Here is a 114,797-nt window from a genome sequence, read left to right as displayed (position 1 = left end):
AATGCCGCTCACCAGCCTGCTCGGTATCATCGTAATAAACGATGTGATTTTCGTCTTCAGGCGGTGGCCCGACAATTGGTTCCGCCACGTCCACATCGGGCACCAGGTCCGACAGATCCTCGAGATGTTCGTGCTCCAGCGCTCCCTGCATCAGCTCTTCGGTGACTACCAGCTCGGCACCCGCAGAGCTCATCGGCGTCGTGGCGGTAAACGGTGCCACCGGCACAGGCGCGGGGCGAACACGTCGACGCCAACTGAAGAACATGACAAAGAACAGGCTCAGCGCCCCGAAAGCCCAGAACAGCCCGGCATCGCCCATGACCGTCATCACCGGGGAGATCATCAGCGGGCTGATCGTCGCACCGATGGAGTTGATCAACAGCAGTCCCTGGCTCATGCGCACCAGGGCACCGGCTGGAGCACGGTCAGCTGCATGGCTAACCGCCACCGGATAAAGCGCAAACACCCCGCCACCCAGCAGGAACAGCAACACCGCCAGCATTGGGGTGGAAAGCGGTAGCCACAACATTGCCGCCGAGATCAGCGCGCAGAAAGCGCTGATCGCGATCAACACCATCTGGCGGTCGTGGCGATCCGACCAGCGGCCAATGGGGTACTGCAACAACATGGCGCCCATAATCACCACGGCCATCATCTGGCCAACCTGGCTGACCGTCATGCCAATTCGCTGTAAATAGAGCGGCAGCAGCGTATACGCCGCCGCGACCACCATGCCGGACCCCAGGCTGCCCATGACACCGGTTGGCGTCATGGTGATCAGGCGAAGAGGCGGAAGCGGCTCGGCATGCTCGATAAGCGGTGATACGCGTGGAATCATCGCCATTGGCAGTACCGAGAGTGACGCCAGAAGCCCTATCACCATGAACGGTGCCGTCATGCCCATGGCATCGGTCACGCCCAGCAGCAATTGACCCAACACGCCAGCGGCATACAGCGAAATCATATACAGCGCGAGCAGACGACCGCGCACTTTCTGGTCGCCAGAGGTCAACAGCCAGCTTTCAATGACCAGATAGACCCCCACCGTTGCCCAGCCGCCGATCAAACGCAGCACGAACCAGGCCCAGGGATCAAAGAATAGGCCCTGTAGCAGTACCGTCACGGCGACCAGCGAGGCGAAGCTACCGTAGGCGCGGATATGACCGATACGCAGCAACAGGCGATCATTCACCATGGCACCCAGTGCCAGGCCAATAAAGTAGGCGGACGAGACAATACCGATTAACGTGGCCGACTCACCTGCCGCATCCAGGCGGATGGTAATCAAGGTAGCGAGAAAGCCGTTACCGATCCCGAGAATGAACAGCCCTAAAAGGGGCGCCAGCGCCATGGCCAGCAGTTGCCGCGACATGAAAACCTCGTCTTGCCGATAGAGATGAAAAACAGGCGTGGAAAACACGGCAGAGCGTTCCCACAGAAACCGCCATCTCACCTGGCACATCGATTCAGGCAGGGATAACGGCGCGCAATTATTGCCCCGAACGGGGTAAAGTCAATGCTTTTCTGACGGCGTCGCTGTCGGCTATAGCAATTTACGCAGGATAACCGTGTCAGGCCCAGGAAATTCCACTGTAAAATGATGCTGGGCGGCCCACCAGCAAAATGTTGCTTCGCTGAAGAAACTGACGTGTGTTGGGTCCGCAATATAGTGCCAGCGAGCAAACGACTCGGGCGACGTGACCCGCTTGGTCATCATCCCAAGGTAGCCACCGGGCGTTAGCAGTCCGGCCAATTGAGCCAGCACCTGGCCGGGCTGCGCCAGATGCTCGACGACTTCTGTCGCGGTGATAAAATCGTATTCATGGGTAAGCACCCGCTGTTCTGGCGCATAAAAGGGGTCATAAATTGACATGGGGTAGCCCTGCTCTGCGAACATCACAGAGAGCGTGGGCCCAGGGCCTGAGCCAAAATCAAGCCCACTGGCCTGGGCGGTCAGCCTAGCGGTCAGCGGGGTAAATAAACGCCCTAAAAAACGTCGATATCCCGTATCATACGGCGAGTTCTGGTGCTTGTCGTATTCCGCCCTTTCGGCGGCTGCGCTCAAATGCTGCTCTGGCGGCACAAAGACCAGTGCACACGTGGCACACTGGAAATAGTCACGGCGGCGATCTTGATGATAGAGGGTAGCATCACCCTCGTCACATAGCGGGCAACGCCGCGTCGTTGTCTTCATTGACTCACTGTTTTGTATTAAGGAAAGTGGCATGCTCTCAGGTCTGGACCATCTTGTTGTGACCGTGACCGACATGGGTCGCGCGGTGGATTTTTACTCACGTGTTCTGGGACTGGAGGTACGCTACCGAGACGCCCAACGGGTCGACTTGCTCCTCGGCGATACCGCGTTGCGCCTGCATCAGACCGACACGGATATTGCACCCATTTCTGCCACCCCCACTCCCGGTAGTCTAGACCTCTGCCTGCGCTGCCAACTACCGCTGAACGAGTTCAAACAGCACCTGGATGTCCTGGGGATTGATATCGAACTGGGCCCCGTGGCACGCCAGGGGGCCAATGGTCCCATCGAGTCGATTTATTTGCGCGACCCGGACGGCAACCTGCTCGAGATTTGCCGCCCCGCGGCACGCTAATGCCAAGACCGGTCAGGCACGCTACAATAGCGTTCACTGAAATACGATAGAGAATCCTTGTTATTACAGTGTCACTCTAAAAACACGGAAAAGGAAACGTTATGCAAGACAGTAGCCAGGACACGCCGACTGAAGGAACCGTCGTCAACGGAGAGCCTGAGGGCGCGGCTGAAAACCAGCGCAAGCCCGACACCACCATGGCGATGGTGGTCTATGCGCTCTATCTTGCCAGTTTTATCCTCGGCTTCACGTCGATTGTCGGTGTCGTCATCGCTTACGTCTACAAAGGCAAAGGCCCTGAATGGCTAGACGAGCACTACCGTTACCAGATTCGCACTTTCTGGATAGGCCTGGTTTACGGGTTCCTGTGCTTGGTCCTGGCCATCATCGGCATTGGGTTCCTGCTTATGCTGGCACTGGCCGTATGGCTCATTGTGCGCTGTGTTAAAGGCTTTAAAGGGCTGCAGGAGCAACGCGCGCCTTCTAACGTAGATTCCTGGTTGTTTTGACGATGGCTCAACAACCGGGTGAAACCAGCGAGCGGTACTCCAAAGCCAGCGCGATCAGTTGGTTATGGCGTACGTTATCACGCTGGTCGCTCGTGCGACTGTGGCGACTCTCTTCTCGACTGGGTCCACTGGTTTACCGCTTTAACAAGCGAGAGCGCGAGGTGACGGAGCGCAACCTGGACGTTGTGTATCCCCGCCTGTCTGCTTTAAAACGCAAAACACTTGCCCAACACAGCTTACGTCATTCAACCGCCACCATGCTGGAACTTGGCCATGCATGGATGGCGGAACCTCATAAAGTAGAAGCCAGCATTTTAGCGGTGCATGGCCGCGACAAACTGGACAACGCCAGGGCGGAAGGACGCGGCGTGATTGTACTGGCGCCGCATTTTGGTAACTGGGAAGTGCTGAATTTCTGGCTGTCGAACCATTTTCCGTTCACCGCCATGTATGAGCCCCCCAAGATGGCCGCACTTGACCCGGTTATTCGGCAGGGTCGCGAGCGCATGGGCGCGCAATTGGTCCCCACCAACCCCCGCGGGGTTGCGGCGCTCCTCAAGGCGCTCAAACGCAGCGAAGCCATCGGCATCCTGCCCGACCAGGAGCCTGATTGGGGCAGTGGCGTCTTCGCACCGTTTTTTGGCCGCGATGCCTACACGGCCACGCTGCTGCCTAAACTGGTAGCGCGTACCCAGGCCCGCGTGGTGACGGGGATCGCCCTGCGGGTGCCTGGAAAAGGGTTTGAGATTCACTTTCTTGACGCCGACGAGCGCGTCTACGACCCAGACGATATTCAGTCAGCCACCGGCGTCAATGCCAGCGTCGAAGCCGCTATTGCCCTCGCCCCCGCCCAGTATCAATGGGAATACAAGCGCTACCGCAAAACCATTCAGGAGCAGCAGCAGCTGGCCAACTTCCGCGATTACCGGATTTACTAAGCTTGGTTGGCGTGCCAACCGCCGTCGCGGGTTATAACCAGCCACAGGCTGGCTCGAGGGGGTCAGCGGGTATTGCTTTCGGTAAAATCAGCATGCAGCCAGCGCCGCAACTGACTCAGCTCGGCTGACCTCTCGTCACTTTCCGGCGTCGGCCACATGCCGGGTACAAACCCTCGGGCCTGAAACGGCGCCAGCAAGGCCGGGTCGCCGCTGATAATGTGGACGGGCACTGCACCGCTGGCATCGTCGCCGGTAATCAACGGTGCCGGTTGGTGGTCGCCCAACACAATCAGCATGGTATTGTCGTCCGCCACGCGCTCCGCCCAGCGGCCAACCGTTTTAATCGAGTAGTCGACCGACCAGGCATAATGGTCGCGGATACGCTCGATGTCCTGCCACAAGACTTCCGGCGGATCACCCGCCTCTTCCCATGGCGCAAACAGCTTGCCATCGCCAATGCTGGACCAATCATCAAATACCGGCAAAATCGGCGTCCACGGCGCGTGGCTTGAAATCAGCGCCAGCTGCGCAAAGACAGGCGAATTATCCAGTAACTCTCGCTGGGTATAGGCCAGCGTAAACTGGTCCGGCATCGTCACCCAGTTCAGCGGCGGTCCCTGGTAGTCAATATCTTTCTCCACCACCAGTTCGTCAAAACCGTAGGCCCTGCCTTCCGGCCAGGGCTGAGTAATCGCCGGCATCACGGCCAGCGTGCGTTGTCCGGTGGCCCGAAAGTCATCCACCAGCGTGGTCGCATCGCTGTCTAACAACAACTGGTACCACAGCTGGTTATCGATGGTGTAACCACTTAATGCCGTGGCGTGCGCCAGCCAGGATTGACCACCACGGATCGGCGATTCGAGCAGACCCGATACGACGTTGATCTCCCGATCGGCAAGCCGCCGCTCAATCTCGTCTAAGGTAGGCGCCAGGACAGAACGATAGCGTTCGTCCTCCAGTGCCGTAACACCATAGGATTCAATAAACGTCATCAACACCCTGCGCCCTGCCAGACCACTGAGTGAGCGCTGCTCGATAGGCGCTGCCTCAAGCGTTTGCACAAAAGCCTGTTTGGCCTGATGGGTAGTGACCAGTTGCCCCCATTGAACATGGGTCGCGTTAACCACCGGCAAGCTGTCACGCCCAAGGATGGACTTGCCGCTCAGTGCCAATCCTGCACCCAGGCTGGCACACACCAGCATTGCGAATGCCCATCCTTTGGCTCTTCCCTTGAGCGGGTAACCTTCACCCGGCAACAGCAGCCTGAACACGCCAAGTGCCAGTAGCAAAAGCAATGTCGTCGCCACGACTATTGCGCAAAGTGCCCAAATATGGCCTACATTACCCACGAGCAAGTCGTAAATGGAGCCCAGCAGCGGCGTGTCGAGATACAGGTTTAACGGTCGACCAAAGGCGGTGTAAGTCGCCGCTTCCCCAAGGTTGATCAACGTGGCCAGGATGAGCCAGCTTGCCAGTGCAATGCCAAGCCCCAAGCGAAAGCTTCCTCGGGGCATGAGCAGCATGAGTGGCATTACCAGCCAAGCTTCCCAGGCGATCAGGTTCCCTGACATATCGCCATAGCGCCACCAAAGTGGGGCCTCCAAGCCTATATTGAGCGCTAACGCTCCTATCCATAATCGACGCATTGCAGGCTTGCCATCCGTTGCCAGTTGAAGTGGGCGAGCGCCATATCGTCGCATGATCACGACCATGCTGGTAAACGAACTCGACATGTACTTTACTGACTAAATGTATAACTATTGTTTAAAAATTGCACGAAGTGGTAGAAGATAAGCCAACGTAAAGGACAGACAGCACACGCAGCTGAAAGGACATCATCGTTATGCGCTACTACATAAAAGGAAGGTTGCTCGTCATGATCACCTCGCTGGCCATACTCCCAGCAATGGCTGATCAACACTCCCACTATCAAGCCGTGATTGCACAGGCACGAGACCTGGCCGACGCACCTTACCAATCGCCAGAGGGTGACCTCCCCGCACCGTTGCGCAAAATCGATTACGACACCTATCGGCAAATTCGCTTTGATCCCTCAAACGCCTACTGGCGAGATGACAGCCCTTTCAGCGTGCAACTGTTCCACAGCGGTTTTTTGTTCGAGACGCCTGTTCATATCAATGTTATTGAAAACGGCAACGTTGCCCCGTTGTCCTTCTCCACGGATGATTTTTCCTACGACGGCGCGGCGAGTGCGTTACTTGACCACGACCTCACCGGCAGCGGTCACGCAGGATTTCGCCTGCATTACCCCCTGAATCGCGATGACTATGCCGATGAATTTGCCGTGTTTCTGGGTGCCAGCTATTTCCGGCTGGTCGGCCGCGACCAGGTTTACGGCTTATCGTCTCGAGGATTAGCCATTGATACCGCGTCAAGCGACGGCGAGGAGTTTCCGGCGTTTCGCGAGTTCTGGCTACACAAACCCGACGCGGACGCCGACCAGGTCGAGCTGCTTGCCCTGATGGATAGCCCTTCGCTTAGCGGTGCCTATCGTTTTGTTATCCAACCCGGGGACAAGACGCGCGTAGAGGTCGAAGCGGCACTGTTTGCGCGTGACAACATCGCCAAGCTAGGGGTTGCCCCACTGACCAGCATGTTCACCTTTGGTGAAACCAGTCGCGAACGCCCGGATGACTATCGCCCACAGGTTCACGACTCCGATGGGCTACTGATACAAACCGGTACCGACGAGTGGATCTGGCGGCCGTTGAGCAACCCAGACAGCGTGCGTATTTCATCCTTTTTCGACGACAACCCCCAAGGGTTCGGGCTGATGCAGCGCGAGCGTGATTTCAACCGCTACCTGGACACGGAAGCGCAATATCACCGGCGCCCCAGCCAGTGGGTCACCCCCCTCGAGGACTGGGGCAAGGGTCACGTTGAACTGGTGGAAATCCCCACGCCGGACGAAACCCACGACAATATCGTTGCCTACTGGGTCGCCGAAGAACCCATGGAAGCTGGCGATTCCCGTCGCCTGCACTACCAGACCTATACGCTCAATTCGCAACCTGAAAACCACGCATTAGGCCGCGTGGTGCGCACCCGTCATGGCCGCGCCGAAGTGCCAGGGCAAACGGAGGAAACCAATGAAGGCGAGCGCCAGTTCATTGTCGACTTCCAGGGGGGCGAACTTGGCGAAATCGCCACCGACCAGCCCGTTGAGCTGGATATCAGCAACCGAAAAGGCGACATAAAGCTGCCTCAGGTCACCGCGCTGCCGAACGGTGGCTGGCGGGCAAGCTTCCGGCTACCCGCGAGCGATCAACCCAGCGATATCCGACTACGACTAACCCTTGAAGATGAGCCCGTCAGCGAGACCTGGAACTATGTGTGGCACCCCGATGATTGATACAGATCCTCTGGTCCCCTCGATTCCCTGGCTGAAAACACGCCGTGCGTTGTTGGCCATCGCGGTGCTGGCATCGAGTGTCGCTGGGTGTGCTGCCATGTACCGGGTTACATCGAGCCTTGCATTGGGCTGGCAGATATCAATGCTCGTTTTGTTTGCGCTGACGTTTACCTGGATCGCGCTGGCATTCTGGAACGCCTTATGCGGCTTTGTGGTATGCGCGTTGAAACTTGACCCACTAAGCCTGCGCAGGCTCAATCACGAAACTCCCAACGCACGGCTATTGGTAAGCCGGACGGCTGTGGTCATGCCGATTTACGCCGAGCCGCCAGTGCCTACCTTTGCCGGCCTTGAAGCCACCTGCCGCTCGCTTATGCAGCACTCGCTTGGCGATAAAGACGCAAATGAGGCGGCACATCCGTTAGGCGAGCATTTTGAGTTTTTTGTGCTCAGCGACACCCAGGACGCTGAGCAAGCTCGGATAGAGGAAGCCCACGTAGCAGCTTTGCAGCACCGTTTTGCTGGCGAGCTTGCCATTCACTACCGGCGGCGGCCCAACAACCAAGGCCGCAAGGCGGGCAACATTGCCGAATTCTGCCGCCGCTGGGGGCGGCATTACGATTTCATGGTCGTGCTGGATGCCGATAGTCTGATGAGTGGCGCGACGTTATTACGCATGGTTCAGCGAATGCAGCGCCAGCCAGGCATTGGCCTGATCCAGACGGTGCCAATGCCGGTAGGCCAAAAGACGCTATTTGGCCGCTTTACCCAATTTGCTTCAGCGTTGTTCAGCCCCATGCTCGCGGCCGGCCAAAGCTTCTGGCAGGGCGATACGGCCAACTACTGGGGGCATAACGCCATCATCCGCACACGAGCGTTCATGGATCATGCGGGCTTGCCCACGCTGCCCGGCAAGCCGCCGCTTGGCGGCGAGATACTTAGCCATGATTTTGTCGAGGCTGCCCTGCTTAAACGCGGCGGCTGGCAGGTGCTGCTGGACACCACCATGACCACGTCGGTTTCGCGGCATGACCCCTACGTCAGCGCATCTCACAATAGCTTCGAAGCAATGCCAAGCAATTTACTCGACTTTGCAAAACGCGACCGTCGCTGGCTTCAAGGCAACCTACAACACCTGCGGCTGTTGAGCGGGGCAGGCTTTCACCCGCTTAGCCGGCTGCACTTTTTTTATGGCGCCTTTGCCTTTTTATCGTCGCTTGTATGGCTGGGTTTGCTACTCTGCACCAGCGTGTTGGTGACTTATCATGTGCTTGGCGATGTCACCGGCAAAACGCTTCCCCAACCGCTTTCGCTCGGGCTGCTGTCGATTACCCTGGGCATGCTGCTAGCACCCAAATTTCTTGGGTTAGGGCTAGCTTGCTGGCAAACACCTTATGCCTTTGGGGGGCGGCTACGCCTGCTCGCGAGCACCTGTCTGGAAATGCTGTTTGCCGCCTTGATCGCCCCAATGATGATGGCCTGGCACAGCCTGTTCATTATCAACGTATTGCTGGGTCGCTCCATTGAATGGCAAACACAGCCACGTGGCGAGCGCTCGCTCAGCTGGCGGGAAACCTGGCAGCACACCGGCTGGATGACCCTCAGCGGGCTACTCTGGGCGGGGGTAATGATGGCCTTTTCACCGACAGCATTTGGCTGGTTAACCCCTGCTTGGCTTGGGCTGGTTGGCGCCGCACCGTTGGTCAAATACTCCAGCAGCGGTACCTGGGGCGGCGTTGTTCTCCATCGCCTGGGGCTACTGCAAACGCCCAGTATTGCATTGAAACCCCCTTTGCTGGATAAGTTTGAAACCCTGGTGGCAAGTAGCGACGTCTGTCCACAAGCGCCCGACACCCAGAGACCTTTTCCGCTGGTGCCACTACTTGCTGAGCGCGTGGGCGAAATGCCCTGCCAGTCGTTCAAGTACTTTGATCGCGAGGCACTCGTCACATCATCAGCCACCATTAAGGAGCCCAGTTAATGAAGCACGGGTATTGCCAGCGGCTTCGTCAAGCGAGCGGGCTTGCCCGCTCGCTATTTATCTATTGGCGTCCAGGGCGTCAGCGGGGGCTTCAACGGCTTTACCAGCCGTTCATTGTGCCGGGTAAACCCGCATTTGATATTGGCGCCCACCTGGGTGACCGAAGTGCCGCCTTTCACGCGCTAGGCGCCCGGGTGATCGCCCTGGAGCCGCAGCCCGTTCTCGCCCAGTGGTTCAAGCGCATGGTAAAAACGCCCTCCATCACCTTGCTGCCGGTGGCGGCAGGCTCCATAGAGGGCGTTGCCGAGATTGCCATCAGCAACGCCAACCCTACCCTCTCGACACTCGCCAGCGAATGGCGCGAGCAGATCGGCCAACGCAATGCGGGCTTTAGTCAGGTACGCTGGGAGCAACGCCTGAGCGTTCCCGTCACCACCCTCGATCAACTCATTTCCGACTACGGCGAGCCCAGTTTCATCAAGATCGATGTGGAAGGCTTTGAAGCCGAGGTACTGGCCGGGCTAAGCTATCCCGTCGTAGCGCTATCGGTAGAATTTGTAACAGGTGCTCTAAAGGTAAGCCATGAATGCGTCGACCTGCTAAACCGCCTGGGGGATTATCGCTACAATATCGTTGTCGGCGAACAGCGCCATTTTCGCTGGAAAGAATGGCAAACACCGGAGGCGATTCGCCAATGGTTGAACGACGGAGCAGACGCCCTCCCCTCCGGCGACCTTTACGCCTGCCGCTCAGACCACCCGCACCTCCTGAATACTCCATAGGCACGTTACCCCATGATTCACCACTGGCAGCAACTTACCGCCCCTCAGTTAGTCGAGGTTGCCCATCGCGACCCAGTGGCCGTGTTGGTACTTGGCGCCGTTGAACAGCACGGCACTCACCTCCCGTTAGCCACGGACCTGACCATTGGTGAGGGTCTACAAAGCGCAATGCTGGAGCAACTATCGCCGTCGCTGGAAGTGATCTGCCTGCCGCCGATCGCCGTTGGTGCAAGCGATGAGCATGCCAGCTACCCCGGTACGCTCAGCCTGCCTGCACCGGTCGCCATTGCCACCCTGGAAGCCTACGGCGACAGCCTTGCTCGAACGGGGATTCAGCGCCTGGTATTGATCAACAGCCACGGCGGCAACAAGGCCGTGATGGATCTGGCCGCGCTGACGCTGCGCCGCCGTCACAACATGCGCGTGGTCAAGGCGACTTACACCCGCCTGCCAACGCTTGAAGGCGCCATTGACGCCGATGAATTGCGCAAAGGCTTGCACGGTGGCGCACTGGAAACCGCCATGATGTTGCATCTGGCGCCCACGCTGGTTCAGTTGGAGGGCTATCAAGCGCCCTCAGCGGCTGATGCTCAAGACGATGACCTGGTAGGACCAGAGGGTGCCGCCGCTTTCGCCTGGCTGGCGGAAGATTTAAGCCGCCAGGGGGTATCAGGCGATGCTCGCCCAGCGACGGCCGAGCTGGGCGCACGTTTGATTCATCATTACGCCCGTCTACTCGCCCAGGTCGTGGCGGAAACCGCCAACCTGCCACCACTTTAAAAGGCTTGGTGATAGCGGTTTATCTCTTACAACTTGCCTCTTACTAATTGCTAGTGATTACTTACTGCTTAATACATCTTCCAAAAAATGCCCAGCTCGGGTGGCTTTGGCATTGAGGTAACGATGGTTCTGGTCGGTCAAGCGGCCGTACAATGCCTGACGAGCGACCACCTCAATACCGCCTTCGCTGAGTGCCTTCATTTTCAATGGGTTATTGGTGAGTAGCTGCACACGGGAAATATCCAGCGCTCGCAGCATATCGACCGCTACGGCGTAATCGCGCTCGTCATCGCCAAAACCCAGCATCTGGTCGGCATCGACGGTGTCCAGACCATCATCCTGCAGGGTATAGGCGCGAAGCTTGTTGGCCAGGCCGATTCCACGGCCTTCCTGAGCCAGATACAGCAGCACTCCGCCCCCCATCGCCTCGATATCGGCGACGGCATTACGCAATTGCTCGCCACAGTCACACCGCAGGCTGCCAAAGAGGTCGCCGGTCAGGCACGCCGAGTGCATCCGCAGCGGCACGGCCTCGGTGTGCGCCTCGGGCCGACCGATGACCACGGCCACATGCTCACGCAGCCCATCCGGCTCACGAAACAGCACAAACCGACTCTCGGCGGCATCTTCTAACGGGATGCGGGCTTCGCTTACCCGCTTGAGCATACCGAGTGCGCCGGCCACACAAGTCTCGGCATCGCTGGCATCGACCGCCAGCAGTTCGCCTTTCGCCAACTGCTGGGCGATCCCGTCGGCTGCATTTTCACTGACTTCGGCAATCAATGCCGCCGGAATTAGCAAGGCCCGGCGCATCAGCGCGACAGCCCCCCGCTCGGCTCTACCTGCTGGCTGCAAGCCGCTTAGCAGGGCCGGTGCCTGGCCCGGCACCACTTGGGCAACGGCAAGCGTGTGCAGGGCACGTTCGTCCATCTGGGCCGCCAACGGCAGATAGGCAGCATCCGCGGTGATGGACACACCCATGGCTTCCAAACGGTGGCGCGTCAATACCAGCGAAGGGCGCGAGCCTGAGAGCCGGGTCAGTTCATTCACCGACTCGCCGCCCTCCAAAGCCTGAACCAGCAGTTGCTGTTCTCCCGCCTTCACTACCACGGGAAGCCCTCGTCGAATATCAAAGATGGCGCGTTCAATGTGATACATAGAAGCCTCCTGGCTGACTGACGTGACGGACGAGTGGCGCTTGCGCCGGGTCGCCGTGCACCGCATGATGCAACGATTGATCCCGAACGGAGGCGTCATGCCCGACTCCATGGTACGTACGAATCGATTGAGCCCCGACGCTGACGTCATCCCGGACGCGACTTGGCAGCGCCTGCTGGCAGGACAGTCCCTGGATGATGACAAGCCGATGGCCAGCGAACTGGCGAGCAGTCTGGCGCCCCTGGCAACGACGGCGTCGTGGGTGGTGGCGCAGTTGGGGCAAAGCCTGGACGGACGGATCGCCACCCAGAGCGGTCACTCCCACTACATCAACGGTCGGGCGAGCCTTGTGCATCTGCACCGGCTGAGGGGGCTTGCCGATGCCGTGGTCATCGGTGCTGGCACCGCCGAGGCCGATGATCCCCAGTTGACCGTGCGCCACGTTAGCGGCGTTCACCCCACCCGCGTTGTGCTTGACCCGCGTGGCCGCGTGCCGATGGATCGGCAACTGTTTCGAACCAGCGTGGCGCCCACGCTGCATGTGGTCGGGCCAGATGCCTCGCTTACCGACCCGCCCGCGGGCGTAGAGCGCTGCGTGCTGCCACTGAATGACCGAGGCCAGTTTGCGCCCTGCGATGTCATTGAACTGCTCGGCACCCACCAATTGCACCGGATACTGGTCGAGGGCGGCGGGGTTACCGTCTCGCAATTTATCGAGGCAGGCGTGGTAGACCGACTGCACTTGCTTGTCGCACCGCTGTTGATCGGCTCGGGGCGCCCCGGCTTGCAGATGACGCCCATCGAAACGCTGGACACTGCGCTGCGCCCCGCGCTGCGAACCTTCCGTTGTGGAGAAGACACCCTGTTCGACGTCCTGCTGCGCCCGGCCACTTTCGGGGGGTAGCGCCGCATGGCGTCGGCCGAAGGCCACCCAAAGGCCCGGCAGGCTGGCCAACAGCACAACCACACCATAAGCCAGCGACACCGCCACACCCTGGGCGGCGGGCAAGCCCACCCCTACCCAAACGCCTGCTGCGGCGCCTTCACGCACGCCCCAACCGGCCACCGAGAAAGGCACCAGCATGGCAAGCAGCACCACCGGCGCCAGGGCCAGCAAGCTCAACACCGGCAGTTCAACGCCGATCGCCCGCGCTGCGCAAACCATGACCAGTCCATAACTGAGCACAATGGTCAGCGAGGACAATAATTGAAGAGGCCAGACACCAGCCGTAAACAGGCCACGCTGAATATCCCGGCCAACGGACAGGCACCAGCCAGGCAGGTGAATCAACCCTTTACGTGCCAGGCCGACAAGCGCCGAGATAAACCCTGTGGCCAGCACCCCTGCGACGCCGATGGATAACCACACCGGCCAGCCGAGCGCTGCCTGCCACAGTGGCGACAGCGCAAGCGCCACAAGCGTCAGCAGCCCCATAGCCACCTGGCCCGAGACCCGTTCGATAATCACCGCGCGCCACGCGCGCCCCCTGGAGGCGGATTGTCTGGCATGCCGATGGGCACGCCCCGCATCGCCCAATACCCCACCCGGCAATAACTGGTTGACCAGCAAGGCCAGGTAGTACTCACGCAGCGCGTAGCCAAAGCGCATGGGTACCTGGATCAACCTTGCCGTCAGCTGCCACCGCCAGGCGCTGAGAACAACCTGACCCACGCTAATCAGTAGCGCCAGCAGCACCCAACCAGGTGACAGGCGCTGTACCTGCGCGACAATCGCCTGGGGGTCAACCCACAGTGCCACGGCCACCAGCAACAAGCCGCTGACGGCTACGCGACGTAGCCACGGGGACTGCCACCACTGAGGATTGGCCATGGCGTTACCCTTCCCCCTGGAATTGCGCTTCCTTGGGCACGGCCAGCAGATCACGGTGGCCAACCCAGATACCCAGCTCACCGCTGGCGACCGCCTGGCGACGCATTGCCGCCCAGTCGGCAATGCGGCCAGCGGCATCAGGCGCGTGCTCCTCGGCCGCCGATGCCCAGCCATCAATCAATGACGTCATCAGTGGTTGATGATCGGGGTTATCCGCCAATAACTGCCACGGCGTATCCGCTTCTTCAACGCGGTAATTAACGACCTTGAAGGCAGCGGCAAGAGTGGCATGTGTGCGACCGCCGAGGGCATCGCCAAGGCCTTTATCCCGCTGCTGATGGGCACGAAAAAGATCGAGTACCCATTGATCTTCGTCATCGGCAACCGGCCGTTGATGACGGTCGGTAAACCACCATTCACCGGTAACACTGAGCGCCATGAGCACCCCCTGACGATGCGCAGCGCAATGGGCAACCAGTTGATCAATCCAGGACTTCGAGACCAAATCGAGCAGTGCCGAAGCGCAGATAAGGTGAGCGCCATTCAATGCAGGGGTGTCGAGACGGGCGAACGATGCCGTCTCTGTGTCGGCAGCGATCGGCTGTCCGTTTATATCCCGCAACGTCATCACCCGCGCCCGGGCGTCCCCAAGCAAGGTGGTGTCGTGGTCGAGCAGGGTCCAGGTTTGCGGGCCGGATAGTCGGGGTGCCAGGAAGTGAACATTGCTGCCCCGGCCACAGCCCAGATCCACCAGCCGATGAGGCGTAGGGCAGGCCGACAGCCACTCGTCGGCAAGGGTGACAAGGCGTTGGGAACGGGAGCCGTGGTCCACCGGCTCACGCAGCGCCAGCCAAGAGGCGGCAAATTCGCTACCCGACACCAGGGGCCTGGGTGTTGACGCCACTGCACCGGCAAACGCCTCGGCCGCGGCGGGCCAGTCCTTGAGCGTTTGGCGGGCCGCCATCGCCCCCTGGCGCAGTGAAGCACGCAGGTCGGCATCGCCACAGAACCGCCCGATAGCGCTTTGCAAGGCTTCCACGTCGCCGGGTTCAACGCTTAAACCGGCACCGGTGGGCAAGGTATCGCGCAAGGCGCCGCCGGTGGTGGTGATCACGGGCAGGCCGTGGGCCAGCGCCTCGGTCACCACCATGCCATAGCCTTCGTACCAGGAAGGTAGCACCAGAGCGTGAGCATGTTGATAGGCAGCTTCAAGGGTGTCGCTGTCGCACTCGCCATGCAGGGCAACCTGACCCTCAAGGCCATGAAATTCAATCAGATACTGTAACCTCAGGGTAAATTCGGCATCCCGTGCGCCACCATAACAGTCACAGCGCCAGCGGCTCGCCGAGAGTCCAGCCAGCGCTTCGATCAGCACGTCCTGGCCTTTACGCGGCGTCAAGGTCGCTACGCACAATAAGTTCAGTGACTCACCCGGCTCGCAGGCGGGGCTCACTGGCGCCTGCTCAACGCCGGGCTCAACAACGGTCGTATTCGCTTTGAGCGGGATCGCATACGTATCCGCCAGCACCGACAGGCGGCGGGCGGTGAAGTGGCTGGTCACGATAATCCGCGAAACAGCCGCCAGGGCTCGCAGCTCGCTTTGGTGGAGCCGCTGCTGATCATCCGCCCCCAGGCCCGATTCATCACCCAGCGGGTGATGCACCAGCGCCGTGATAGCCAGACGATCCACGTGGCGGGTTACCACGTCAGGCAATGCCCCCATGGCCAACCCGTCGATGACGACCGTTGCGCCATCGGGCTGGGCCGCCAATGCGTCCGCCAATGCCCGAGTCGCGGTGGCATCGGCGTCCGGGAACGCCCCATCCAGCCCGATGACCTCGATCGCCCAGCCCTGTGTACGAAGCGCCGAGACAATGCGGGCATCGTAAAGGTAGCCGCCGGTACGCTGGTTCGGGTCGCCAGCCACCAGCAGGCTGAGTCGCTGGCTCATAGCGCGCCTTCGTAGCTTGCCCACGCCACATGCGACTCATGCAGCCTGACCTCAAGATGGGTCAGTCCGCGGGCCGTCGTGCCCATTTCGCCCGCTTTAATCGCGGCGCCAAGCTGATCGTAAATCACCTTGGCCATGAATTCCGTGGTGGTGTTATGACCCTGCAGCTCGCTTACCTCATCCAGGTTCTGGTAGTTGTAGCCTGCCAAGACCGCCTTGAGGGTATCGCCAGCCAAACCGATATCGATGACCAAGCCGTCATCGTCCAATTCCGGCCGCTGGAAGATAACGTCCACCACGTACGTTGCGCCGTGGGTGCGCTGAGCGGGCCCAAAAACCTCGCCCTTGAAGCTGTGGGCAATCATAAAGTGGTCACGGACACATAGGCGGTACATAAACACTCCTGTCGTATTTCGTATTAGCGTTAGTGGGAATAGCGCAACCGGTGACACAGTTCGGTACTGCTGGATGACAACAACTCTGGAGCCAGGTCGGGCATGTGGGTAAAGTCACTCTCCCCGCTGATCAGGGCATCCAGGCAATCGTCTACCAGCAGTTTCAGTGCCAGGCGGAGCCGCCGCTGATAATCCCAGCGTGGCAGCAAGCGAGGCGGCAACTGACCCACTTGGCTGGCGCGCAGGGTAAGCCGTTGGGAATGGAAAGCGCCGCCAAGGGGGACTGACACCTCACCCTCGCCGAACCAGCTCATTTCGACGATGCGCCCCTCGTTGCCGACCAGGCTTAGCGCTTGGCGCAAGCCGTCTGCGTGGCCGCTGGCGTGAATCACGCAGTCCTGTTCGGCACTGGCCTCGTCAGGCAGGCTGAACGGCACGCCCAGCTTTGTCGCCAGCGGTTCGCGGTCGGGATTGATATCGATCAACTGCACCTCGACGCCGGGTATCCGGGCACATAGATAGGCCACCAGTGCGCCCACCACCCCGGCACCGATCACGCTGATGCGCTCGCCCAGCACAGGCTCGGCATCCCAGACACCGTTAATCGCGGTTTCCATGTTGGCGGCCAGCACGGCACGCTCGGACGGCAAGTCATCAGGAAGCGGTAGCACCGCCGACGCGGGTACCACGAAGTAGTCTTGATGGGGATACAGACAAAACACGCGCTGGTTCAGTAACTTGGGCGGTCCCTGCAGCACGTGGCCAACATTAGCGTAACCGTATTTAACCGGCACGGGAAAGTCACCCGCCTGGAAAGGGGCTCGCATGCGGGCAAACTCGCTTTCCGGCACGCGGGCATTGAATACCAGCGATTCGGTACCACGGCTGATCCCGCTATAGAGGGTACGTACAAGAACGTCATCCTCACCCGCCGCTGGCAATGATTCATGCCTGAGTTCACCACAGCCTGGGTGGGTCACCCAGAACGCCGTCGCGTTATTGCTGTTGCTCATCAGCACTCCTTCCTTGTGCCGCTCGCTTTTCCTGGGGTATGCCAATGTATAATGCCGGACCAGTTAGACCGAGCTGGCGTCGAATTGTGTTCACTGGCAGTACCCTTTCTAGCGTAGCGTTAAACAATCGGATATTCGATATTGCAGACTAGACAACCCTACCTTCTTCTACAAGAATGGTACATATAAAAATATTTGCATCGAATTATTTTATCGATGCAACGATCATGATGGCAGGAGTGCCATGTATTTGTTCACCAATACACCGACTGTTACAACCACCAGGCGCTGGCAAACGGCCATGGAAGTCTTTCTGGGCGGCATCGCACTGGTTCTTTCAGGATGGCTATTGCCTGGTTTGTTACCCGGACCGCTTAACTGGGGCGTTGCCGTTTTCTGTTATGCGCTAATCGGTGGGTTAGTGACGACTTACTGGCCTCATGGCCTGCTGGGCTGGGCGAACCGGGTGACACTGGCCAGGGCGGTGCTGGTCGCGCTGGTGGCAGGGGCACTGGCCAACCAGGCGTTCATGGCCGCCATATGGCTCTGGCTGGCCATTGCCATACTCGCTCTATTGCTGGACGGCGTTGACGGCTGGTTGGCACGCCGCACGCAAAGCGCTTCACCGTTCGGCGCGCGTTTTGATATGGAGCTGGATGCCCTGCTGATCATGCTGCTTTGCGTGGGTTTGTGGCTTGAGTCGATAAGCGGGTGGGTAGTGCTGATTGGTGGGATGCGCTACCTGTTTGTGGCCGCTGGCTGGCGGTTCGCCTGGCTGACCCAACCGCTGTTTGCCAGCATGCGCCGCAAAACCGTATGCGTCTGGCAGGTGGTGGCACTCCTGCTGGCGTTGACGCCGCTGACCTCCTCCGGCGTTGCGGAAATGCTGGCATTAAGCGCCCTGCTATCTTTAGCCTATTCGTTTGGGGTAGATGCGTGGTGGCTATATCGGCAGGCACACGCCCGGTAGCGCCTATCTGCCTGCATCACTGCTCCAGCCCGAGGCGTTGATGCCATTCGGCCAGACTCTCGTCCGGGTAGGCATAAAAGCACTTGTCCTGTATCGGCGCGTTGACTTCGACCCATTCCGCTTTGCTGCCCAGCATCATGTGCGTTTTCTTGGGCGGCGAAGGCAACGGTGTATCGATCGCCGAGGCGAAAGGGTGAACAAGCTCAGGCCATTCGGGATCGTAAACCCAGAGGGCACTGGCGCAATGCTGGCAAAAGTGCCGCTCGCCAGTGCTTTCCTCGCCGTCGATCACGGCTCGGTAGATGGCAATATGCTCTTCACCACTGACCCTCAAGGTACTGCTATCGGCACCAAGATTGATCGCATAGCCGCCGCCACCCGCCGTTTTGCGGCATATCGAACAGTAACAGCGGTTAAAAGGATAGGGATGATGTGACTTTACGCTGAACGTTACTGCCTGGCAGTGGCATGATCCTTTGAGCAGCATGACGCCTCCTTCACAAGGGTTACCGCAATAGTGGTCGATGAAGAACCGACCCGGCTTGGATAAGCCACTACCTCTTACTATAGTCTAAGGAGCGTTAATCCATCGTGTGATGACACCCAGCCCCGTCTATAGCGTGGCGGGCGCCCGCCGATAGGGTGTTCAGGAGTTACTCATGCCCAACCGTCAAGAGCGCTTCGAAAATCGACATGACGCAGGACGTCAACTCGCCAACGCACTGACCGGCCAACACCACGACATCGTTCTCTCCCTACCGCGCGGCGGTGTGCCTGTGGCCTACGTAGTGGCCATGCATCTTCAACTGCCGCTGGATGTCCTGGTGGTACGCAAGCTGGGCGCACCGGGGCATGCCGAGTTCGGTATCGGCGCGGTGGTGGATGGCGACCCGTCGCAGGTGGTGATGAATTCGCAGACGGTGGAGATGCTGCAGGTACCCGAGCGGTATATCGAAGAGGAAATACAACGACAAAAGCGCGAGATTACCCGCCGTCGCCACGCTTACAGAGGCGACCGGGCGCAGGTGAACGTGAGCGGACACCGGGTACTACTGATAGATGACGGTATCGCCACCGGCGGCACGGCCAAGGCAGCCGTCAGGGCACTGCAGCAGGCGGGGGCTGCCACTGTCACTTTGGCCGTGCCCGTTGCCCCGGCCTCGACACTGGATGAACTGGCTGGCGATGTCGACGATGTGGTTTGCCTGGCAACCCCCGAGCCCTTCAACGCCGTGGGCGAGCACTACCGGGACTTTACCCAGACCAGCGATGACGATGTCATTGGGTTGTTGCAGGCTGCTCGAGACGCGTCGAATAAGTAAGCTACCGTCTCTCAATGTCCAGGGTTCGTAGCAGCTCAGCGACGGCAAGTTCTCCTTCCGGTTCATTAAACTCGAGCGCCAGCACCCCCTGTACAAAACTCAAAAAACGATAGGCGGCGGGCGGTAGACGGCGCTCTCGACGTACCACGAAATGCCAGCGGCTTTTCAGCGGAAACCCCTGCAAGGGCAGCTCTTGAACGCCCTTGGGCGAATCCGCCACCACATGGCGCGACAGCACCGCCAACCCCATCCCGGAGGCCACGGCGAGGCGAATCGCTTCATTGCTGGCGATCTGCTGAGTGGAGCGCAGCTCAATGCCCGCGCTGTATAGCCAGGCATCAAAGGTATGCCGGGTCGCCGAGCCCGGTTCACGCAGCAGGAAACGCTCGTCTTTCAAGGCCTCCATGGTGAGATCTGTAATATTCGCCCAGCGATTGTTTTCGGGCCCTACCACCACCAGCGGATTGCTCAGAAAAGGCGCGGCCATCACGGCGTCGTCCGAAGGCGGGTGGCTAAATACGTAGAGGTCATCTTCGTGGCGCTCAAAGCGATTGAGCATCTGCTGGCGGTTACCGATCTCGACCGTGACGTCTACCTGGGGGTTAGCCTGACTGAAGGGCCCCAACAGCCGCGGCAATACGTATTGGGCGGTATTCACTAAACCAATACTGAAATGTCCGCGGCCGCCGCGGTTGTATTCGTCCAGATACTGGCTGAACACATCGGTGCGGCTGAGCAAGTCCTGACTTAGCTGATAGAGCGCCTGGCCGACCTCGGTGGGAACTACGCGCCCCTCTTCCTGGCGCACGATGGGTTCGCCAACAATCTCCCGCAGCCGCTTCAACTGCTGAGACACCGTCGGCTGGGTCAGATGCAGCCGGTTGGCGGTGGCGGTAATCGAGCCTGTGCGTACCACGTCGGCGTAGACCTGCAGCAGGCGGAAGGTCAGTTGTCGAACTTTCATTGCTTACACCATAGATAATCATCTATGACTATATAAAGCTTATTTGTTTTCATCAATCCACTGGAATCGCTAAAGTAGTTGCCCTGTTCATTCACCCCCAGCCCTTCAAGCCCAGTCCTTCAAGGAGAGTTGCCGTGCCGGATATTGTGGTCATGTTCTTTGTACTAGGTGTTGTCGCCGGTGTGGTGCGCTCCGATCTCAGCATTCCCAAAGCCGCTTATGACATCCTAAGTCTTCTGTTGATGCTGACCATAGGCCTCAAGGGCGGCATGGCGCTGCACGGGAGCCTGAATACGGCTCTATTAATCGAGCTTGCCGGGGTTACCCTGCTGGGCATTTTAATCCCGCTGATCATCTTCCCCGTTGTTCGCTACCTGGTGCGGCTCTCTTTGGCAGACAGCGCCAGCCTTGCTGCCCACTACGGTTCGGTTAGCGCCGGTACCTTCGCCGTTGCCCTGGCGTATACCGAAGCGCACAGCCTGATGACCGGCGGGCAGGTAACGCTTTATCTGGTGCTGCTTGAACTGCCGGCGATTATGCTCGGGATTTTGCTCTATCGTCGCTTTAGCCAAGCAGGTTCCGCCACTAGTATGTCGAGCCTGTGGCACGAGACGCTGACCAATCGCGGCGTCATCCTGCTGGTCGGCGGCGTTTTGATCGGCTGGCTATACGGGCCGAATGCCGGCGAATCGGTGACCAGCCTTTACACCAATGCTTTCCAGGGCATTCTGGCGCTGTTCCTGCTGGAAATGGGCCTGGTGGCAGCAGAGACGCTGCGCAGCCTGCGCTGGGGGCACAGCCGCCTGATAATCTTTGCCCTGGCAGCGCCCGTTGCGCTCTCCTGCCTGGGGTTGATGATGGCGTACTGGCTTGGGCTGCCCGCTGGCTCCGCGGTGATTCTGGCGAGCCTTACCGCCAGCGCCTCCTACATTGCCGCCCCTGTCGCCATTCGCGCCGCGATTCCAGACGCCAACATTGGCCTTGCCATGCTGGCGTCGTTAGGACTCACCTTCCCCTTCAATGTGCTGATGGGTATTCCGCTCTATCATCAGCTTTGGGGATGGCTGGCAGGCTGAGGCGTGCCCTCCAAGGTGGCGCTGTGATGGCTGACCAGCGGCCGAGAACCCGAAAGCTTGCGCAGCGCCACATAGAACACCGGGGTGAGGAATAGCCCGAACAGGGTCACCCCGATCATGCCCGCAAACACCGCCGTGCCCAGCGCTGACCGCACCTCGGCACCCGCGCCGGTGGCAATCACCAGCGGCAGCACGGCGGCGGTGAAGGTAATGGAGGTCATGATGATGGGGCGTAGCCGCAGTCGGCAGGCCTCCAGGGCGGCGTCCACGATACTTCTGCCCTGCAGCTCCAGCTCCCGGGCAAACTCCACGATCAGGATGGCGTTCTTGCACGCCAGGCCAATCAGCACCACCAGCCCCACCTGCACGAAAATATTGTTGTCACCATCGCCAAACCAGACGCCAATCAGCGCCGAGAGCATGCACATGGGCACAATCAGAATCACTGCCAAGGGCAACGTCCAGCTTTCATAGAGGGCCGCCAGCACCAGGAACACCAGCAGGATCGACAGCGGGAAGACCACCAGCGCCGCGTTCCCCTGGGTGGACTGCTGGTAGCTCAAGTCAGTCCATTCGAACGCCATACCCGGCGGCAGCACGTCCAATGCCAGCGCGTTGATGGCATCCATGGCCTGAGCAGAGGAAAGCACTCTTGGGTCCGCCTCCCCGGCCAGATCCGCCGCCGGGTAGCCGTTGTAGCGCAGCACCGGATCCGGGCCGAAGGTTTGGGTGATGTTGACCATGGTGCCGATTGGCACCATTTCTCCCTGATCATTGCGGGTGCGCAGGCGGGCGATATCTTCCACGCTGGCCCGGTAAGGCGCGTCCGCCTGGGCGATCACCTGCCAGGTACGGCCGAAGCGGTTGAAATCATTGACGTACGTCGAACCAAGGTAGGTCTGCAGGGTATCGAACAGCTCGGTTAGCGGTACCCCCTGAGCCTTGGCCTTGAGCCGGTCCACCTCAGCATCCAATTGCGGGACGTTGGACTGGTAGCTGCTGATCGGGAAGGTCATGCCCGGCGTCTGAGCAATGGCACCCTGGAACTGATTGACTGCCTGCTGCAACGCCCCGTAGCCAAGATTGCCGCGATCCTCGATAAACATCTGATAGCCCGAACCATTGCCGAGTCCCAGAATCGGGGGTGGCATAAAGGCAAACGCAAACCCTTCCTTCAGCCCGCCGATGCCCTGATTGATGCTGGCATTTATCTCCGCGGCCGTGAGACTGCGCTCACCAAAGGGGCTAAGGGTGAGAAATACGACCCCCGTATTCGAGGTATTGGTGAACTGCAGCGCGTTCAGGCCAGGAAAGGCGATGGCGTGCTCGACGCCTTCGGTCTCCATGGCGATATCCACGACCTCCTGGAGCATCTGGTCGGTTCGCTCCAGGGAGGCGCCTTCCGGCAGGATAACGCCGGCAATCAGGTAAAGCTTGTCCTGCACCGGGATAAACCCGGGCGGCACCACTTTGAACATTACCCCGGTACCCGCCAGCAGCAGGGCGTAGACCACGAACACCGCGCCCCGGCGTTTTAAAGAGCGCGCCACGCCGCCCTGGTACTTGTTGGCGCTGGCGTTAAAGAAGCGATTGAAGAGCCGGAAGAGCCAGCCGAACAACCCGTCAATGACACGGGTAAGGCGATCCTTGGGCGCGTCATGGGGCTTGAGCAGCATGGCCGCCAAAGCGGGCGAGAGGGTCAGCGAATTAATCGTGGAGATCACCGTAGAGATGGCAATCGTCACCGCAAACTGACGGTAAAACTGCCCGGTCACCCCGGAAAGGAACGCCATGGGGATAAACACCGCGCAAAGTACCAAGCCGATGGCGATGATCGGGCCAGAAACTTCTTTCATGGCCTGGTGCGCCGCGGCCTGGGGATTGAGCCCTTCGCCGATGTTCCGCTCGACGTTCTCCACCACCACGATGGCGTCGTCCACCACGATGCCAATGGCCAGCACCAGGCCGAACAGGGTCAGCGTGTTGATGGAGTAGCCCAGCAGATAGAGCGCCCCGAAGGTGCCGATCACCGATACCGGCACTGCCAACAACGGAATGATCGAGGCACGCCAGGTTTGCAGGAACAGGGTGACCACCAGCACCACCAGCAGCACGGCTTCCAGCAGGGTTTTCACCACGGCCTTGATCGAATCGCTGACGAAGATGGTGGTGTCATAAACCGCCTCATACTCAACGCCTTCTGGGAACTGTTCAGACAGTTCATCCATGGTGGCCACCACCTGCTCGCGGATCGCCAGCGCATTGGCCCCCGGCGCCTGGAAAATACCGATGGCCACCGCCTCATTGCCGTCCAACTGCGAGCGAAGGGTATAGTCCCCGGCGCCCATCTCCAGCCGGGCCACGTCCGAGAGCCTCAAGATATCGCCGCTGTCACCACGCTTGAGCACGATATCGCCAAACTCCTCCACCGTTTCCAGCCGCCCGCGGGCATTGATCAGGGTCAGGAAATCACTCTCTTCAATGGGCTCGGCACCCAACTGCCCGGCAGAGACCTGGACATTCTGCTCGCGCATGGCCGCCACCACATCGCTGGCGGTCAAGCCACGGGCGGCGACGCGATCAGGATCCAGCCAGGCGCGCATGGCGTAGTCACCGCCGCCAAATATCTGGGCATCGCCTACCCCTTCGAGCCGGGCAAGGCGATCCCTGACATGCAGCCGCACGTAGTTGCGCAAATAAAGAGTGTCGTATTCGCCCCCAGGCGAGGTGAGGTGAACAACCATCAGAAACGTAGGCGACTGCTTCTGGGTAGTCACGCCCTGGCGGCGCACCGCTTCCGGCAACCGCGCCTCGGCCTGGCTGACGCGGTTCTGCACCCGAACGGCAGCCTCTTCGGCATCGGTACCCGGGCGGAAGGTGACGGTCATCTGCAGGACGCCATCAGAGCCTGCGACGGACTTGAAGTACATCAAATCCTCAACGCCATTGATGGCTTCCTCCAGCGGCGTCGCCACCGTTTCGGCGATCTCCTTCGGGTTGGCTCCCGGATAGACGGTGCGCACCACCACCGAGGGCGGCACCACATCCGGGTACTCGCTGATCGGCAGGTTGGGGATGGAGATCAGCCCGATCGCCAGGATAATAATCGACAGCACCGCCGCAAAGATCGGTCGGTCGACGAAGAAACGGGAGAAATTCATGGCGGTCTACTCCTCCCTGGCCGCAAGAGCGGGCTGGTCACCGGAAACAGGGGCATCGGCAGCGACGCTTTGCGGGCTTACCTGCATGCCGGGGAAGAACACCTTTTGCACCCCGTTGACAATCACCCGGTCACCGGGGCTGAGCCCCTCGGTAATCACCATCTGTTCGCCCATCTGCCGACCGGTGGCTACCTGGCGCCGCTCTGCCCGGTTATCACCATCGACGACATACACGTAGCGCCGGTCCTGGTCGGTCAGGATCGCCTTGCGCTCCACCAGCAGCGCCTGCTCCAAACGGGCTATCGGCACCTCAACCCGGGCAAATTCTCCCGGCCGGATACGGCCGTCAGGGTTGGCCAGCAGCGCCCGGAACTGCAGGGTGCCTGTACTGGGATTCAAGCGATTGTCGATAAAGTCCAGCGTGCCTGTGTATTGACGCTGTGGGTCGCCACCCAACTCAATCGTCAGACTGCTTTCGCCATCGACCATCAGTGCCTGGCTGGCGAAGGCGGCCTGTTCGTCCGCTTCGAAGTAGACATGGACTGGGTCAATGCTGACGACAGTGGTCAACAGGCTTTGATCCGCATTGGCCAGATTGCCGCGTGTCACCATCGCGCGACCGGCGCGGCCGCTGATTGGCGCGGTGATACGGGTATAGGCCAGGTCAAGCTCGGCGGTCTCGAGCGCGGCTTCGGCGGCATTCACCATGGCGCGGGCATTGTTCAGGGCCGACTGGCGCTGATCATGTACTTCCTGGGAAATAGCCTGGCGCCCCAGCAGCACACGGGCCCGCTCGGCCTCACTGGCGGCCTGGGCGCTCTGGCTCCTGGCTTGGGCAAGCTCAGCCTGGGCGGCGCCGACTCGCGCCTGATAGGGGCGAGGGTCGATCTGGAACAGCAAGTCACCCTGCTCCACCAGTTCCCCCTCCTCGAACGCCACTTCCTCGATATAGCCGCTGACCCTGGGCCTTAGCTCAACCGTTTCCGCCGCTTCTACTCGCCCGGTGAAAGACTCGCTCAACACGACCGGCTGAGCAACGATATCCACCACCTCGACTTCTGGCGGCGGTGGTGGCGCGGCCGCTGCCTCCTCACTCTTGGCTTCACATCCGGTCAGCAAAACAATTAACAGCAAAAACGGGAGGATCCCCCGGCCACTCGTTGAGCGAGCTCTTTGATTCAAACTTCCCATGATGACTTGCTCCAATGGCTATCGGAAGCCGATAGCCGCGTTGGTGATCTATTTCGTAGCGCGTTAGCGGTCAGCTTTCCAGTCGCTTGAATAGCGCCAGAATCGACAGTGATGTTGTTGTCATAAGCAGAGCTGGCGGATTGGCAGGATCGAGCTGAATGCGAAACACCTACCAGAGGATGCCTACCATAGGGTGAGCGGGGACGAAGAGGGTATCGGGTTCCTGCGAGAAGATTGCCTGATTCTGTCGCGAGACGTGCAAGGCATCATCTGGCGGGGTATTTTGATAAGCCTGCTACTAGGGTTTTGAGGATAATGACCGTTGTGTGACACACAGCATGGGTTGTCGTTTTCTGCGCAGTGCTTGCCTGATCCTGCAAAAGCAAATGAAAAAGCCCTCGTCCCATGAAACGAAGGCATATACTGCAAGCTGTTAGGGAGGAGAGCCATTGACCGATACCTTGCCCATGCAAGCTAGCCATTCTACGGACACGCTGCATCAGCTGAGCAGAATCGCCCGGCGCTGGACGCCCCTGGAAGAGCTTCAGGATACGGCGATTGCCGAGGTGCAGCTGGTACGCGCTGACTCACCCACCACCTTCCATTGTGCCGTCTACGACCCGTGCCTGTGCTTTGTCATCCAGGGCAGCAAGACGGTGCTGCTGGGTGACAAAGAGATTGTCTACACCGGGCCCAGCTACATGGGCAGCGCCGTTCACCTGCCAGTGGTCGGCAGGATTGACCATGCGACCCCGGAAACCCCCTTTCTGGCGGTGAAGGTCTCGGTGAATCCTCAGGAGGTCGCAGGACTGATACTGGAACTGGGCGACACCGCGCCGCTCGCGGGGAATGATACGATCTGCCCCGAGATGGACTGCGGATTAAAATCGGCCCCCATGGATGCACGTATGCAGGGCGCGCTCTATCGATTGCTGAGCCTGCTCGACTCCCCGGAAGACATCAAGGTGCTTTCACCGCTGGCCCGCCGGGAGCTGATCTACCGGGCACTCATGGGTGCCATGGGGCCGCACATGCGCCGATTTGCCGCCTCTGATTCCCAGGCAAACCGAATTGCACGGGTCATCTACGCCCTTAAGGAACGCTATACGCAGCCGCTCAAGATTCGTGAGCTGGCAGCGGCCGCCAACATGAGCGAATCGACGCTTTATCACAGCTTCCGCCAGGTCACACGCATGTCGCCCCTGCAGTACCAGAAGAAGCTGCGCCTCCACGAAGCCCGACGACTCATGCTGGCCGAAGGACTGGAAGCAGCCACTGCCAGCTACCGGGTTGGCTATGAAAGCCCCTCCCAGTTCAGCCGCGAATATAGCCGCATGTTCGGCGCGCCGCCACGGGCTGACGTCAGCTACTTGCGAGGGGCCAGAGCAGCGCCCGAGCCTGCCTGAGGCATATTGCCTAACCCATATCGGTTACAACAGCGCGCTGGAAAAGCGTGCGTGCTCAATCCTGGGTCGTGTTAATGAAGTGCCGACATAATCAGGCCACACATCACAAACATGCACCCCACGCCGACGAAATACGCCACCGTTCGCCAGGGCTGGAGCCCCGCCAGCAGGCAAAAGGTGTGCACGTAACGGGCGCCGGTAAACGTCAAAAAAAGCCAGGCCGCCAAGCCTGGCGCAGCACCCACCCACACATAGGCAACCCCAAGCGCCAGAAAGATGGGGATATTTTCGACGTCGTTTGACCAGGCACGAGCGGCCCTTTGCACCTGGGGCAATTCCTCTTTCGCAGCGTCTCTGCCTACAAAGGCGGCATCTTCGGTGGTCTTGAACGTCATCTTGGTGATGCGATGAAACCCTTGATACACGGCAATCGCGAACATCTTCAAAAAAAGCAGCACTGACACAACCGCGTACCAATACACTGCGTTATCCATGGTGTCTCCTTGCGTTTAATGCCCGGCTTTGCAACCCGACGCTCCCACGGCCAACATGACGTATTGCAACCTAACGATGAGAGGCATAAGGCGAAGTATGGACCATACACTCGAAATCCAGGAAATCCGCAATCTCACTCATGATGTCAAACAGATACGGCTTGCCAAGCCTGAGGGATACACCTTTACGCCTGGCCAGGCAACCGAGGTCGCCGTCAATCGTGAAGGGTGGACCGACGAGAAACGGCCGTTCACGTTCTCTTCGCTGGTGTCTGATCCGTGGCTGGAATTCGTCATCAAGATCTATCCGGACCACGAGGGCGTCACCCAGCAGATCGGCCAGCTCAAGGAGGGGGACTCGCTGATCGTTGGCGAGCCCTGGGGCACCATCGAATACAAGGACGAAGGTGTGTTCCTGGCAGGCGGTGCGGGCGTAACGCCGTTTATCGCCATTCTGCGCGACCTGCATCGCAAGGGCGAGATCGGCAACAACCAGCTGATCTTCTCCAACAAGGCAGAACGCGACATCATTCTCAAGGAAGAATTCGCGACGATGCTGGGAGCCCAGTTCATCAACGTCATCACCGACGAAAAGCCGTCCGGCGACCATATCTTCACCGATGGCGTCATCGACAAGGCCTTCCTGACATCGCATATCAAGGACATGAGCCAGGCCTTCTACGTGTGCGGCCCTGACCCGTTCAACGAGAGCATCATGGCAGCCTTGAAAGAGCTGGGCGCCAACCCGGACGCGCTGATCTTTGAAAAGTGAGATATTGCGCAACGCACTCTGACATGAGTACCACGTTGCCAAGGGTCGCCTGGGGTTCTCGGGCGACTACCGAGCGAGAGCCTCACCGAGCCGCTTCTGAGTTGAGGCATCTCCCATGAAAACCGTCATTATCCTGCTGGGATCTTCCGTCGGTTGAAAGAAGCGAACGGTAAACCGTAACTCCCCCAGCTTAGGATCAATGAAACGCTTGGATGCCGGCGACAGGTCCCCCACACGCTGGCGCGGCCACCAAGCGGCAAATGCCTCGCTCGATAGCGTCAGCTCATTCACGAGCTGCCGAAAACGCGGATCCCGCGCCTGCTGACGCCCATAGAAGGTACGGAATGTCGCCAAGCACTGCTTAGCATGCGACTCCCAGTCCACCAGACGCTCTCGAAACCCTTCGTCACGAAAAATCATGCGCATGACGTTTCCACCGGCCTCGTTCCCATGCAACTCGGGTAGCGCCAATTCAGCCGCCGCATTCATTGCCTCGATCTCCCAAGGGCCTGACACACAGTGAGCCGGGTTAGGTAATAACGCCTCTAGTACATCAACCTGCGACGCTCTTTCATCGCTTGGCATTACCGTCTCCATGGGCCGCTGCACACCAGCAAGTGAGAAAAGATGCCCGGTCTCAGCCTCGGAGAGCTGCAGCGCCAAGCTCAGGCATTCCAGAACGCGACGAGACACACCGACATTCCGGCCTTGCTCCAGGCGTGTATACCAGTCGGGACTAATATTGGCGAGCTCTGCCACCTCTTCGCGCCGCAACCCCGCTACGCGGCGACGCGGGCTGACCGGAAACCCCATGGCGTCGGCATCAAGACGTGCACGACACGCCTTCATGAAGTCGCCTAACTCCTTATGATCGATCATGTCCCCTCCATGCATAAAGGTGGCAGTCCTAATCCCAGGATAACGCGTCACTGGCTGCCCCCTTCACCGGCAGCATAGAGTCGTTCAGGCATCAAAACGATATAGCCATGGGAGACTCGATATGACGATATCACCAGCAACGCCCGCCCCAGATTCACTACGCAGTTACGGTGTCACTATACTGCTGATGGTGGCAGCCATTCTGGTGGTCGGACAACTGTATGCCTACCTTCCACTCACCAACCTGATCGCCGAACGACTAGGCATCACAGCCAGCGAGGCGGGATTGGCCACGACACTGTTCGCACTTTGTCAGGCCATCGGGTTTCTGGTCTTCGGTTATCTCAACCATTATTGGAGAAGCCGCACCCTCTTTGCCGCGGGTATCGCGGGCTTGGCAGCGGCCAGCCTGTTAACCGCCCTTGCGCTAGCATTGGGTCTCGGCTGGGGATTCATGGCAGGTCGCGCTTTGCAAGGCATGACGGCGGCTGCCTTCCCGCCATTCGCTATCACGATGCTCATCGAGGCAACCAGTGAACGTCACCGGCCAACGGCTATCGGCCTACTTAGCGCGGCCCTATTGATGTCAGCACCGCTCGGTCAGCTCATGGCCAGCATCACGGCAGACACCTGGTCGGTTCCAGCCGTTTTTCTCGGCGTCAGCGTCCTATTGGTTCCGATCGCACTTTGTCTATGGCAGCTACCTTTCGGCACAACCAAAGCACCTCAGTCGGCGCCGGGGAGTTCAAGCATCAAGCGCTTGCTACACTGGCGAACCCTTGGGCGTTTTTATGTGGCCGTTTTCGTACTGCTGATGGGTGTGGTCTTCTACTATGCCGTGATCTCATCGGGCGAGTCAGTGACGAACCTTCAATGGTTCCGGCTGCTAGGTTCCCCCGCCGTGTTGATGACGCTGGTATCCGGCGCTCTGCTATCCCGTGTGGCAACTAACTTCGTGCAGGCCGCGGGCCTGATCCTGGCAGCCAGCGGTGCCCTATTATCCGGATTCGTCGCACAAGGCAGCGGTTTGTATATAGGCCACTGGCTGACCCTCGGGGGTATCGCACTTGCCACGCCCGCCTTTCTGCACTTTCTCGGCGAACAACCTATGGCCTATAGGCAGCGAGCCATCACGCTCTACACTTTTATCCTCTTCTGTGGTGCCAGCCTCGGTGCTCCTCTCGCTCAGGCCAGCATCACTTGGGGAAAAGGTATTGCCCTGCCATGTATGGCGGGCATCTATATTATCTCAGCGCTGCTGTTGGCATCTTACCGGCACTGGCCAGCCAACTTCGAGCCCAACAAAAGCATCGATAATCAGGTTGAGCACCCCTCGTAGTCTTCAAGCGATCATCGGCCTTGTATGACGCACAGTTGTGCCCTCGCAGCGTTACAGGGCGTAGATGCTGTACCTGGAAAGCGTCGCTGGAATCCCTCGGCCGTACGGACCCTTCCTGGCTTTTTCAGTTTATTCCCGTCATACCAATGGTGGATTACGCTCGGTAAACTGGCCGTTCCAATAGGGATAATAGGGGTACGGCGGTGTCACCGCGCTCGCCACGTCTAACCGTGCGACCTGAGACTCATCAAGGCGCCAGCCAACCGCACCGAGATTCTGGCGTAACTGGGTTTCATCCCGGGCACCAACCAAAACCGATGACACCGTCGGGCGGCGCAGCAACCAGTTAATCGCTACCTGGGGCACGCTCTTGCCGACTTCGTCAGCGATCTCGAATAGCACGTCCACTACCCGGTACAGTCTTTCATTCGGCACAGGTGGCGCGAACCCTTCGGTCTCGTGAAGACGGCTCCCGGCGGGCAGTGGTTGGCCGCGACGAATCTTACCGGTCAGGCGGCCCCAGCCCAGCGGGCTCCACACCAGAGCACCCAGGCCTTGATCCTGCCCCAACGGCATCAGCTCCCACTCGTAATCCCTGCCCACCAGGGAGTAATACGTCTGGTTCGCCACGAAGCGCGCATAGCCATAACGCTCGGCAACGCTCTGGGACTTCATCAACTGCCAACCAGAGAAGTTGGATGCCCCTAAGTAGCGAACCTTACCAGCCCGCACCAGATCATCCAGTGCGGACATCACCTCCTCCACCGGGGTCATGGCATCGAAGTGATGCAGTTGCAGCACATCGATATAATCGGTTCCCAGCCTTTTTAGTGCGCGCTCGGTGGCGCGGATCAAGTGGTGTCGAGAGCTGCCCACGTCATTGGCGTCCTCCCCGCTGCGTAGTGACAGCTTCGTGGACACGATCACCCGGTCACGACGGCCTTTGATCGCCGCACCAAGAATCGCCTCCGATGCACCATCGGAATAAACATCTGCGGAGTCGAACAGATTGACCCCAGCATCCAGACATATATCGATCAGCCGCTTCGCTTGCTCAACATCGGTATTGCCCCAGGCACTGAACAGCGGCCCCTTGCCACCAAAGGTGCCAGCCCCGAAACCCAATGCAGGCACCTTGAAACCAGATCGCCCTAGATAACGATATTCCATCACACTCACTCCTGTTCGCAGGAAATTGCCGGGGCGGGCCGAAGGGACTCGCCATGCTCACGTTTGATGGCCCAAACGGCCATCGTCAGTCCGGTAAGAGCCACCAGTGCGGCGGCGCCAGGCACGGCGGTAAAGCTGCCGCTGCGCTCGATCACCACACCGCCCAAGCCCGCACCAATGGCATTGCCCAGATTGAACGCACCGATATTGAAGCTGGACGCCAGGCTGGCCGCGCCTTCCGCCCGGTTAAGTACCCACAGTTGCAAGGGCGCCACCGTGGCGAAACCGGCCATGCCCAGCAGTCCGACGAAGACCACCGTTGTCCACTGATAGCCGAGCGCAAACGGAAACAGCCCCAGCACCGCCGCCAGCACTGCCAATGTGATTATCAGGGCCGGAGCCAGCCCCCGATCCGCGAGACGCCCGCCGAGCAGGTTGCCGACGATCATGCCGACACCGAATACCAGCAGAATCAGCGACACCGCCTCCTGGGAAAAACCGGCGATGCCCGTCAGCATCGGCTGGATGTAGGTAAACACGGTGAACACCCCGGCGATGCCAAGCGCTGTCATCAACAGCCCCAATAACACCGTGGGTCGACCGATCGACGCCAGACTCTTTTGCCAACCCAATGTCTCACCGTCACCGCTGTCACGAGGCACCATGAGGGCGATCACCAGGGTCGCCAGTACGCCCACACCGGTAATTGCCCAGAAGGTGGTGCGCCAGCCGTATTCGTGCCCCAGCCAAGCGCCAGCGGGCACGCCCAGCAGCGTCGCCACGGTCAAGCCGGTGAACATCGTGGCGATGGCACTGGCCCGTTTGTCCGGCGCTACCAGGCCAGTGGCGACCACCGAACCGACGCCGAAAAAAGTGCCGTGTGCTAGAGAAGTCGCCACCCGGGCAACCATCAGCATCGAGTAGTTCGGAGCCAGCGCGCAGGCCAGGTTGCCGAGGGTGAAAATAATCATCAACGCCACCAGCACCCTCTTGCGAGGCCAGCGGGCACTGGCAATGGTGAGCAACGGCGCACCCACGAACACACCCAAGGCATAGCCGGAGATCAGCAGGCCCGCTTGGCGGATGCTCACATCCAGATCGGCGGCCACTTGCTCCAGCACCCCCATGATCACGAACTCGGTGGTGCCGATGCCGAAGGCACCAATGGTCAAAGCGTAGAGCGCCCAGGGGATCGGGCGCGAAGAGGTTGAAGTCATCATCAAAACGTCCATCAGGGAATGATGAGGTGAATGCTAGACCTGCATCACCCTCCTTTATACCTTTAGAATCTTTAATGACTTTCAAGATTTTATTGATAATGAGACCATCATGGATCGTCTAAGCGATATCGCTCTCTTTCTGCGCGTGGTGGATCTGGGTACGATCAGCGCGGCCGCCCGCAGCCTTGACCTCTCGGTGGCCGTGGCCAGCCAACGTCTGCAGCGGTTGGAAAAGGGCCTCAATGTACGACTGCTGCACCGCACAACCCGACGCCTTCACCCCACCCCCGAGGGGCTGGCGCTGGCGGAACAGGGCCGCGATCTAGTGGAGGGGCTGGAAGCACTCACCCAGGATCTACGCAGCGGCGCCGACAACGTCACCGGCACCCTGCGCGTCACCCTACCCCACTCCTTCGGGCGTCAGTACATTTCGCCGCTGTTGCCCGAGTTCCTTAACCGTTATCCCCGGCTGGATCTGTGTGTCGGCCTGACTGACCAAGTAGTGGATCTGGTGGGCGAGGGCTACGATATGGGCATTCGCATCGGCATTCTGGAAGATTCCAGCCTGGTGGCCCGACGCCTGGCCGACGACGAGCGGGTACTGTGCGCCTCTCCCGGCTACTTGGCCCGCCACGGCACCCCACAACGCCCCGGCGACCTGGCCAATCACCAATGCCTAGTACTTTCCAGTAATCGGCGTCGGCAGGACATCTGGCATCTCACCGACAAACAAGGGCAAAGCGAGGCGGTACAGGTAGGCGGCCGCATACGCAGCAATCAGGGTGAAATGCTCACCGAGGCGGTACTCGGCGGCCTGGGCATCGCACAGCACTCGGTGTGGCATATCCACCAATACCTGCGCAGCGGTCAATTGAGCGTGGTATTGCCGGATTACCGGTTAACGGAAACCGGCATCTACGCGGTGATGCCCCAGCGTCAGTTGGTGCCACCTCGAGTACGGGCGTTTGCGGCGTTTCTGGAAGAGCAGCTCGCTGAACATCCTGTCTGGGCTGATGACTGAGGATGGGCCACCTCTGCAGCAACCATGATGATAGATGGCCACCTTTGTTGATTCGGCTAAACCTTGCTAGCTTTTACTAGGTCTTTGTTTAATCAACCGGAGCCAATATGGATTTTATCAGCCTCTGGCATCAGGCTGCGCTTACCAGTACCGGTTATTTCTGGATGGCCCTTTGGGCATTCGTACTGGGTTATATCATCAGCAGCCTGATACAAGTGCTGGTAACGAAGGAACGTATGCAAAAAGCCATGGGTAAAACCGGCCCGCGCAGCATGGCGCTGGGCACCTTCTTTGGTTTTATCTCCAGTTCTTGCAGTTTTGCCGCGCTGGCCACCACGCGTAGCCTGTTCCAGAAGGGGGCTGGATTAGCGCCCTCCATTGCGTTTCTGCTCGCCTCCACCAACCTGGTGATTGAGCTGGGTATCGTCATCTCGATCTTCCTGGCGTGGCAGTTCGTCGTGGCTGAGTATATCGGCGGCATCCTGCTGATCCTTTTTGCCTGGCTTTTCATTCGCATCACCAACCCCAAAAAGCTGATTAAACAAGCCAGGGAGCAGCTTAATAATGGCGATGAAGAACATCAGCATGGCGACCAGCAGGCGAGCTGGCAGTCAAAACTGACCAGCCGTAAGGGCTGGCAGCAGATCGGCATGACCTATGTCATGGAATGGCAGATGGTATGGAAGGATGTGTTAATCGGCTTTACCGTGGCGGGCGTGATTGCCGCCTTCGTGCCTGAAAGCTTCTTCCATGGGCTTTTCCCTGGCGCTGGCCAGACAGAAGGTGATCTGGGCTTTTTATCCCTGCTCGCTCAAACGTTAATCGGCCCTTTTGCGGCCTTTTTCACCTTTATCGGTTCCATGGGGAATATTCCCTTGGCGGCGGTGCTTTTCGGTAACGGCGTCAGCTTCGCGGGCGTCATGGCCTTTATTTTTTCGGATTTGGTGGTACTGCCGGTTCTGAGGATCAATGCGCAATATTATGGCTGGAAGATGTCGCTGTATATTCTAGCGTTGCTGCTTTGTGGGCTGGTATTTGTTTCCCTGATCATGCACTACGGCTTCGCAGCGTTCGGCCTGCTGCCGGATGCCTCTACCGTACAAACAGCAACGGAACGTGACCATTTCAAGGTGAATTACGGTTTCATACTCAACCTGATATTCCTGGCCATATCCACGGTACTGGTGTTTTTCTGGTACCGGGCCAAACACGCTGGTTCGGGCCATGGACATGAGCATGGCCATGAACATCATCATGACCATGGCGGCGCAGGGGCAGGCACCTGGGTTCTGCGTAGCCTTGTCGTTATTGCGACGCTCTGGCTGGCCGGCGGCCTCCTTGTGGCGCCACTGATGGCATGAACGACTATTTTTGACTGACAATTGCTTTGACTGACTTGCCTACTGGGCTCGGTCGGCATCAGCGGCTCATTTATATCGCCTTGATGGTGGTCGATTCAGCTTTATTAACATGAGTCGGAACAGCTTCACAACCGGGAAGAGATATGCAAACGATCGAACTAGGCGGCGAAAGCGTTCCCCGTATCGGCCAGGGCACCTGGCATATGGGCGAAGATGCCGGGCAGCGGCAGGCGGAAGTCAGGGCGCTGAGGGAAGGTATCGATCTGGGCATGACGCTGATCGATACCGCCGAGATGTATGCCGAGGGCGGTGCTGAAGAAATCGTTGGAGAAGCCATCCGTGACCGACGCGACGAGGTGTATCTGGTCAGCAAGGTCTACCCGCATAACGCCAGCACCCAGGGGGTTCAAGCCGCCTGCGAGCGCAGCCTGCGCCGATTGGGCACCGAGACTATCGATCTCTACCTGCTGCACTGGCGTGGCCAGTACCCGCTGAGCGAAACAGTCGAAGCCTTTGAACGGCTGCGCGAGCAGGGCAAGATTCTGCGCTGGGGCGTGTCGAACTTCGACACTGACGACTTGGCAGAGCTCGACGCGCCCGCCTGCGCCACCAATCAGGTGCTCTACAACCCCAAAGCCCGCGGCATTGAGTACGACCTGCTGCCCTGGCAAGCACAGCAAAACATGCCGCTCATGGCCTACTGCCCGATCGGGCAAGGCGGCGCGCTACTGCATGACGCCACCCTGCAACGCATCGCCGACAAGCACAGCGCCACGACTGCGCAAATCGCCCTCGCCTGGTCACTGCGCCATCCCGAGGTGATCGCTATTCCCAAAGCCGTTAACCTGGATCACCTCAAACAGAACGCCAAGGCAGATACCGTCAGACTCGACGACGATGACCTGGCTCAGATCGACGCTGCCTTTCCTCCGCCAACGCGCAAGCAGTCCTTGCAGATGGTGTAAGGCCAGGCCGTCAACGGCCCAGCACTGGAGCGATGCCATGCCACTGCCCGCCCCACCCAATGCCTGGATACGCTTCCTCGCCCACCTGCTGTTCATCCTCGCGGCGTGGACGCTGTTTATCAAATACCTGTTCCCCGTTGGCTATGCGCTGGCATACGGGGAGCCTTGGGCGCGGTATATCTATTGGGATCTATGGCCCCTGGCGCACGTCTGGCTTGGGTGGGCGCTGCTCAAACAACCCCGCTATACGCGCGTATTGGCCGTGGGCATGTCCGTCATTGAAACCCTCATTATCGGCACGCTTTTCGCCCGTTTTCTCGCCGACCCCGAATGGTCGATCTGGCGTACCAACTGGTTTGTGAATAAGGTGTTTGTGCTGACCTGCTTTGTCCTGGTATTGGCGGCCACGTTGCCGATCCCCAAAAAATGGAAGGAGCGACCGCTATGAACCATCCCATCAAGCATCGCATCACGCGCAGACAAAGCCTTACGCTCATCGGCGCCACGTTCGCCGCCATGACGCTTCCCACCGCATCGCTTCTTGCCAACACCGGCGGGATACAACAGAAGACCTTTGCGGGCACGGACAAAAAACTGCCCGTTATCGGCATGGGCACCTGGCGCACCTTCAACGTTGGCAACGACCCAGAGTTGCTCGATGCGCGCACCGAGGTGGTCAAGGCATTCTTCGAGCATGGCGGCGGCCTGATCGATTCCTCGCCCATGTATGGCTCGGCGCCGGATGTGATGGGCCATGCCCTGCAGCAGTTGGGAACGCCCGACAGCCTGTTTGCCGCCGAGAAAGTCTGGAGTCCCGCCGGTGGCTCAGCCCGCGAGCAAGTGGCCGAGCTGAAAGACCGCTGGACGCTGGATCACTTCGACCTGGTGCAGGTGCACAACCTGACCGACTGGCGCGAGCACCTGGCCGCGCTGCAGGAAATGAAAGCCGAAGGCGTTATCCGCCATGTCGGCATCACCACCTCCCACGGGCGGCGCCACCGCGAGATCGAGCAGATCATGACCTCAGAGGACATCGACTTCGTTCAACTCACCTACAACATCACCCACCGCGAGGCCGAAAACCGGCTACTGCCCCTGGCGGAAGAACGAGGCATCGGCGTAATCGCCAATCGGCCTTATGATGGCGGCAGCCTGATCAAGAACCTCAAGCGGCGTGACGCGCCATTGCCCGATTGGGCCAACGAGGAATGTGGCTGCACCACCTGGGCGGACTTCCTGCTGAAGTTCATCGTCAGCCACCCGGCGATCACCTGCGCGATCCCCGCCACCACCCAGGTCGAGCACATGCGCGAGAACATGCGCGCCGGACACTCCCCCATGCCCTCGCCCGATGCCCGAAAGCGAATGGCCGCCTACATAGAGTCGCTATGAACGCGTGGACAAGCTACCGGCTGCAGGACTTTATTCCCTTCACGGCGGAGGTTTACTTCCGCCTGCTGGAGCGCGTGGGCGAAACCTTCTGGCCGCTGCATCTGCTGACCCTCGCCTTGGGAGCCGCCACCCTGGTACTGGCGCTGAAACACCACCCGCGACTCGCCTGCCTGTTAACCGCCCCCATCTGGGCCTTCGTCGCCGTCACGTTTTTCTTTCAGCGCTATGCAGCGCTCAACTGGGCGGGGGGCTATGTGGGCAACGCTTTCATCGCCCAGGCCGTGCTGCTGGTAGTGATGGCACTGACGGGGTGGGGAATGGATAAAGCCTCACGCCGCACCAGCCTACCCGTCGTTATGGGCACCGCCATCGCTCTCTACGGCCTGATTATCATGCCGCTGACGGCACCGCTGAGCGGCGGTTCCTGGTACCAGGCAGAAGTGTTCGGCATACACGCAGACCCTACGGCGGTGACCACGCTGGGGCTCGTGCTTATCATGCTGCGGGGTGTCGCTCTCTGGATAGCCGCAATCATCCCCGCGCTCTGGCTGGCCATTTCAGGACTGACGCTGCAGGTGCTGGATTCGACGGGCGCCGCTGTGCTATTCGCCGTGTTGGCGGTTGCTTTAGTTGGGCTGATTTGGAAAAGCATCGAATCCAAACGATAACGCCTCAGTGCCGTTGACGCGGAGGCAAAGGCACTGGGTGCCACGCTTGGTTAACGGTTTTGTTCGATATTTAAGCAGCGTTTGGTGCTAAGGCTTTTTTAAGAGAACAGCCTGGGTCTTATCCTTGCTGTAGCCCAGAGACTCATAGAAGAGGTGGGACTGTTCCCTACGCGCATTAGCGCGCACTCGTATCACACTGACCTTTCCAGATAGCCATTTTTCCGCTTCCAGAATCAAGCCTTTACCAAGCCCTTGGCCTCTTGCCTCTTCGCTGACTACCAGGCTTACGATCTCGCCCTTGACGCCCTCCGCCAGGCGCACATCGATAATCGCAGACACACAGCCGAGAACGTTGCCAGCCACTTGCGCGACAAACACCTCCCCGCCCTGCTCGCGTACCAACCTTATATTGCTGGATAGCGTTTCTTCAGAGTGATCATAACCAAGCTGAGCCATTAGCATTACCAGCGCCTGAGCGTCTTGATGGGTGTACTTTCTATAAATTTTATTCATGTATCTTCGGTATCAGGGTAGTTGTCGCAGTGTATGGTCAGGACTCTGGCTACTTTCCCACCGCCGATAATCGCACATACTCTGGCACCCTTTCCTTGAGCAAGGTGATGAGCTCCGGCTCCATGAACTCATAGTGATCGGGAATATCCAGGCAGACCAGCGGTTTATCCTTCAACACGTCCTTGTATGTCCTTGCGACCTCATCCTGGTGGTGCTTTTCCATCACCAGAACGATATTGGCCCACTCAATCAAGTCCCGGGAAACGGGCGTTTGCGCATTTACTCCTGTGCCAGCGCCGATTGCCTTGATGCCGGGATAAGCGGCAAAGACACTTTCCGCCGTTGGACTGCGTAGCCTATTTTCGCTGCAGATGAATAGAAGGTTCATAGGCACTCCCTAGGCACATGACATAGAACTTTGTGGCAATTTCTGAGCCGCGAAGCGGTGGAAAACCGAACGCTGCGCAGTCGATTGTCAAACCTCATGACGTAGGACATTCTGAACATCAAAACATCCTGTAAAGGAGCGACTTTATGGATGCCATCAGCTACACGGCCGCTAGAACCAATCTAGCAATAACCATGGAGCAGGTCTGTGAAGACCATGCACCTATGATCATCACCCGCAACAAGGCGCCGTCCGTGGTAATGATCTCTCTCGAAGACTATGAGGCGCTGCAAGAAACTGCCTATCTTCTGCGTGCCCCCAAGAACGCCCGACGTTTGCTGGAATCCGTTGTCGAGCTGGAGCATGGTGGCAGTTAGCAAAACAAACTTCTTGAAAACGACAGCGCCGGGGCAAGCCCCGGCGCTGATATCGTACATGGCAAAACAGATTGACGGTTAGAAGCGGAAACCAGCTGACGCGGTAAAGGTGTCGATCTTGTAGTCGCTGTCGAAGTCGTAGCGCTCGTATTCAGCACGTACCAGGAAGGGGTCGAAGTTGAACTGCGCGCCGACACCATAGACCGGATCGGTACCGTCCTGATCTTCAAGGTCAACGCTAGCACCGCCAAGGTTACCGTCAACGTCGGTTTCCCACTTGGCCACACCGGCCTTGGCAAAGGCGGTAAACCAGGAGGTGACGGGCAATTGACCGACCAGGCTCGCCCCGTAGGCGTCGGATTCCAAATCGGTATTGGCGTCACTATTACCCTCCAGGCGCGTACGACCCAGATCGGCATAGAAGATTTCGGTGGCGAAGTAAGGATTGATTTCGTAGCCGACGAAACCTTTGAAGACGTTGTCTTCGTCATCATCCAGATCAAAGTCTTCGGCGCCATCGGAGATGAAATTATCGACATCGTCGTCGTCATTCTCCAGCGAGCTGAAACCGGTACCGATGCCCAGATAGAGCCCATCAGCATTGGGGGCGGCGAATGCCGACGGTGCCGCGGCGAGCATAGCGGTAGAGGCAAACGAGGCGGTAAGTAGGGTTCTGAGTTTCACGTGTCTTCTCCTTGTGACGACTTGCTATGAAAGATTCTATGAATCGTCATGTATTGAAAGGCGATCCTGCCTTGATTCACACAATGTGACAGTCGTTTGATTCACACGTATCAAACATAGGCAGAACACTGTTCGACAACAAGGATAATCCAGTTACGACAGGTAAGTTTTTGTTTCAAAAAACCGTCTCTAACGGGCAGGTAGAGGCGCTTGAGTTAAGACGAGCCACTAAGCGGCTTCGGCTTGAACAAACTGTTAGACCGCGGTACTACGTTGCACCTGCGACAATAACGACCACATGAGCAGTAGCGTGTGCGAGAAAGGCAGACTCCAAGCCCCAGCGCCAGTACGAGAAGCCGAACAACACGCCCGGAATGGTATTGCTGACTAGCACGTAGGTGACAACGGAGGGGGTAAGATTGATCCCCATGGCCGTTGCAGCGGGGAGATGGCCGACGCCAAAAAGCAAGGCTGCTACGAAGATTGCAGCCACCACATAGCGAGGGGCTGGCGCACCATTGCGTCGCTGGAAGAGCCGCCATGCCAACCAGACGATCAGAGTCATCAGCCCCCAGCGCATCAAGATTTCTTCCGTGATGCCACCGTAGAGCAGCCGAGCCGAAACAGGGATGTTGAAGGCCGGGGCAGCGCTCTGCACCTCGAGTGGCGCGGCCTGCCCTGCAATTAGCAGTACAGCACCCGCAACGAGGCCTATAAGTGCGCCAGGTAGTAGCTGAGGCTTTGCGGCCCTCCAGACACTTGAGCCGGATAGTACCGCCTCTGTCACAGGTGCCCTGAGGCCGACCGACCTTGAGAGCGCCGCGCCTAACCAAGCGGCCAACGCAAGGAAGAGCCCGCTCTGTATCAGGCTCGCAGTGACAGCGACACTTTGCGGCACTGGCGTTTGTGCCCCATGCAAGAGCTGCGGAATCACGGTTAGCGTCAATACGACAACGCCGAGCATACCTACTGCCCACAGTGCCGCACTCAGGCGCAATTTAGATACCTGAATCATCAAATCCCTTAACGCTACAAGCGGACTAACGCTAGCGGTAACCGGCACCGAAGCGGAGCGTAGGGAACCATAATCCGCAAGGGATATGGTGTCCGATTGACCGCCTAGTTATGGACCCGTTCACCCGTTGTTTTGTTTTGGCACCCGATACCGAATGCCGACTCCCTGATACTTTGCACCATCAGGACCAACGGCGCCACGAACCAGAACACTGAACGTGCGGATTTACCCGGGGGACTCGCCGGATGGCATGATGGAGTGCCTGACCATCAACCGCCCTCCCACTTCGCTTCCTACCGGCTAGCTTTCCGGCGGTCCATCGCCGCGGCAATGTCACCTTCGTGCTCTTCGCCCCAGCCACAAAGCGGCTCCATGGCCCGCACCAGACTCGCCCCGAAGGGCGTCAGCGAGTATTCGACGCGCAGCGGGATCTCCCCATAGTCCGTTCGCTGGACGATGCCGTCGGACTCGAGCTCTTTTAGCTGCTGGATCAACATTTTGTCGCTCACGCCCCGGACGCTTCGCCTGAGCTCGCCGTAACGCGTCGGGCCCTTGTTTAAAAAGAACAGAATCAACGGCTTCCATTTTCCGGAGATCACTTGCAGCGTCGCATGCAGGCCGCAAATGAAACGTGGGATTTCTGAGTTTTCTTTCGCCATAACGGGTACTTACCAAAAGGTGCATACTTGAACATTTGTAAGCGGTTTATATATCGTGAAGGCGAATCAAGTCAACACACACGGAGACCCAACCATGAGTCGGCTAAACGGTAAAATCGCACTAATCACAGGCGGAGCCAGCGGCATCGGCCTGGCCTCGGCCCAACGCCTTATCGAAGAAGGCGCCTTCGTCTTCATTACCGGGCGGCGCCAGGACGTCCTTGACAACGCGGCTGAGGCACTGGGATCCCACGCCCGGGCCGTCCAGGCGGATGTGACAAAGCCGGAGGATCTCGACCGCGTCTTCGAAACGATCCAGAAAGAAAAAGGGCACCTGGACATATTGGTGGCCAACGCGGGCGTCGGCGAATTCGCCAGCCTGGGAGAGATCACCGAGGCGCACTACCACTACATCTTCGACATCAACGTCAAAGGCACCCTCTTCACCGTCCAGAAGGCCCTGCCCCTGATGAAGCACGGCGGCTCCATCATCCTCACCGGGTCCACGGTGGGCAGCATGGGCACCCCCGCGATGAGTATCTACAGCGCCTCCAAGGCGGCCGTCCGAAACCTGGCGCGCAGCTGGGCCCATGATCTCAGGGGTACCGGCATTCGCGTGAACGTCATGTCTCCTGGCCCGACCCAAACAGACAAGCTGATGGAACTGCTCCCATCCGAAGCTCTGAGCGAGATGAAACGGACCGTACCGCTTGAGCGTCTGGGCGATCCCAAGGAAACCGCAGGCGCGGTGGCGTTCCTGGCGTCCGACGACAGCAGCTTTATGACAGGGAGCGAGGTGTTCGTTGACGGGGGCTACGCGCAGGTTTAGATGGCTGTCCTACTATTCCCTCTATGGAAGGAAAGAACATGAAGGCTGCATATTATGAGGTTCCAGGCGGACCGGAGGTCCTGAGCTACACAGACGTCGAGGCTCCGGTTTGTCCCGAGGATGGCGTACTCCTCCGGGTGGAGGCAATCTCGATCGAGGGGGGCGATCTCATCAATCGGGCGACGGCGGCGCCTCAGGTGGCAGGCCACGTTCCTGGCTATGCGGCCTCGGGCGAGATCGTCGAGGTTGGCGCGAAGGTTCGCGGCCGCTTCATCGGGCAAAAGGTGACGTCATTCGACATGGGCGGGTCCCATGCCGAATTGCGCGCTGTGAAGGCCACGCGAACATGGATCGTGCCGGACGGGTTGAAGATGGCGGCTGCGGCCGCCCTGCCCATCTCGTTTGGAACCGCCCATCACAGCCTGTTCGCGCGCGGCGACCTGGTCGACGGCGAGACTCTGCTCGTGCAGGGCGGAGCGGGCAGCGTCGGGGGCGCGGCGATCCAACTGGCACATCGCGCCGGTGCGAAGGTATTGGCAACCGTCTCGGGCGCCGATCGCGCTGCGCGACTGCGGGCTTATGGGCTGGACGCCGCGATCGACCACCGCTCAGAGGATGTCACCGCGGCCGTCATGCGGCTGACCGACGGCCGCGGCGTGGATCTGGTCGTCGACCCCGTCGGGTCCACGCTCGCGGGATCGCTTGCCGCACTCCGGCCCGAGGGCCGTCTGGTCTTCGTCGGCAATGCAGGGCGCGCATCGCTGGACCTGGACCTCTGGCCCGCCTTGCAGGCCAACCAGACGCTTCTGGGTGTGTTCATGGGCAGCCAGCTCGAAAAACCCGAAGTCCACAGGACGGTCGACGACATGTTGCGCCTGGCCGCCACCGGTGAGCTGGAGGTTCCCATCGATCGACGGTTTTCGCTTTGCGAGGTCGCGGCGGCACATGCCTATGCCGAGGAAAATTCCATTCTGGGCCGGGTCGTTCTTGTCCCTTGACCTGCAAGACCTGGGACCGCCGCGAAGGCATGCGCCCGGGTCGCTGCATCCGGGATCGTTGCCGTAGAGGGGAACTGCAACCTTGATCTTGCGCTGACCATGCTTGGCTGTTTGCTACCATCGATGACGATTCGGCAAAGGCGAAGGAAACTGCGTCATGGACAGGATCGCGCGTCGAGAGGACGGCATCGCCGCCCTTCAACAACTTTCGCGGGACACCCATTCACGGAAATTTGAACGGGTGTCCTGTAGACACGTTTTTCCGACTCATGGGAGAAGCAAGACTCATCGGCCCCAACCGCCGGATGGAGTTGATTGACGAGAATGAACACTGCCGCCTGATCGACTAGCGATGCAGGCCGTATATGGCGCTATCCATTTTGCCTCATCAGTAGCGCATAATGTCCGCATTTGTGGCTGGTTTCGTAGGAAAGCGGTTTGAAAATGATGTTGGCCTCGCAACACCATTACATCTCGCGGCTGGAGGTGATGCCTTTTGAGTAAGCAAACAGGATGATCTTGAGCAGGATGGCCGGATCATAGGCCAGTCGACCGGTCGCGTCGTTGCGATACTTGGGATGGAAAACGGATAAGTCGAGCTTGTGCTCAATCAGGTAGTGTACGGCGTGTTCAAAGGTGCCTGGCTGGAGTTGATCTTGGTAGTTGATCACCACCATGGCGTTATGATCGTAGTTATAAGCCTTGAAGCGCGGCATGCTGACCACTCCTTGTCTGTTTCCTCGATCCTACCAAAACCTAGCCGTCAAAGGGATTTTTCTACAGCCTCAACGCTTTATTAAAAAGTCGGCAACGAAATAACGAAGCCGCTGCAAACCACCTTAGACACATAAACCAATGCGCAGTAAAAATACTACTCGATGCGACCTCTATTTAACAAATTGTTAACTTATATAGTTTTTATATTAAAAAACGCATGGGCAAAAATTTAATTTATAACGAAATATTAGAATTATAATAAATAACAGAAATTACTATGATGAAAAATCTCTAACAAGATACTCGAATGCCAATTAATCAAAACCAACTTTTCTACCCAACTAAAACAAAACCTCTAATCCCTATTGAATACATGCATCAACACGAGTATATTGATGCATGAGAGGATTGCTCTCATACATCTAAGGAAACCTTATCATGGCTCTTAAACCAGGCCCTAAGCCAATTGCTGACTCAACAGGGAAACCTGATCAACGTCGACGTGATAATAAAAGCACTCCCGGAAACACTCCGGAATTAAAACCCAGTAAATCCTCAAAAAAATAGGATAGATTACAAATAAAAGCTACTATAATGGTAGCTTTTCATATTACTTCTCATCTCATCTTTAAGCTGGATCATAGACCTTTCGCATCGTTGCGGTACGTGGGACGGGGAACCGACAGTGTCTAACTTGTGCTCGTCAAATAGCGCACTGCGTACTCAAACGTGCCGGTCTGGAGCTGATCTTGGTAGTTTATCATCCCCTGTCGTTCTGACCGTAGTTATAAGCCTTGAAGCGCTGCATGCTGACCACTCCTCGTCTGTTTCCTCGGTCCAACCAAAACTTAGGGATCAGCGGGGTTTTTCTACAGCCTCAACGCAGCAAGCAGGGGCTGAAACACCAAAGCGTAGCGGCCGTTTGGCCAATTTTACGCCATTGTTAGGCAAATGTTTCCGAGCACTAATTATATTCGATTTTTTGAATTCCACCCAGCGGGTACTTGTCTAGAACCCTCAAGTGATGGGTGCCGTCTCACATCATCAAAATGTTGTGTCAATTTCTTCGCAAAGCGATAAATGCAAGCTTTGAACGGTAGACCGACATACTATGGTCTGTTCCGAATTTTTTCCAGGTAAATTGTTTTCTCATCCATCCCTTTAACCGATAAAAGATATCAACATGAGTGAGTAATCGAGCCTTATGGTATTCGCCAGTTTTGACGTTAGTTAGAAAACGCATGTCACCGCCGTGGATATACTTTCCGAACTTCTCACGCAGAGCGGACTTCAATTTATCACCTACTGCCGGTATAAAACCTAAAACCCAAGATAGTGGAGTAATAATTTTATCAGGTGGCGGCACCATGGTCACACCATCCGACGAATTCACTACTCGGTAGATTGGTGTTTTCATTGTCATGAGCCAGTGGTCATCTGATACTCTAGGTGCGCCGAATGTATAGCATGCTGCGTTACCGCCGACATGAGTTACTCTCTTCGCCGCTATTGTTGCAAGTGCGCCACCTAGAGAGTGCCCTGTTATAAAGAGAGGTAATTCTGTAAATTCTTCTAGAGCTTGGTTAACATCTTTTTCGATTGAGTTATACGCTTTGTGAAATCCTGTATGGACTTTTCCTTCAGTCACGCACCTAGTTAGTATGGCATGGGCATCTGCCTTTATATCTTTTAATTCTAGTGGCTCAGTTCCACGGAAAGATAAGACGACAAAATCATTGGTTTTAATCAATATTGCCTGACTGCCGTTTGCATTGAAAGTAGTAACAAGCTCGGCATCAAGAAGCTCAAGTTGCTCTTCGAGTAGCCGCTTTTCTTCTTCATGGTCATAAGCAAACTTCTTTACTGCCAATTGAATCGCGCCTTTTAGCAAACGGTCATTTTTTCTACCCACCAATAGCCTACTCCCAACTTTTCGACTCATATTTTCTGTAATAATTGGCGGATTAAATTTCATGTAAGCTAGCTCGGCAAAGCATGCCATTAACCATGCAGTCCTATCACTATATGCCTCCCTATACATTGGGATGCATTTGTCTAGCAATTCTTTTGCTTGGCTTAATTCACCACTTGTTTCTACAATTAATTTTGGCATTTCTTTATCCCTACGTAATTTTAACTTTAAATTAGCATATCCACGTGGTCTCTAAACAAAAACTGCGACAGCACTAAAATTACTACCTACCTAATTTCACGCGTTTTTAGGAAAGTTTCTGTAAAAGTGACAGGACGATACCGCCGAATTCCTCTGCGTTAGAAACGATGCGATCAATTTTATTATTTCGGTCTTCTGAAGATTTGACAATCTTCATTAATTCAGCAAGCTTTTTCACATCTGCCGGGTTTGGAAATAGTTCCTGAATTTCTTCATCGGTCATTCGAGTGATTGAAGAAATACGCGACGCTAGTTGATCATCCGTAGCATCAGCAGATTCTTCAATTATGGAATCTATTTCACTATCAAAGTCTTCCCAATTAACTGGCATATTCTTTCCCCCATTCTGTTAGATTGAATTCCGGATTTCTCGCACTTTCCCCAAAAACTCTTCTGCTCGTGTGGCTTTATCTTGCGCATCACTAGCCTGACCAAGAAGGTCAGAAACTGCATCGTTTGTCTTGTCAATTAGTTCCTCTAGGCTTTCATCTGTCGCACCGGCCATTTCCAAATACCGATTTCTATTCTCAGTAACTTTAGATGCAGAAAGAAGAAAACTAGTAATGCTACTATTCATCGCTCTTGCTTGCGTGTACTCTTCCCTAATTCTTCCCTCAATACGTCTTTCAAGGTCATCAAGTGGCTGAATAAGCTCTAGTCGTTTTTCGTTGATTTTCTTTTGTAGCTTGGGCCCAGTTTTAACCAGAAACAACAATCTTTGTTTTTTGTCATTTTCACTAACTATTGTGTCCCAAGCATCAGCTATTGTTTGATTAGAAAAGAATTGATTCGCAAATTCAGGAATCCATTCATTTTCAATAAACTGATCGACTCCTCTACGCTTTTGATCAAAAAAACGGTTTAGCAAGGTAATATTGGAGTTTTCAATTGCGGAAATTCGCTTTCCTAGCTCTGCTGATAACTCGGGGGCCTCAGGAGGGATAGAGGCGCATCCCGTCAAAGCAAAAAGTGCAACTAATGACACTATCTTAATCATTTTTAACATCATGCTGTCTCCACAGTTGGTGCTTATTTTTTGCCAAACAGTGATTCTACGCCCCACTGCAAAACCTCAATGAACGCGACAGCGCATTGATTGAGGTTTTGCAGTCACCCAAATTGACTCTACCCCATTGATTATGCTGGTGGCAAAGCGAATTTTGGCAGCATATCCAAAATTCGCATGCTTGCGCGATTTACTATCTTCAATAAAACTGTATATATACACAGAAAAAAAGACTGCATGAGTGCAACCTATGAAACTGATGGAGAGGGTAAAGGCCGCCCTCAGAGTCAAACGCTACAGCCTTCGAACTGAGAAAACCTATTGCTACTGGATTCGCTTTTTCATTCGTTTCCACAGAATGCGGCTTCCTGCCACCATCGCAGGTCATTAGTACTGCAACTTTGGAAGCATCCGCCGAGCCAGCGGCACATCGCCCTGAGCAGACTCCCCTTGCATCTCCCCCACCCGCCTCCTACACTCCACCAACGAACAGCTTGACGGGGTGCCGGTGATATCCGGCTGAGATGGCGCAGGGTGGCTTTTTTGCTACCGAGCGCTGGTCCCGCTGAACCTGATCCGGCTAATGGGCTGCTTTTGGCAGCACGGGTACCGGCGTAGGGATCAAGCGATGGCCATGGCTAGCTTTCTCTTACGATCGCACGCCACCTTTCCGCGCCATTTCCTCGATCTCTCGCCTGCCCTCCGGATCATTACCACCGGAGGCATCATGGGCTACTGCTTTACCGATCTCACCAACGCTTGTCACGATGAATGGCGTGCCTATATCGAGCACGATTTTGTGCGCCAGTTGGGCACGGCGACGCTGCCCGAGGCGTCGTTTCGCCACTATTTAAAGCAGGACTACCTGTTTTTGATCCACTTCGCCCGTGCCTATGCGCTGGCCGCCTATAAAAGCCCTACCCTCGCCGATCTTCGACAGGCCCATGAAGGCATGAAGGCCATCGTGGACGTGGAGCTGGGCCTGCACGTGGGCTTTTGCCACGAGTGGGGCATCCGCGAGGCGGAGCTGGCAGAGCTTCCCGAAGCCAGGGCGACGCTTGCCTACACCCGCTATGTGCTGGATACCGGCAGCCGCGGCGACCTGCTGGATTTGCACGTTGCGCTGGCCCCCTGCCTGGTGGGCTACGGCGAAATCGCCAACTGGCTGAACGAGCAGCCCACAACGGTGCGCGGCGAGCAAAACCCCTTTGACGCCTGGATTGGCATGTACGAGAGCGAAGAGTTTCAGTCCGCCATGCGGGCGGAGCTCGAATGGCTCAATGCCCGCCTTGCCGATGTTACCCCCGCCCGCTTTGCCGAACTGAGCAAGATCTTCCGCGATGCCACCCGCCTGGAAATCGACTTCTGGCAGATGGGCCTCGACCTCACTGACTAATTCAGCAAAACAACATAAGGAAGCGACCGTCATGAGCAAAACTAGCCACTTTTTAGCCGAAACCGCCCAGGTGGATGCCGCCGCCATTGCGCCGCTGCCGGGCTCCCGCAAGGTGTACGTGGAAGGCTCGCGTCCGGACATTCGCGTGCCGTTTCGCGAGATCACCCTCTCGCCCACCAAGACGTCTGCCAACGACGAGCAGAACCCGCCGCTGCTGGTCTACGACACCTCCGGCCCCTACACCGACCCCGACGCCCAGATCGACTTGCGTCGCGGGCTCCCGGCACTGCGTCGCGCCTGGATTGAAGCGCGGGACGATACCGAGTTCTTGACCGGCCCCACCAGCGAGTACGGCCATCGCCGCGCCAACGACCCGACGCTTGCCCAGCTGCGCTTTGATCTAACCCGCACACCACGCCGAGCAAAACCGGGCAAGAACGTGACCCAGCTGCACTACGCCCGCCAGGGCATTATCACCCCGGAAATGGAGTTTATCGCCTTGCGCGAAAACCAGCGCCGTCAAGCGCTAGGTACCGCTGAAGTAGAGCGCATTCTGGGCCATCAGCACAAAGGCCAGAGCTTTGGCGCCAGCTTGCCGGAAGAGATCACGCCGGAGTTCGTACGCTATGAAGTGGCTCGTGGCCGAGCGATCATCCCCAACAACATCAATCATCCAGAATCTGAGCCGATGATTATTGGCCGCAACTTCCTGGTCAAGATCAACGGCAACCTGGGCAACTCGGCGGTGACGTCTTCCATCGAGGAAGAGGTGGACAAGATGACCTGGGGCATCCGCTGGGGCGCGGACACCATCATGGATCTCTCCACCGGCCAGAATATCCACGAGACCCGCGAGTGGATCCTGCGCAACTCGCCGGTGCCGATTGGCACGGTGCCGATCTACCAGGCGCTGGAAAAGGTCAACGGCGTGGCGGAAGACCTCACCTGGGAAGTTTTCCGCGATACGCTGATCGAGCAGGCCGAACAGGGCGTGGACTACTTCACCATTCACGCGGGCGTACTGCTGCGCTATGTGCCGCTCACCGCCAAACGGGTCACCGGCATTGTCAGTCGCGGCGGCTCGATCATGGCCAAGTGGTGTTTGTACCATCACCAGGAGAGCTTCCTGTACACCCACTTCGAAGACATCTGCGAGATCTGCAAGCAGTACGACGTGGCATTCTCCCTCGGCGATGGCCTGCGCCCCGGCTCGGTGGCCGATGCCAACGACGAAGCGCAAATGGCGGAGCTCAAGACCCTTGGCGAACTGACCCATATCGCCTGGAAGCACGATGTGCAGGTGATGATCGAAGGCCCCGGCCACGTGCCCATGCACCTGGTGAAAGAGAACATGGACAAGCAGCTGGAGTACTGCGACGAGGCACCCTTCTACACCCTCGGCCCGCTGGTGACCGATATCGCCCCCGGCTACGACCACATTACCTCGGGCATTGGGGCCGCGATGATCGGCTGGTTTGGCTGCGCGATGCTCTGCTACGTCACGCCCAAGGAGCACCTGGGCCTGCCCAATAAAGACGACGTCAAAACCGGCATCATCACCTACAAGATTGCCGCCCACGCGGCGGACTTGGCCAAGGGCCACCCGGCCGCACAGCGGCGCGATAATGCCCTTTCCAAGGCGCGCTTCGAGTTCCGCTGGGAAGACCAGTTTAACCTGGGGCTGGACCCGGATACCGCTCGCGAATACCACGACGAAACCCTGCCCAAGGACTCCGCCAAGGTGGCGCACTTCTGCTCCATGTGCGGACCGAAGTTCTGCTCCATGAAGATCAGCCACGAAGTACGCGAGTACGCTGCCGAACACGGTCTAGAAGGCGATCAGGAAGCCATCATGAAAGGCATGGAGGAACAGGCGGAGAAGTTTCGCGATAAAGGCAGCGAGCTGTATCAGGAGGTTTAAAGCAGCGGCTAGCGAACTAGATAGCTGAGCAAGGTGGCTCTTGAGTGTTGACAAGCCTCAAGGGTCACTTTTTACTTAAGGAGAAGATTATGAAGAAAACTTTGTGTATGATTATCATTTACTGATTATTAAGGCCAACAACTCTTTTAAACCCACACCATTCAAGGAACGAATAACCGATGAAAACCCAACTTTCCCTGGCGGTTACCCTGATCAGCGCTGGCCTTCTCAGCGGCTGCAGTGATGACAACGCATCAACCGACGCAGCGACGATGCTGGATTATATTCCGGCTGATGCGCCCTACTTCATGGCCTCCAGTGAGGCAATGCCTGAGCAGGAGGCCTTCGACCTCTACCAGCGCATGCAGCCCATGGCGAGCCTTGAGTCTGATCTGGATGAGCTGCGCGCTACGCTGCCCGATATTGACGATGAAGCGTCGCGGTCAATGATGAAGCTGCTGATCGCCATGGGTGAAGAGCTCGACGGTGTTGAATCCCTGGATGATTTCCATGCGCTGGGCTTGAAGGTGAGCCCTCGCGCCGCCTTGTATGGACTGGGTATCTTGCCTGTATTGCGCATGCAACTGCAGGATGAAGAGGCCTTTCGCGAAACGCTCAAGCGTCTCCTGACCAAGGCGGAGATCACCCCCAACACGGCCACCACCAACGGCACCGAGTACTGGGTCCTGACGCCCGAGGCGCCCGTCCAGGCGATCCTAGTCATTGAAGATCAGCAGTTGCTGATGTCGGTAGTGCCGCAGGATGCCAGTGACGAATTAATGGCGCAGGTATTGGGTAGCGATTTGCCTGACAGCAGCCTCGAAGATTCTGGCGCGCTGGCAGAACTTGAGCAGCGCCATGACTTTACCCCTTACGGCGCCGGGGAAATCGACTTTTCACGCCTGCTCAATGAACTGAGCTCCCCCACGCATGCGGGGACTCAAGCATTGATGGACGCCGTTGAGGCAGAGCAGCTGGATCTATCGGCCTGTCAGGCCGATATTGACCGCATCACCAGCCGCTTCCCCGGCCTTGTGATGGGCATGCGCGAGTACAACCAGGATCGCATGGAGATGAATGTCATTCTGGAAACCGATGAAGCGATTGTCAGTGACCTGCGCGCCCTGACCACCCAGGTGCCAGGTCTTGGCAGCACAGAGGGTATGGCCAGTTTCGGCATGGGCCTGAACTTACCCTTACTGCTTCAGACAGCCCAGAAATATGCCCAGGAAGTGCGTCAAAACCCCTTCAGCTGTGATGAATTGCAGGATTTGAATAGCGCCTGGAGCGAGATCAACACAGCGATGAACAACCCGGCCACCATGATGATCGGGTCAGCGCTATCCGGCTTGAGAGCGCGCATCGACAGCCTGGCAGTAACTGATGGCGAACCCAGTGGCAGCGGCATCCTGACCCTTGCTTCCCCAAACCCGATGGGGCTGGTGACGACCGCAGCCACCTTCTTGCCTGAACTGGGCGCGCTTGGGCTTGAACCAGGCGGAGACGCCAAGCAAATCGAAAGCATGATGCTGCCGCCCGAAACACCACCGCTGTATGCCGCCATGTCCGACACGGCCATTGCCCTGGGCGCAGACATCAGCGACCCAGCGTCACTACAGGAAGCCCTGCAAGCCCCTGCGTCAGAGCGTGACCTACTGCTTCATGGTCATCTGACCGGTGAGTTTTATCATTCCCTGGCCGATGTCATGGAGCAGGTGCCTTCCGCTGAGCTGGAAACGTCCGATATTGACATGTTCCGGCAGTATGGGGATATCTACAAGCACATGGCGTACGGGGTCAGAGTGGACGATGCAGGCGTTGAGATGAACTTCTCGCTGGAACTGGACTGATACCTGGCGGCTATTGCCGCCTGCAAAAAACCCGCTGACGGCTGTATAGCGACCGTTAGCGGGTTTTTCGTTTTTGGCTCATTGTTGAACTGGGCGACTGAAACTCAGGAGACCTCGAGCGCTACTTTCAAGACGCCGTCGCGCTGGTGGGAGAAAAGATCGTAGGCATCGACGATGTTCTCCAGCGCGAAGCGGTGGGTGACCATAGGGCCAAGGTCCAACCGACCGGCGGCAATGATGCTCATCAGCCTGCGCATGCGCTCCTTGCCGCCGGGGCACAGCGAGGTAATGATCTTGTGGTCGCCCAGGCCCGCGCAGAACGCCCCCAGCGGAATCGTCAGGTCTTCTGAGTAGACGCCGAGACTGGAGAGCGTTCCGCCGGGTTTGAGGACGCGCAGGGCTGACTCGAAGGTCTGCTGCAGGCCGAGGGCTTCGATAGCCACGTCCACGCCGCGCCCGCCGGTGAGCTTGAGGATTTCATCCACCACGTCGACCTTGCGGAAATCCAGGGTGACGTCGGCGCCCATCTGCTTGGCCATGGTCAGGCGCTCGTCCACGCCGTCAACGGCAATGATCATGCCCGCCCCGCGCAGCCTTGCGCCCGCCGTGGCGCACAGGCCAATCGGCCCCTGGGCAAATACCACTACGCTGTCACCGATCTTGATCCCGCCCGCTTCGGCCCCGGCAAAGCCGGTGGACATGATGTCGGGACACATCAGCACCTGCTCATCGGTCAGGCCATCGGGCACCGGCGAAAGGTTGGCCTGGGCATCCGGTACCAACAGGTATTCCGCCTGGGCGCCATCGATGGTGTTACCAAAGCGCCAGCCGCCCATGGGTTTATAACCGTGGCTGTGGTGGCCGCCATCCTGGGAGGAGCAGCCGTCCTGGCAGCCATAGGAGGTAAAGCTCGGGCAGATCGCCCCGGCGATCACTCGCTGGCCCTCCTGGTACCCCTGGACGTTGGCACCCAGTTTCTCGATAACACCCACGGGCTCGTGACCAATCGTCAGGCCACGCTCCACCGGGTACTCGCCTTTCAGGATATGCACATCGGTGCCGCAGATGGTCGTGGTGGTCACGCGCATCAAGGCATCGTTGGGGCCAATCTCAGGGATCGGTTTATCGTCAATCTCGATACGGCCAGGTTCAACAAAAATGGCAGCTTTCATCATGGTCGGCATGGGACGTCTCCTCAGTCGGAAAGTCGAATCACCTGACCATTACGGCACACAAGACGCCGCGCCATATTGCCCTGGATCAACCTTACCGCGCTTAAACGCCAACAGGGGGCCGAAGCCCCCTGTTAGTCGTCAGTATCATGTGGCTAGCGTTGTTTTTTCTGATTCTCCCTCAAATGACCTACGCCTTTCTGCATGCCGCCCTTTGCCTGTTGGGCTTTGCCTTTGGCTTCGGTTTTGCCGCTTCCGGTCACCTTGCCCGCCGCTTCTTTCAATTTACCGACGGTCTGACTGGCGGCCCCTTTCGCTTTGTCTTTTTTGCCACTTGCCATGATGAACACCTCTAGTCCGTTAGTGGAGAATAGTGCTGGAGACAGCGTTGGAGATAGATCTGTAGACAGCGCCTAAAAAGTAAATACTTACTTCGTTCGAGGCGCTGTCATCATCATAGTCGGTATCAAAAAAATCACCGCAATTTCTTTTAGCCCGCCGTATCTGGTAAGCGGGTGGGTGCCCAACAATTCAGTGCGACATGCAGGCAGGCCATCACCAGCAACGTTCCCAGCAGCGCCACGCTCATCGACGAAAAACGGTATAGCGCGCTGTAAACGAGGTCCTGCTCAGGCCCCAACGACTGCCCAAATAAAATGCCCAGCGTTGTCAGCCCACCAAAACCGATGCCCGAGCCGCCGCCTTCCAGAATGTGCTCTCTTGCGAACAGCATGAGACCCAGCCAGTAGAGCAGGATGACCAGCATAAAATGGTGGCTTTGGGTATACAGCACCAGTTGCATGGCAAGTGCGAGGTTGCACCCCAGAAGCGTGCCCACGGCACGCTTACCCGCCGACACTTTGGCGCCGCCATAGCCCAGTGAGAACAACACCAGAATGGTAGCCATCTGCGCCGAGAGTGACCCTTGCAGATCAAATACTTGAAACACGACAAACGATAACGTTGCGGTGATGCCGCCCATCAGGGTTTCGTGGCGAATTTGTTCAGCGGGTTTTATGCCTTTGGGCGGCGGCTGACGTGGCTCAACATCGGGAAATAGCGTGTACATCAGCATGGCGATGAACACCGCAAGCCCGCTGGCCACCATATTGCTGGCCAGCAAGTCGCTCAAATCAACACTTGGGTAACTGGCAAAGTGCAGCAGAATGCTGAGCGTCAGCACGCCGTTGGCCCCGAACAAAAACAGCGGGCCTTTGGCCATGAGATAAAAGCGAAAGGAGAACATCGCCAGCACTACCAGCGTCATCACTATGGGCATATGCTTGAGCAAACCAACGACCAAGCTGACCTCGAGCACATTGATCGAAACGTTGCCCAGAAACTGACGCACGATATGGCCGTTCAGGATGGGCACCATTCCCAGCAAGAACATTGGAAAAACGGTGAAGAAGACGCCGTAATTCCAATCCATCAGTTGGCTGACCACAAACCCCAGCAGGCCACCGCCTGCCACCCGCAAACATTGGCGCAGGCCGTTCTCCGTTAATCCGACAGGGTGCTTATCCGCTGGCGGGCGGCTGGGCTTCAATAGCCGTAGGATTGCCATGCTCAATACACCGCGTGAAGCCAACTGATTAAACGCGCCTGAAGCGCGGCGAATGGCTTGGCCAGCAGGTGATCCCCCGGCACCAGTTGAACAGAGGCCCGAGCACCGCTGGCCGGTAACGAGGTGAGCGGCTCATCGAGTGCCACGTGGATCCGAAGCCGCTGGGCATCGCGCACCCAGCGATCCGTCGTCGGAATATCCGCCAGTTGGCCATCGGCAACCAGTTGGCCGTTACGCACCCCCGCATCAAAGGCACTGACCTTGCCTTCAAACACCTTCCCTGGCCAACTATCGAAGACAACCTTTGCCTGATCGCCGAGATGCACATGACGCAGGCTCTTCTCGCGGAAATCGGCAATGATATTCATCTGATCGGCCACCAGCGCCAATGCAGGCTGCCCGGCCTGAACGTAGTCGCCCGCCTGCAGCTGAAGGTTGGTGACGACCCCCGGCTGCGCAGCACGAACTTGAGTATGCGCCATATCCAGCTGCGCTTTTTCCAGGGCATTTTCCGCCTGGCGCAAGCGCAAATTGGCTTCGCCTTCCTCACCCAGCTGTACTTCAAGGCTTTCAATATCGGCCTGGGCAGAGGCGACGGCGGACGCCGCCGTTTGCTCGGCGGCAACCTGCTGCTCGTACTGCTGGCGAGAAAGGCTGTGCCTTGCCAGCAACGCTTCACCACGACGACGCTCACCACGACGTTCCTGGGCCGTGGCCTCCGCCGATGCCAGGGTGGCACGGGCAGCGGCAAGCTCTGCCCTCAAGCGGGCATTGTCTTTCAGGGCTTGTTCGCGATTGAGCCGGGCCTCGGCGAGCGCTAACTGAAACGGCGCTGGATCCAGGCGGAACAGCACATCACCTTTGGCCACCTGCTGATGGTCGTCTACCGTCACTTCTTTAACGGGCGCACTCAATTCAGGTGCAATGCGCGTCACCGGGCGCATCACCCGGGCTTCCGGGGTGATAGGCATAAAGCTATCGGCGATGAGAAAATACACAAACAAAAGCATAAAGGCAGCAACCGCCACCTTTACCCAGCGGGCAAAACGTTGTTCGGGGGACATGCAGGACTCATTAGCGTGTTAATGACAGCGTCAGCTTATCATTTAATTAGCGCGCTAACAATATTAATAATATTACAGCCCAACAAACATGCCGCCCTAGGGCGGCATGATGATGAACGTCAATGACTTACCAGGAAGGACCGCTCATCGCCTCAGGAAGCCAGAGCGCAATTGCCGGGAAAGCAAGGACTAGCGCCAGAACAACCAATTGCGCGATGATAAAAGGCACAACCCCTCTATACATATGCTTGAGTGTAACCTCCGGCGGTGTGATGGCTCGCAGATAGAAAATTGCGGGGGCCAAAGGCGGCGTCAAATAGCTAGTTTGCAATACCACGAGGAAGGCAACGCAAAACCAAATTTCGTCAAAGCCCAACATCCTTACAATGGGCATCGCCACTGGAATGATGATAAGCACGACTGAAATCAAGTCGAGTACAAAACCAGCAATAAAAGCAATCAGGAGAATAAGACCCAGGATCATCCATGGGTTTAAACCTGTGTCCATCAGCAGTGACTGTACGGTTGCCATACCGCCAGAGGCGAAAAACACGCCAGCGAACATACTTCCGCCCATGACGATCAATAATATCATCGCTGAAATATTCATCGTTTTAATGGCGGACTGCCATAAAACATCTCGGGTCAAATTGCGGTAGGCAATCGCTAAAACCACCGAACCTAGCGCACCACAGGCGGCAGCTTCAGTCGGTGTGGCAAGCCCCATCAAAATAGTCCCCAGGACGGTAAATATCAGCAGCATGGTTGGCAGCAAAGCGACCAACGTGATGCGCATTTTTTCTTGCCAGCTGATTTCTGGTTCGTCTTGCTCAACACGAGGAGCCATTTCCGGCCTGAAATAGGAAACACCGATGATGTAAACCAAAAACATCACGGCCATTAAAAAGCCTGGTATTAACAGACCACTGAAAAGCGATCCAACCGATACACCAGCAACAGGCCCCAGCACTACAACAGTGATAGAAGGAGGAATGGCGGTACCTAACGAACCGCTTGCGCAAATGGTTCCTGACATGAGGCTTTTACTGTAGTGATGCTTGAGCATCACAGGAATAGCGAGCATACCGATAACGGCTTCTGTTGCACCAACCACACCACTAGAAGCTGCAAACAGTGTCCCCATGATGATCGCTCCAACCCCTAAGCCACCGGGTAAGCGCCGTGTCCATATATGGATCGCTTCAAATAAGCGTTCAGCAATACCTGAACGTTCCAGCATTGCCCCCATAAAAATAAACAATGGGACAGCTGCCAGAATAGAGTTAGACGCTGTATCTTCAATTTTGGTAAGTAGCTGATAAGCTGCCACATCACCGAACTGAATAATACCAAACCCGCTGGCAACCAGGATCATTGAGAACGCAATAGGGAACCCAGCAATGATAAATACCATTAACGCTGGAAACATCAGCAGTGCAAGATAACTACTCATGAGTCACCCTCCTCAACCTGCTTTTGGCCAAGCGCCGTCATCACAGACCGGATTAACTCAGCAAGTACCTGTAGGGCCAAAAATAAGAAACCAACAAACCACACGGTGTAGATAGGCCAGACAACAGGATTCCAGGCGGACCGCCCTGACCGTTCATTTGTCTCAAACGCTTGGAGGGCGTAGGCCGAAAGCTCCCATACAAGCCAAATAAGTAGCGGAAGGAAAAGAAAATAACCGATCGCATTGATAATAGCTTTTACGCGTTCACTGAGTTGCATAGAAACAATGTCTACGCTGACATGCTGCCGCACTCGCAGGGCATTAGACATGCCAAGCATAAAGATTGCCCCCATTACCATATAACTAACTTCAAATGCCCATAAGGTCGGACGCCCCAGCAAATAGCGACTGAAAACTTCAAACACCAAAGCCCCTATCAAGGGAAATATCAAAACAGCGCCTAGCCACCCCGACCATCGGGTTATTGACTCAATCGCGTTTATAAGCTTCATAGCGGGTATCCATTGGTCCGAAAATTAGAAAGTATAAACACATAAAAGAGAGGCCTAAGGCCTCTCTTTTACTTAGCGTGGTGTTTATCGTCCCATGGTACCAATCGGCAGGCGATACTCCGGCCAAGCACTCATTGTTTCTTTAAACCCCCTTTGAGACTCTAGAACACGAGCAAACCATTCATTATCTTCAGCGTACTCGTCTTCCCATTTAGCGGTTTCTTCATAAATCGTATCAATAAAGTCTTGATCAAGGTGGACGATTTCATTCTCTCCACTAACAAGTTCTTCGTAAGCATCTAGATCATCATATGAACTCGCTAGCCAAGACTCAAAGACACTAAGCTTACCCGCTAAGCGAAGGTTATCCTGCTGGTCTTCACTAAGGCTGGTCCAGACCTCTTCATTCACCTGGCACTCTAAAAAGCCACCTGACTGGTGAACACCCGGAACGATCACGTATTGGGCAACTTCTTGAAAACCAGTGGGGCGGTTCATCTCAGGACTCCCCCACTCGGCCGCATCGATCACCCCTCGTTCAAGGGCACTGTAAATATCCCCACCCGACATGACCACTGTCGAAGCACCGAGGCGTGAAGCAAGTTCCGACCAGGCCCCTGATGTACGCAGCCGCAGCCCCTGGAAGTCCTCCAGTGTTTCAACGCGTTTATTAGAGTGAAGGAATATCTCTGTTCCCAGAATTGCACAAGGGAATGCCACAACATCGAACATATCCCGGCGATACTCTTCGTAGAGTTCAACGCCACCCCCCTGGTACATCCACATCATGAACTCTTCGGGAGTTAAACCACTGGAATGTCCTGCCAGGAGTGCTGTGGTCGGGTCAGTGCCATAATCGTAGTTGATATAATTATGGCTAATATCGGCAACACCCGATTTGACTGAATTAGTGACTTTCAGCGCACTGCCGAGCGTTCCCCCAGGAAATATTTCGATTTCAATTTCCCCGCCTGAAAGGTCATTAACGTGGTCGGCAAACATCTGAGCATCGCGCTCAAGCCAGGGCCCACCGCTCCACGGTGTCGCCATGCGCCAGTTAGTCTCAGCCGTAGCAGCGGTAGTCGCCAATCCCGCGCTCAGCCCAATAGCTAATGCAATTTTGCTTTTCCTGTACATGGTAATTCCCCTTTTCAAGAAGGTTTTTGGTTGTTCGCTGGCTGCCCGTAATAGTTATTGAATTACACACTATCAGTTTGTTGAGCGGGGAATTTGGCTCAAACTCCGATAAAATGTGCTGATACTAAGAAATGCCACGGCAGTAAAGGGCGTGCTCGGCGAGTATGCCATGCGCAGGCTAGCGACGACGGGACAAGCTCAGGACCACAATTCCCCCAACGACCACCGCCCCACCGACCAGTTGGCTGGGGCTGAGCATTTGGCCCAGGACGAAGTAACCAATCACTAACGAAGCGACGGGTTCGATATTCATTACCGGTGCGTTGCGCGCCATATTCAGTCGAGGCACAAAGATAAACAGGGTCGAAAATGCCGAGCCGTACAACAACCCCAAAAGCGCTAACCCAATCCAGCCCTGGTTAGTTTCCGGCAAGCTCATACCTCCGGGCACAATGCCGGTAAGGCCACCGATGATCATGGCGATAAACACCGTTTGCATGGTGAGCAGGCTGCGCAGGGTACTCCCCACTCTCGCGAGCCGGTGCTCCGTAGTCCAGAGAGCACAGGCGAAGGCAAACGCCGCCGTCAAACCGAAGCCGATGCCCGCCAGCCAACCGGGGCCCATATCGTCTATATTGGCGTACCAGGCGGGAATATCGAGCACCACCAGTAAGCCGATCAGAATCGTGCCCATGATCAGACAGCTGCGCAGCGTGGGTCGCGGCCCACCTAACGCCCAACTCAGCAATGCCAACTGGATCGGAAAGGTATTCACCAGTAACAGGGCAATGACCACGGGCAAGCGCGCCACGGCCGAGTACAAACAGAGGCTCTGCACCGTGATACAGAGCCCGACCGCAAGCTGCCACGGCCAGGTGCCCGGCGGCAGCCAGAGGCGCTTTTTTTGCGCAACGACCAGACAAACCAGAATCAAGCAGGCGACACCTGAGCGGGTAAGTACCGCCAGCAAAAGCCCTGTGCCATTATCGAACGCCAGTCGCGCCGAGACGTGGTTGGCCGCGAACATCGTCGCCACCGTCATTAACAGCAGGATGGCCAAGTGACGGGGTAAAACAGACGGAAGCGAGGGGGATTGCATGTTGGAAGCGGGCTCTTTTTATGATGAAACGAAGGGTGGTCATACCCAGCATGCCGGGATTGTAGCTAGAAGGCTAACGATATAGGTGCACTGACCGCCAACCTCACATAATGTTATACTAACGTCTAATCAACCCATTGTCTCTCTATTGACAGAAGGCCTCTATGAACGCGTCGGTTCTGGTCATTAACTGCGGTTCCTCTTCCATTAAATACGCACTGATTGATGCAGACCCCAAGGCGGCACGTCTTGATGGTATTGTCGAGCGTTTGGGCAGTGCGGATGCACAGCTAAAGGGTAACGATAACGCCGGTGAGCGTTTTATCAAATCACTGCCTGGCGCCGACCATGCCGAAGCCATTAGCGCTATTCTGGATAATCTGGAAGGCCGACTGCCCTCTGCGGTGGGCCACCGTATCGTTCATGGCGGTGAACATTTCACAGAAGCGGCGCTGATTGATGAGCATGTCATCGCCGCCATTGAAACCACCGCTGCCTTGGCGCCTCTCCATAACCCGGCTAACCTGACCGGTATTGCCGCGACTCGAAACGTCTTTCCATCGCTTCCTCAGGTCGCCGTGTTTGATACCGCCTTTCATCAAACCCTGCCGCCGCGCGCCTACCGCTATGCGCTGCCAGAAGCGCTTTATACCCAGCATGGTATTCGTCGTTACGGCTTTCACGGCACCAGCCATGCCTTTGTTAGCCAGCGCGCCGGGGAATTGAGCGACAGGGGAGCTGGCGGCTGGCTGACAGCGCACCTGGGCAACGGTTGCTCGACCAGCGCCGTGTGGCAACACCAAAGCCTGGACACCAGCATGGGGTTAACGCCGCTGGAAGGCCTGGTAATGGGGACCCGCAGCGGCGATGTCGACCCCGGCCTGCACGCGCATCTTCACCGCCAGCTGGGTTGGTCGCTGGAAGAGATCGATAACGTGCTGAACAAGCAGAGCGGCCTGCTGGGGCTTTCCGGCCTGACCAACGACATGCGCGAAATCGAACAGGCCGCCGAACAGGGCCACGCGGGGGCGTCGCTGGCGGTGGAGGTTTTCTGCTACCGTATCGCCAAATCACTGGCCGGCCTGTCCTGCGCGCTTCCCACCCTCGATGGCGTGATCTTCACCGGCGGCATCGGCGAAAACTCGCCCCAGGTGCGTCGCCGGGTGATTCAGCTGATGCCCCACTTCGGCTTTGCGCTGGACGACGCGACTAACGACGCCACGGTTCGCGGCCGGGAAGGCGCGCTGGATCGCGACGGTCATCGCGGCCCAGAAGTATGGGTCATCCCCACCGATGAGGAAGCCCGTATCGCTCTGGAAACCCGCCACTGCCTGGAGACCCAAGCATGAATACGCCCTCCGAAACTCCTCAGGCCATTTTGCTTGTGCCCACCAGCGAAGGGGCCGGGTTAACCTCCGCCTGTCTCGGGCTGATTCAAGCGCTGGATACCATTGGTCTCAAGGCGGGCTTCCTAAAACCGTTCATGCAGAACGAGTTGAACGGCCCGGGCCTTGATCGCTCAACGGCGCTGGTGTCCCGGGCGCTGAATCAGCGCCCGCCCTCGCCCATTTCCCAGACCCGCCTGGAGCGCCTGCTGCGCGACAACCAGACCGATGAGCTGATGGAAAACGTCATCGAGCTCTACGATCAGGTCACCCAGCAGGCTTATCGCGACGGCAGCGCACTGGATCTGGTGGTGGTCGAGGGCGTCGTCCCTACCCAGCACACCACCTACGCCACCCAGACCAATGCACAGTTGGCCAATGCATTAAATGCACGCATTATTCTGGTCGGCACCGGGGATTTAAATGAGCCTGAGGCCTTGGCGGACCAGCTAGATATGCACGCGCGCAGCTTTGGCGGCGTCAGTTCAAGCCGTACCCTGGGCGGCATTTTAATGCGTATGAAAAACTTACCTTATGCCCAGGACGATGATCTTTCTGCAGCGCCGGGCACCTTTAAACCTCAGTTGGAAGAGTCGGTGCTCGCTGAACTCCGCCAGTATTCCCCTGCTCTGGCGACTGACAAGTTTCACCTGATTGGCGTTGTCCCTTACAGCAACGCCCTCAGCGCACCGCGCACGCTGGATGTCGCACGGGCACTGAAGGCAAAGATGCTGAACGAAGGCGAGGCCCTCAGTCGCAGGGTGCTTTCCACCAGCCTATGCGCCCGAAGTGCCGCCAATGCATTGCATATTTTCACGCCGGGTAGCCTGGTCGTGGCGTCTGGCGACCGCGACGACGTGATACTGGCTTCTGCGCTTGCCACCATGAACGGCACTCGGCTGGCAGGCGTACTGCTGACCAATGGCTTTATGCCTAACGACAACATGATTGAAATGTGTCGACCAGCACTGAAAACCGGCCTCCCTGTGCTCGCCGTCGATACCGACAGCCTGACCACCGCCCAGAACTTGAGCCAGTTGAGTAACGAAATTCCCATGGACGATTTCGAGCGCGCAGAGAAGGTGGCCCGTTATGTCGCAGCTCACATCGACCTGGAATGGTTAAAGACCCATCTCAGTCGCGGCTACACGCATCGTCTTTCGCCCTCGGCGTTTCGTCACCAACTGGTCAAGCTCGCCCAGCACGCCAAGAAACGTATTGTGCTGCCTGAAGGCGACGAGCCACGCACCATCGAAGCAGCGATTATCTGTCAACGCCGCGGCATCGCCAACTGTGTGCTGCTGGGTAAACGCGATGACATTGACAACATCGCCCGCAACCGCGGCCTGACGTTGCCAGAAGAGCTGACCATCATCGACCCGGAAAGCACCCGCGCACATTACATCGCGCCCATGGTCGACCGCCGGCGCGGCAAGCTCAACGAGTTAACCGCCGAGGCCCAGTTGCAGGACAATGTCGTGCTCGGCACCATGATGCTGCAGCTGGATGAAGTCGATGGCTTGGTATCAGGGGCGATACACACTACGGCCAATACCGTACGCCCTGCGTTCCAACTGATTAAAACCGCGCCAGAATATCATCAGGTCTCGTCGATATTCTTCATGCTGCTGCCGGAGCAGGTAGTGGTCTATGGTGATTGCGCCGTGAACCCCGACCCGGACGCTGAAACGCTGGCCGAGATCGCCCTGCAGAGCGCCCGTTCTGCCGAAGCCTTTGGTATCGAACCACGCGTCGCGATGATCAGCTACTCGACTGGCGACTCAGGTACCGGGGCCGATGTCGACAAGGTGCGCGAGGCGACGCGCATTGCCCAGCAACGCGCACCACACTTACTCATTGATGGTCCGCTTCAATACGACGCTGCCGCGATCGAAAGCGTCGGCAAACAGAAGGCTCCTGACTCGCCTGTGGCGGGCAAGGCCACGGTGTTTGTCTTCCCGGATCTCAATACCGGCAATACCACTTACAAAGCCGTTCAACGTAGCGCACGGGTGGTCAGCGTTGGCCCCATGCTGCAGGGCCTGAACAAGCCGGTGAACGACCTCTCACGTGGCGCGCTGGTCGATGATATCGTTTATACCATTGCCCTCACCGCCATTCAGGCCAGTCAACGACTCGCCTGACTCACCAACGCAAGCTGCCACCTTATCGTTGACGACGAGGTGGCAGGCATTAAATGACTGAAGACATACAGAAGGCATGTCGACACTGGCTATTGCAGAATACTCAGGATTATCCGCTCACCGTAGCCCCACAGCAGTACCGTCGCTGCCAGCAGCATCTCCAATACCAGCACCCCAATTGCCAACGTCGCGCTGGAAACGATAAACCCCTGCTCATCAGAGATATCCAGGAAGTTCGGTATCCCCACGTAGAGCAGATAACCCGACCAGCAAAGTCCGATCACACCGGCCAGCAGGCAGAGCCATACAATGGGATAAAGCGCCACAACGCCGCTGAGCAACATGGGGGTAGCGACATAGCCTGCAAATTTTACGCAGCGGCGACGGTTCGGGGGGTCAACAAAACGTTGTGCCATCCAGTGGATAACATTGCCCATGAAAAACACGGCCGCCAGAATGACCAGGTAGAAAACGATGCCCGCATAAAAGGCGTCCAGCAAACCCAACTGAATGGTGCGCTCAGCACCGAGTCCCCAGCCAAACTGAGTGGTGCCTATGAAGGAACAGACTACGGGTACTGCGCTTAGAATCAGCACATGGTGGGCATAAAGATGAAACACCGTTTCGTGCTCATCGTGCATTTGTTTCCATTCGCGCTGAGGGTGGGCCATCAAGCCCCAGACGTGTGTCAGCATGGGTACGCCTCCTACTGTCCTTTTTATTCTAACCGACGGGATAGCCGGTCAAACCCGCATCGGGCTTATAGACAGTATAGACAGGAGCATTGCACTCCTGCCTAATTTCTGACGTACTTCATAACCAACGGTCTAACAACGGAGGTAACGAGAGCAGGCTGGCATCCAGCGACATGGCAACACTAAGCGCCGTAATCGCCAGAATCGATACACCAAAAACGCGCCTGGCCCAGCGAACATCATCGCTTCCGTGATAGCCCTGCACGGCTTGGTAAAGCCAATAGCTTCCCATCACCAATGCCACGATCAGATAGCCAACGCCGGCATAGCCAGCCAGCGCTAATGCCAATGACGCGGCAATGAACGCCACAATATAGCCAAGGATGTAGCGGCGAGCCGAGGCAATACCGCGAACGACTGGCAGGACCGGAATTGAAGCGGCGCGATAATCATCCATCCGGAAAATAGCGATCGCATAGGAATGCGGCATTTGCCATAGGCAGAAAATCAACAGCAGCGTCAGTGCGCCTGCGTCCAGTTGGTTCGTCACGGCGCAGTAACCCACCACCGGCGGTATTGCGCCAGATAGGCTCCCCACCAGGGTACCGAACTCCGAGTGGCGCTTCATGTAAAGGCTATAGGCCCCAACATAAATGGCATAGCCAAAGCCTGCGAGGGCCACCGTCAAACCATTAGTGCCCAGTGCCAACACGGCAAAACCGGCAATACCCAGCAATGTCGCAAAGCAAAGTGCCGCAAACGGCGTGATGCGGCCCTGAACCAGAGCCCGTGTACGCGTGCGGCTCATCACCGCATCGATATCGCGATCGATCACGTTATTGAAGGCACAGCCCGACGCAATGACCAGCGCCAGGCCCACCACCGCGCTCATGAATAGCAGCAGATCAAAATCGCCGCGGGCGGCTAAAAAATAGCCGCCCATCACCGAAATGGTATTGCCACCAATGATACCCGGTTTGGTGAGGGCGAAATAATCGCCCATCTTTGCCATAAACGTTACCCGATGTGCAGATTGAGGTGCAGGTGATGCATGATCCACAACGAACCTCCAACAACCAGGCCGAGAATAATCAAGGTGAAGACGAAAGACATGAAATTCCAGCCTTCTTCCTGCTTGGTGTCCATGTGCATGAACATCACAAGCTGCACCAATATCTGGGCGACGGCAGTGATCACGATCGTCCAGACGGTGGCATTCATGCTCAGCGCGCCGCTCATTACCGCCGCGAACGGGATAATGGTCAGCACGATGGAGAGAATCAGCCCCGTCACATAAGACTTGACGCTGCCGTGTGCAGTGGGTGAGTCCTTCATATTACAGAGCCCCCATCAGGTAGACGAATGAGAATACACAAATCCACACGATATCCAGAAAGTGCCAGAACAAGCTTAGACACAAAATACGCGGACGCGTCATATCGTTCAGACCCTTGGTACGCAGCTGATAGAGTACCACCAGGATCCAGACCAGCCCGAAGGTTACGTGCAGACCGTGTGTGCCAACCAGTGTAAAGAAGGCAGACAAGAAGGCGCTGCGATCAGGGCCATAGCCGAGATGTATGAGATGCTGGAACTCATAAATCTCCATGGCGATAAAGGCTGCCCCCAGCACGAAGGTGATCCAAAGCCATTTCTTGACCTTGTCGACCTTCTCGGCGGTCATTGCCAGCACCGCCATCCCATAGGTAAAACTACTGATCAGCAGTGCAAAGGTACCGGCCAGAATCAGTGGTAGATCAAAGATCTCTGAGCCGTCGGGTCCACCGGCCGTGCCCCGAAGGAGCACGGCAAAGGTAGCGAATAGTGTTCCGAAGATCACCAAATCGCTCATCAGGTAAACCCAGAAACCGAACACCTTGATGCTGCCGGTATCGTGGTGATCATGCGTCTCGGGATGAGCGTGATCGTCGTGGTTACTTACTGCTTCGTTCGCCATGGTTACCCCTGCATCCGGACCTGTAGATGAGACGCTTCTTCGGGATGCTGCTTCAACCACTCCCGATACTCTTCGAGGCGCTGTTTATGTGCAGTCTCAATACGTTCGACTTCAGCCGCTGGCACGTAGTAATCAATGTCGTCATTGGCAACGCGTGCGATGAAGGCGACAAACATACCGATACCACCGACAATCGCCAGCCACCAGATGTGCCATACCAGGGCAAAGCCAAAGATCATCGAGAACAGACTGATCACCGGTCCCGCAATAGTATTCCGCGGCATGTGGATGTCCTGATAAGGACCGCTGCTGATCGCATCACGACCTTCCTGCTTCTGGCGCCAGAAGTCATCGATACCGCTGATTTTCGGCAGATGCGCAAAGTTGTAGAACGGCGCAGGAGAGGACGTTGCCCACTCGAGGGTACGGCCATCCCAGGGGTCACCGCTCATGTCGGCATACTGCATGCTATGACGATTCTTAATGCTGACCGCCACCATGATCAGGGTCGACAAGATACCCATCAGGATGATGCAGGCGCCGATAAAGGCGACGATCATCATCGGCTGCCACTCAGTGGGTCCGTAAGACGACATGCGACGCACGGCCCCATCGAAGCTGAGCACGTAGAGCGGCATAAAGGCCATCAGAAAGCCGATCAACCAGCACCAGAAGCTGCGCTTGCCCCACTTTTCGTCGAGCTTGAAACCAAACGCCTTCGGGAACCAGTAGTACATTCCCGCCATCATGCCGAACACCACGCCGCCAATAATCACGTTGTGGAAGTGGGCGATAACGAACAGGCTGTTATGCAGCACAAAGTTAGCGGCCGGCACCGACAGCATGACGCCGGTCATACCACCGATGGTAAAGACGATGATGAAACCGATGAGCCACAGCATGGGCACGGACAGCTCGATGCTGCCGCGGTACATGGTGAACAGCCAGTTGAATACCTTCACGCCCGTGGGGATGGCGATGATCATCGTCATGATGCCGAAGAAGGCATTGACGTTGGCCCCCGCCCCCATGGTGAAGAAGTGGTGCAGCCACACGACAAACGACAGAATCGTAATCGCGACGGTGGCCCATACCATGGTGTGGTAGCCGAACAGCCGTTTGCGGGCGTACGTCGCCACGACTTCAGAGAACACGCCGAAGGCCGGCAGAATCAGGATGTACACCTCAGGATGGCCCCAGGCCCAGATGAGGTTGACGTACATCATCACGTTGCCGCCAAGATCGTTGGTGAAGAAGTTCATCCCCAGGTAGCGATCAAGGGTCAGCAGCGCAATCGTCGCTGTCAGAATCGGGAACGACGCGATGATCAGCACGTTGGCGCACAGCGACGTCCAGGTGAAGATCGGCATGCGGAACATTTTCATGCCCGGCGCACGCATTTTCAGGATCGTCACGAAGAAGTTGATCCCCGTCAAGGTGGTACCCACCCCGGATATCTGCAACGCCCATATCCAGTAGTCGACCCCGACCCCGGGACTGTACTCAATCCCCGAGAGAGGTGCATAGGCCAACCAGCCGGTCGTACCAAACTCGCCGATAAACAGAGATAGGTTGACAATCATCGCACCGGATACAAACAACCAGAAACTGAGGTTGTTCAGGAACGGGTAGGCGACGTCGCGCGCACCGATCTGCAGCGGCACGATCAGGTTCATCAAACCGATGACCATGGGCATGGCCACGAAGAAGATCATGATCACGCCATGGGTCGTGAACAGCTGGTCGTAGTGCTCCGGCGGCAGGAAGCCTTCTGCCCCGCCAGAGGCAATCGCCAACTGGGCACGCATCATCAGCGCTTCACCAATACCGCGGATCAGCATCACCAGTGCCACGATGAAATACATGATCCCGATCTTTTTATGATCGACCGAGGTTACCCACTCACTCCACAGGTAGCCCCACTTGCGGAAGTAGGTAACACCCCCTAACACTACCGCTCCGCCCAAGGCGGTCATGATCATCAGCGATACGATAATGGGATCGTAAAAGGGGATCGAGTCTAAACCGAGTTTTCCAAACATAGTTTACTCCGCTGCCTCCGCGTTCATCGCCATATCGCCGTTCTGCTCTTGATGATCGCTACTGGCATGTTTGTATCCGGTCTCATCAGGCAACACCTCAACAGGCTCACCGCTGTGGTAAACGTTCAGGATGTCGTCATAGAGGGTTGGCGATACTTCAGAGAAGTACTCGACCGGATGATTACGGCTTGGCTTCAACAGCTCGTTATAGCCATCGTCGAAGCTTATCGATTTGGAGGACGCTTTGACTTCTGCCACCCACTCATCGAAGCCTTCTTCCGATGTCGCATGCGCGTCAAAGGTCATGCCCGAGAAGCCCGAACCACTGTAGTTGGTAGAACGACCTGGGTAAGTGCCTTCCTCGTCTGCAATCAGATGGACGTCGTTATCCATACCCGCCATGGCATAGATCTGGCTGCCAAGCTCAGGAATGAAGAACGAATTCATCACTGACGCGGAGCTGACCCGGAAACGTACGGGCGTATCCGTGGGGAACGCTACCTCGTTGACCGTGGCAACGCCTTGCTCGGGATAGATGAACAGCCACTTCCAATCCATGGCCACAGCCTGGATTTCAAGCGTTTCTTCACCTTCCTCAGCAATGGACTTATGCGGATCCAGGCTGTTCGAGGTGTACCACGTCAACCCCGCGAGGAAGAGAACGATGACGCATGGAATCAGCCACACCACCACTTCAACCCAGGTGTTGTGAGCCCAGTCAGGCGTGTAGGCGGCCTTGTGGTTACTGCGACGATAGCGCCATGCGAAGAACAGCGTCATCCCGATAACGGGAAGCACGACGATCTGCATAATGCCAAAGGCTGTCAGAATCAGGGTGCGTTGCTCTTCGCCGATCTGACCCTTAGGATCCATCAGCGCCGAGCTACAACCACCCAGCAATAAAAATAAAGAAAGCAACAGTAGAATACCTGCCGCTTTGGCGTAGAGGTTTTTTCTCATGTTACGACCTCGTCAGGGCTGGGAGGCAAACATTGTAAACAAGCTGCCATTCTGGATAGCGAGCTAACAAAATCTCTTGAGCAAACGCAGTCGATAAGCAGGTGCTTAACGTCGACGTCTGATCGCGAGAGAGGATCGTTCGGCAGGCTAACACCGAACACAGTTACCGCAGACGAAGGCTATTCTCGCATCAATGACGCAGAAGAGAAGAGACGATTTGCCGCAGGTAAACGCCGCGGATTCTGCCACGATTGGTCCACGGCTTAAAGGTAACTTGGCAAATTTAATCCAAAAAACGACGCTAGAGGCTATGGCGCAGTGATCGTCGGGTGAGCGCTGTGCGCATCGCGCAGCAAGGCCGGGGCGCCCTCCTCGTCGGTGACAATGACGTCAAACTCACTCACTGACGCAAAGTACGCCGGTCGTACCACACCGAATTTACTGGCATCAACGACCAACAGACGCTGCATGGCCGCCGCCATCGCTGCCTGCTTGGGCACCACCTCGTGGAAGTGGAAACAGCTTACTCCGCGCTGCACATCGACTCCCGCCGCTGAAATAAACGCCTTATTGATGCCCAATCGCTCGATGGATTCGGTCATGGCATCGCTGGCGAAAGACTGCGATGCCGCATAGAACAACCCGCCCAGCAGCACCAGCCGTACATTAGGCAGCGGGGCCACGGCATTGGCCACGTTAAGCGCATAGGTGATGACCGTCAGCTCACGATACGCCCCCAACTGATTCATCAGCGGCATCAGGGTTGAACCGCAGTCGACAAATAGCGTATCGCCGTCCTCGATAAAGCGCTGCGCCCGCTGGCAAAGGCGGCTTTTTATCTGATAATGGCTCGCCTGCTGTTCGTTCAGGTCGTATACCGGCGTTACGCCTGGCGTATGCGCCATGACCAGACGCCCCCCCAGCAGGCTGATCACGTGCGGGTGGGCATTCAGATCCCGGCGAATGGTCATCTCCGACACGCCGCACAACGCCGCCGCATCACGCAAATGCAGCGTCCCGCCGCTGGCAAGTGCCTCCTGCAAGGTTGCCAAGCGCAACGTACTCCGGTCTTTCATGGGCAGCTTCTCCTGGTAACGGCCTGTTGTGTTTGGATGGGCCTAGGTTATCGCTGAGCGCCTCGACGCCTGCCGCCGGGGCATCCTTTATGCTGAGCCAGCACACAGGGAATTACCATTGAACCAGCAACTTTTAAAGCGCATGTCAGCCGTTTTTCATTTAAACACCGTTGACGGGGTAGGGTTTGCAAATTCACGTTAGAAAAATAACACTAAATGTTATAATTTTAACATCACAACAAAACGCCAGCCCTCACGTCCGTCGTCGAGGCGGATCAAAACTGCCACTAACAATCTGTTGAGGCTCTCATGACTGCTCGCACACACGTTACTACCGCTTTCTCTTCACGTGCGTCGCTCGCGGCGTTCGGCGCTGGCATATTAATGGCCGGCGCCGCCAGTACCGCCAATGCGGACACCTTTGACCCCATCTGGTCGTTTGCCAACGTATCGGTCAACTACCTTGACTGGTCCGACGGCACCGAAGCGCGCACCGCCAACAATGCAGCGAAAAGCGACTTTCTATTTCTCGAAATCGAGGGCGGCCTGGGCTACGAATGGGGGGAATTCTACGGTTTCTTCGACTTCGAGAACCCCACCAACGACCAGTTCGACGAAGCCAGCGGCGGCACCGACAACTTCCGCACGGCGGGCAAGCTCACCTCGCATATCTATCTGGGTGATAGCCCGCTATCCATTTACGCCCACCTGTACGACTTCCGCGATTACGGCTTCAACGCCCGCGAGCAGGATCAGATCCTCGGTCTCGGCTATATCACCAGCTTCGATAACGGCCTGTGGTTCAAGCCGTTTATCGGTGCCGCACGGGTGCAGAGCGATGCCTATACCGGTTCGAACGGCTTCATGGCCGGCTGGGTGGCAGGCTACGATTTCAATGCGTTCGGGCAGCAGTTTGGCGTGACCAACTGGCACGAGCAGACCTTTGGTCGCGACGATGAGTACCTGGAGCAGAACTATGTCGGCGGCAAGGCGGACAGCGTGGGTACCAATGGCGCCGTCAGCCTGTGGTGGCACCCGACCGAACTGGTGACGACCGGCATCCAGTACCGGTATTCTGACGAGAAGCTGGGTACCCGCAACAACTACCAGAATGCGATGATTTACACCGTGAAGCTCAACCTGCTGTAAAAGCGCCTAACGCGACACCAAGGATTTCCTTATGACACTCCTGATGAGCTTGGTCGGCATGGTCACCCTGGTGACCATCGCCCTGATCTTTTCTTACGATCGCAAGTCGATCCGCTTGCGCACGGTGCTCGGCGCGTTTGGCATTCAGGCGGGTATTGGCGCCTTTGTGCTTTATGTCCCCTTTGGCCAGACGGTGCTGCAAACCATTTCGGCGGGGGTCAGCCAGATTCTCGTCTACGCCGACGACGGCATCAGCTTCCTGTTCGGCGGCCTGGCCGATGCCGACGCAGTAGGCTTTGTCTTTGCCATCAAGGTACTGCCGGTCATCATCTTCTTCTCTTCGCTGATCGCGGTGCTTTACTACCTCGGCATCATGCAGTGGGTGATCCGCATCCTGGGTGGCGCGCTGCAGAAGGCGCTGGGCACCTCGCGTACCGAGTCGCTTTCCGCTACGGCAAACATCTTTGTCGGCCAAACCGAAGCGCCCCTGGTGGTGCGTCCGTTTATCGCCCGCATGACGCCTTCCCAGCTGTTTGCCGTGATGTGCGGCGGCTTGGCTTCCGTCGCCGGTTCGGTGCTCGCGGGCTACGCCGCCCTGGGCATTCCCATGGAATACCTGGTCGCCGCCTCCTTCATGGCGGCCCCCGGCGGCCTGCTGTTTGCTAAACTGATCATGCCGGAAACCCAGGATCCCAAAGATGCCGACAGCGTTTCCAAGGTAGAGGAGGAGCTTGACGAACAATCGGACAAGCCCAGCAACGTCCTCGACGCTGCAGCGTCTGGCGCCACTTCCGGCCTGATGCTGGCGGCCAACGTGGGCGCGATGCTGCTGGCCTTCATCGCGCTGATCGCCCTGATCAACGGCATTCTGGGCGGTGTCGGCGGCTGGGTAGGTTTCGAATCGTTGAGCCTTGAGTGGATCCTGGGCTGGCTGTTTGCCCCGCTGGCGTTCCTGCTCGGGGTGCCCTGGGAAGAGGCCACGCTTGCCGGCTCGTTCATCGGCCAGAAGCTGGTGGTCAACGAGTTTGTCGCCTATATCAACCTGGCGCCCTATATCGAGGGCGAGCAGATGGTCGCGGCAACCGGACAGGCCATGACGCCGCACACCATGGCGATTCTTTCCTTTGCCCTGTGCGGCTTCGCAAACCTGTCGTCGATTGCGATTCTGCTCGGCGGCCTGGGGAGCATCGCCCCCACCCGTCGCAAGGAAATCGCCCGGTTTGGCGTCAAGGCGGTATTGGCCGGTACACTGTCCAACCTGATGTCGGCGTCGATTGCGGGCTTCTTCCTTGCCCTGGGCAGCGCCGCTAGCTGAACGCGACATACGGCTATAATCCCGGGCGCTGCTGTCTTATACGGCAGTGCCCGTTTTTTTCAGTTAATGATTAACCCTACCACTGTGTGAGATGTCCATGACCGCTTCGATTAACGTGACCCTTGCCGCGCGCCAGGCGCTTTCACTAATGGACTTGACCAGTCTCAACGATACCGACACCGATGCGTCCACCGAATCGCTGTGCAAAAAGGCAAAAACTCCCTTTGGCTACCCGGCGGCGGTATGCGTCTACCCCCAGTTCGTCGTGACCGCGCGTCGCGCCCTCACCGCCCACGAGCTCAACGGTGACGTCAAAATTGCCACGGTCACCAACTTTCCCCACGGCGGTGACGACATCATGGGCGCCGCCCGCGAGACCCGTGAAGCCGTCGCGTCCGGGGCAGATGAAGTCGATGTCGTTTTCCCCTACCGCGCCCTCATGGCGGGCGACGAAGAGACCGGCCGCGAGCTGGTGGAAATGTGCCATGCGGCCTGCGGTGGCCAGGCGCTGTTGAAAGTCATCATTGAGGCCGGCGAGCTTAAAGAGCCTGCGCTTATCAAGCGGGCAAGCGAGCTGGCCATTGAAGGCGGCGCCGACTTTATCAAGACCTCAACCGGCAAGGTGGCGGTCAACGCAACGCTGGAATCCGCCGAGATCATGCTCCAGGCGATCAAAGCCAGCGGCAAGGATGTCGGGTTCAAGGCGGCAGGTGGCGTCAAGACAGCCGAAGAGGCCGCCGAATACCTGGCTCTCGCCGCCAACATCATGGGGGACCAGTGGATCTCGCCACGCCACTTCCGGTTTGGTGCGTCCAGCCTGCTGGGGGACTTGCTCAATACCCTGAGTGGCAACCCGCAGACCGCGTCGCTCTCGCGTAATGACGGAGGCTACTAACATGCTCCCGCAAGAACTGATTCGCCTCAAGCGCGATAACCAGCCGCTGCCGGCAGAAGAAATCAAGGCCTTTGTTCAGAGCATTGCCGATGACCGTATCAGTGATGCCCAGATTGGCGCCTTTACCATGGCGGTGTTTTTAAACGGCATGAGCCGTGAGGAAGTCGTCGCGCTGACCACCGCCACCCGTGACTCCGGTCACGTCATGCAATGGGATTCGCTTGACCTGCCGGGCCCGATCGTCGACAAGCACTCCACCGGCGGCGTGGGTGACCTGGTCTCTCTGGTACTCGGCCCCTGGGTCGCCGCCTGCGGCGCTTTCGTACCGATGATTTCCGGCCGCGGCCTGGGCCACACCGGCGGCACGCTGGACAAGCTGGAATCCATTCCCGGCTATAACCCCTACCCCGCCCCGGAGCGCTTCGGCGATGTGGTCAAATCCACTGGCGTGGCGATCATCGGCCAGACCGGCAACCTCGCTCCAGCGGACAAGCGCATCTACGGTGTGCGTGACGTGACCGCCACAGTGGAATCCATCCCGCTGATCACCGCCTCTATCCTGGGCAAAAAGCTGGCCTCCGGCCTGGATGCCCTGGTCATGGATGTCAAAGTCGGCAGCGGCGCCTTCATGCCCACGCCGGAAAAATCCCGCGAACTGGCCAAGAGCATTGCCAACGTGGCTACACAGGCGGGCACACCTACCACCGCCCTGCTCACCGACATGAGCCAGCCGCTGGCTCCCTGCGCCGGTAACGCGGTCGAAATCGTCGAAACCCTGGCGCTATTGGGCGGCGAACGCTCCAACAGTCGGGTGATGCAGGTAACCCGCGAACTGGCGGTGGAAATGCTGATGGCGGGCAAGTTGGTCAATAGCCGCGAGGAAGCGCTGACCAAGCTTGAAAAAGCCCTCACGTCAGGTGCGGCGGCCGAGGTCTTTGCCCGCATGGTGAGCGAGCTTGGTGGCCCTGCCGACTTCATGGAGCGCTCGGATCACTACCTGGCCAAAGCCGACGTGGTCAAGCCAGTGTATGCCGAACAATCAGGCATCATCCAGCGCATTGACACTCGTGCCGTCGGCATGAGCGTGGTGGAACTCGGCGGGGGACGCCTGCGTAACGACGCCAACGTCGACCACAGCGTAGGCTTCAGCGACATTGCCGAAATCGGCGACCGTGTTGATAGCCAACACCCCATCGCCATGGTTCACGCCAACAGCGAAGACGCCGCCGCCCTTGCCGCCGCCCAGCTTCGCGCTGCGGTCACCTTGGGTGACGCCCCCGCGACCGCCGATACGCTACTTCAAGATACCTTCAGAGGAGAAGCCTGATGCGCCGCGCCATTGTTGTTGTCCTCGACTCATTCGGCATCGGCAGCGCGCCGGATGCCAACCAGTTCGGCGACCAGGGGGCTGACACCCTGGGCCATATTGCCGCCGCCTGCGCCCGCGGCGAAGCGGATACCGCCGAGCGCTCAGGCCCTTTGAAACTGCCCAACATGGCAAAACTCGGCCTGTTTCACGCCCACCGCGATGCCACGGGAAAAGTCGCCGAGGGCGTTGACCTGCCGGATACGCTGACAGGTGCCTACGCCCACGCTAAAGAGATTTCCAGCGGCAAGGATACGCCGTCGGGCCACTGGGAAATTGCCGGCGTGCCCGTTCGCTTCGACTGGGGCTACTTCCTCGATAAAACCGACAGTTTCCCGACAGAGCTGCTCGACAGGATTGTCGATGCCGCCAACCTGCCCGGCGTGATCGGCAACTGCCACGCCTCGGGCACCGAGATCATCGCCCGCCTGGGCGAAGAGCATGTCGCCACGGGCAAGCCCATCGTCTACACCTCGGCGGATTCCGTGTTTCAGATTGCCGCCCACGAGGAGCACTTCGGCCTCGAACGGCTCTATGAACTATGCGAAACCGTGCGCGGTCTGCTCGAGCCCTACAACATTGGCCGCGTGATCGCCCGCCCCTTTGTCGGCAATGACCGCGACGACTTTGCGCGTACCGGCAATCGCCGCGACTACAGCGTCGAGCCCCCCACGCCTACGGTGCTGCAAAAGCTCGCCGAAGCAGGGGGCGAAGTGGTGTCGATCGGCAAGATTGCCGATATCTACGCCCACTGCGGCATTACCCACAAGGTCAAGGCCAGCGGTCACGACGCGCTGATGGAAGCGACGCTTGGCGAGGTAGCTCGCACTGCCAAGGAAACCAGCGACCGCCCGACCATGATCATGACCAACTTTGTCGATTTTGATTCGGTCTACGGTCACCGCCGCGACGTGCCGGGCTATGCGGCCGCGCTCGAGCATTTCGATGCCCGCTTGCCCGAGCTGTTCGCCGCGCTCAACGAGGATGACCTGCTGCTGCTTACCGCCGATCACGGCTGCGACCCCAGTTGGGAAGGTACCGAGCACACCCGCGAATACGTACCGGTCATGGTACGCGGCGCCGGTTTCACCCCCGGCCCCATGGGCGAACGCGGCACCTTTGCTGATATCGGCCAGACGCTCGCCGACTACTTCGCGCTCGAAGCCATGGCCGATGGCGAAAGCTTTTTATCCAGCGCCGCTTAAAGGAGAAACCTACAATGGCGACACCGCATATTAATGCTGAGAAAGGCGATTTTGCCGATACCGTGCTGATGCCCGGCGACCCGCTGCGTGCCAAGTTCATCGCCGAGACCTACCTGGACGATGTCCGCCTGGTCAACGACGTGCGCAGCATGCTTGGCTATACCGGCACCTACAAAGGCCGCGAGATTTCGGTCATGGGCCATGGCATGGGCATCCCCTCGGTCTCGATCTACGCCAAGGAACTGATCACCGACTACGGCGTTAAATCCGTGATTCGTGTCGGCTCCTGCGGCGCGGTACGCGACGACGTCAACGTCCGCGACGTGGTTATCGGCATGGGTGCGTGCACCGACTCCAAGGTTAACCGCATGCGCTTCAACGACCACGATTTTGCTGCGATTGCCGACTTCGATCTGACCCAGCACGCGGTCGCCGCCGCCAACGCGCAAAACGTGCCGGTGAAAGTCGGCAACATTTTCTCGGCAGATCTGTTCTATAACCCGCAGACCGAGATGGCCGAGATGCTCAAGCGCTACGGCATTGTCGGCGTCGAGATGGAAGCGGCAGGTCTCTACGGCGTGGCCGCGGAATTCGGCGCCCGGGCGCTGACCATCTGCACGGTATCCGACCATATTCTGAAAGGCGACTCGCTCTCCAGCGCCGACCGCCAAACCACCTTCAATGACATGATGACAATTGCGCTCGACACGGTATTACGCGACGACGCAGCGCGCACCTGAAGGCCAACACCAAGGAAATCGCCATGAGCCAAGTCGATTCGGCACTGGTTGAGACACTACTGACAGCGCTCGGCAATGCCTACGCGCCCTATTCCAGCCACCCAGTGGCCGCCGTGATGGAGTGCCCGGACGGCCAGCAGTTCGCCGGTTGCAACGTCGAAGTGGCCCACTACAAAGGGCTCTGTGCCGAAGCCTCGGCGATTTCCGCCATGGCAACCGCCGGGCAACGCGAACTTGCCAAGGTCTATGTGATGGGTCCCGGCGAGCATCTGTGTACGCCCTGCGGCGACTGTCGCCAGCGTATCCGCGAGTTCGCCACGCCCGACACGCAGATCCTGGTGCTTTCTCGCGAAGGCGAGGTGCTGAAGACCTACACCATGGACACGCTGCTGCCCGACGCCTTCGGCCCCGAGCAACTGCCGGCGCGATAACGCCCTCTGTATATCTCTAACGACCAGCCCCTTGTGGGCTGGTTTTGTGCGTTTATTGCTCGTACTCTTACTCTTAAGAAAACCTGATTGTACAAGACAAAATGTGCCGATTGAGAGCGCATCACACACTGGAGAACGCCATGGCTGGACTATTGCCCAACGTCGACCCCGACGGCCTGCTGGAATATTCGGTGGTCTATACCGACCGCTCGCTGAACCATATGTCGCAGCAGTTTCAGGGCGTGATGCGCGATATTTCCGCCACGCTCAAAGAAGTTTACAACGCCCATACGGCTGTCATCGTGCCGGGTAGCGGTACCTTCGGCATGGAAGCGGTTGCGCGCCAGTTCGCTGTCGACCAGCCGACGCTGGTCATTCGTAACGGCTGGTTCAGCTACCGCTGGACGCAGATTATCGAGATGGGCCGACTGACCGACCAGCACACCGTGCTGAAAGCACGGCGCGAAGCTCCCAACGACCCGCACTCCCCCTTCGCGCCGGTACCCGCCGACGAGGTTGCTGAGCGCATTCGTGCTGAAAAGCCAGCGGTCGTTTTTGCCCCTCAGGTGGAAACGTCCGCCGGGATGCTCTTGCCGGACGACTACATCCGGACCGTTGCCCAGGCGACCCGTGATGTGGGCGGCCTGTTTGTGCTCGACGCGATTGCTGCCGGCACGCTGTGGGTGGACATGCAGTCGCTGGGTGTGGATGTCGTGGTCAGCGCGCCGCAAAAGGGGTGGAGCGGCTCGCCCTGCTGCGCCATGGTGATGCTGTCGGACCGTGCGGCCCAGCGTCTTTCCGAGACGCAGAGCAACAGCTTTGCCTGTGACCTGGGAAAGTGGCACAGCATCATGCAGGCCTACGAGAACGGCGGGCACGCCTACCACGCCACCATGCCCACCGATGCCTTGCGCCAGCTGCGCGACATCATGCAGGAAACGCGTGACTACGGCTTTGGCAAGGTCAAAGAGGAGCAGCAGGCGATCGGTCGAGATGTCCGCGCCATGCTCAAGCGCCACGGCTTTGCAAGCGTCGCGGCAAATGGCTTCGAGGCCCCGGGTGTGGTGGTGTGTTACACCGACGACAGCGGCCTGGTTGGCAAGCTCGCCCGGGCTGGCGTGCAGGTGGCCGGCGGGGTGCCACTAATGTGCGATGAGGGCGACCACTTCCAGACCTTCCGGATTGGACTGTTCGGGCTCGATAAGCTACACCATACCCAGCGCAGTGTTGATAGCCTGGAAAAAGCCATCGAGGCAGTCAGCTAGGTATGGAAAAGCCTGCTATCCGCGATAGCAGGCTTTTGGCAAGTCGCACCAGCCCACTAGCGAGCCGACCACAACAATCAAGGGCTACATATAGCCCACGCCACGCGGCATCATGCCAAGGTTGTTTTCAACCTGCGTCACCCCTGCAACGTTCTCTGCCACCACCGTCACGGCCTTTTTCTGTTCAAGGGATTCAACCAGCCCCCAGACTTCCACGCCGCCGCCATCGACAATCAGACTGATATTTTCGACGCGCACGTCGGTATGGCGTTCAATGTCGTTAAGGATGGCTTCGCGAATTTGTCGATCGTCTGCGGGCGACTGTGTTGGCCCCACGACGGCATTCGCAATGCCTTGCAATAAATTAGCGCGACTGACGATGCCCACCAATTTGCCATCACGCAGAACAGGCACGCGTTTGATGTGGTGCTTTTCCAGCAGGCGAGCAATGCTGTGTATTGGCGTGTTTTCCTCAATGCTCAGTGGGTTGGGCGTCATGACATCCTGAGCTTTACGACCATGGGATTTCACATAGCCGCTTGAACTTTTGCCGGCCCCCAAAAGCGACAACCAACCTGACTGGGGGTGGCCGTCATCGTCTTTTAACCGACGCATCAAATCGCCTTCGCTGACAATCCCGACCACTCTATGCTCACCATCCACCACAGGGACAGCACTGATACGGTGGCTAAGCAGCAATTGTGCGATATCGCGCACATCGGTGTCGGGCGCCACACTCACCACTTTGGGCGTCATGATATCGATAGCTTGCATGGTGCTCCTCCTGGCAACGGGCCCTTGCGACGTTATCGTCGTAGTTTGCAAAGCCCTATATCTCAGACTAGCCCGCTGCTCTTCAGTTGCCCATGCTGACGCCCATTAGTTGGCGCCTTTTTGATCTAGCGCAGTTTATTCGCTGGCCTTCTCTGTGCCGCTCTCCCCGACTTTTTCTACGTCGACAATCCCAGATCGGCTGACCACGACCTTCCAGCGGGCCAGGTAAGGCTGATCTTCGCTCCCGGTTTCGCGAATGACCAGGTTGAACAGATGACGACGCTCGACACTTTCACGCACGGCCTGGCCTTCTTTAAGTCGATAGACGGCGTACTTGCCCTTGCTCATCAGCCGGGTCAGCATGGAGATATCGAGCGTTAAGCTTTCCTGGGTATGTTCGTAACCACTCAGGAAGCGGGTCGGCGACATCCGAGAGCGTGAACGGTAATGCAGCACCACCTCCTCACGCTGGGCCACGGTCCGGCGACGCAACTGCTGAATTTCAGCGTCCAGGGATGAATAGCGCTTATAGTCGAACCATTCGAGTTGATGCCCCACCGACACATTGCGGTTGGGGTCGACGTACTGGCGCCGCCACTTAGGCCGTCCACGGCGCAGCCAGCGCCATAGCGTATTACGTAAATCGTCTTTGAAGACTTCGCGCATGGCATAAAGTACGGCCATGGCAATCACAAACAACGCGGTAATATCGCCGAGGGTATCGCGCAGACGAAGTACGCCAAACGAAACAAAGGCCATCACTACAGCCGTCGCCAAGGCTTTGACGGCTTTTTGCTCACCTCCGCCCAATTCCTGGGGCCGCTGCTTGAGGGTAATGGGATATTCGATCAAGCGCCGCAGCAAACGCATTTTATTCGACATGCGGGTAGGGTCAGCCATCACCCGTTCGGCGTTGTATTCCTGCTCGCGCCGGTAGGCTTCTTCACGCTGGCAAATCGCCACAAACCGGTGACGGATAGGGGTAAACTCACCGCCCCTGGGCATGTGAGCCACCAGCGCCAATAACTGCTGTTCGGTAAACCACGACAGATAATTATCAATGTTGGTGAAATACTTGGTCAGTCGTTCATCCCGGGGCGGATGGCGACGCAGGCGCCTCAGAATGCTTTCACTCAAATCACTGGTTTCCTGCAGCTGGTCACGCAGACGATCGGCGCTTTCCTGGTCGACCTGATGTTTATCTTCGCTTCGGCGTATATCCCGCGCACTAGCCAGCATCGCTTGCGTATTGCGCTCCATGGCGCCAACGTATTGATAAGCATAAAGGCTGAGGCTTAGACGATAGGAGTCACTGCCCAACTGGTTGCGGCTCGCCAGGCGGCTGTGCACCAAGGGCAGATGATATTCGTCACTGTAGTAGGTACGCGACACTTGAATCGCCGCGTGGTAGAACGCCTCCTCCGAAATCAGCTGGGTCGAAAGGCCAAGATCCCCAGGCACGAATAGATAAATATCCAGGTTGTGAGAGGTTTCTTCCTTCAAGCGGCGTGAAATACGCAGTTGAAAGCTATTTTTACGTTCTACATTAATCAACTCACCAATCTCCTGCTTCCCTGGATACGTCAATGCGATAACATGTCATTATCTCGAACCGGTGAAGGCCTTGCCTTAAGGCACGCCTGACGCCACTATTGCCCGCTGTTCTTTTCGCTTTGGGAGCCTGTGGATGTCCATGGCCCGTTTTTCACCCTTTGAGCTGGTGCTGTTAAATAGCCGCAGCCAAGTGGATACGGCAACGCTACTATTGCTGGCTTGGGTACTTGTGAACCGCCAGCACGTGTCGGAAGGTCAGCGACGCCGTCGCCTGGCCCAGGTCACGGCGCAGTTTCGTCATGGACATGAATTGGGGCCGGTCATGAGCATTGCCCATAGTCAGGACCTTCAAGCCATTCAGCTGGCCGCCGAGATTCTGCGTAAAGAGTGCTCGCAGGAGCGCAGCTTGAGTGTATTGCACCAGTCGATCACCGTGGCAACCGATGACGGAGAACTGTCGTTAGCCAACCATTATATCCTGCGCTTTCTGGCGGACTTGCTCAATGTGACCCCCACAACCCTGAGCACCTTGTTTCATGAACTAACGGGCCGGCCGTTTGTGTCTCCTGAAGATCCCAGTCGTCATGCCTACTGGCAGCATCACAATCCTGACTATTTTAACCAAAAGGCACGCGAGGCCGCTGCTGAACAGCAGGCTCGGGACGAAGCAGCACAGCAGGCCGATGAGAAACACCAGCAACGCAAACAGAAAAAACAGCGTAAGCAGCAGGAAAAGCAGCGCCAACAGGAAGAGGCTCAAGCGCGTCAGGCGCACGCCCGACAGGAACGTGAACGCCAACGGCAACGCGATGACCAGTACCGCCGCGAACAGGCTCAGCGTGAACAGGCGCATCAAGACCGGTCTCGGTACGAACGCGCCCAGGGTGAACGCCGACAGTGGCAGCGCACCGCACCTCCCCCGGACCGTACCACGCGTGCCCTGGCCGTCCTCGGGCTGCCGCCGGGGGCCAGCCGCAGCGACGTACGCCTCGCTTATCGGCGCATGGCACAGCTTCATCACCCGGATCGTTTTTTTACCGAAAGCGAGCATCAGGTGGCGCTTGCCTCCGCACGTTTCCAGCGGATCAAAAACGCGTATGATTACCTGATGCAAACCTACTAAAAGACGCAGCAGCGACAGACGGAATAACCACAAAACTATGCGCGATTTGTATCAACGCCTATCACTTTCACCAGAGGCAAGTGAGCACGACATCCACAATGCCGTGATGCGCTGCCCCAACAGTGCCCTACGCCAGGACGCTGAGAGTGTTCTCGCGGTCAACGAGCACCGTGAGGCCTACGATACGTTACACCACACGCTCAACGATATTGGCTGCCTGCGTGCGCGACTTGGCTTGACCCACGGAGCGCACTGGCAAGGCGATGTGGCCAACGATTTTTCGCTGCCACCCGATCATGCCATTTCGCGCCACGATGAAATGGTCGACCGCGTCAGCAACGCGGTCTCACTGTACAATCGCTGGCGGCGCTGGCGAGGCCCATGGCTACTCGTCACCGTGTTCGCGACCGGAGCCGGTCTCGGCATCATAATGGGATTTGCCCTCTGCATGGGGCTTGCCGCGGGATAGGCGACGGTTCTCATCACCTCCCTTGCGCTGTCGTTCATCTTTCCTGATTTCGGCTTTGGTCGGCATCGGTGCGGGTTTGGGTGGTGTCGGCCTTTCTCTCCCTCCTGATGTCTCCTCAGGGTCACTGACGTCCTCATTGGAGTGACGCTCGTCGGCTGAGTCACCGTCACCCTGCAGCCTCATGTCCACGCTGCCACCCGACGCCGTAGAACCACCTGCCAGACCTTCCATGCTGACGCTCAAACGTGGCACGCCCAGGTCGACCCCGTCGGCTTCCATGCGTTGTTTCAACATCAGGTTAAAGGCGCGGGCTACGTCCCATTGCATTTCGGGTGCGGTACGGAACCGCATGCGCAAGATAGCACCACCATCGTCAAAACTGTCGATTCCCTGCATCTCAAGCGGCGACCAGATATGGTGGCGCATCATCGGATCCTTGCGCAGTTCCTGGGCGGTTTCCTGCATCAGATGGATGGCATCGTCTATGTTCATGTCGTGGGGAATACGGATACGCATCAACGCAATACCGAACTGCCGGGACATGTTGTGGATCGATTCAATGCGGCTGAACGTGATGATATGCACAATGCCGTCAAGGTCGCGCAGCCTTACCGTTCGTAGAGTCAGGCCTTCTACCGTGCCCATGTGGCCGTTGATTTCGACAAAGTCGTCCACGGCAAGGGAGTCTTCAATCAGGATAAAAATACCCGTGATCAGATCCTGAACCAGCGTTTGCGCCCCAAAGCCGATCGCCAGACCGATGACACCGGCACCCGCCAACAGCGGCGTCACGTTAACGCCCAGATTGGCGAGTCCGGCAATAACGGCAATAATCAGAATCGTGATGAATATGACGTTGCGGATCATCGGTGTGATGGTTTGCGCACGCGCCTGATTGACCCGTTTACCGCGGGAGCGCGTTGATGAGATCAACGCGCGCTGAATGGCCGTATCGGCAAAAATCCATACCAGCCAGGCCAGCAGTACGGTTCCGCCCAGGCTCACCAGGGCTGGGCCAAGCTGGGCGCCCGCCAGGCCGCGCTGGCCCAGGCCAAACATCGAGCTACCCCATACCTGCATCGACAGTTCAGCAAAGACCACCCAAGCACAAATGTGTGCCAGCACGAATCCAAAACGCTCAAGCCGCTTTCGGTACTGACTCTGCCGACGGCGACGGTGGCGGCGCTGACCCAAGCGCTCAGCTTGACGACGCAGCAGGCCAGTCACAACCAGCGTCAGTACCAGTAGGCTCGCCGAAATGATCGACCGGGCAAGTGCCGTGCCCACATCGCCAACGGTAATAAAGATCGCCAGCAAAGAGCCACCTACCAACAGCAGCGCAGGGATATGCCACAGCCCACCGAGCGCGCGAATCATCTCCACAGCAGTGTTGGCATCCCGCCGTTGCTTGTAGGGGCGGTTACAGATCAGGTGACGCACTGGACGTTTGAATTTGATCACGAAGCGGGCCGAGATCAACGCTGCCAGCATATTGGCCAGTACGGAAACCAGGCTGGAAAGCTCGTTGCCCAGCATTTCGACAATGCGGGTCGAATTCACCGCATCGCCCAGTGCGATCAGCGCACCAATGACAAACAGGCCTCGCAGAGCACGCTGATGCAGCAGTTGCACGGCCGTAAACCGATGCCCACGGCTGAAGAAGGCCACGACGGTTTCAAACACCACCGAGAGCAACCGACCACAAACGCAAATATAAGCCACGACCAACACCATGGTCCGGCCTGGGCTATAAGCCATCAACTGGCCGATCCCCAGCGTAATCGCAAACGCCAGTATCCAGGGCAGGATGCGCCGAAAGAAGTGCACGACCATCAGCCAGCCTTTCGGGTCGCGGGGCAAATCAAGCGGCCACTCGCGGCGATTGGCGATCACCCTTCCTGCACCAATCATGGATACCAGCAGTCCCACCCAGACCACAGCAAGGACCGCGCCTTCGGCCACCGCACGAATCATCTCGCCGCGACTGGCGCTACTGGCCACGGCTTGCAACCCCTCACCGCCGTTGACCAGTTGACGTTGCCACTCTTCTATTGGCGAACCACCCGCCTGAGCCTGCTCACCGATGTCGGTAAGCGTATCCGCAAGCGCCCCCAGTACCCCCTGGCGAACGACCCCATCATCATTACTGGCTTCTTCCGTCGTGGTTTGCAGTTCACGCAGCGAGTTGATCAATTCGCTGCGCCGCTCTTCGTCTTCAAGCATTGAAATAACGTCATTCAGCGATCCCTGGAAGTCTTCGCTGTTAACGTCGTTCTGCTCTTCCGAGTCACCGCCACCGAGGCTTGGCAGCGAGATCGCTTGCGCGTGAGCGTGGGACGTCATGACGCCCATCAGTACAATGAAAACAAAACTAAGAACGGTATTGATTAGCCAGTGCGGTCGCACATGTTACTCCTGAACCAAGGCATCAAAAGGCAATGCCGCATAATTATCCCTCTAAAGGGCTCGCTGAGCGAATATTCTCAGCCCTCGGACGTGACTATGATAGGCTGAGCACACAAATCGTTCACCTCACAGGATGCCGAGATGACGTTAGAAGCGCCACCTAATGGATGGAACTCAAAGGGCAAAACTCGCCAGGTCGGTGTCGAAATCGAGTTTGCCGGTCTGCCCCCACGCGACACAGCCCTGATCGTGCGCGAGCTGTTTGGTGGCGAGCTTAACGTGGTCAGCCCTCATCGGCTACTGGTCGAAGGCACCCGTTGGGGCGAATTTGGCATTGAGTTGGATACCCAATATGCGCACCCTGACCGGGCACTACTGGAGGAAATCCACGAGCAGGACAGCGAATGGTCGCGCCAGCAACACCAACATCGCCTGGAGTTCCACCGTAAAACCCGCGAGTTGATTGGCGATATGGTGACGGGCCTGGTGCCTACAGAGATCGTTTGCCCACCGGTGCCCTGGAACGAGCTTGACGAGCTCGATACGCTGTTTGAGGCATTGCGGACGCACGGGGCCAAAGGCACGGATGCCAGTTTACTCTACGGTTTTGGGTTACACCTCAACCCGGAAGTTGAGCGCGAAGACGTGGATTACTTGCTGGCGATGCTACGCGCCTACCTGCTCCTGGCAAGCTGGCTGCGCAGCGAGATCAAGGTGGATATCACTCGCGAAGTGCTGCCCCACGCCAATCCCTTCCCCAAAGAGTATGCACTCAAGGTATTAAACCGTCAGTACACGCCGGATATCGACACGCTGATTGATGACTATCTGCACTACAATCCCACCCGTAATCGGGAACTGGATTTACTGCCACTGTTTGCTTACCTTCGCCCTGACCACCCGCACAAGCTGTTGCATGGCGAGTTGACCAAACCGCGACCAACGTTTCATTACCGGCTACCTAATGCCCAGCTTTCGGAGCCCCATTGGGGAGGCGTCACGGAATGGAATCGCTGGGTCGCCGTGGAACGTTTGGCAGCCTCCAGGGAAAACCTTGATGCGCGCTGCGACCACTATATCGCCCAGCATAACCGGCCATTGATTACTCGCCTGGCAAGCCGAGCCAAGCGATGGTGGAGTGAGCACGCTTCAACGAAGCGCTGATAGCTTTAACCTCGGGGTATTCCTGTTCAGTCCTTCACGTCGACTATTCATACACATTGACTATTCATTCACATTAACCAAGAGTGCCGTTGCATGGCCCGCCCGTTAATTGGCATTACTACTTCCGATGCAAAAAGCCAGCTTGCCTGGTGTTTCGACTGGTTTGCAGTCTGGCGTCATGGTGGCCGACCGCTGCGTTTATCGCCTGCCAGACCTCTGCCCGATGATCTTGACGGACTTATCATCGGCGGTGGTGATGATATCGAAGCCTCACTCTATGGTGGTGAGGTGCAGCTGGACGTCCGTTTGGACCCTGCCCGAGACGAACTGGAGCTCAGGCTGCTGAAGCATTTCATCCCGCGAAACACCCCCGTACTGGGTATTTGCCGGGGCGCTCAACTGATCAACGTGCACCTGGGGGGAACCCTGGACCCGGATATTTACACGACCCATGAAGGATTGAAGCGTCGACGCACGGTGCTGCCGCGCAAGACCGTCGATATCGTGGGGGCCAGTCAGTTGCACCGCTTGCTCGGCGTTACCTGGTGCCGCGTCAACAGCCTGCACCACCAAGCCGTCAATCGGGCAGGAAAGGGAATCGACATTGTCGCCCGCGACCGCGATGGGCTGGTTCAGGGTATTGAGTCCCGGGACCACGATTTTCTGCTTGGCGTGCAATGGCACCCTGAATGGCTGGTTTTCAACCGCCCCCAACAGCGTTTAGTTCGCGCACTGGTGGCGGCGGCAGAGCGCCGTCAGGCCACTATCAAGCGTTAAGCGTAGCTAGCGCCGCGTCGTAATCCGGCTGGTTTTTCAACTCACTGACCAGCTCGCTGTGCAACACGCGGTTATCGGCGTCCAGCACCACGACGGCCCGGGCACACAGCCCTTCCATAGCGCTATTGCACAACGCAACGCCCCAGGCTTCCTGAAACTCGCGATGGCGGAAGGTGGACAGCGTTTCGACATCGTCCAGGCCTTCCGCGCCGCAAAACCGCTTGGCGGCGAAGGGCAAATCGGCAGACACCACCAACACCACGGTGTTTTCAAGCTTGGACGCCAGCTCGTTAAACTGCCGGGTCGACATCGCGCAAGTCGGCGTATCGACGCTGGGAATGATGTTGAGAACTTTGCGTTTACCTTGATACGTATCAAGGGTGACATCCTGAAGCTCACTGTTGGTGAGCGTCATGGCAGGCGCCACTTCGCCTGGGGCTGGCAAACGGCCAGCAACATCCATCGGCTCACCGGCACGGGTAATCTGTTGCATATCAGACTCCTGAACGTAGTATGGGACGCCTATACTGCATCCTAAACGGAAATTATCCTAGCTGGTTTGTTACACGCCGCGCCAAGACGAGAGCCATCATGCCTTCTTTAGTGATTCTTAAAACCGGTGATGCCTTCCCGGAAGTGGTTGAACAGCACGGTGATTTTGAGCAGCTTTTTATCCAGCAACTGCGCGAGGCGCTACCTGACGACCTGACATTAAGCGTTTGGGATGTACGGGAGAAAACACCAACGGCGTCGCCCGCCTCGTTTGCCGGTGTGGTCATCACCGGCTCGCACAGTATGGTGAGTGAAGCACCGCCATGGAGCGAGGCGCTAAAACCCTGGCTCAAGCAGGCGCTGGCCGACGACGTGCCAATGCTCGGCGTGTGTTACGGGCACCAGCTCATGGCAGCGGCCTTTGACGGCGTCAGCGACTTCCACCCCGCCGGTCGGGAGTCAGGCACACATCGGCTAAGGCTTACCCAGGCCGGTCAGCAGGATCCTCTCTTCAGCCAGTTGCCCGCGTCCTTCCCGGCGCATCTCACCCATGCGCAATCAGTGATGCAGTTGCCACCCAACGCCACGGTGCTCGCGCATAACAGCCACGATGCCCATCAGGCACTACGCTATGGACCACGCCAATGGAGCGTGCAGTTTCACCCCGAATTCACTGCACCGGTGATGCGGGCGTATCTGGAGCGTCAGCGGGCAGCGCTAAGCGACCAGGGCGAAGATCCCGACGCCCTGCTGAGTGGCGTTCACGACACGCCAGAGGCATCAGGCCTTCTGCGCCGCTTCCTGGCGTTTGTGTAGTCAATCGCGTCTTTGACCACGTCGGGAGGCCAGCCGGTCTGCCAGACGGGTGGGCTCTGGCAGCTTGGTAGCGCCCAGGCAGCGCAACACCCATAGCAAAGACGCTTCCAGTGACAGGCGATGGCCAGGCGACACATACACCGGTTTCACCTTGGCACGTGACCGTAACACCGCGCCAATCACCTCACCGCCGCGGACAGTGAGCGGCACCCAGTCGCCACGCTGCTCGCCCACCTCAGTATGGCAGCCGATAAGCCGCGACTTGGCAATGCCAATGGTCGGCGTATCCAGCCATAGCCCCAGATGAGAGGCAACCCCCAGCCGGCGTGGGTGGGCGATGCCCTGTCCGTCCACCATCACCAGTTCGGGTTGAACGGTCAGTTTTATGAAGGCGCCAAGCGCAGCAGGGATTTCTCGAAACGACAGCAGCCCGGGGATATAGGGCATGCGGGTGGGCTCGCGGTGAACCACTTGCTCTATAACGCTTAAGTCAGGCGCAGTATCAGGGTCCCACTTGAGCACCACCACCGCTGCCCGGGTTGTTTCACCGCCATCCTCAAAACCGATATCCACTCCGGCAATATGGCGTACCGTATCGAGTCGGTCGGTCAGCTCAAGCCGCTTTGCCAACTCCGTCTGCAGCGCCACTGCGTCCTTGGGCGCCAGGCTCCATTCATGCAGTGATGCAAGCATGGTTTCCTCCTTGGGCGGGTGAGCGGTGAATATAACAAAAAACGCCCCCGCACCTGGGAAGGCACGGGGGCGTCGGATGTCACCAGTGACCGCTAAGCGGCAACTGATGGCGCCTTAGGCGCGTTCGCGGCGACGAACCGGCGCATCGCCTTCGTCACGGCGACGGCGCGGAGCACGCTCTGGGGCGCTGTCTTCGCTGATTTCCAGCGGACGGCCGGATACGCGAGCACGCGCCATCTTGGTCAGGATTGAAGACGGCAAACCGCTTGGCAGTTCAACTACCGAGAAGGCATTACGGATATCGATACGGCCAATACGCGCGCCTTCGATGCCACCTTCGTTAGCCAGCGCACCGACCAGTTGACCGGGCTTGACGCCGTCTTTATGGCCGACAGAAACGCGGTAGCGGGTCATGCCTTCGCTGGGCGTGCTTGAACGCTCACGGCGAGCACCCGGCTTGCCGCCAGACGCGCCATCACGCGAAGGCTTCTCTTTGCGCGGTGCCTGCAGACGACCAATAGGCGCTTCATCAGCGCGGGCCATGGCAGAGAAGGCACAGGCCAACTCGACCGGATCATGGCCTTCTTCTACCAGACGCTCGATCAGCGCACGCTGTTCTTCTGCCCCTTTGGTTAACGAAGCAATGACGCGCTGATGGAAAACTTCATCACGGTGCGCACGAATAGCAGATTCGTCAGGTAGCGGCATTTCGGTCATTTTCTGGCCGGTTGCCTGCTCCATCCAGCCCACTTTGCGTCCTTCGCGGAAACCGGCAAAGGTAATAGCGATACCGCTGCGGCCGGCACGGCCAGTACGACCGATACGGTGGGTATACGCTTCCGCATCCTGGGGAAGATCGTAATTGATGACGTGGGTGATCCGCGCTACGTCCAGACCACGTGCGGCCACATCGGTGGCGATCAGCACGTCGACCTTGCCACGCTTCAAACGGGTGATGGTGCGCTCACGCAGGCTCTGGTCAAGGTCACCCGAAAGGCCTGCCGCATTGATACCACGCGCCGTCAACTGCTCTACGAGGGTGGTACAGGCGGCACGGGTACGGACGAAGACAATGGCGCCATCGACCGGCTCGACTTCGAGAATACGCGCCAGGGCTTCAAGCTTGGCGCCACCGTCAACACGCACGATGCGCTGCTCGATGTTTTCACCCGTCGTTGTGCCTTTCTCGATCGCGACTTTAACCGGGTCGACCAGATAGCGGTTAACAATACGCTCGATTTCAGTCGGCAGGGTCGCGGAGAAGAACACGCGCTGCGCATTTTTCGGGGTATCGGCAACCACGCGTTTTACGTCGTCGATAAAGCCCATACGCAGCATTTCGTCCGCTTCGTCCAGCACCAGCGCAGAAAGACCGTCAAGTTTCAGACTGCCGCGGTCGAGATGGTCGATAATCCGACCAGGGGTGCCGACAATAACCTGGGCACCGCGCTTCAGCGCGCCGAGTTGCTCACGGTACTCTTGACCGCCACACAGGGTAGCAACTTCGAGGCCTTTAAGGTTTTGGCCGTATTTACTGAACGAGACAGCCACCTGCTGAGCAAGCTCGCGAGTCGGTGCCATGACCAACACCTGAGGCTCACGGCGCGTCAGTTCCAGACGCGATAACAATGGCAATGCAAACGCAGCGGTTTTACCGGTACCGGTTTGCGCCTGGCCCAGCATATCCCGCCCTTCGAGCAACGCAGGAATGGTCTGCGCCTGAATGGGTGAGGGAGTTTCGTAGCCCTGAGATTCAACAGCCGTCAGAACGGCAGGCAATAGAGCAAGATCGCCGAAGCTCGGCGAAGCGACAGAAGTCGAGGTCATTAATCACACCTTGGTAGGCCGGTTGTTCCGGCAAAAAACATCGTAAGCGTCTCTGACTCGTTAATGATGCGCACGTCAAGGCAGCATCAAAGAACATGGCTCCGCATAGCGGATATCGTCATCGGTGGAGTCGGAGACGCCGGTCGCACCCAGCATCCGGATTGGCGCTTTGATAGCGGTTCAATCCGCCGTGGCGACCTTGTTGCGCCGATTTCACCCGTTTGGTGAAATACTGGAGGCGCGCCATCTTCACAGCAGTCAACATCTGGCGTTAGCAAGATGTTCCAGCAAACGTTGCTTCGTAGGGAGCGGTTCTTGGGAACGACTCGTGACTACGCAGGCAAACGCTTATCGTCGTGATGGTGGGGTCAGCACATGCGAGGAGTGCGCATGCTAACACCGCCTTCGGTACCTGACCAGTCATTTCAGTGTTTTTTCGTTCGCTGCCTCCTTGCACCATGCCATATTTCGTCTAGCCTGATGGGTGCCTTATCAATTTCATGGCACCTCAAGGAGTGATTCGATGAACTGGGATCAAGTCGAAGGAAGATGGACCGAAGTGAAAGGCAAAGCACGCGCCAGCTGGGGCGAAATCACCGACGATGAACTTGATCAGATCGCCGGCAAACGTGACCAATTGGTGGGCAAGCTGCAGCAAAAATATGGCTTGGAAAAGGAAGAAGCCGAGCGCAAGGCGGACGACTGGGCCAATTCCCTGTAATCGTTCAACGCGCCAATATATTCTCTCAATATTCTGTTGCCTGTCGCCTAGTCGACACGGCTACCCAACCAGATATTGAGGTTCGTAGCCACAAGGAGAGATGCTATGCGTAAATCAATGATCACCACTGCCGTCAGTGCAGCCCTACTCAGCAGTGTTGCCCTCAATGCCAATGCTGCTTCAGACGAGCCACAAGGCATGTATTCCGCCGACGACATCATGGATGCGAGTGTTTATCTCGAAGGCAATTCCAATGAAGAAATCGGTGATGTCGACGACATTCTACTGAACGAAGATATGCAGGTCAGCGCCCTGGTCGTCGAAAGCGGCTCTGTCCTCGGCCTGGGCGGTCGCGAAATCGTCGTCGACACTGACTACTTCAGCCTGGAAACCGATACTGACGGTGACGAAACCGAGCACCGTGTCCTCATCAGCGCCTCGGAAGAGGAAGTAACGTCGTTCCCGACTTATGACCGCGACTGGTGGGAGCAGACCAAGGCAAATGCCCGTGATGCTTGGCAAAGTACCGAGGAAGGGGTTCAAAGCGCCTGGCAAACAACTCGCGAGGCCATTGATCCTGACGAAGAAATCAACGAAGAGTAACTTCAGCGTTGATATCATAAATTCCCTTTTAGGAATAACGTCAAAAAAGCCACCGCGAGGTGGCTTTTTGATTTCCAGACGTTTGATCAGGCCTTGCGGCGTATTCCCTTCCCCGATAACCGCTCGCGATCATGGGGACGATCGAAGTTCAACGCTGGCCCAACCGGCACGATACGCGTGGGGTTGATGGTGTCGTGACTGTAATAGTAGTGGCGTTTGATGTGGTCCATGTTGACCGTTTCGGCGACGCCCGGCCACTGATAAAGCTCGCGCACATAGTTGGCTAGGTTAGGAAAGTCCTCGATGCGCTTCACGTTACACTTGAAGTGGCCGTAATACACTGCATCGAAGCGTATCAAGGTGGTAAACAGTCGAATATCCGCCTCGGTCAACCACTCACCTGTCAGGTAACGATGCTGTGCCAGACGCGTTTCCATACGTTCCAAGGCATCGAACAGCGCCTGTACATGTTTTTCGTAAACGCGCTGTTCGGTAGCAAAGCCTGACTTGTAAACACCGTTATTGATGTGGTCATAAACGTCGGCATTGACCTCGTCAATGACATCGCGCAGATCATCAGGGTAGAAATCCAGGTCATTGCCGGTCAACTCGTCAAAGGCGCCGTTAAGTATACGCACCAAATCGGCCGATTCATTATTGACAATCGCATCACGCCGCTTGTCCCAAAGCACAGGGACGGTAACGCGCCCGGTGTAGTGGGGATCGGTCATTGTATAAAGCTGGCGATGAAACTCGACCCCATTGACAGAGTCGCCGCTGGCACCTTCGTCTTGATGATAGGTCCACCCTTGATCAAGCATCAACGGGCTGACGTGGGAAGTCCCGATAATCGACTCAAGTCCCTTTAGAGCGCGCATGATAAGCGTACGGTGCGCCCACGGGCAGGCTAGCGATACATAGAGATGATAACGGTTCTTTTCAGCCGGGTAACAGCTACCTTCAACACCTGGATGATCGCCCACCCAGTCGCGCAGCTGGGCGGATTCGCGCACGAACTCCCCCCCATGTTTCTTGGTGTCGTACCACTGGTCGTGCCATTCGCCATCAATCAGCAGCCCCATGGTGTATCTCCTCAAAGCGGTTAGCGTCGATTCAGCATACGCTTGGGGGTACGCGACTCAAGCGGATGTTTTAGCGCTATTCATTCGACGCAATCGAATCCTCGGAAGCACACTCACGCACCGCCTGGCGCAACGCTGCAGCCATGGCATGAGCCGCCGGGCCAGCACGGTCCTGATCACGAAAAATTAATTGGATAGGGACTTCCCGAATACTGCCCGCTGCCAGTGGTAATGGCTTGAGCTGGCCATCACGGAGTTCTTGTTCGATACGCGTTTCTGGCATCCAAGCAAAACCAAGGCCCCGCTTGAGCATATCGAGCGAGGTATTCAGGTGGCTGACCGTCCAGCGCTGTTCGGCTTTCAACCAACCAGCGTTAGTCGATTGGCGAAGCGCGGAATCCCGGACGACTAGCTGACGGTGCTGGGCAAGGTCGCGCAGATCCAGCGATCTACCCAATCTGTGCAGCGCATGAGCGGGATGGGCGACGGCAACAAACTTCACCATCACCAGCGGCTCCCCAAGAAACCCTTGCGCCTCAATACCTGAAATCACCAAGTCCGCGCGGCCATCGTATAGCATTTCAATGCCGCCATTTAAGACGCTTTCAAACAGTTGTACCCGTACCTGGGGATAGGTTTCAGAAAAACGCTCCAGCGCTTTCGCCTGGGCGCCAGCAGGAAACACCTGATCAATTGCGAGAACAACTTCCGCCTCCAGTCCGGCTGCCAACCGCGAGGCCACATCTTCCAGCGACTCAGAACTTTCAATCAACTGACGTGCCCGGCGCAGCAGTAACTCGCCGGCCTCCGTCAGCCGGACCTGGCGCCCTACCGGTTCAAGCACCTGAACCCCTAACTGCTCTTCCAGTTTATGTACCGCATGGTTCAACGTTGAGGGACTTTTATGCACGGCCTCGGCGGCCCGAGCAAACCCTCCATGGTCAACCACGGCGGCTAACATCTGCCACTGTGCAAGTGTTACCCGAGACATTTCGATTTCCCCGACGCAAAACAGCGAAACAATCGCCAAACTTTCGATAAAACCATAGTGCCAGCTTATGGCCCGGATTACCGTAACCCGAACCAACTATTCTGCAAGACGCTTTCTACAAGCCCCTTACCTGAAAGCCCCTTCAGGTGACGCAATAGCTTGTCGTCGGGCAGAGCAACTTATGGAGTTATGGAGAGATTTTAGCGCCAATATTAGTTAGACATTACTTATATAGATACTTTACAAAAAGCCAAATACAGCTATGCTTTGCTTGCTAAGCACATGGAAGCTCGCAAAATTTTTTCACTCTATAAAGCTTACAACAAGGATGTTTATCGCCTAGCATTACATTTGTTAGCAAACAGTGTTCAAAAAACTGTAGAATCTGCTATGTTCTTGCGCGATTGGGCGTAAGCTCCCTTTATGTATGGATATACAGTCTAGGCACTCCCGCTATCATGGGTTATGGTTCATGGGTTTATTCGCTTTTGTTACTTTAAAATCACGAACTCGGCGGTCTATTTACCCATGTTGCGAATCCTTCATTCGCTGCCCCGCACGCATAAATTGTTATTGTTACCGGTAGCCACCATGGTTACGGTGCTGGGCACACAAAAATTGTTAACGACATACAACGAACTGAATCAACCTGACGCTCCAATGGAGAGCGTTCTGGTCCCTCTTCCAAGCGATTCTACCCCTGGCGTCCCCGTGCTTCATAAAGAACGCACCCCGGTGGCTGATGCCATCGACCGCGCCTCCCGCGCCCTTGATGCCACTCGCGATAACATACCGCTGAGCGATCTGAAGGCGACCGAGATTGTCGATCTGGACGTTATTGATGGCGCGCAAGCCGATGTAAAACTACAAACTGCAAGCGTGCCAGCTCCCTCGTCCGCTGTACTCAGCGCTTCAGACACACTCGGCGCTTCAGACACAAGTAAGACAAATAACGTCATTCTTAATGATGGCGCGCTGCACATGGCGGTTGTGATCGGCACCCTTACCAGCGGCATGCTGGATGTCGACGACGAATCATCTACCCAGATAGCCGACGCCACGTCCTATGAAGACTATGGCGCTGAATTGTTTGGCGATGTGTCTTTCCTTGATTTGGAACTTGCCGCAGAAGAGCCGTTTGTCCCGCAGTGGGAAACCCATATCGTTGAGCCGGGAGAAACCTTTGCGGTTCTGGCCCAGAACCAATTAGGCCTGGGTTACAGCGAAGTCCTCGAGCTGCTTGACGACGTTCCCGATCCCAAAATGCTGACCCACTGGCGTGCAGGCCACAGCTTCGATTACCAGCTTGACGAAGAAGGTCGCCTGCTGTCGCTGCGTATGATGAAAAATACCCGTGAAGGGGTATTGGTTGAACGCCAAGATGACCAGTACGCCATCACCGGCATTGAGCGCAAAGGCGAGCCGGTTCAACGCCTTTACGCGGGTACCGTCAGCGGCAGCTTTGCCCGCTCCGCCCAGTCGACGGGTCTTAGCAGTAGCGCCGTTACGGCATTGACCCTACTGCTCCAGAAAAAACTCGATTTTCGCCGCGACAGCCGTCGCGGCGATCATTTTCAGGTGCTCGTCGAATCTGACATGATTGAAGGCGAAACGCTTGACTCACGTGTACTGGCGGTTAAATACCAGGGCGAACGCATGAATTTGACAGTCGTTCGCAATGCTACCGACGATAAATTCTATACGCCTGAAGGTGCTAGTCTGGACCCGGCCTTTGCACGTCGACCGTTTGAAGGCAACTACCGCCTGAGTTCCGGCTTCAACCCACGCCGTAAACACCCGGTAACCGGGCGCATAAGCCCGCATAACGGAACCGATTTTGCCATGCCCATCGGCACCCCCGTCACGGCCCCGGCTTCGGGCCGGGTCGAGAAGGTCGCCAACCATTACGCCGCCGGCCGCTATATTGTCGTTCGCCACGACAACGGCTACCGCACCCGTTATTTACACCTTTCAAGACCTCTGGTCAGCCAGGGCGAACGGATCGAAATGGGCGAGCGCATTGCGCTATCGGGCAACTCCGGCCGCAGCACTGGCCCGCATCTGCACTACGAGGTCATTGTCAACAATTCTCCGGTCAACGCGATGACCGTTGAGCTGCCTGAGAATACCAGCCTGAATGGCGATACGCTCATCGCATTTCAGCGCCAGGCCGAGCCCATACTGGCGGCACTGGATAGCGGCGAAACCGGCACTATCAGTTTGGTCGGCAACACCTCAGAAGACGACGAATAACTCTCGCGTTCCAACAAAAAAGCGCCACACACGTGGCGCTTTTTTTATTTCCTTACTCGGCAATCGGCCGCTTACAGGGTCATTAACCCGATAGCTGCATGGGTTGGCTAAGTGCCGACTCCACGGCTGCGTCGTGGCCGTATATATCCGGCCGAAACTCGACCTCGCCCTCAGCATTCGGCCAAGCCGTCAAATAATGCAGCGCAATGGGCACGCGACGCGGCAAGCTGAGCTGCCGATCGCTTTGACTACTGGCCACCAAGCTCGCCACCTGTGCCGAACTGCCGGTATCCTCTAACAACAGCTGGGCAAACTGGGTAACACCCTCAACCCTGACGCAGCCTGAGCTGAGCGCGCGCTGATGCCGCTGAAAAAGCCCCTGGGCTGGGGTATCGTGCAGATAGATCATATGGTCATTGGGAAAGCGCACGACGATGCTCCCCAATGGGTTCGCGCTACCTGCTACCTGGCGCAGCATGACACTGCCCGGCTGCTGCCAATCGACCTCCTCAGCATTCACCGGGTTACCGTCAAAATCAACCACCTGAATATTTTCCTCGGCTAGATAGCCCACGTCCTCACGAACACGCGGTAATACGTCCTCACGCATGATCGTCGGCGGGATGGTCCAGCTTGGATTTAACGTTAGATGAGTAATCGCCGATTGAATCACCGGCGTTGCACGCTGGGGGGAACCTACCACGACGCGGGTCTGCCAATGCTCGCCGCCTGGCCGATTGTAATGCAAGCGGTAGCCGGCAAGGTCGACCCACACCCTTGGCGCATTGTCCGGCTGAGATCCCATCCAGCGCGCACGCTCAAGGTTCACCTTGAGCTGTTTGGCCCGCAATGACAGCGGGACGTTAAGCGCGCGTCGGGTTTGTTCGCCGACCACGCCATCTTCCTGAAGCAGATGGCGCCGTTGAAAACGTTTGACGGCCGCCGCCAGCGGCGCATCAAAATGTCTTTGATCAGGGGTGTCGACGTCTACCAGCGGATAAGCCTGCGGGTTAGCCGCCAGCAGGTGCGGCTCGCCCCAGTGCGTCAGTCGACGACGCAACGTTAAAACATCATCATGTTGATCGCCAGGTCTGAGCGATTCTTCACGATGATCAAGGTAAGGCACGCTCGACTGCAATGACCGCGATTGGAAATCAATAAACGCAGCTCTTAGTCGACGGTACGCCGAGGAGTCCGGACGTGCCTGGTCAAACGCCGCCGCCATATCCATCTGATTAACGGCCTTGGCCACCGCCCCCATCGAGTAACCTCGCGATGGCCGCTCAGCATCCCATTGAGCACTTAACTCTCGGGGATTCACCTGGCCACGATTCAAATGATCAAGCGCCTGCAAAAGCGCCTGGCTCGCTTGCAACTCAAACGTCACCTGGGCAGACTCCCCACCTGCCTGGCTGCGCTCAAACGCTTCCATGAGCGACGCTGACGCGTAGTTCTCAGGGTTTATACCGTCCTGCTCAAGCGCATTGAGACCTGCCACAAGCGCTTCCACGCTTGCCGCCGTCGTCCATACAGGCTGGTAATCGCGGTATTGATAGAAACTTTTGATCGGCAACTGTTGTTCACTCGCCGTCACACGCACTTCCAGCGTGTCGCTAATGGGTGTTGTGTCTGCACCAGCACCACCCACCGCACCTACGCTCAGGCAAAGCGCCACCCCCATCGCCCATCGTCTTAATGGCTGCCGCTCGTTCATTGCCCTCTCCTTGCGTTACTATGGCTGTCCCAATAATGTACGTACTTACTTGTTATCATAGCGCGTTAGTGACTGCCTAACCGCGTTGTACTTTTCAGTATGGACCTATCTTTCAGGATGGACTTATATGGTGCCATTTTTTTCGCCGCGTGCCTGGCTTATTTACCTGCCCGCCACGTTATTGTCACTCCCGATCCATGCCTCCAGTTTTTATAGCCACATCGATAGCGCACCGCCCAATGGCGTTCTGCCGTTAAACCACCAACTGCTTCAGCTCGCGCCAGACGCCAGTCCGGAGGCGCTTCGCCTCGCTGCTAAAGCGCTCAGCTGTCGCGACCCTCACGCCGAGCGCTTGGCGGTGATCGATTACTCTCTACCGTCAACCGAGCCACGGCTGTGGGTGTTCGATCTGGCCCAGCACGAACTGATGTTCCAAGAGCTCGTCTCCCACGGCCAAGGGTCGGGGGACGCCCTGGCGGAGACGTTTTCCAACATCCCCGACAGCCACCAATCCAGCATCGGGCTGTTTAAAACCATGAACAGTTACTACGGCCGCAATGGCTATTCACTGCGCTTGGAAGGCCTGGAGACCAACGTTAACGACAACGCCTACGAACGAGCCATCGTCATTCACGGTGCCGACTATGTCAGCGAAGCCTTTATTGACCAGACGGGGCGACTGGGTCGCAGCCACGGCTGCCCGGCGGTTCGCGAAGAAGTCACCTACCCCTTGATCGACAGCTTAAAGGGCGACCACTATGTGTTTGCCTACTACCCTGACCAGGAATGGGTGGCAACCTCACAGGTGATCAACTGCCCTAACGCACCGTCACTTGCCCACCGTTTTTAACGACTTATACCCAGGAGGCAAGTCGATGACGCAACCTAAATCGTTAGACCTGGCATTACAGGGCGGTGGTTCTCATGGCGCCTACACCTGGGGCGTCATTGACCGCTTACTGGCGGACTCAAGGGTCGAGATCGAGGGCATCAGCGGCACCAGTGCCGGTGCGATGAACGGCGTGGTCATGGCCGACGCGCTCACCCGGGGCGATAAAGAAACCGCCCGCGAGGCCTTGCACGATTTCTGGCGGGCCGTCAGCCGAGCGGGGATGGCAAGCCCTATTCGTCGCTCACCGCTGGACAAGCTGACCGGGAACTGGAGTCTCGAACACTCGCCGGGGTATATCGCCATGGACCTGATGAGTCGGCTGGTCTCGCCCTATCAGTTCAATCCTCTCAACGTGAACCCTCTGCGCAACATTGTGGCCGAACGGATCGACTTTGATCGGGTCCGCCGCTGTGAACAGCTCAAACTCTTCGTGACTGCCACCAACGTCCGTACCGGTAAGCAGCGGGTCTTTCGTCGGCATGAGATGAGCCTTGATGCGGTCATGGCCTCCGCTTGTCTGCCATTTGTCTTCCAGGCCGTTGAAATTGACGGAGAAGCCTATTGGGATGGCGGCTATATGGGCAATCCGGCGCTGTTCCCGCTAATGGAGGAATGTAGCGCACGCGATATTCTGCTCGTTCAGATCAACCCCATTCGACGAGACGACTTACCCACCACGGCGTCAGCCATCATGAACCGCCTTAATGAAATCACCTTCAATTCAGCGCTGATCAAAGAGGTGCGCATGATCGCCATGCTTAAACAGGTGCTTGACGCCCAGGGTATCGAGAACTGCTATCAGCAGGCGTTGTTCCACCGCATCAGCGGTGAAGGTGCGTTACTGCCACTGTCGGTATCCAGCAAGCTGAATGCCGAGTGGCCCTTTCTATGCCACCTGTTTGAACAGGGCCATGCCGCCGCCGACCGCTGGCTGGAAGACAACATCGACGCGCTCGGCGAACGCTCCACGCTGGATATCGAGGATGTCTATCTGGATGAAAGCCCGGCGCCTGCTACAGCACCAAACTAAGCCAAACCAGGCCTGCTGATGCCCAATGATGCAGCATTAGCATGATATTTATCTTTCAACCTGTTCCTCAAACACCCTCCCTTCAATAGTAACCAACTGATTAAAATAATAAAAAACAACCATGGCAACCACTTTGCATAAATGTAAGCAGTGGTGGTAGGCGTGGACCAGGCCCAAGCGGGTACGAGTGCGTCGAACCTGACCTTCAATGAAGAAGGCATGTTCTCGTGAACCGATGACGCTGCGTGTTCACGCGCAGGGTGTTGAACTCGTAACAGAACCCGTGAGGCCATCCCATGGATATTCGCAACAAAGCCAACCGTATTCGGTTGCTCAATTTCTCTACGCCACAAATGCGCGCTTTCCATTTTTCGTGGTTTGCTTTCCATCTCTGCTTTTTTGGCTGGTTTGGCATTGCGCCGCTCATGGCGGTGGTACGTGAAGACCTAGCTCTCACCCAGACCCAGATCGGTAACACCATCATCGCCTCGGTCGCGATCACCGTCATTATCCGCCTGGTGATCGGCGTATTATGCGACCGCCTCGGGCCACGAAAGACCTATTCCGGCTTGTTGCTGCTCGGCTCCATTCCGGTGATGGGCATCGGCCTGGCCGACAGCTTTGAAACCTTCCTGCTTGCGCGCCTGGCGATTGGGGCCATCGGTGCGTCGTTTGTTATCACTCAATACCATACTTCCATCATGTTTGCGCCCAATGTCGTGGGTACCGCCAACGCCACCAGTGCGGGCTGGGGGAACCTGGGCGGCGGCACGACACAGATCGTCATGCCGTTGATATTTGCCGGTATGTTGATGCTTGGAGTTAACGAGGCGTTGGGCTGGCGGTTAGCCATGGTCGTGCCAGGCGTTGTGCTGTTCTTCACCGGCATTGCCTATTGGCTATTTACCCAGGATGCGCCCGATGGCAACTTTGACGAGCTGCGCGCTCGCGGCGAGCTACCGCCCGCCAGCGGCGAAAACGGCGCGCTACAAAGCTTTACCGTCGCGGCAAAAGATATTCGCGTGTGGGCGCTGTTCGTGGTGTATGGGATTTGTTTTGGCGTGGAACTGACGATCAATAACATCGCCGCCATCTACTTTTTCGATAATTTTGACCTGACACTTGCCACCGCTGGCCTGATTGCCGGCCTGTTTGGCTTGATGAATATCTTTGCCCGTACGCTGGGCGGCATATTTTCTGACTTGTTTGCCAAACTGGGGGGCCTGAAGGGGCGCGTGCGCTGGTTACTGGTCGCTCTCATTTGTGAAGGCATCGCCCTGATCGCTTTTTCACAAATGCATGTACTAAGCCTGGCGATCGGTATCATGCTGGTGTTCAGCCTGTTTGTGCAGATGGCCGAAGGTGCGACTTACGGGGTGGTACCCTTCATCAATAAAAAAGCCCTGGGCGCGGTGGCCGGTATTGTGGGCGCAGGCGGCAACGTTGGCGCCGTCTCTGCCGCCTTCCTGTTCCGCAGTGAAAGCCTGACCTATCAGCAAGGCCTCTTCTACCTGGGGTTAGCCGTCCTTGCCTTGGCCTCGTGCGTCCTGCTAGTACGCTTCTCCGATGCGCAAGAAGCCGAAGAGGCAGCCGCCTACCGAGAGGCGGTGGGCGACGATACCGGCGCGGGTGCCCTATCGTTACGCTAAACGACGCCGATTGCGCACTTCCAGGGAAGTGCGCAATCAATGGCGGTGAGCACAAAGGAAACGCATTATGTCTTCAGCTCAACAGCTTCTGTTAACCGCCAAACGCTGCGATATCGACAACCTGACCCATCTGGCGACAACCTGTGACATTGTGGGCGACATCAGCCACTTCATTCACATGCTGCAGCGTGAGCGGGGCGCGTCGACGGTTTTCCTGGTTTCCCAGGGCAGCCGCTTTAAAGAACGTCGCGCGACTTACCGCCAGCATAGCCAGGATGCCGAAGCACTGATGCGTCGTCGCCTCGAGGCATTAAGCAAGGAAGCGCGTCCCCAGGCGGCTGCGCGCCTGCTGCGCCGCATTGCCATGGTATGGGCAGCGCTGGATGAACTCAGCACGCTGCGCCACGCCATTGACACCTTTGCCATTACACCCGACGCGGCAACTCAGGCATTCAATCAATTGACCAGCGGGCTGCTGGCGATTGTCTTTGAAGCAGCCGACACGGCTGTCGACCCTGACATCACCCGCGCCCTGGTCGCCATTTTCCATTTAATGCAAGGCAAAGAACTGGCGGGACAGGAACGCGCATGCGGCGCCTTTGGCTTTACCCAGGGGTATTTTGACGATGCCCATAGTGCATTGCTTGGCCAACTGATTGACGACCAGCAACGCTGCTTTGATACCTTTGAGGAATTCGCTTCTCCCGAAGCACAGCAACATTGGCAAGCGGAGCTGTCGCCACGCACGCTCTCAGGCATCCATCAATTGCGCGATATTGCCCGCCAGCGGGCCTCGCATCCAGACACATCGGATTCACTGGGTGAAACCTGGTATGAGCTCACCACGCTGCGCATCGACAGCATTAAAAACGTGGAAGATGCCTGCAACGCTCAGTTGACCGCCCTGTGCCATAGCAAGATACAACAAGCCAATGTCGCGCTGGAAAAAGCCAAGACGGAGCCTTGCCGTAATTCGCCGGCGCCTTGCGAGCAACTGCTCGCCTTGAGCAACGGTGAGCCACTGGGAGACTTGACCGCCAATGCGCTTAATTCGCCCCTGGGCCGATCATTGATCGAATTGACCCAGGCACAATCAAGCCGCTTACAGGGGCTTAGCGACGAGCTGGAAAATACGCGCAAGGCCCTTCGCGAACGCAAGCTGATCGAACGGGCGAAAGGCCTGATCATGGCCCACCAGGACATGACAGAAGAAGAAGCGTACCGGTTTCTGCGCACTACCTCGATGAATCAGAGCAAAAGCATGGCGGACATGGCGCAGTCGATTCTCGACCTATCCACCATGCTCAAGCGCAAAGAAGCCGGGCATTAACGCTTTCACCTTCTTCGTTCGCAGGCTTACGATTTGCACAACGGCGCTCAATTAGCCATGCTAGATAGGATGTTATGGTTAATCGTCAGGAGCGCAAAGGATGCATAGAAACGTCTTACTGATTACCGGTGCCTCCAGCGGAATTGGGGCTGCCACCGCCCGAGCAGCCGCCCGTGAAGGTTACAAACTGGTGCTGGCCGCCCGCTCGACTGACAAGCTCACCGCGCTTGCCCAAGAGTTAGGACCAGAAAATGTGCTGACCTGCGAGCTGGATGTCACCCAGATGGACGAACAGCGCGCCATGGTCGACGAAGCATTGGAAACCTTTGGCAGGATTGATGCCGTTTTTGCCAACGCCGGTTGCGGTGGTTCGCCGGGCGGCTTCAGTGGTGCCGATCACGAGCGCTGGCAGGAAATGATCTTAACCAACGTATATGGCGTTGGCCTGACTCTCCAGGCATGCTTACCGGCACTCAAACGAAGCAAAGGCCACGTGCTGTTAACCGGCTCAGCCGCAGGCCGTGCGACCATTCCGGGTTCCATGTACAGCGCGACCAAGTGGGCCGTTACCGGCATCGGCTATAACCTGCGCGAGGAGCTACGCGGTACCGGCATGCGGGTAACGCTGATTGAACCCGGCATGGTCGATACCCCCTTCTTTGACGAACCGCCCGAACATGCGCTGGAAGACCGCGATATTGCCAATGCCGTCATTTATGCGCTATCACAGCCTGCCCATGTCGACGTCAACGAAATCCTGATTCGCCCTACCCCGCCATTGGAATAATGTGTTTTGCCGATACCCTGCCTTGTAATTCATCGATACTGGCCGCATAACCCTTAATTAACAAGCGTGCTAATGATTCGTTCGACTCCCTTGCGTCGGCATCTCATTAGCCGCCCCATCTTCCGGCCTTATAGGTGATGCATGAGCGCACTCGCGTCTACCGCGCTATCCGTACTGGACCTCGCCCCGATTCGTCAGGGGGGCAGCGCTGCCGAAACCTTTCAAGACAGCGTTTCGCTTGCCCAGCGCACCGAACAACTGGGTTATCAGCGTTACTGGCTGGCCGAACACCACAACATAGATGGCATCGCAAGCGCTGCGACAGCGGTACTGATCGGCCATATTGCCGGTCAGACCTCGCGTATTCGCGTGGGTAGCGGTGGGATCATGTTGCCCAACCACCCGCCACTGGTGGTGGCCGAACAGTTTGGCACGCTGGAAACTCTTTATCCCGGGCGCATCGACCTGGGCCTTGGCCGTGCGCCGGGCTCGGACGGCGCGACCATGCAGGCGATGCGCCGCCATCCCCACGCTGGCGTGGATGATTTCCCGGCCCAACTAAACGAGCTGCGGGGCTATCTGGGAGACCCTGCGCCTCACCAGCGGGTAAAAGCAGTACCCGGCCAGGGTACTCACGTGCCGATTTGGCTGCTCGGCTCCAGTGGCTTTAGTGCACAGTTAGCCGCCAAGCTTGGCCTGCCCTTTGCCTTCGCCGCGCAGTTTGCGCCAGGCTACCTGTTTGAAGCGCTGCGGCTTTACCGTGAGAACTTCCAGCCCTCGGAGCACCTGGATGCCCCCTACGCCACCGTCGGGTTGCCGGTCATTGCCGCGGAAAGCGACGCCATGGCGGAATACCTGGCAACCACGGCCCAGCAGAAATTTCTCAACCTGATCCGCGGCAAGCCAACAGTGTCGCTGCCTCCAGTGGAGCAGCTTGACTGGTCACCCATGGAGCGCGCCCAGGTCGAGCAGTTTCTGGGGGCAGCGATCATCGGTGGCCCCGACACGGTAAAAACCCAACTTGCCGACTTCCAGGAACGCACAGGGGCCAATGAGTTGATGATCAATAGTGATTTCTATGACCATCAGGATCGGTTAAGAAGTTATCAGATTGTTGCTGAAGCGGCACAATAAGTGCCTACAATGGTCGGCAGCCTTGCATAGGGGCTGCTGATTTCAGCCGAGCTAACCCGAAGGATCAGGTACACAGAACCATGTCTGCGCTCACTTATTCTCCAATGTCACACGCTGACTTCATGGCGTTCTGGCCAACCTTTCAACACATTGTGGCGGCCCAGGAAACCTATGCCATCGACCCGGATATACCCGCCGAAGATGCCTACCAACTGTGGTGTAAAGCCCCACAGGCAACGTTTGCGGTCAAGGATGAAACAGGCACACTTCTCGGTACCTACTATTTAAAAGCCAATGCGGCCGGGCCGGGTGATCATGTCTGCAACTGCGGTTATATGGTGGCCCCTGCCGCGCGTGGCAGAGGCGTCGCCCGGAGCATGTGCGAGCATTCACAGCAGTTCGCTCGCGAGCTGGGTTTCAGGGCCATGCAGTTCAACGCGGTTGTCTCTACGAATGAGGTGGCGGTCGCACTCTGGCAGCGCCTGGGGTTCGCCATTGTGGGCACGGTGCCTAACGCTTACCGTCATGCCCGTCTTGGCGAAGTCGATACCCACGTCATGCATAAAACGCTCTAAGCCTTCAACGTTAACGTCACCCACGTCAAGCGCATTAATGTGGGTTGTCTATCGGCATCCTTCGTGGTTGGATAACAGTCGTTAGCTGACCTCACCCCCCGACGAGATGCCGGAATGCCCTACGCCCCCCTGCGGCTAAACCAAATATCCCTGCGTACACGTTTTATGCTGCTGATTATTGGCTTGGTGTTTAGCACGACCATCCTGCTTGGCTGGGTCGCTGCTCGACAGTCAGCTGATCAACTGGAAGCCAATATCGGCGCCTCTACGGCAGAATCGGCCTATCAGATGGTCGATAAGCTGGACCGCAGCATGGATGCCCGCATTAAGGAAGTAAAGTTACTGCTGGGCATTGAAGCACTGACCGATGGTACCGATAACGATACTCTTCGCTCTCAGTTGGAAACTCTTCAAGATAACTACAACGTGGTGTCATGGATTGGCTTTATTGGCCCAGACGGCGTTGTACAAGCCGCAACCGGTGGCGTACTGGAAGGGACTTCCATTGCCCAGCGCCCGGTCTTTCAAAACGGCCGCGATGGTATGTGGATTGGCGATGTTCACGACGCCGTCTTGCTGTCGCAGCTATTGCCTAACCCGTATGGCAAAGCCATACAGTTTGTCGATATCGCCACCCCGGTCCATACCCAGGATGACACCTTGCTGGGGGTACTGGCCGTTCACCTGAGCTGGGAATGGGCCGAGTACATTCAACGTGCGATGTTCTCGCCTGCGCAACAGCGCCAGGGCACCGAAATACTGTTACTCGCGGCCGATGGAACAGTGCTGCTCGGGCCGGACGATATGCTGGGACAGCCTGTGCCGGGCCTATCCACCCTGCATTTACAGGCCAGCGCCAAGCCTTCATGGTCAATTGAGACATGGCCAGATGACCAGCGCTATGTGACGGGTGTAGCCCGCAGCCAGGGTTTCGAGGATTTCCCGGGGCTGGGATGGGTGGCTGTTAGCCGTCAGCCGATTGAGCAAGCATTTGCCCCCGTGGAAAGACTAAAACGTGTGATCATGGGCATAGGCGTGCTACTGGCCATCGTGTTTGCAGTGGTTGGCTGGTTTGTCGCGTCGCGGCTAACGACGCCTTTAACCCGTCTTTCTCACGCTGCAGACACTATCCACGATGCCAGCCAACCCACTAACGAGATTCCCCTGGAAACAGGTTCGCCGGAACTGATGCGCCTCTCCACGTCAATGCGCAACATGGTCGGACGCTTGCTCGACCAGAACCGCACTATTCGCCGCCTTGAAGACATCGCTAATAGCGACCCGTTGACCGGGTTGCCGAACCGCGCCTTCCTTGATCGTTATCTTTCGCACGCCCTGCCCGAGGCCGAGCGCCAACAGCAAAGTATTGCGCTGGTATATATTGACCTGGATGGCTTTAAAGACGTGAATGATGAGCTGGGTCACCATGCGGGCGACCTGCTGTTAATCGACATTGCCAATCGTCTGCAGGAAGTGCTCCGAGCCAGCGATGTCGTCGCTCGGTGGGGCGGTGACGAATTCGTCATGGCCTTGAAAGCCCCCGCGGACCAACTACCGACGCTCACCCAGGCGATAAGCGAGCGACTGCTTGCCTCCACTTCTCAACCAATATCGCTGCCCGAGCATCAAGCGGTGACCGTCAACTGCAGCCTGGGGGCCGCGTGGTGGCCAGAGCATAGCCATGACATAAAGGAAGTCATGCAGTTTGCCGACGCTGCCCTGTATGTTGCCAAGCAAGAGGGCAGACATCGGCTGGTGATCCATCAGCCCTGATCATCGAGGCGGCAGCTGCGTTGCCACAATTGCTCCACGGCCTCAATGCCCATGCCGTTCAGCACGGCCACATTACGCTCAGGTATCGCGTCGGTATCGCCATAAAACTCGATCGCCTTTTCGACGCTCTCTTCACGCAGCAGATGCACCATCGGGTAGGGTGAGCGATTGGTATAGTTGGCGGCATCATCAGCACCCGCATCATCAAAACAGTAATCCGGATGAAACGATGCGAGCTGATAGATGCCTTCATATCCTTGGTCAATCAGGATGCTTTCAGCGAGCTCAACAAAATCCAGATAATGATCAAAGCTTTTAAATAAGGTGGGAAATACCAACAGGGTGGTTTCTGTTTCCGGGTGTTCGTCTAGCCAATGCACCTCCACCATCAGCTCTTCCAGCGCCACTTCCAGCTTTTTTGAGCGCACAACTTCAACGCGAACCGCATCCCGCGCCAGCTCGCGGCTGGCAAACGGGCATATATCGTGAACCACAACAAAGCGGTTCACCCAGTTCAATGTCTGCGCGATGACCCTATTATCTGCATCTTGCATGCCTGTCCCGTCCCCTTCGGTAATCTCGCCGATGCCTACCATCGCCGACAGCGCAACAGTTTACACGCCATACACACTAGGCGTGTTCCTGATAGCGCTTGAGGGCCACCTGATAGGATTTATGGATATGGTCGTCCAGGAGTGCACGGGCAGCTTTACTATCACGCTGTAAGGCAAGCTCCACCAGTTCGTGATGCTGTTCATCGAGTGTTTGCCTTACCGTCGGTATTTTGGGACCGAGGCGGCGGTAGCGATCGAACTGGTCGTGCAGCTGTTCGATAAAACGCAACAGCCAAACCGAGCCGCAGGGCGCCACAAGCGTGCGGTGAAACTGGCTGTGCAACACCTCCCACTCCTCGCCTTTTTCCAGCGATAAATCCGCGCGTTTCAGGCGATGGGCGGCGGCCAAAAGTTCGGCTTCCCATACGTCATCTCCGTGCTGAATGGCGCGTTCAAACGCCATGCCCTCAAGTTCCAGCCGCATATTGGCAATATCATCCAACTCGCTGCGCGATAATGTCGGTACTCTAAAGCCACGCTGATTTTCCTGAATCAACAGGCCATAGGCGGCCAGCTTGTTGAGCGCCTCGCGCAGCGGACTCAAACCAACGTGATAATGGTCCTTGAGCGCGTTGATCGCCAATTTTTCGCCCGCGGCAAAGCGTCCGCCAACTAAATCACGGCGTAGCGTCTCGTAAATGCGGCTGGATGCCGTACTGATAACCGGTTGAAGATGCTGGTTCATATAAGATCCTTTTTCATCCTGACGCCCATGCCTTTAAACGCTGGAGTTGACGCCCTGGGAAGCCCTCGCTTATATTCTATTTTATACATAATAATCGATTTTTTAACTGACAAACGATAAACAAGGGTCGACCATGCGTTGTTTCTCATCATTGACCTTGCGATGTCATCGCCCATGACGTCGTCGGCATCCTGGCAACTGTTCTGGGCATTCTTGCGCGTTGGCCTATTGGGTTTCGGCGGTGGTCCCGCCATGATCCCATTGGTGCGAGCCGAAGTGGTCACCCGCCACCACTGGCTGACCGATGAAGAATTCGCCGATGTACTGGCGATCGGCAACACCCTACCCGGCCCTATCGCCACCAAGATGCCGGGCTACATCGGCTACCGGGTGAGCGGTATCAGCGGCTGTATCGCCGCTGTCGTCGCCATCATTCTCCCCATGATTGTCGCCATGATTGTCATGTTAGGCATTTTCAGCCGTTATCGCGATGTTGGCTGGATTCGCGGCATGGGTCAGGCCGTGGTACCCGTGGTCATGATCATGATGGCACAACTGACGTGGGACTTTTTCGATAAATCAAAAGCGTCCCTGGGCTGGCTAGTCAGCATCGTGATGGCCATTACCTCTGGCGGACTTATCTATTGGCTCGGTGTTCATCCGGGCTGGGTGATTGGCGCTATTCTGCTGGCTGCCCTGCTACGCCCTAAAAGCAATAAAAAAGCGGAGGGGTCGGCATGATCTACTGGGAACTGTTTCTTGCCTTTTTCATTCCCAATATTATCGGTTACGGCGGCGGCCCGGCGATTATTCCGCTGATCGAGACCGAGGTCGTTGGCCGCTACGGCTGGATGACCGCACAGACCTTCGCCGAAACCCTGGCACTGGGTAATGCCCTGCCCAGCCCTATCGCCACCAAGATGGCAGGGTATATCGGCTATGAAGTCGCCGGCATCGGCGGTGCCTTCGTGGCAGTGGCCGCTACGGTCATTCCGACGCTGCTGCTCATGCTGGGCGCGCTGGGCCTCTTGTATCGCCACCGCAACTCTCCCCGCGTCAAACGCATGAGCCAATGGGTACGCCCGGTTATCGCCATGATGATGGGCTGGCTGACCCTGGGGTTTTTGCTCGAAAGTGTTAATTCAAGCGGCACGATTCACACGCTGATTATCGGCGTGATTGCGGGCATTGCGCTGATTCGCTTTAAAACGCATCCCGCTTTTGTCGTCGTGGGGGCGTTGGTTTATGGCGGGCTTTTCCTGGGTTGAACTGGCTATCTACGCTTAACCATCGCATCATGGCAGTCCTTTCTGCCAGGTATCAGCTTGTTGTCATATGTCACCACCCTCTTCTTACGCCTCCACCGCGCCGCTAAGCAGTTTTCTTAGCGTCTTTGGCTATAGCCGCCGAGCGCTGGGCCTGGTATGGGAAACCTCCCGCTGGATGATGCTTGGCTTAGCGCTGTGTACGCTCGTGGCCGGCGTGCTTCCTGCCGTCGCCGCCTGGGTCGGCCAGTTGATTGTGGATGGCGTGGTGAGCGCCATGGACGCCCATCAAGCAGCCACTGCCCCCAACTTGCTGATGTCGATTACCCCGGTACTCAAGCTGGTTGCTTTCGAGGCACTCATCATTGCCCTGATTGCGCTTGCCCAGCGCGGGCTTGCCGCCCAGCAGTCGTTACTGCGCGCATTGCTGGGTCAGAAGGTCAATGTGATGATTCTGGAGAAAGCCGGCCAGCTCTCGCTTAGCCAGTTTGAGGACTCGGAGCTTTACGACCAGTTGACGCGGGCGCGGCGAGAGGCGTCAACCCGCCCTCTCGCTCTGGTGAATAAAACCTTTGGGCTTCTGCAAAATGCGATTTCGCTGGGCAGCTTCGGGGTCCTGCTGGTGCAGTTCTCCCCCTGGGCACTGTTGATTCTGGTCGCCGGCGCCCTGCCGGTGTTTATTTCGGAGGCCAAGTTTTCAGGAGATGGCTTTCGGCTGTTTCGCCGACGCTCGTCGCAAACCCGCATGCAGATTTATCTGGAAACCGTACTCGCCCGGGAAGACAGCATCAAAGAGGTCAAACTGTTTGGCCTGGAAGGGCTTTTTCTCAAACGCTATCGCGATATCTTTACCCAACTGTTCGCCGAAGACCGGCGCCTGACGCTCCGCCGGGAAAGCTGGGGATTTGTGCTGGGATTGCTGGGTACCCTCACCTTTTACGCTGCCTATGCGTGGGTGGTAATTGAAACAATTACCGGGACGCTGACCCTCGGCCAGATGACCATGTACCTCATGGTGTTCAAGCAAGGACAGGCCGCGCTTTCCGCCAGCCTGACCGCGATTAGCGGCATGTACGAAGATAACCTCTACCTTTCCAACCTCTACGAGTACCTGGAGCAGCCGGTCGAAGCGGACACAGGCACCCTGACCCGGGGCGTATTACCCGGCGACGGCCTGCGCTTTGAAAACGTCAGCTTCGCCTACCCCGGCAGCGCACCGGTGTTGCACGATATTTCCCTGCACCTATCCCCCGGGCAAAGCCTGGCCCTGGTGGGAGAAAACGGCTCGGGCAAGACAACGCTGATCAAGCTGTTGACGCGGCTTTACCAACCGACCAAGGGACGCATTCTGCTGGACGGCAGCGACTTGCGCGATTGGCAGGCAAAAGCACTGCGCGAGCGGACTGGGGTGATTTTTCAGGACTTCGTGCGCTACCAGTTGCAGGTGGGCGAAAACCTGGGCGTGGGCGATACCCATGCCTATCACGACGAGCAACGTTGGCAGCAGGCCGCCCGCCACGGGATGGCAGATGACTTCATCGCCAACATGGCCAGCGGCTATCAAACCCAACTGGGCCGCTGGTTCAAAAACGGCCAGGAGCTCTCCGGTGGCCAATGGCAGAAAATTGCCCTTTCCCGTGCTTATATGCGTGAAAACGCCGATATTCTAGTGCTGGACGAACCCACCGCTGCGATGGATGCCGCTGCCGAAGCAGAAGTGTTTGCCCGCTTCCGCGAGCATAGCCGCGACAAGATGGCGATTCTGATCTCCCACCGTTTCTCCACAGTGCGCAGCGCTGACCTTATCCTGGTGATCGATCAAGGGCATATCATCGAGCGCGGCACCCACGAGGAACTGCTCGCTGCCCAGGGCCGCTACGCCAAGCTGTTTCAGCTTCAGGCCAAGGGCTATCAATAAATCAGAGTCCTGAACTGGTGACTCCCACGCCTAATTTATTAGCAAGTTAATAAACTAATCGTAAACAAAGGTGACGAAACTCATAAATTCGTCGACGCTTTTAGCAATTTAGAGGTAGTGTTCGCTCATTAAATTCCATTAAAGGATTGTTAAATGCGCCACCTCCATAAAATCAGCTTCAAGTACGCCTTAGCCTTCATCAGCGTTGCAATGGCTCTGTTGTTCATTGTAATCGCCGACGCCATGCTCGTTAACATGGTGAAAAGCCGACTGGATACTTTTATCACCAACTATATACCCGCCACCACAGCAACACTTAACGGAGATAGAGATCTTTACCAGGCACGCGCTGCCGAAATTGAATATCTATTGTCAGACCCTTCAAGTGAGCGGGGATCCGAGCTCATTGCCGTATTTGAAGAAAATGCGCAACAGGCATACGACCGTATGGAACGTTATGCAGGGCTCATGCAGAACTATCCAGAACTCACTTCTCAGCTATCGAACTTCGAAGTTTTACATCGCAATTGGAAACAAGAAGCAGAGCGCGTTTTCGATCTTCACCAAAGAGGCGAAACGTCAGCTGCTCTAGCACTCCTTTATGGCTCATCCTTAACGGCTTTCGATACATTGCGTGATATCTACGATGTATCAGGGGTCAATATTGAAACAGCCACTTACAGCGCTGAAGAAGCCGTTGTAAACAGAATCCAGGTTCAGCAAACGTCAACAATTATCTTTTCTATCATCGTTTTTTTAGTCGCTGTAACGATTGCTTTATTAGGCCCTTTAATGATGTCACGGGCTATTCGCCAGATTACCGGGCGAATCAAAGAAATCACCGACGGTGATGGCGACCTAACCGCCCGTATCGAAAGTAGCCGCCGTGATGAAATCGGCGAACTCGCGCAGCAATTCGATGCCTTTATCAAGCGGATCGACGATACGCTACAGTCGGTAAGCAGCAGTACGGTCAGCCTGCAGCATGCGTCTAATGAAATAGCCAAAGGCAGCCAAGAGCTGGCGGCACGGACGGAGCAGGCGGCGGCTAATTTGCAACAAACGTCCGCCTCCATGGAGGAAATCGCGGCGGTGGTCACCAACGCTTCTGAATCAGCGGATCAAGCCGACCAGCTCGCCACATCGACGCGCAAACTTGCTCAGCAAGGTTTGCAGGCCATGCATAGCGTTGAAAAGACGATGGATACCATCAACGAGTCCTCCTCCGAGATCAGCAACATCGTCAGTCTCATTGAGAGCATTGCGTTCCAGACCAATATACTGGCGCTAAACGCCTCCGTTGAAGCCGCCCGAGCGGGTGAGCACGGTCGTGGTTTTGCCGTGGTGGCCCAGGAAGTCCGCACGCTGGCGAGCCGCTCGAGCGACGCTTCAAAAAACATCAATGAGCTGATCAACACCTCCTTGACGAGAACCCAGTCGGGTGTCGATCAGGTCAAGAAAACCGGTGCCACCATGCAGGAAATGGTTAAGAGCATCGAGCGCGTGGCTGACGTCATTGCCGACATCAGCTCTGGGGCAAAAGAGCAGAGCGTGGGTATTGGTCAAGTCAATGATGCTGTCACCGAACTGGACAGCATGACCCAACACAATGCTTCAATGGTCGAAGAGTCCAGCGCCGCCGCCGCAGAGCTAAGGGAACAGGCTGATCGTTTGGGTGAGCTGGTAGGCGCCTTCAAACTCAGTAATACGCAAAGCGATACGCAGGAAAGACCAGCGGTGGCTATCACCAAGAACCGGCCGTCTTCTTCAACGACGATGACTGCCCCGCTACTGAGCAAATCTCCTGAGCTCGAATGGGAATCTTTCTAATACCGCGAGT

General features: G+C 57.4%; 106 protein-coding genes, 2 pseudogenes and 1 riboswitch (1 of these 109 cut by a window edge). Of the genes and pseudogenes, 57 read left to right on the top strand and 51 right to left on the bottom strand.

All coding sequences use genetic code 11. The features are described 5' to 3' along the window. Both QC816_RS02385 and QC816_RS02380 read right to left on the bottom strand, forming a co-directional pair. Positions 1-1,372: the 5' portion of an MFS transporter gene (locus tag QC816_RS02385; protein ID WP_085918857.1), read on the bottom strand. It extends 2 nt beyond the left edge of the window; 1,372 of the gene's 1,374 nt are visible here — the first part of the coding sequence; it begins with the start codon at positions 1,370-1,372; only part of the stop codon is in view: it crosses the left edge, with 1 base visible at position 1. Positions 1,373-1,543: 171 nt separating this feature from the next. Further along, on the bottom strand, positions 1,544-2,194 hold the full coding sequence (locus tag QC816_RS02380; RefSeq protein WP_309780803.1) for a class I SAM-dependent methyltransferase: 651 nt from the start codon (positions 2,192-2,194) through the stop codon (positions 1,544-1,546). 31 nt (positions 2,195-2,225) lie between these two features. On the opposite strand from QC816_RS02380, the gene QC816_RS02375 reads away from it, so the two are divergent. The 3 genes from QC816_RS02375 to QC816_RS02365 all read left to right on the top strand — a co-directional run bounded on the left by QC816_RS02375 (position 2,226) and on the right by QC816_RS02365 (position 4,056). After that, positions 2,226-2,609 (top strand): VOC family protein, encoded by a 384-nt coding sequence (locus tag QC816_RS02375; protein ID WP_085918855.1) that lies wholly within the window; start codon positions 2,226-2,228, stop codon positions 2,607-2,609. A 101-nt stretch (positions 2,610-2,710) separates the two neighbouring features. Beyond that, on the top strand, positions 2,711-3,118 hold the full coding sequence (locus QC816_RS02370; protein WP_309780801.1) for a DUF4870 family protein: 408 nt from the start codon (positions 2,711-2,713) through the stop codon (positions 3,116-3,118). A gap of 2 nt (positions 3,119-3,120) precedes the next feature. Further along, positions 3,121-4,056 carry a lysophospholipid acyltransferase family protein gene (locus QC816_RS02365; RefSeq protein ID WP_309780799.1) on the top strand — a complete coding sequence of 312 codons (936 nt, stop codon included), beginning with the start codon at positions 3,121-3,123 and terminating at the stop codon, positions 4,054-4,056. 62 nt (positions 4,057-4,118) lie between these two features. Here the strand turns inward: QC816_RS02365 and QC816_RS02360 are convergent, their stop codons facing one another. Further along, on the bottom strand, positions 4,119-5,789 hold the full coding sequence (locus QC816_RS02360) for an alkaline phosphatase family protein (RefSeq protein WP_309780798.1): 1,671 nt from the start codon (positions 5,787-5,789) through the stop codon (positions 4,119-4,121). A 143-nt stretch (positions 5,790-5,932) separates the two neighbouring features. Here QC816_RS02360 and QC816_RS02355 point away from each other — a divergent pair, with 143 nt between their 5' ends. The 4 genes from QC816_RS02355 to QC816_RS02340 are packed head-to-tail and all read left to right on the top strand — an operon-like array spanning position 5,933 to position 10,972. Continuing rightward, positions 5,933-7,429: an OpgD/OpgG family glucan biosynthesis protein gene (locus QC816_RS02355; RefSeq protein ID WP_309780796.1), complete on the top strand. Its 1,497-nt coding sequence runs from the start codon at positions 5,933-5,935 to the stop codon at positions 7,427-7,429. Continuing rightward, positions 7,422-9,410: a glucans biosynthesis glucosyltransferase MdoH gene (gene mdoH / locus QC816_RS02350; RefSeq protein WP_309780794.1), complete on the top strand. Its 1,989-nt coding sequence runs from the start codon at positions 7,422-7,424 to the stop codon at positions 9,408-9,410. Before QC816_RS02355 ends, mdoH begins: the two co-directional genes overlap by 8 nt. After that, a complete protein-coding gene (locus tag QC816_RS02345) occupies positions 9,410-10,192 on the top strand; it encodes an FkbM family methyltransferase (protein ID WP_309780792.1) in 783 nt (260 codons plus the stop codon). The genes mdoH and QC816_RS02345 overlap by 1 nt, the downstream gene beginning before the upstream one ends. Before the next feature lie 12 nt (positions 10,193-10,204). Beyond that, positions 10,205-10,972, top strand: coding sequence for a creatininase family protein (locus tag QC816_RS02340; protein WP_264823457.1), 768 nt, complete (start codon positions 10,205-10,207; stop codon positions 10,970-10,972). Between the two features lie 57 nt (positions 10,973-11,029). Here the strand turns inward: QC816_RS02340 and ribA are convergent, their stop codons facing one another. Continuing rightward, positions 11,030-12,130, bottom strand: a complete 1,101-nt coding sequence (gene ribA / locus QC816_RS02335; protein WP_309780789.1) for a GTP cyclohydrolase II RibA — start codon at positions 12,128-12,130, stop codon at positions 11,030-11,032. Positions 12,131-12,194: 64 nt separating this feature from the next. On the opposite strand from ribA, the gene QC816_RS02330 reads away from it, so the two are divergent. Continuing rightward, positions 12,195-13,034 (top strand): RibD family protein, encoded by an 840-nt coding sequence (locus QC816_RS02330; protein ID WP_309781421.1) that lies wholly within the window; start codon positions 12,195-12,197, stop codon positions 13,032-13,034. A gap of 51 nt (positions 13,035-13,085) precedes the next feature. Here QC816_RS02330 and QC816_RS02325 read toward each other — a convergent pair. The 4 genes and pseudogenes from QC816_RS02325 to QC816_RS02310 all read right to left on the bottom strand — a co-directional run. Next, positions 13,086-13,961: pseudogene (locus QC816_RS02325) on the bottom strand (lysylphosphatidylglycerol synthase transmembrane domain-containing protein); the annotation flags it as partial. Positions 13,962-13,965: 4 nt separating this feature from the next. After that, the gene (locus QC816_RS02320) at positions 13,966-15,912 is read right to left on the bottom strand and encodes a glycosyltransferase family 4 protein (RefSeq protein ID WP_309780787.1); all 1,947 of its coding nucleotides are present in this window, start codon (positions 15,910-15,912) and stop codon (positions 13,966-13,968) included. Next, positions 15,909-16,307, bottom strand: coding sequence for a 6-pyruvoyl trahydropterin synthase family protein (locus tag QC816_RS02315; protein WP_085918846.1), 399 nt, complete (start codon positions 16,305-16,307; stop codon positions 15,909-15,911). Before QC816_RS02315 ends, QC816_RS02320 begins: the two co-directional genes overlap by 4 nt. A gap of 29 nt (positions 16,308-16,336) precedes the next feature. After that, the gene (locus QC816_RS02310) at positions 16,337-17,320 is read right to left on the bottom strand and encodes a zinc-dependent alcohol dehydrogenase (protein WP_268902473.1); all 984 of its coding nucleotides are present in this window, start codon (positions 17,318-17,320) and stop codon (positions 16,337-16,339) included. A gap of 244 nt (positions 17,321-17,564) precedes the next feature. Here QC816_RS02310 and QC816_RS02305 point away from each other — a divergent pair, with 244 nt between their 5' ends. Further along, complete coding sequence (locus QC816_RS02305) at positions 17,565-18,290, top strand: CDP-alcohol phosphatidyltransferase family protein (protein ID WP_309780783.1); 726 nt, start codon at positions 17,565-17,567, stop codon at positions 18,288-18,290. A gap of 16 nt (positions 18,291-18,306) precedes the next feature. Here QC816_RS02305 and QC816_RS02300 read toward each other — a convergent pair whose 3' ends face one another. Further along, on the bottom strand, positions 18,307-18,777 hold the full coding sequence (locus tag QC816_RS02300; RefSeq protein WP_253023033.1) for a GFA family protein: 471 nt from the start codon (positions 18,775-18,777) through the stop codon (positions 18,307-18,309). 172 nt (positions 18,778-18,949) lie between these two features. Here QC816_RS02300 and QC816_RS02295 point away from each other — a divergent pair, with 172 nt between their 5' ends. After that, positions 18,950-19,612 carry a phosphoribosyltransferase gene (locus QC816_RS02295; protein ID WP_309780780.1) on the top strand — a complete coding sequence of 221 codons (663 nt, stop codon included), beginning with the start codon at positions 18,950-18,952 and terminating at the stop codon, positions 19,610-19,612. 1 nt (position 19,613) lies between these two features. Here the strand turns inward: QC816_RS02295 and QC816_RS02290 are convergent, their stop codons facing one another. After that, entirely contained in the window at positions 19,614-20,576 is a 963-nt protein-coding gene (locus QC816_RS02290) for a LysR family transcriptional regulator (protein WP_309780778.1), read from the bottom strand. A 134-nt stretch (positions 20,577-20,710) separates the two neighbouring features. On the opposite strand from QC816_RS02290, the gene QC816_RS02285 reads away from it, so the two are divergent. Further along, complete coding sequence (locus QC816_RS02285) at positions 20,711-21,652, top strand: sodium-dependent bicarbonate transport family permease (protein WP_066318798.1); 942 nt, start codon at positions 20,711-20,713, stop codon at positions 21,650-21,652. Here QC816_RS02285 and QC816_RS02280 read toward each other — a convergent pair. Beyond that, positions 21,625-24,813 (bottom strand): efflux RND transporter permease subunit, encoded by a 3,189-nt coding sequence (locus tag QC816_RS02280; RefSeq protein ID WP_309780775.1) that lies wholly within the window; start codon positions 24,811-24,813, stop codon positions 21,625-21,627. The genes QC816_RS02285 and QC816_RS02280 overlap by 28 nt on opposite strands. A gap of 6 nt (positions 24,814-24,819) precedes the next feature. Beyond that, positions 24,820-26,004, bottom strand: coding sequence for an efflux RND transporter periplasmic adaptor subunit (locus QC816_RS02275; protein WP_309780773.1), 1,185 nt, complete (start codon positions 26,002-26,004; stop codon positions 24,820-24,822). Positions 26,005-26,471: 467 nt separating this feature from the next. Here QC816_RS02275 and QC816_RS02270 point away from each other — a divergent pair, with 467 nt between their 5' ends. Beyond that, a complete protein-coding gene (locus QC816_RS02270; protein ID WP_422823727.1) occupies positions 26,472-27,410 on the top strand; it encodes an AraC family transcriptional regulator in 939 nt (312 codons plus the stop codon). A gap of 71 nt (positions 27,411-27,481) precedes the next feature. On the opposite strand, the gene QC816_RS02265 is transcribed toward QC816_RS02270, so the two are convergent. Then, positions 27,482-27,904: an MAPEG family protein gene (locus QC816_RS02265; protein ID WP_309780769.1), complete on the bottom strand. Its 423-nt coding sequence runs from the start codon at positions 27,902-27,904 to the stop codon at positions 27,482-27,484. A gap of 97 nt (positions 27,905-28,001) precedes the next feature. On the opposite strand from QC816_RS02265, the gene QC816_RS02260 reads away from it, so the two are divergent. Continuing rightward, positions 28,002-28,676, top strand: a complete 675-nt coding sequence (locus tag QC816_RS02260) for an FAD-binding oxidoreductase (RefSeq protein ID WP_309780767.1) — start codon at positions 28,002-28,004, stop codon at positions 28,674-28,676. A gap of 66 nt (positions 28,677-28,742) precedes the next feature. On the opposite strand, the gene QC816_RS02255 is transcribed toward QC816_RS02260, so the two are convergent. After that, a complete protein-coding gene (locus QC816_RS02255; protein WP_309780765.1) occupies positions 28,743-29,555 on the bottom strand; it encodes a helix-turn-helix transcriptional regulator in 813 nt (270 codons plus the stop codon). A 121-nt stretch (positions 29,556-29,676) separates the two neighbouring features. On the opposite strand from QC816_RS02255, the gene QC816_RS02250 reads away from it, so the two are divergent. Then, positions 29,677-30,894 (top strand): MFS transporter, encoded by a 1,218-nt coding sequence (locus tag QC816_RS02250; RefSeq protein WP_309780763.1) that lies wholly within the window; start codon positions 29,677-29,679, stop codon positions 30,892-30,894. A gap of 138 nt (positions 30,895-31,032) precedes the next feature. On the opposite strand, the gene QC816_RS02245 is transcribed toward QC816_RS02250, so the two are convergent. Together QC816_RS02245 and QC816_RS02240 are read right to left on the bottom strand one after the other, a co-directional pair. Continuing rightward, complete coding sequence (locus QC816_RS02245) at positions 31,033-32,064, bottom strand: aldo/keto reductase (RefSeq protein WP_309780761.1); 1,032 nt, start codon at positions 32,062-32,064, stop codon at positions 31,033-31,035. A 5-nt stretch (positions 32,065-32,069) separates the two neighbouring features. Next, positions 32,070-33,284, bottom strand: a complete 1,215-nt coding sequence (locus tag QC816_RS02240) for an MFS transporter (RefSeq protein ID WP_309780760.1) — start codon at positions 33,282-33,284, stop codon at positions 32,070-32,072. A gap of 109 nt (positions 33,285-33,393) precedes the next feature. On the opposite strand from QC816_RS02240, the gene QC816_RS02235 reads away from it, so the two are divergent. The 6 genes from QC816_RS02235 to QC816_RS02210 all read left to right on the top strand — a co-directional run bounded on the left by QC816_RS02235 (position 33,394) and on the right by QC816_RS02210 (position 38,691). Next, positions 33,394-34,305, top strand: coding sequence for a LysR family transcriptional regulator (locus tag QC816_RS02235; protein ID WP_309780757.1), 912 nt, complete (start codon positions 33,394-33,396; stop codon positions 34,303-34,305). Positions 34,306-34,412: 107 nt separating this feature from the next. Next, on the top strand, positions 34,413-35,666 hold the full coding sequence (locus QC816_RS02230) for a permease (RefSeq protein ID WP_309780755.1): 1,254 nt from the start codon (positions 34,413-34,415) through the stop codon (positions 35,664-35,666). Positions 35,667-35,809: 143 nt separating this feature from the next. Beyond that, positions 35,810-36,631, top strand: coding sequence for an aldo/keto reductase (locus tag QC816_RS02225; RefSeq protein ID WP_309780753.1), 822 nt, complete (start codon positions 35,810-35,812; stop codon positions 36,629-36,631). 37 nt (positions 36,632-36,668) lie between these two features. Next, the gene (locus QC816_RS02220; protein ID WP_309780752.1) at positions 36,669-37,079 is read left to right on the top strand and encodes a hypothetical protein; all 411 of its coding nucleotides are present in this window, start codon (positions 36,669-36,671) and stop codon (positions 37,077-37,079) included. After that, positions 37,076-38,023: an aldo/keto reductase gene (locus QC816_RS02215; RefSeq protein ID WP_309780750.1), complete on the top strand. Its 948-nt coding sequence runs from the start codon at positions 37,076-37,078 to the stop codon at positions 38,021-38,023. Before QC816_RS02220 ends, QC816_RS02215 begins: the two co-directional genes overlap by 4 nt. Next, positions 38,020-38,691 (top strand): MFS transporter permease, encoded by a 672-nt coding sequence (locus QC816_RS02210; RefSeq protein WP_309780748.1) that lies wholly within the window; start codon positions 38,020-38,022, stop codon positions 38,689-38,691. Before QC816_RS02215 ends, QC816_RS02210 begins: the two co-directional genes overlap by 4 nt. An 87-nt stretch (positions 38,692-38,778) precedes the next feature. On the opposite strand, the gene QC816_RS02205 is transcribed toward QC816_RS02210, so the two are convergent. Then, positions 38,779-39,204, bottom strand: coding sequence for a GNAT family N-acetyltransferase (locus QC816_RS02205; protein ID WP_309780746.1), 426 nt, complete (start codon positions 39,202-39,204; stop codon positions 38,779-38,781). A 49-nt stretch (positions 39,205-39,253) separates the two neighbouring features. Continuing rightward, positions 39,254-39,592 carry a low molecular weight protein tyrosine phosphatase family protein gene (locus QC816_RS02200; protein WP_309780744.1) on the bottom strand — a complete coding sequence of 113 codons (339 nt, stop codon included), beginning with the start codon at positions 39,590-39,592 and terminating at the stop codon, positions 39,254-39,256. A 146-nt stretch (positions 39,593-39,738) separates the two neighbouring features. On the opposite strand from QC816_RS02200, the gene QC816_RS02195 reads away from it, so the two are divergent. Then, positions 39,739-39,969 carry a type II toxin-antitoxin system Phd/YefM family antitoxin gene (locus QC816_RS02195; protein ID WP_309780743.1) on the top strand — a complete coding sequence of 77 codons (231 nt, stop codon included), beginning with the start codon at positions 39,739-39,741 and terminating at the stop codon, positions 39,967-39,969. 78 nt (positions 39,970-40,047) lie between these two features. Here QC816_RS02195 and QC816_RS02190 read toward each other — a convergent pair whose 3' ends face one another. The 3 genes from QC816_RS02190 to QC816_RS02180 form a co-directional block, all read right to left on the bottom strand. Next, positions 40,048-40,653 (bottom strand): porin family protein, encoded by a 606-nt coding sequence (locus tag QC816_RS02190; protein WP_066318832.1) that lies wholly within the window; start codon positions 40,651-40,653, stop codon positions 40,048-40,050. A gap of 268 nt (positions 40,654-40,921) precedes the next feature. Continuing rightward, positions 40,922-41,668, bottom strand: coding sequence for a CPBP family intramembrane glutamic endopeptidase (locus QC816_RS02185; RefSeq protein ID WP_309780742.1), 747 nt, complete (start codon positions 41,666-41,668; stop codon positions 40,922-40,924). A 293-nt stretch (positions 41,669-41,961) separates the two neighbouring features. Beyond that, positions 41,962-42,327 (bottom strand): winged helix-turn-helix transcriptional regulator, encoded by a 366-nt coding sequence (locus QC816_RS02180; protein ID WP_309780741.1) that lies wholly within the window; start codon positions 42,325-42,327, stop codon positions 41,962-41,964. A 94-nt stretch (positions 42,328-42,421) separates the two neighbouring features. Between QC816_RS02180 and QC816_RS02175 the strand changes: the two genes are divergently transcribed. Continuing rightward, the gene (locus QC816_RS02175) at positions 42,422-43,156 is read left to right on the top strand and encodes an SDR family NAD(P)-dependent oxidoreductase (protein WP_309780739.1); all 735 of its coding nucleotides are present in this window, start codon (positions 42,422-42,424) and stop codon (positions 43,154-43,156) included. A gap of 38 nt (positions 43,157-43,194) precedes the next feature. After that, positions 43,195-44,154: a quinone oxidoreductase family protein gene (locus QC816_RS02170; protein WP_309780738.1), complete on the top strand. Its 960-nt coding sequence runs from the start codon at positions 43,195-43,197 to the stop codon at positions 44,152-44,154. A 470-nt stretch (positions 44,155-44,624) separates the two neighbouring features. On the opposite strand, the pseudogene QC816_RS02165 reads toward QC816_RS02170, so the two are convergent. The 4 genes and pseudogenes from QC816_RS02165 to QC816_RS02150 all read right to left on the bottom strand — a co-directional run. Then, positions 44,625-44,870 (bottom strand): annotated as a pseudogene (locus QC816_RS02165) (transposase); the annotation flags it as partial. Between the two features lie 1,058 nt (positions 44,871-45,928). Then, positions 45,929-46,984 carry a lipase family protein gene (locus QC816_RS02160; RefSeq protein ID WP_309780734.1) on the bottom strand — a complete coding sequence of 352 codons (1,056 nt, stop codon included), beginning with the start codon at positions 46,982-46,984 and terminating at the stop codon, positions 45,929-45,931. A 106-nt stretch (positions 46,985-47,090) separates the two neighbouring features. After that, positions 47,091-47,375: a hypothetical protein gene (locus tag QC816_RS02155; protein WP_309780732.1), complete on the bottom strand. Its 285-nt coding sequence runs from the start codon at positions 47,373-47,375 to the stop codon at positions 47,091-47,093. An 18-nt stretch (positions 47,376-47,393) separates the two neighbouring features. After that, positions 47,394-48,053, bottom strand: a complete 660-nt coding sequence (locus QC816_RS02150) for a hypothetical protein (RefSeq protein ID WP_309780730.1) — start codon at positions 48,051-48,053, stop codon at positions 47,394-47,396. Between the two features lie 247 nt (positions 48,054-48,300). On the opposite strand from QC816_RS02150, the gene QC816_RS02145 reads away from it, so the two are divergent. The 4 genes from QC816_RS02145 (at position 48,301) to QC816_RS02130 (ending at position 53,217) form a co-directional block, all read left to right on the top strand. After that, positions 48,301-48,441 (top strand): phage integrase N-terminal SAM-like domain-containing protein, encoded by a 141-nt coding sequence (locus QC816_RS02145; RefSeq protein ID WP_309780728.1) that lies wholly within the window; start codon positions 48,301-48,303, stop codon positions 48,439-48,441. 97 nt (positions 48,442-48,538) lie between these two features. Then, a riboswitch (TPP riboswitch) is annotated at positions 48,539-48,688 on the top strand. Positions 48,689-48,777: 89 nt separating this feature from the next. Continuing rightward, a complete protein-coding gene (tenA, locus tag QC816_RS02140) occupies positions 48,778-49,446 on the top strand; it encodes a thiaminase II (RefSeq protein ID WP_309781420.1) in 669 nt (222 codons plus the stop codon). Between the two features lie 31 nt (positions 49,447-49,477). Next, entirely contained in the window at positions 49,478-51,367 is a 1,890-nt protein-coding gene (gene thiC, locus QC816_RS02135) for a phosphomethylpyrimidine synthase ThiC (RefSeq protein ID WP_309780726.1), read from the top strand. 179 nt (positions 51,368-51,546) lie between these two features. Further along, on the top strand, positions 51,547-53,217 hold the full coding sequence (locus QC816_RS02130; protein ID WP_309780724.1) for a hypothetical protein: 1,671 nt from the start codon (positions 51,547-51,549) through the stop codon (positions 53,215-53,217). Positions 53,218-53,321: 104 nt separating this feature from the next. Here QC816_RS02130 and QC816_RS02125 read toward each other — a convergent pair whose 3' ends face one another. The 8 genes from QC816_RS02125 to QC816_RS02090 form a co-directional block, all read right to left on the bottom strand. Further along, positions 53,322-54,401 (bottom strand): NAD(P)-dependent alcohol dehydrogenase, encoded by a 1,080-nt coding sequence (locus QC816_RS02125; RefSeq protein WP_309780722.1) that lies wholly within the window; start codon positions 54,399-54,401, stop codon positions 53,322-53,324. A gap of 143 nt (positions 54,402-54,544) precedes the next feature. Beyond that, on the bottom strand, positions 54,545-54,730 hold the full coding sequence (locus tag QC816_RS02120) for a CsbD family protein (protein WP_082925981.1): 186 nt from the start codon (positions 54,728-54,730) through the stop codon (positions 54,545-54,547). Positions 54,731-54,879: 149 nt separating this feature from the next. Next, positions 54,880-55,956 (bottom strand): DUF2955 domain-containing protein, encoded by a 1,077-nt coding sequence (locus tag QC816_RS02115; protein ID WP_309780719.1) that lies wholly within the window; start codon positions 55,954-55,956, stop codon positions 54,880-54,882. Positions 55,957-55,958: 2 nt separating this feature from the next. Continuing rightward, entirely contained in the window at positions 55,959-57,020 is a 1,062-nt protein-coding gene (locus tag QC816_RS02110; RefSeq protein ID WP_309780717.1) for an HlyD family secretion protein, read from the bottom strand. A gap of 127 nt (positions 57,021-57,147) precedes the next feature. Then, on the bottom strand, positions 57,148-58,473 hold the full coding sequence (locus tag QC816_RS02105) for a TRAP transporter large permease (RefSeq protein WP_268902502.1): 1,326 nt from the start codon (positions 58,471-58,473) through the stop codon (positions 57,148-57,150). Continuing rightward, positions 58,470-58,985 (bottom strand): TRAP transporter small permease subunit, encoded by a 516-nt coding sequence (locus QC816_RS02100; RefSeq protein WP_268902503.1) that lies wholly within the window; start codon positions 58,983-58,985, stop codon positions 58,470-58,472. The genes QC816_RS02105 and QC816_RS02100 overlap by 4 nt, the downstream gene beginning before the upstream one ends. An 84-nt stretch (positions 58,986-59,069) precedes the next feature. Continuing rightward, positions 59,070-60,122 (bottom strand): type 2 periplasmic-binding domain-containing protein, encoded by a 1,053-nt coding sequence (locus QC816_RS02095; RefSeq protein ID WP_085918152.1) that lies wholly within the window; start codon positions 60,120-60,122, stop codon positions 59,070-59,072. Between the two features lie 178 nt (positions 60,123-60,300). Continuing rightward, positions 60,301-61,221, bottom strand: a complete 921-nt coding sequence (locus QC816_RS02090) for an EamA family transporter (protein WP_085918153.1) — start codon at positions 61,219-61,221, stop codon at positions 60,301-60,303. A gap of 164 nt (positions 61,222-61,385) precedes the next feature. On the opposite strand from QC816_RS02090, the gene QC816_RS02085 reads away from it, so the two are divergent. Together QC816_RS02085 and pta are read left to right on the top strand one after the other, a co-directional pair. Then, positions 61,386-62,570, top strand: a complete 1,185-nt coding sequence (locus tag QC816_RS02085) for an acetate/propionate family kinase (RefSeq protein WP_264823488.1) — start codon at positions 61,386-61,388, stop codon at positions 62,568-62,570. Beyond that, entirely contained in the window at positions 62,567-64,750 is a 2,184-nt protein-coding gene (gene pta / locus QC816_RS02080) for a phosphate acetyltransferase (protein ID WP_309780712.1), read from the top strand. Before QC816_RS02085 ends, pta begins: the two co-directional genes overlap by 4 nt. Before the next feature lie 89 nt (positions 64,751-64,839). Here pta and QC816_RS02075 read toward each other — a convergent pair whose 3' ends face one another. From QC816_RS02075 to QC816_RS02045, 7 genes are all read right to left on the bottom strand, one after another. Beyond that, positions 64,840-65,445, bottom strand: coding sequence for a Yip1 family protein (locus QC816_RS02075; RefSeq protein WP_085918156.1), 606 nt, complete (start codon positions 65,443-65,445; stop codon positions 64,840-64,842). Positions 65,446-65,563: 118 nt separating this feature from the next. Continuing rightward, on the bottom strand, positions 65,564-66,457 hold the full coding sequence (gene cyoE / locus QC816_RS02070) for a heme o synthase (protein WP_309780710.1): 894 nt from the start codon (positions 66,455-66,457) through the stop codon (positions 65,564-65,566). 5 nt (positions 66,458-66,462) lie between these two features. After that, on the bottom strand, positions 66,463-66,780 hold the full coding sequence (gene cyoD, locus QC816_RS02065; protein WP_066316837.1) for a cytochrome o ubiquinol oxidase subunit IV: 318 nt from the start codon (positions 66,778-66,780) through the stop codon (positions 66,463-66,465). Between the two features lies 1 nt (position 66,781). Next, positions 66,782-67,402 (bottom strand): cytochrome o ubiquinol oxidase subunit III, encoded by a 621-nt coding sequence (gene cyoC, locus QC816_RS02060; protein WP_085918158.1) that lies wholly within the window; start codon positions 67,400-67,402, stop codon positions 66,782-66,784. Between the two features lie 2 nt (positions 67,403-67,404). Next, positions 67,405-69,444, bottom strand: coding sequence for a cytochrome o ubiquinol oxidase subunit I (gene cyoB / locus QC816_RS02055; RefSeq protein WP_085918159.1), 2,040 nt, complete (start codon positions 69,442-69,444; stop codon positions 67,405-67,407). 3 nt (positions 69,445-69,447) lie between these two features. Further along, entirely contained in the window at positions 69,448-70,404 is a 957-nt protein-coding gene (gene cyoA, locus QC816_RS02050) for a ubiquinol oxidase subunit II (protein ID WP_309780706.1), read from the bottom strand. 308 nt (positions 70,405-70,712) lie between these two features. Continuing rightward, a complete protein-coding gene (locus tag QC816_RS02045; RefSeq protein ID WP_309780704.1) occupies positions 70,713-71,480 on the bottom strand; it encodes a DeoR family transcriptional regulator in 768 nt (255 codons plus the stop codon). A 309-nt stretch (positions 71,481-71,789) separates the two neighbouring features. On the opposite strand from QC816_RS02045, the gene QC816_RS02040 reads away from it, so the two are divergent. From QC816_RS02040 to QC816_RS02005, 8 genes are all read left to right on the top strand, one after another. Further along, positions 71,790-72,629, top strand: a complete 840-nt coding sequence (locus QC816_RS02040; RefSeq protein WP_422823723.1) for an outer membrane protein OmpK — start codon at positions 71,790-71,792, stop codon at positions 72,627-72,629. Between the two features lie 31 nt (positions 72,630-72,660). Then, entirely contained in the window at positions 72,661-73,944 is a 1,284-nt protein-coding gene (locus tag QC816_RS02035; RefSeq protein ID WP_309780702.1) for a NupC/NupG family nucleoside CNT transporter, read from the top strand. 91 nt (positions 73,945-74,035) lie between these two features. Then, positions 74,036-74,839, top strand: a complete 804-nt coding sequence (gene deoC / locus QC816_RS02030) for a deoxyribose-phosphate aldolase (RefSeq protein WP_309780700.1) — start codon at positions 74,036-74,038, stop codon at positions 74,837-74,839. 1 nt (position 74,840) lies between these two features. Then, positions 74,841-76,166, top strand: a complete 1,326-nt coding sequence (gene deoA, locus QC816_RS02025) for a thymidine phosphorylase (protein WP_309780698.1) — start codon at positions 74,841-74,843, stop codon at positions 76,164-76,166. Then, complete coding sequence (locus QC816_RS02020) at positions 76,166-77,410, top strand: phosphopentomutase (protein ID WP_309780697.1); 1,245 nt, start codon at positions 76,166-76,168, stop codon at positions 77,408-77,410. The genes deoA and QC816_RS02020 overlap by 1 nt, the downstream gene beginning before the upstream one ends. Before the next feature lie 14 nt (positions 77,411-77,424). Continuing rightward, positions 77,425-78,150: a purine-nucleoside phosphorylase gene (gene deoD / locus QC816_RS02015; RefSeq protein WP_309780695.1), complete on the top strand. Its 726-nt coding sequence runs from the start codon at positions 77,425-77,427 to the stop codon at positions 78,148-78,150. A gap of 23 nt (positions 78,151-78,173) precedes the next feature. Beyond that, positions 78,174-78,581: a cytidine deaminase gene (cdd, locus tag QC816_RS02010; RefSeq protein WP_309780693.1), complete on the top strand. Its 408-nt coding sequence runs from the start codon at positions 78,174-78,176 to the stop codon at positions 78,579-78,581. Positions 78,582-78,721: 140 nt separating this feature from the next. After that, positions 78,722-79,846, top strand: a complete 1,125-nt coding sequence (locus tag QC816_RS02005) for an aminotransferase class V-fold PLP-dependent enzyme (RefSeq protein WP_085918169.1) — start codon at positions 78,722-78,724, stop codon at positions 79,844-79,846. An 84-nt stretch (positions 79,847-79,930) separates the two neighbouring features. Here the strand turns inward: QC816_RS02005 and QC816_RS02000 are convergent, their stop codons facing one another. Continuing rightward, positions 79,931-80,620, bottom strand: coding sequence for a CBS domain-containing protein (locus tag QC816_RS02000; protein WP_268902510.1), 690 nt, complete (start codon positions 80,618-80,620; stop codon positions 79,931-79,933). A 135-nt stretch (positions 80,621-80,755) separates the two neighbouring features. After that, on the bottom strand, positions 80,756-82,174 hold the full coding sequence (locus tag QC816_RS01995; protein ID WP_309780690.1) for a hypothetical protein: 1,419 nt from the start codon (positions 82,172-82,174) through the stop codon (positions 80,756-80,758). Between the two features lie 133 nt (positions 82,175-82,307). Here QC816_RS01995 and QC816_RS01990 point away from each other — a divergent pair, with 133 nt between their 5' ends. Then, entirely contained in the window at positions 82,308-83,297 is a 990-nt protein-coding gene (locus QC816_RS01990; RefSeq protein WP_085918172.1) for a J domain-containing protein, read from the top strand. Between the two features lie 37 nt (positions 83,298-83,334). Continuing rightward, the gene (locus QC816_RS01985) at positions 83,335-83,766 is read left to right on the top strand and encodes a hypothetical protein (protein WP_264823496.1); all 432 of its coding nucleotides are present in this window, start codon (positions 83,335-83,337) and stop codon (positions 83,764-83,766) included. Here QC816_RS01985 and QC816_RS01980 read toward each other — a convergent pair. Further along, on the bottom strand, positions 83,683-86,172 hold the full coding sequence (locus QC816_RS01980; protein WP_264823497.1) for a mechanosensitive ion channel family protein: 2,490 nt from the start codon (positions 86,170-86,172) through the stop codon (positions 83,683-83,685). The two genes, QC816_RS01985 and QC816_RS01980, sit on opposite strands and share 84 nt — an antisense overlap. Positions 86,173-86,313: 141 nt before the next feature. Between QC816_RS01980 and QC816_RS01975 the strand changes: the two genes are divergently transcribed. Beyond that, entirely contained in the window at positions 86,314-87,336 is a 1,023-nt protein-coding gene (locus QC816_RS01975) for an amidoligase family protein (protein WP_309780688.1), read from the top strand. Positions 87,337-87,429: 93 nt separating this feature from the next. Next, on the top strand, positions 87,430-88,113 hold the full coding sequence (locus QC816_RS01970) for a gamma-glutamyl-gamma-aminobutyrate hydrolase family protein (RefSeq protein ID WP_085918176.1): 684 nt from the start codon (positions 87,430-87,432) through the stop codon (positions 88,111-88,113). Here QC816_RS01970 and tpx read toward each other — a convergent pair. Further along, entirely contained in the window at positions 88,103-88,606 is a 504-nt protein-coding gene (gene tpx, locus QC816_RS01965) for a thiol peroxidase (protein ID WP_309780687.1), read from the bottom strand. The genes QC816_RS01970 and tpx overlap by 11 nt on opposite strands. A 98-nt stretch (positions 88,607-88,704) precedes the next feature. Here tpx and QC816_RS01960 point away from each other — a divergent pair, with 98 nt between their 5' ends. Continuing rightward, on the top strand, positions 88,705-89,421 hold the full coding sequence (locus tag QC816_RS01960; RefSeq protein ID WP_309780686.1) for a glutamine amidotransferase: 717 nt from the start codon (positions 88,705-88,707) through the stop codon (positions 89,419-89,421). Here QC816_RS01960 and nfi read toward each other — a convergent pair whose 3' ends face one another. After that, on the bottom strand, positions 89,422-90,114 hold the full coding sequence (gene nfi / locus QC816_RS01955; RefSeq protein ID WP_309780685.1) for a deoxyribonuclease V: 693 nt from the start codon (positions 90,112-90,114) through the stop codon (positions 89,422-89,424). Positions 90,115-90,228: 114 nt separating this feature from the next. After that, positions 90,229-91,941, bottom strand: coding sequence for a DEAD/DEAH box helicase (locus QC816_RS01950; RefSeq protein WP_085918180.1), 1,713 nt, complete (start codon positions 91,939-91,941; stop codon positions 90,229-90,231). A 523-nt stretch (positions 91,942-92,464) separates the two neighbouring features. Between QC816_RS01950 and QC816_RS01945 the strand changes: the two genes are divergently transcribed. Next, positions 92,465-92,662 carry a CsbD family protein gene (locus tag QC816_RS01945; RefSeq protein ID WP_085918181.1) on the top strand — a complete coding sequence of 66 codons (198 nt, stop codon included), beginning with the start codon at positions 92,465-92,467 and terminating at the stop codon, positions 92,660-92,662. A 105-nt stretch (positions 92,663-92,767) separates the two neighbouring features. Further along, positions 92,768-93,265, top strand: a complete 498-nt coding sequence (locus QC816_RS01940) for a PRC-barrel domain-containing protein (protein ID WP_199283783.1) — start codon at positions 92,768-92,770, stop codon at positions 93,263-93,265. Between the two features lie 86 nt (positions 93,266-93,351). Here the strand turns inward: QC816_RS01940 and QC816_RS01935 are convergent, their stop codons facing one another. Then, the gene (locus QC816_RS01935) at positions 93,352-94,347 is read right to left on the bottom strand and encodes a glutathione S-transferase family protein (protein ID WP_309780684.1); all 996 of its coding nucleotides are present in this window, start codon (positions 94,345-94,347) and stop codon (positions 93,352-93,354) included. A 76-nt stretch (positions 94,348-94,423) separates the two neighbouring features. After that, on the bottom strand, positions 94,424-95,338 hold the full coding sequence (locus tag QC816_RS01930; protein ID WP_085918184.1) for a LysR family transcriptional regulator: 915 nt from the start codon (positions 95,336-95,338) through the stop codon (positions 94,424-94,426). Between the two features lie 528 nt (positions 95,339-95,866). Here QC816_RS01930 and QC816_RS01925 point away from each other — a divergent pair. Next, the gene (locus QC816_RS01925; protein ID WP_309780683.1) at positions 95,867-97,591 is read left to right on the top strand and encodes a peptidoglycan DD-metalloendopeptidase family protein; all 1,725 of its coding nucleotides are present in this window, start codon (positions 95,867-95,869) and stop codon (positions 97,589-97,591) included. A gap of 82 nt (positions 97,592-97,673) precedes the next feature. Here QC816_RS01925 and QC816_RS01920 read toward each other — a convergent pair whose 3' ends face one another. Then, positions 97,674-99,305, bottom strand: a complete 1,632-nt coding sequence (locus tag QC816_RS01920) for a L,D-transpeptidase family protein (protein ID WP_199283785.1) — start codon at positions 99,303-99,305, stop codon at positions 97,674-97,676. 127 nt (positions 99,306-99,432) lie between these two features. On the opposite strand from QC816_RS01920, the gene QC816_RS01915 reads away from it, so the two are divergent. From QC816_RS01915 to QC816_RS01880, 8 genes are all read left to right on the top strand, one after another. Continuing rightward, the gene (locus QC816_RS01915; RefSeq protein WP_085918186.1) at positions 99,433-100,155 is read left to right on the top strand and encodes a murein L,D-transpeptidase catalytic domain family protein; all 723 of its coding nucleotides are present in this window, start codon (positions 99,433-99,435) and stop codon (positions 100,153-100,155) included. Positions 100,156-100,180: 25 nt separating this feature from the next. Beyond that, positions 100,181-101,227: a patatin-like phospholipase family protein gene (locus tag QC816_RS01910; protein WP_199283786.1), complete on the top strand. Its 1,047-nt coding sequence runs from the start codon at positions 100,181-100,183 to the stop codon at positions 101,225-101,227. 296 nt (positions 101,228-101,523) lie between these two features. After that, entirely contained in the window at positions 101,524-102,876 is a 1,353-nt protein-coding gene (locus QC816_RS01905) for a NarK family nitrate/nitrite MFS transporter (RefSeq protein ID WP_309780682.1), read from the top strand. A gap of 67 nt (positions 102,877-102,943) precedes the next feature. Further along, complete coding sequence (locus QC816_RS01900; protein WP_199283788.1) at positions 102,944-104,206, top strand: nitrate regulatory protein; 1,263 nt, start codon at positions 102,944-102,946, stop codon at positions 104,204-104,206. 100 nt (positions 104,207-104,306) lie between these two features. Continuing rightward, positions 104,307-104,993 (top strand): SDR family oxidoreductase, encoded by a 687-nt coding sequence (locus QC816_RS01895; protein WP_199283789.1) that lies wholly within the window; start codon positions 104,307-104,309, stop codon positions 104,991-104,993. Positions 104,994-105,134: 141 nt separating this feature from the next. Continuing rightward, on the top strand, positions 105,135-106,127 hold the full coding sequence (locus tag QC816_RS01890; RefSeq protein WP_264823505.1) for an LLM class flavin-dependent oxidoreductase: 993 nt from the start codon (positions 105,135-105,137) through the stop codon (positions 106,125-106,127). A gap of 80 nt (positions 106,128-106,207) precedes the next feature. Then, positions 106,208-106,702, top strand: coding sequence for a GNAT family N-acetyltransferase (locus tag QC816_RS01885; RefSeq protein WP_309780681.1), 495 nt, complete (start codon positions 106,208-106,210; stop codon positions 106,700-106,702). 114 nt (positions 106,703-106,816) lie between these two features. Then, complete coding sequence (locus tag QC816_RS01880) at positions 106,817-108,475, top strand: diguanylate cyclase domain-containing protein (protein ID WP_309780680.1); 1,659 nt, start codon at positions 106,817-106,819, stop codon at positions 108,473-108,475. Here the strand turns inward: QC816_RS01880 and QC816_RS01875 are convergent. Together QC816_RS01875 and QC816_RS01870 are read right to left on the bottom strand one after the other, a co-directional pair. Next, positions 108,466-109,029 carry a DUF1415 domain-containing protein gene (locus QC816_RS01875; RefSeq protein ID WP_264823508.1) on the bottom strand — a complete coding sequence of 188 codons (564 nt, stop codon included), beginning with the start codon at positions 109,027-109,029 and terminating at the stop codon, positions 108,466-108,468. The two genes, QC816_RS01880 and QC816_RS01875, sit on opposite strands and share 10 nt — an antisense overlap. Before the next feature lie 76 nt (positions 109,030-109,105). Continuing rightward, positions 109,106-109,774 carry a GntR family transcriptional regulator gene (locus tag QC816_RS01870; RefSeq protein ID WP_199283792.1) on the bottom strand — a complete coding sequence of 223 codons (669 nt, stop codon included), beginning with the start codon at positions 109,772-109,774 and terminating at the stop codon, positions 109,106-109,108. Between the two features lie 162 nt (positions 109,775-109,936). Here QC816_RS01870 and QC816_RS01865 point away from each other — a divergent pair, with 162 nt between their 5' ends. From QC816_RS01865 to QC816_RS01850, 4 genes are all read left to right on the top strand, one after another. Further along, positions 109,937-110,515: a chromate transporter gene (locus QC816_RS01865; RefSeq protein ID WP_264823509.1), complete on the top strand. Its 579-nt coding sequence runs from the start codon at positions 109,937-109,939 to the stop codon at positions 110,513-110,515. Beyond that, entirely contained in the window at positions 110,512-111,042 is a 531-nt protein-coding gene (locus tag QC816_RS01860; protein ID WP_085918197.1) for a chromate transporter, read from the top strand. The genes QC816_RS01865 and QC816_RS01860 overlap by 4 nt, the downstream gene beginning before the upstream one ends. Before the next feature lie 67 nt (positions 111,043-111,109). Continuing rightward, positions 111,110-112,957, top strand: coding sequence for an ABC transporter ATP-binding protein (locus QC816_RS01855; protein WP_309780679.1), 1,848 nt, complete (start codon positions 111,110-111,112; stop codon positions 112,955-112,957). Positions 112,958-113,110: 153 nt separating this feature from the next. Next, positions 113,111-114,787, top strand: a complete 1,677-nt coding sequence (locus QC816_RS01850) for a methyl-accepting chemotaxis protein (RefSeq protein WP_268902517.1) — start codon at positions 113,111-113,113, stop codon at positions 114,785-114,787. Positions 114,788-114,797: the final 10 nt, after the last annotated feature.

The sequence above is a fragment of the Vreelandella janggokensis genome, assembly GCF_031451615.1.
GTDB classification, from domain to species: Bacteria; Pseudomonadota; Gammaproteobacteria; order Pseudomonadales; family Halomonadaceae; genus Vreelandella; species Vreelandella janggokensis.
Note: the sequence above shows the minus strand (reverse complement) of the source record. Positions and strands in the feature narration are given on the sequence as shown.

Excerpts from the sequence above, each read along its gene's own strand:
- QC816_RS02255 (WP_309780765.1), bottom strand. The coding sequence starts at position 29,555 with ATGATCGATCATAAGGAGTTAGGCGACTTCATGAAGGCGTGTCGTGCA.
- QC816_RS02180 (WP_309780741.1), bottom strand. The coding sequence starts at position 42,327 with ATGGCGAAAGAAAACTCAGAAATCCCACGTTTCATTTGCGGCCTGCAT.
- thiC (WP_309780726.1), top strand. The coding sequence starts at position 49,478 with ATGAGCAAAACTAGCCACTTTTTAGCCGAAACCGCCCAGGTGGATGCC.
- QC816_RS01855 (WP_309780679.1), top strand. The coding sequence starts at position 111,110 with ATGTCACCACCCTCTTCTTACGCCTCCACCGCGCCGCTAAGCAGTTTT.
- cyoC (WP_085918158.1), bottom strand. The coding sequence starts at position 67,402 with ATGGCGAACGAAGCAGTAAGTAACCACGACGATCACGCTCATCCCGAG.
- QC816_RS02205 (WP_309780746.1), bottom strand. The coding sequence starts at position 39,204 with ATGAATAAAATTTATAGAAAGTACACCCATCAAGACGCTCAGGCGCTG.
- QC816_RS01885 (WP_309780681.1), top strand. The coding sequence starts at position 106,208 with ATGTCTGCGCTCACTTATTCTCCAATGTCACACGCTGACTTCATGGCG.
- QC816_RS02045 (WP_309780704.1), bottom strand. The coding sequence starts at position 71,480 with ATGAAAGACCGGAGTACGTTGCGCTTGGCAACCTTGCAGGAGGCACTT.
- QC816_RS02035 (WP_309780702.1), top strand. The coding sequence starts at position 72,661 with ATGACACTCCTGATGAGCTTGGTCGGCATGGTCACCCTGGTGACCATC.
- QC816_RS01960 (WP_309780686.1), top strand. The coding sequence starts at position 88,705 with ATGCCTTCTTTAGTGATTCTTAAAACCGGTGATGCCTTCCCGGAAGTG.
- cyoB (WP_085918159.1), bottom strand. The coding sequence starts at position 69,444 with ATGTTTGGAAAACTCGGTTTAGACTCGATCCCCTTTTACGATCCCATT.
- QC816_RS01940 (WP_199283783.1), top strand. The coding sequence starts at position 92,768 with ATGCGTAAATCAATGATCACCACTGCCGTCAGTGCAGCCCTACTCAGC.
- QC816_RS02315 (WP_085918846.1), bottom strand. The coding sequence starts at position 16,307 with ATGTACCGCCTATGTGTCCGTGACCACTTTATGATTGCCCACAGCTTC.
- QC816_RS01890 (WP_264823505.1), top strand. The coding sequence starts at position 105,135 with ATGAGCGCACTCGCGTCTACCGCGCTATCCGTACTGGACCTCGCCCCG.
- QC816_RS02120 (WP_082925981.1), bottom strand. The coding sequence starts at position 54,730 with ATGGCAAGTGGCAAAAAAGACAAAGCGAAAGGGGCCGCCAGTCAGACC.
- QC816_RS02260 (WP_309780767.1), top strand. The coding sequence starts at position 28,002 with ATGGACCATACACTCGAAATCCAGGAAATCCGCAATCTCACTCATGAT.
- QC816_RS02225 (WP_309780753.1), top strand. The coding sequence starts at position 35,810 with ATGCAAACGATCGAACTAGGCGGCGAAAGCGTTCCCCGTATCGGCCAG.
- tenA (WP_309781420.1), top strand. The coding sequence starts at position 48,778 with ATGGGCTACTGCTTTACCGATCTCACCAACGCTTGTCACGATGAATGG.
- QC816_RS02380 (WP_309780803.1), bottom strand. The coding sequence starts at position 2,194 with ATGAAGACAACGACGCGGCGTTGCCCGCTATGTGACGAGGGTGATGCT.
- QC816_RS01895 (WP_199283789.1), top strand. The coding sequence starts at position 104,307 with ATGCATAGAAACGTCTTACTGATTACCGGTGCCTCCAGCGGAATTGGG.
- QC816_RS02275 (WP_309780773.1), bottom strand. The coding sequence starts at position 26,004 with ATGGGAAGTTTGAATCAAAGAGCTCGCTCAACGAGTGGCCGGGGGATC.
- QC816_RS02075 (WP_085918156.1), bottom strand. The coding sequence starts at position 65,445 with ATGCTGACACACGTCTGGGGCTTGATGGCCCACCCTCAGCGCGAATGG.
- QC816_RS02295 (WP_309780780.1), top strand. The coding sequence starts at position 18,950 with ATGCCCAACCGTCAAGAGCGCTTCGAAAATCGACATGACGCAGGACGT.
- QC816_RS02365 (WP_309780799.1), top strand. The coding sequence starts at position 3,121 with ATGGCTCAACAACCGGGTGAAACCAGCGAGCGGTACTCCAAAGCCAGC.
- QC816_RS02355 (WP_309780796.1), top strand. The coding sequence starts at position 5,933 with ATGATCACCTCGCTGGCCATACTCCCAGCAATGGCTGATCAACACTCC.
- QC816_RS02090 (WP_085918153.1), bottom strand. The coding sequence starts at position 61,221 with ATGCAATCCCCCTCGCTTCCGTCTGTTTTACCCCGTCACTTGGCCATC.
- QC816_RS02270 (WP_422823727.1), top strand. The coding sequence starts at position 26,472 with ATGCAAGCTAGCCATTCTACGGACACGCTGCATCAGCTGAGCAGAATC.
- QC816_RS02310 (WP_268902473.1), bottom strand. The coding sequence starts at position 17,320 with ATGAGCAACAGCAATAACGCGACGGCGTTCTGGGTGACCCACCCAGGC.
- cyoA (WP_309780706.1), bottom strand. The coding sequence starts at position 70,404 with ATGAGAAAAAACCTCTACGCCAAAGCGGCAGGTATTCTACTGTTGCTT.
- QC816_RS02215 (WP_309780750.1), top strand. The coding sequence starts at position 37,076 with ATGAACCATCCCATCAAGCATCGCATCACGCGCAGACAAAGCCTTACG.
- pta (WP_309780712.1), top strand. The coding sequence starts at position 62,567 with ATGAATACGCCCTCCGAAACTCCTCAGGCCATTTTGCTTGTGCCCACC.
- QC816_RS02175 (WP_309780739.1), top strand. The coding sequence starts at position 42,422 with ATGAGTCGGCTAAACGGTAAAATCGCACTAATCACAGGCGGAGCCAGC.
- QC816_RS02370 (WP_309780801.1), top strand. The coding sequence starts at position 2,711 with ATGCAAGACAGTAGCCAGGACACGCCGACTGAAGGAACCGTCGTCAAC.
- QC816_RS01880 (WP_309780680.1), top strand. The coding sequence starts at position 106,817 with ATGCCCTACGCCCCCCTGCGGCTAAACCAAATATCCCTGCGTACACGT.
- QC816_RS01950 (WP_085918180.1), bottom strand. The coding sequence starts at position 91,941 with ATGACCTCGACTTCTGTCGCTTCGCCGAGCTTCGGCGATCTTGCTCTA.
- QC816_RS02085 (WP_264823488.1), top strand. The coding sequence starts at position 61,386 with ATGAACGCGTCGGTTCTGGTCATTAACTGCGGTTCCTCTTCCATTAAA.
- deoC (WP_309780700.1), top strand. The coding sequence starts at position 74,036 with ATGTCCATGACCGCTTCGATTAACGTGACCCTTGCCGCGCGCCAGGCG.
- QC816_RS01985 (WP_264823496.1), top strand. The coding sequence starts at position 83,335 with ATGCGCGATTTGTATCAACGCCTATCACTTTCACCAGAGGCAAGTGAG.
- QC816_RS01900 (WP_199283788.1), top strand. The coding sequence starts at position 102,944 with ATGTCTTCAGCTCAACAGCTTCTGTTAACCGCCAAACGCTGCGATATC.
- deoA (WP_309780698.1), top strand. The coding sequence starts at position 74,841 with ATGCTCCCGCAAGAACTGATTCGCCTCAAGCGCGATAACCAGCCGCTG.
- ribA (WP_309780789.1), bottom strand. The coding sequence starts at position 12,130 with ATGTATCACATTGAACGCGCCATCTTTGATATTCGACGAGGGCTTCCC.
- QC816_RS01870 (WP_199283792.1), bottom strand. The coding sequence starts at position 109,774 with ATGAACCAGCATCTTCAACCGGTTATCAGTACGGCATCCAGCCGCATT.
- QC816_RS01975 (WP_309780688.1), top strand. The coding sequence starts at position 86,314 with ATGACGTTAGAAGCGCCACCTAATGGATGGAACTCAAAGGGCAAAACT.
- QC816_RS02360 (WP_309780798.1), bottom strand. The coding sequence starts at position 5,789 with ATGTCGAGTTCGTTTACCAGCATGGTCGTGATCATGCGACGATATGGC.
- QC816_RS01850 (WP_268902517.1), top strand. The coding sequence starts at position 113,111 with ATGCGCCACCTCCATAAAATCAGCTTCAAGTACGCCTTAGCCTTCATC.
- QC816_RS02095 (WP_085918152.1), bottom strand. The coding sequence starts at position 60,122 with ATGTACAGGAAAAGCAAAATTGCATTAGCTATTGGGCTGAGCGCGGGA.
- QC816_RS02185 (WP_309780742.1), bottom strand. The coding sequence starts at position 41,668 with ATGATTCAGGTATCTAAATTGCGCCTGAGTGCGGCACTGTGGGCAGTA.
- QC816_RS01905 (WP_309780682.1), top strand. The coding sequence starts at position 101,524 with ATGGATATTCGCAACAAAGCCAACCGTATTCGGTTGCTCAATTTCTCT.
- QC816_RS02020 (WP_309780697.1), top strand. The coding sequence starts at position 76,166 with ATGCGCCGCGCCATTGTTGTTGTCCTCGACTCATTCGGCATCGGCAGC.
- QC816_RS01865 (WP_264823509.1), top strand. The coding sequence starts at position 109,937 with ATGTCATCGCCCATGACGTCGTCGGCATCCTGGCAACTGTTCTGGGCA.
- QC816_RS01875 (WP_264823508.1), bottom strand. The coding sequence starts at position 109,029 with ATGCAAGATGCAGATAATAGGGTCATCGCGCAGACATTGAACTGGGTG.
- QC816_RS02200 (WP_309780744.1), bottom strand. The coding sequence starts at position 39,592 with ATGAACCTTCTATTCATCTGCAGCGAAAATAGGCTACGCAGTCCAACG.
- QC816_RS02155 (WP_309780732.1), bottom strand. The coding sequence starts at position 47,375 with ATGCCAGTTAATTGGGAAGACTTTGATAGTGAAATAGATTCCATAATT.
- QC816_RS02230 (WP_309780755.1), top strand. The coding sequence starts at position 34,413 with ATGGATTTTATCAGCCTCTGGCATCAGGCTGCGCTTACCAGTACCGGT.
- QC816_RS01910 (WP_199283786.1), top strand. The coding sequence starts at position 100,181 with ATGACGCAACCTAAATCGTTAGACCTGGCATTACAGGGCGGTGGTTCT.
- QC816_RS02250 (WP_309780763.1), top strand. The coding sequence starts at position 29,677 with ATGACGATATCACCAGCAACGCCCGCCCCAGATTCACTACGCAGTTAC.
- QC816_RS02300 (WP_253023033.1), bottom strand. The coding sequence starts at position 18,777 with ATGCTGCTCAAAGGATCATGCCACTGCCAGGCAGTAACGTTCAGCGTA.
- QC816_RS01860 (WP_085918197.1), top strand. The coding sequence starts at position 110,512 with ATGATCTACTGGGAACTGTTTCTTGCCTTTTTCATTCCCAATATTATC.
- QC816_RS02000 (WP_268902510.1), bottom strand. The coding sequence starts at position 80,620 with ATGCAAGCTATCGATATCATGACGCCCAAAGTGGTGAGTGTGGCGCCC.
- nfi (WP_309780685.1), bottom strand. The coding sequence starts at position 90,114 with ATGCTTGCATCACTGCATGAATGGAGCCTGGCGCCCAAGGACGCAGTG.
- QC816_RS02100 (WP_268902503.1), bottom strand. The coding sequence starts at position 58,985 with ATGAAGCTTATAAACGCGATTGAGTCAATAACCCGATGGTCGGGGTGG.
- tpx (WP_309780687.1), bottom strand. The coding sequence starts at position 88,606 with ATGCAACAGATTACCCGTGCCGGTGAGCCGATGGATGTTGCTGGCCGT.
- cyoD (WP_066316837.1), bottom strand. The coding sequence starts at position 66,780 with ATGAAGGACTCACCCACTGCACACGGCAGCGTCAAGTCTTATGTGACG.
- QC816_RS02345 (WP_309780792.1), top strand. The coding sequence starts at position 9,410 with ATGAAGCACGGGTATTGCCAGCGGCTTCGTCAAGCGAGCGGGCTTGCC.
- QC816_RS01970 (WP_085918176.1), top strand. The coding sequence starts at position 87,430 with ATGGCCCGCCCGTTAATTGGCATTACTACTTCCGATGCAAAAAGCCAG.
- QC816_RS02320 (WP_309780787.1), bottom strand. The coding sequence starts at position 15,912 with ATGAGCCAGCGACTCAGCCTGCTGGTGGCTGGCGACCCGAACCAGCGT.
- QC816_RS02305 (WP_309780783.1), top strand. The coding sequence starts at position 17,565 with ATGTATTTGTTCACCAATACACCGACTGTTACAACCACCAGGCGCTGG.
- cdd (WP_309780693.1), top strand. The coding sequence starts at position 78,174 with ATGAGCCAAGTCGATTCGGCACTGGTTGAGACACTACTGACAGCGCTC.
- QC816_RS02290 (WP_309780778.1), bottom strand. The coding sequence starts at position 20,576 with ATGAAAGTTCGACAACTGACCTTCCGCCTGCTGCAGGTCTACGCCGAC.
- cyoE (WP_309780710.1), bottom strand. The coding sequence starts at position 66,457 with ATGGCAAAGATGGGCGATTATTTCGCCCTCACCAAACCGGGTATCATT.
- QC816_RS02210 (WP_309780748.1), top strand. The coding sequence starts at position 38,020 with ATGAACGCGTGGACAAGCTACCGGCTGCAGGACTTTATTCCCTTCACG.
- QC816_RS02160 (WP_309780734.1), bottom strand. The coding sequence starts at position 46,984 with ATGCCAAAATTAATTGTAGAAACAAGTGGTGAATTAAGCCAAGCAAAA.
- QC816_RS02150 (WP_309780730.1), bottom strand. The coding sequence starts at position 48,053 with ATGATGTTAAAAATGATTAAGATAGTGTCATTAGTTGCACTTTTTGCT.
- QC816_RS02220 (WP_309780752.1), top strand. The coding sequence starts at position 36,669 with ATGCCACTGCCCGCCCCACCCAATGCCTGGATACGCTTCCTCGCCCAC.
- QC816_RS01930 (WP_085918184.1), bottom strand. The coding sequence starts at position 95,338 with ATGTCTCGGGTAACACTTGCACAGTGGCAGATGTTAGCCGCCGTGGTT.
- QC816_RS02040 (WP_422823723.1), top strand. The coding sequence starts at position 71,790 with ATGACTGCTCGCACACACGTTACTACCGCTTTCTCTTCACGTGCGTCG.
- QC816_RS02330 (WP_309781421.1), top strand. The coding sequence starts at position 12,195 with ATGATGCAACGATTGATCCCGAACGGAGGCGTCATGCCCGACTCCATG.
- QC816_RS02005 (WP_085918169.1), top strand. The coding sequence starts at position 78,722 with ATGGCTGGACTATTGCCCAACGTCGACCCCGACGGCCTGCTGGAATAT.
- QC816_RS02240 (WP_309780760.1), bottom strand. The coding sequence starts at position 33,284 with ATGATGACTTCAACCTCTTCGCGCCCGATCCCCTGGGCGCTCTACGCT.
- QC816_RS01935 (WP_309780684.1), bottom strand. The coding sequence starts at position 94,347 with ATGGGGCTGCTGATTGATGGCGAATGGCACGACCAGTGGTACGACACC.
- QC816_RS02110 (WP_309780717.1), bottom strand. The coding sequence starts at position 57,020 with ATGTCCCCCGAACAACGTTTTGCCCGCTGGGTAAAGGTGGCGGTTGCT.
- QC816_RS02145 (WP_309780728.1), top strand. The coding sequence starts at position 48,301 with ATGAAACTGATGGAGAGGGTAAAGGCCGCCCTCAGAGTCAAACGCTAC.
- QC816_RS02265 (WP_309780769.1), bottom strand. The coding sequence starts at position 27,904 with ATGGATAACGCAGTGTATTGGTACGCGGTTGTGTCAGTGCTGCTTTTT.
- QC816_RS02195 (WP_309780743.1), top strand. The coding sequence starts at position 39,739 with ATGGATGCCATCAGCTACACGGCCGCTAGAACCAATCTAGCAATAACC.
- QC816_RS02340 (WP_264823457.1), top strand. The coding sequence starts at position 10,205 with ATGATTCACCACTGGCAGCAACTTACCGCCCCTCAGTTAGTCGAGGTT.
- QC816_RS02170 (WP_309780738.1), top strand. The coding sequence starts at position 43,195 with ATGAAGGCTGCATATTATGAGGTTCCAGGCGGACCGGAGGTCCTGAGC.
- QC816_RS02245 (WP_309780761.1), bottom strand. The coding sequence starts at position 32,064 with ATGGAATATCGTTATCTAGGGCGATCTGGTTTCAAGGTGCCTGCATTG.
- QC816_RS01925 (WP_309780683.1), top strand. The coding sequence starts at position 95,867 with ATGTTGCGAATCCTTCATTCGCTGCCCCGCACGCATAAATTGTTATTG.
- QC816_RS02115 (WP_309780719.1), bottom strand. The coding sequence starts at position 55,956 with ATGGCAATCCTACGGCTATTGAAGCCCAGCCGCCCGCCAGCGGATAAG.
- QC816_RS02130 (WP_309780724.1), top strand. The coding sequence starts at position 51,547 with ATGAAAACCCAACTTTCCCTGGCGGTTACCCTGATCAGCGCTGGCCTT.
- QC816_RS02280 (WP_309780775.1), bottom strand. The coding sequence starts at position 24,813 with ATGAATTTCTCCCGTTTCTTCGTCGACCGACCGATCTTTGCGGCGGTG.
- mdoH (WP_309780794.1), top strand. The coding sequence starts at position 7,422 with ATGATTGATACAGATCCTCTGGTCCCCTCGATTCCCTGGCTGAAAACA.
- deoD (WP_309780695.1), top strand. The coding sequence starts at position 77,425 with ATGGCGACACCGCATATTAATGCTGAGAAAGGCGATTTTGCCGATACC.
- QC816_RS02235 (WP_309780757.1), top strand. The coding sequence starts at position 33,394 with ATGGATCGTCTAAGCGATATCGCTCTCTTTCTGCGCGTGGTGGATCTG.
- QC816_RS01990 (WP_085918172.1), top strand. The coding sequence starts at position 82,308 with ATGTCCATGGCCCGTTTTTCACCCTTTGAGCTGGTGCTGTTAAATAGC.
- QC816_RS02105 (WP_268902502.1), bottom strand. The coding sequence starts at position 58,473 with ATGAGTAGTTATCTTGCACTGCTGATGTTTCCAGCGTTAATGGTATTT.
- QC816_RS01945 (WP_085918181.1), top strand. The coding sequence starts at position 92,465 with ATGAACTGGGATCAAGTCGAAGGAAGATGGACCGAAGTGAAAGGCAAA.
- QC816_RS02125 (WP_309780722.1), bottom strand. The coding sequence starts at position 54,401 with ATGCCGACCATGATGAAAGCTGCCATTTTTGTTGAACCTGGCCGTATC.
- QC816_RS01915 (WP_085918186.1), top strand. The coding sequence starts at position 99,433 with ATGGTGCCATTTTTTTCGCCGCGTGCCTGGCTTATTTACCTGCCCGCC.
- QC816_RS01920 (WP_199283785.1), bottom strand. The coding sequence starts at position 99,305 with ATGAACGAGCGGCAGCCATTAAGACGATGGGCGATGGGGGTGGCGCTT.
- QC816_RS02375 (WP_085918855.1), top strand. The coding sequence starts at position 2,226 with ATGCTCTCAGGTCTGGACCATCTTGTTGTGACCGTGACCGACATGGGT.